At 44.5% G+C, this 115343-nt stretch carries 73 protein-coding genes and 1 tRNA gene (2 of these 74 cut by a window edge); 40 read left to right on the forward strand and 34 right to left on the reverse strand.

Annotated features, from left to right (window positions below; all coding sequences use genetic code 11):
* The 5 genes in view from HRU80_04950 to HRU80_04970 are tightly spaced (at most 18 nt apart) and all read left to right on the forward strand, a layout consistent with a single transcriptional unit that may run on beyond the window.
* On the forward strand, window positions 1-225 hold the end of the coding sequence (locus HRU80_04950) for a DNA primase (protein QOJ28257.1). It extends 1659 nt beyond the left edge of the window; 225 of the gene's 1884 nt are visible here — the last part of the coding sequence; its start codon lies beyond the left edge, outside the window; its stop codon occupies window positions 223-225.
* 18 nt (window positions 226-243) lie between these two features.
* Entirely contained in the window at window positions 244-3618 is a 3375-nt protein-coding gene (locus tag HRU80_04955; protein ID QOJ28258.1) for an SNF2 helicase associated domain-containing protein, read from the forward strand.
* A gap of 6 nt (window positions 3619-3624) precedes the next feature.
* A complete protein-coding gene (locus HRU80_04960; protein ID QOJ28259.1) occupies window positions 3625-3858 on the forward strand; it encodes a 4Fe-4S binding protein in 234 nt (77 codons plus the stop codon).
* Window positions 3859-3862: 4 nt separating this feature from the next.
* A complete protein-coding gene (locus HRU80_04965; protein ID QOJ28260.1) occupies window positions 3863-5032 on the forward strand; it encodes an NAD(P)/FAD-dependent oxidoreductase in 1170 nt (389 codons plus the stop codon).
* Complete coding sequence (locus HRU80_04970; protein ID QOJ28261.1) at window positions 5029-6966, forward strand: tetratricopeptide repeat protein; 1938 nt, start codon at window positions 5029-5031, stop codon at window positions 6964-6966. The genes HRU80_04965 and HRU80_04970 overlap by 4 nt, the downstream gene beginning before the upstream one ends.
* 249 nt (window positions 6967-7215) lie before the next feature.
* Here the strand turns inward: HRU80_04970 and HRU80_04975 are convergent, their stop codons facing one another.
* Genes HRU80_04975 through HRU80_04985 form a run of 3 tightly spaced genes read right to left on the reverse strand, consistent with a single transcriptional unit; the run spans window position 7216 to window position 10672 of the window.
* Complete coding sequence (locus tag HRU80_04975) at window positions 7216-9003, reverse strand: iron hydrogenase small subunit (GenBank protein ID QOJ28262.1); 1788 nt, start codon at window positions 9001-9003, stop codon at window positions 7216-7218.
* 10 nt (window positions 9004-9013) lie between these two features.
* On the reverse strand, window positions 9014-10195 hold the full coding sequence (locus HRU80_04980) for an NADH-quinone oxidoreductase subunit E (GenBank protein QOJ28263.1): 1182 nt from the start codon (window positions 10193-10195) through the stop codon (window positions 9014-9016).
* Window positions 10196-10207: 12 nt separating this feature from the next.
* Window positions 10208-10672, reverse strand: a complete 465-nt coding sequence (locus HRU80_04985) for an NAD(P)H-dependent oxidoreductase subunit E (GenBank protein QOJ28264.1) — start codon at window positions 10670-10672, stop codon at window positions 10208-10210.
* A gap of 301 nt (window positions 10673-10973) precedes the next feature.
* Here HRU80_04985 and HRU80_04990 point away from each other — a divergent pair, with 301 nt between their 5' ends.
* Complete coding sequence (locus HRU80_04990; protein ID QOJ30458.1) at window positions 10974-11357, forward strand: DoxX family protein; 384 nt, start codon at window positions 10974-10976, stop codon at window positions 11355-11357.
* A gap of 150 nt (window positions 11358-11507) precedes the next feature.
* Window positions 11508-13949, forward strand: coding sequence for a tetratricopeptide repeat-containing sensor histidine kinase (locus HRU80_04995; protein QOJ28265.1), 2442 nt, complete (start codon window positions 11508-11510; stop codon window positions 13947-13949).
* Between the two features lie 39 nt (window positions 13950-13988).
* Here the strand turns inward: HRU80_04995 and HRU80_05000 are convergent, their stop codons facing one another.
* From HRU80_05000 to HRU80_05010, 3 genes are read right to left on the reverse strand one after another with little or no spacing between them, the layout of a single operon-like run.
* Window positions 13989-14747 carry an energy transducer TonB gene (locus tag HRU80_05000; GenBank protein ID QOJ28266.1) on the reverse strand — a complete coding sequence of 253 codons (759 nt, stop codon included), beginning with the start codon at window positions 14745-14747 and terminating at the stop codon, window positions 13989-13991.
* 11 nt (window positions 14748-14758) lie between these two features.
* On the reverse strand, window positions 14759-15205 hold the full coding sequence (locus tag HRU80_05005; protein ID QOJ28267.1) for a hypothetical protein: 447 nt from the start codon (window positions 15203-15205) through the stop codon (window positions 14759-14761).
* A 1-nt stretch (window position 15206) separates the two neighbouring features.
* Entirely contained in the window at window positions 15207-15725 is a 519-nt protein-coding gene (locus HRU80_05010) for an RNA polymerase sigma factor (protein QOJ28268.1), read from the reverse strand.
* A 213-nt stretch (window positions 15726-15938) separates the two neighbouring features.
* On the opposite strand from HRU80_05010, the gene HRU80_05015 reads away from it, so the two are divergent.
* The 8 genes from HRU80_05015 (at window position 15939) to tnpA (ending at window position 24335) form a co-directional block, all read left to right on the forward strand.
* Window positions 15939-16388 (forward strand): MerR family transcriptional regulator, encoded by a 450-nt coding sequence (locus HRU80_05015; GenBank protein QOJ28269.1) that lies wholly within the window; start codon window positions 15939-15941, stop codon window positions 16386-16388.
* 32 nt (window positions 16389-16420) lie between these two features.
* The gene (locus HRU80_05020) at window positions 16421-18034 is read left to right on the forward strand and encodes a tetrathionate reductase family octaheme c-type cytochrome (GenBank protein QOJ28270.1); all 1614 of its coding nucleotides are present in this window, start codon (window positions 16421-16423) and stop codon (window positions 18032-18034) included.
* Window positions 18021-18719: a cytochrome b/b6 domain-containing protein gene (locus HRU80_05025; protein QOJ28271.1), complete on the forward strand. Its 699-nt coding sequence runs from the start codon at window positions 18021-18023 to the stop codon at window positions 18717-18719. The genes HRU80_05020 and HRU80_05025 overlap by 14 nt, the downstream gene beginning before the upstream one ends.
* Window positions 18716-19228 (forward strand): YeeE/YedE family protein, encoded by a 513-nt coding sequence (locus HRU80_05030; protein ID QOJ28272.1) that lies wholly within the window; start codon window positions 18716-18718, stop codon window positions 19226-19228. Before HRU80_05025 ends, HRU80_05030 begins: the two co-directional genes overlap by 4 nt.
* A gap of 9 nt (window positions 19229-19237) precedes the next feature.
* Complete coding sequence (locus HRU80_05035; GenBank protein QOJ28273.1) at window positions 19238-20425, forward strand: YeeE/YedE family protein; 1188 nt, start codon at window positions 19238-19240, stop codon at window positions 20423-20425.
* A 197-nt stretch (window positions 20426-20622) separates the two neighbouring features.
* The gene (locus HRU80_05040; protein QOJ28274.1) at window positions 20623-21051 is read left to right on the forward strand and encodes a nuclear transport factor 2 family protein; all 429 of its coding nucleotides are present in this window, start codon (window positions 20623-20625) and stop codon (window positions 21049-21051) included.
* A gap of 39 nt (window positions 21052-21090) precedes the next feature.
* Window positions 21091-23139 carry a T9SS type A sorting domain-containing protein gene (locus tag HRU80_05045; protein QOJ28275.1) on the forward strand — a complete coding sequence of 683 codons (2049 nt, stop codon included), beginning with the start codon at window positions 21091-21093 and terminating at the stop codon, window positions 23137-23139.
* Between the two features lie 734 nt (window positions 23140-23873).
* Window positions 23874-24335, forward strand: a complete 462-nt coding sequence (gene tnpA, locus HRU80_05050) for an IS200/IS605 family transposase (protein QOJ28276.1) — start codon at window positions 23874-23876, stop codon at window positions 24333-24335.
* Between the two features lie 540 nt (window positions 24336-24875).
* Here tnpA and HRU80_05055 read toward each other — a convergent pair.
* On the reverse strand, window positions 24876-26441 hold the full coding sequence (locus HRU80_05055) for a DEAD/DEAH box helicase (protein ID QOJ28277.1): 1566 nt from the start codon (window positions 26439-26441) through the stop codon (window positions 24876-24878).
* A gap of 279 nt (window positions 26442-26720) precedes the next feature.
* Here HRU80_05055 and HRU80_05060 point away from each other — a divergent pair, with 279 nt between their 5' ends.
* On the forward strand, window positions 26721-27515 hold the full coding sequence (locus HRU80_05060; protein QOJ28278.1) for a creatininase family protein: 795 nt from the start codon (window positions 26721-26723) through the stop codon (window positions 27513-27515).
* Window positions 27512-28789 (forward strand): hypothetical protein, encoded by a 1278-nt coding sequence (locus HRU80_05065; protein ID QOJ28279.1) that lies wholly within the window; start codon window positions 27512-27514, stop codon window positions 28787-28789. Before HRU80_05060 ends, HRU80_05065 begins: the two co-directional genes overlap by 4 nt.
* Window positions 28790-28795: 6 nt before the next feature.
* Here the strand turns inward: HRU80_05065 and HRU80_05070 are convergent, their stop codons facing one another.
* The 10 genes from HRU80_05070 to HRU80_05115 all read right to left on the reverse strand — a co-directional run bounded on the left by HRU80_05070 (window position 28796) and on the right by HRU80_05115 (window position 39937).
* Window positions 28796-30769, reverse strand: a complete 1974-nt coding sequence (locus tag HRU80_05070) for a HAMP domain-containing histidine kinase (GenBank protein ID QOJ28280.1) — start codon at window positions 30767-30769, stop codon at window positions 28796-28798.
* 346 nt (window positions 30770-31115) lie between these two features.
* Window positions 31116-31994, reverse strand: a complete 879-nt coding sequence (locus HRU80_05075) for a pirin family protein (protein QOJ28281.1) — start codon at window positions 31992-31994, stop codon at window positions 31116-31118.
* A gap of 166 nt (window positions 31995-32160) precedes the next feature.
* Entirely contained in the window at window positions 32161-32703 is a 543-nt protein-coding gene (locus HRU80_05080; protein QOJ28282.1) for a GNAT family N-acetyltransferase, read from the reverse strand.
* A 209-nt stretch (window positions 32704-32912) separates the two neighbouring features.
* Entirely contained in the window at window positions 32913-33467 is a 555-nt protein-coding gene (locus tag HRU80_05085) for a dihydrofolate reductase family protein (GenBank protein ID QOJ28283.1), read from the reverse strand.
* A gap of 99 nt (window positions 33468-33566) precedes the next feature.
* Window positions 33567-34778 (reverse strand): intradiol ring-cleavage dioxygenase, encoded by a 1212-nt coding sequence (locus HRU80_05090; GenBank protein ID QOJ28284.1) that lies wholly within the window; start codon window positions 34776-34778, stop codon window positions 33567-33569.
* A gap of 221 nt (window positions 34779-34999) precedes the next feature.
* Entirely contained in the window at window positions 35000-36355 is a 1356-nt protein-coding gene (locus HRU80_05095) for a serine hydrolase (GenBank protein QOJ28285.1), read from the reverse strand.
* A 688-nt stretch (window positions 36356-37043) separates the two neighbouring features.
* Window positions 37044-37952, reverse strand: a complete 909-nt coding sequence (locus HRU80_05100) for a DNA adenine methylase (GenBank protein QOJ28286.1) — start codon at window positions 37950-37952, stop codon at window positions 37044-37046.
* 1 nt (window position 37953) lies between these two features.
* Window positions 37954-38841 (reverse strand): hypothetical protein, encoded by an 888-nt coding sequence (locus HRU80_05105; protein QOJ28287.1) that lies wholly within the window; start codon window positions 38839-38841, stop codon window positions 37954-37956.
* A 504-nt stretch (window positions 38842-39345) separates the two neighbouring features.
* Window positions 39346-39603: a GIY-YIG nuclease family protein gene (locus tag HRU80_05110; protein ID QOJ30459.1), complete on the reverse strand. Its 258-nt coding sequence runs from the start codon at window positions 39601-39603 to the stop codon at window positions 39346-39348.
* 259 nt (window positions 39604-39862) lie between these two features.
* Window positions 39863-39937 (reverse strand) — tRNA-Asn (locus tag HRU80_05115).
* Window positions 39938-40173: 236 nt separating this feature from the next.
* Here HRU80_05115 and HRU80_05120 point away from each other — a divergent pair.
* From HRU80_05120 to HRU80_05140, 5 genes are all read left to right on the forward strand, one after another.
* Window positions 40174-40785 carry a hypothetical protein gene (locus HRU80_05120; GenBank protein QOJ28288.1) on the forward strand — a complete coding sequence of 204 codons (612 nt, stop codon included), beginning with the start codon at window positions 40174-40176 and terminating at the stop codon, window positions 40783-40785.
* Window positions 40782-41084 carry a transcriptional regulator gene (locus HRU80_05125; protein ID QOJ28289.1) on the forward strand — a complete coding sequence of 101 codons (303 nt, stop codon included), beginning with the start codon at window positions 40782-40784 and terminating at the stop codon, window positions 41082-41084. The genes HRU80_05120 and HRU80_05125 overlap by 4 nt, the downstream gene beginning before the upstream one ends.
* 92 nt (window positions 41085-41176) lie before the next feature.
* A complete protein-coding gene (locus HRU80_05130; protein QOJ28290.1) occupies window positions 41177-41743 on the forward strand; it encodes a hypothetical protein in 567 nt (188 codons plus the stop codon).
* Between the two features lie 135 nt (window positions 41744-41878).
* Window positions 41879-43240: a cell envelope integrity protein CreD gene (gene creD / locus HRU80_05135; GenBank protein QOJ28291.1), complete on the forward strand. Its 1362-nt coding sequence runs from the start codon at window positions 41879-41881 to the stop codon at window positions 43238-43240.
* 282 nt (window positions 43241-43522) lie between these two features.
* Entirely contained in the window at window positions 43523-44584 is a 1062-nt protein-coding gene (locus tag HRU80_05140) for an NAD(P)-dependent alcohol dehydrogenase (protein QOJ28292.1), read from the forward strand.
* Between the two features lie 121 nt (window positions 44585-44705).
* Here HRU80_05140 and HRU80_05145 read toward each other — a convergent pair whose 3' ends face one another.
* Window positions 44706-48833 carry a response regulator gene (locus tag HRU80_05145; protein ID QOJ28293.1) on the reverse strand — a complete coding sequence of 1376 codons (4128 nt, stop codon included), beginning with the start codon at window positions 48831-48833 and terminating at the stop codon, window positions 44706-44708.
* 525 nt (window positions 48834-49358) lie between these two features.
* Here HRU80_05145 and HRU80_05150 point away from each other — a divergent pair.
* Together HRU80_05150 and HRU80_05155 are read left to right on the forward strand one after the other, a co-directional pair.
* Window positions 49359-52514, forward strand: coding sequence for a PAS domain S-box protein (locus tag HRU80_05150; GenBank protein ID QOJ28294.1), 3156 nt, complete (start codon window positions 49359-49361; stop codon window positions 52512-52514).
* Window positions 52515-52790: 276 nt separating this feature from the next.
* Window positions 52791-53036, forward strand: a complete 246-nt coding sequence (locus tag HRU80_05155; GenBank protein QOJ28295.1) for a TIGR03643 family protein — start codon at window positions 52791-52793, stop codon at window positions 53034-53036.
* A 52-nt stretch (window positions 53037-53088) separates the two neighbouring features.
* Here the strand turns inward: HRU80_05155 and HRU80_05160 are convergent, their stop codons facing one another.
* Window positions 53089-53820, reverse strand: coding sequence for a class I SAM-dependent methyltransferase (locus tag HRU80_05160; protein ID QOJ28296.1), 732 nt, complete (start codon window positions 53818-53820; stop codon window positions 53089-53091).
* Between the two features lie 306 nt (window positions 53821-54126).
* On the opposite strand from HRU80_05160, the gene HRU80_05165 reads away from it, so the two are divergent.
* The 3 genes from HRU80_05165 (at window position 54127) to HRU80_05175 (ending at window position 61011) form a co-directional block, all read left to right on the forward strand.
* Window positions 54127-56964: a PAS domain S-box protein gene (locus HRU80_05165; protein QOJ28297.1), complete on the forward strand. Its 2838-nt coding sequence runs from the start codon at window positions 54127-54129 to the stop codon at window positions 56962-56964.
* A gap of 124 nt (window positions 56965-57088) precedes the next feature.
* Window positions 57089-59446, forward strand: coding sequence for a PD40 domain-containing protein (locus tag HRU80_05170; GenBank protein QOJ28298.1), 2358 nt, complete (start codon window positions 57089-57091; stop codon window positions 59444-59446).
* Window positions 59446-61011 (forward strand): HAMP domain-containing histidine kinase, encoded by a 1566-nt coding sequence (locus HRU80_05175; protein ID QOJ28299.1) that lies wholly within the window; start codon window positions 59446-59448, stop codon window positions 61009-61011. The genes HRU80_05170 and HRU80_05175 overlap by 1 nt, the downstream gene beginning before the upstream one ends.
* Before the next feature lie 406 nt (window positions 61012-61417).
* Here the strand turns inward: HRU80_05175 and HRU80_05180 are convergent, their stop codons facing one another.
* From HRU80_05180 to fabF, 6 genes are all read right to left on the reverse strand, one after another.
* On the reverse strand, window positions 61418-62983 hold the full coding sequence (locus HRU80_05180) for a T9SS type A sorting domain-containing protein (GenBank protein ID QOJ28300.1): 1566 nt from the start codon (window positions 62981-62983) through the stop codon (window positions 61418-61420).
* Window positions 62984-63147: 164 nt separating this feature from the next.
* The gene (locus HRU80_05185) at window positions 63148-64971 is read right to left on the reverse strand and encodes a PQQ-binding-like beta-propeller repeat protein (GenBank protein QOJ28301.1); all 1824 of its coding nucleotides are present in this window, start codon (window positions 64969-64971) and stop codon (window positions 63148-63150) included.
* A gap of 247 nt (window positions 64972-65218) precedes the next feature.
* On the reverse strand, window positions 65219-67243 hold the full coding sequence (locus HRU80_05190; GenBank protein ID QOJ28302.1) for a S9 family peptidase: 2025 nt from the start codon (window positions 67241-67243) through the stop codon (window positions 65219-65221).
* A 555-nt stretch (window positions 67244-67798) separates the two neighbouring features.
* Window positions 67799-74281, reverse strand: coding sequence for a T9SS type A sorting domain-containing protein (locus HRU80_05195; protein ID QOJ28303.1), 6483 nt, complete (start codon window positions 74279-74281; stop codon window positions 67799-67801).
* 527 nt (window positions 74282-74808) lie between these two features.
* Window positions 74809-76212 carry a T9SS type A sorting domain-containing protein gene (locus HRU80_05200; GenBank protein ID QOJ28304.1) on the reverse strand — a complete coding sequence of 468 codons (1404 nt, stop codon included), beginning with the start codon at window positions 76210-76212 and terminating at the stop codon, window positions 74809-74811.
* Between the two features lie 276 nt (window positions 76213-76488).
* Window positions 76489-77742: a beta-ketoacyl-ACP synthase II gene (fabF, locus tag HRU80_05205; GenBank protein QOJ28305.1), complete on the reverse strand. Its 1254-nt coding sequence runs from the start codon at window positions 77740-77742 to the stop codon at window positions 76489-76491.
* An 884-nt stretch (window positions 77743-78626) separates the two neighbouring features.
* Between fabF and HRU80_05210 the strand changes: the two genes are divergently transcribed.
* Genes HRU80_05210 through HRU80_05220 form a run of 3 tightly spaced genes read left to right on the forward strand, consistent with a single transcriptional unit; the run spans window position 78627 to window position 80717 of the window.
* Window positions 78627-79157, forward strand: coding sequence for a hypothetical protein (locus HRU80_05210; GenBank protein ID QOJ28306.1), 531 nt, complete (start codon window positions 78627-78629; stop codon window positions 79155-79157).
* A gap of 6 nt (window positions 79158-79163) precedes the next feature.
* Entirely contained in the window at window positions 79164-79943 is a 780-nt protein-coding gene (locus HRU80_05215) for an SDR family NAD(P)-dependent oxidoreductase (GenBank protein QOJ28307.1), read from the forward strand.
* Window positions 79944-79961: 18 nt separating this feature from the next.
* Entirely contained in the window at window positions 79962-80717 is a 756-nt protein-coding gene (locus HRU80_05220; GenBank protein ID QOJ28308.1) for a hypothetical protein, read from the forward strand.
* 262 nt (window positions 80718-80979) lie between these two features.
* Here HRU80_05220 and HRU80_05225 read toward each other — a convergent pair whose 3' ends face one another.
* The 6 genes from HRU80_05225 to HRU80_05250 all read right to left on the reverse strand — a co-directional run bounded on the left by HRU80_05225 (window position 80980) and on the right by HRU80_05250 (window position 88862).
* A complete protein-coding gene (locus tag HRU80_05225) occupies window positions 80980-82239 on the reverse strand; it encodes a T9SS type A sorting domain-containing protein (protein ID QOJ28309.1) in 1260 nt (419 codons plus the stop codon).
* 81 nt (window positions 82240-82320) lie between these two features.
* Window positions 82321-82959 (reverse strand): response regulator transcription factor, encoded by a 639-nt coding sequence (locus HRU80_05230; GenBank protein QOJ28310.1) that lies wholly within the window; start codon window positions 82957-82959, stop codon window positions 82321-82323.
* Window positions 82960-83006: 47 nt separating this feature from the next.
* Entirely contained in the window at window positions 83007-86207 is a 3201-nt protein-coding gene (locus tag HRU80_05235; protein ID QOJ28311.1) for an ATP-binding protein, read from the reverse strand.
* Between the two features lie 19 nt (window positions 86208-86226).
* The gene (locus HRU80_05240; GenBank protein ID QOJ28312.1) at window positions 86227-86703 is read right to left on the reverse strand and encodes a GNAT family N-acetyltransferase; all 477 of its coding nucleotides are present in this window, start codon (window positions 86701-86703) and stop codon (window positions 86227-86229) included.
* Between the two features lie 11 nt (window positions 86704-86714).
* Window positions 86715-87509 (reverse strand): MOSC N-terminal beta barrel domain-containing protein, encoded by a 795-nt coding sequence (locus tag HRU80_05245; protein QOJ28313.1) that lies wholly within the window; start codon window positions 87507-87509, stop codon window positions 86715-86717.
* Between the two features lie 6 nt (window positions 87510-87515).
* The gene (locus HRU80_05250; GenBank protein QOJ28314.1) at window positions 87516-88862 is read right to left on the reverse strand and encodes a phosphomannomutase; all 1347 of its coding nucleotides are present in this window, start codon (window positions 88860-88862) and stop codon (window positions 87516-87518) included.
* A gap of 762 nt (window positions 88863-89624) precedes the next feature.
* Between HRU80_05250 and HRU80_05255 the strand changes: the two genes are divergently transcribed.
* The 8 genes from HRU80_05255 (at window position 89625) to HRU80_05290 (ending at window position 99103) form a co-directional block, all read left to right on the forward strand.
* A complete protein-coding gene (locus HRU80_05255; protein ID QOJ28315.1) occupies window positions 89625-91253 on the forward strand; it encodes a dynamin family protein in 1629 nt (542 codons plus the stop codon).
* Window positions 91254-91259: 6 nt separating this feature from the next.
* Window positions 91260-92825: a dynamin family protein gene (locus tag HRU80_05260; GenBank protein ID QOJ28316.1), complete on the forward strand. Its 1566-nt coding sequence runs from the start codon at window positions 91260-91262 to the stop codon at window positions 92823-92825.
* Between the two features lie 3 nt (window positions 92826-92828).
* On the forward strand, window positions 92829-94016 hold the full coding sequence (locus HRU80_05265) for a TerB family tellurite resistance protein (GenBank protein ID QOJ28317.1): 1188 nt from the start codon (window positions 92829-92831) through the stop codon (window positions 94014-94016).
* 13 nt (window positions 94017-94029) lie between these two features.
* Entirely contained in the window at window positions 94030-94362 is a 333-nt protein-coding gene (locus HRU80_05270) for a hypothetical protein (protein QOJ28318.1), read from the forward strand.
* Window positions 94352-95929: a hypothetical protein gene (locus tag HRU80_05275; protein ID QOJ28319.1), complete on the forward strand. Its 1578-nt coding sequence runs from the start codon at window positions 94352-94354 to the stop codon at window positions 95927-95929. Before HRU80_05270 ends, HRU80_05275 begins: the two co-directional genes overlap by 11 nt.
* Window positions 95930-95944: 15 nt before the next feature.
* Window positions 95945-98074 (forward strand): dynamin family protein, encoded by a 2130-nt coding sequence (locus HRU80_05280; GenBank protein ID QOJ28320.1) that lies wholly within the window; start codon window positions 95945-95947, stop codon window positions 98072-98074.
* A gap of 118 nt (window positions 98075-98192) precedes the next feature.
* Window positions 98193-98474: a hypothetical protein gene (locus HRU80_05285; GenBank protein ID QOJ28321.1), complete on the forward strand. Its 282-nt coding sequence runs from the start codon at window positions 98193-98195 to the stop codon at window positions 98472-98474.
* A gap of 47 nt (window positions 98475-98521) precedes the next feature.
* A complete protein-coding gene (locus HRU80_05290; protein QOJ28322.1) occupies window positions 98522-99103 on the forward strand; it encodes a four helix bundle protein in 582 nt (193 codons plus the stop codon).
* A gap of 111 nt (window positions 99104-99214) precedes the next feature.
* Here HRU80_05290 and HRU80_05295 read toward each other — a convergent pair whose 3' ends face one another.
* Together HRU80_05295 and HRU80_05300 are read right to left on the reverse strand one after the other, a co-directional pair.
* On the reverse strand, window positions 99215-101440 hold the full coding sequence (locus HRU80_05295; protein QOJ28323.1) for a S46 family peptidase: 2226 nt from the start codon (window positions 101438-101440) through the stop codon (window positions 99215-99217).
* A gap of 316 nt (window positions 101441-101756) precedes the next feature.
* On the reverse strand, window positions 101757-102062 hold the full coding sequence (locus HRU80_05300) for a hypothetical protein (GenBank protein ID QOJ28324.1): 306 nt from the start codon (window positions 102060-102062) through the stop codon (window positions 101757-101759).
* 423 nt (window positions 102063-102485) lie between these two features.
* Here HRU80_05300 and HRU80_05305 point away from each other — a divergent pair, with 423 nt between their 5' ends.
* The gene (locus HRU80_05305) at window positions 102486-104945 is read left to right on the forward strand and encodes a TonB-dependent receptor (GenBank protein QOJ28325.1); all 2460 of its coding nucleotides are present in this window, start codon (window positions 102486-102488) and stop codon (window positions 104943-104945) included.
* A gap of 592 nt (window positions 104946-105537) precedes the next feature.
* Here the strand turns inward: HRU80_05305 and HRU80_05310 are convergent.
* The gene (locus tag HRU80_05310) at window positions 105538-107217 is read right to left on the reverse strand and encodes a glutamine--tRNA ligase/YqeY domain fusion protein (protein QOJ28326.1); all 1680 of its coding nucleotides are present in this window, start codon (window positions 107215-107217) and stop codon (window positions 105538-105540) included.
* Window positions 107218-107638: 421 nt separating this feature from the next.
* Between HRU80_05310 and HRU80_05315 the strand changes: the two genes are divergently transcribed.
* A protein-coding gene (locus HRU80_05315; protein ID QOJ28327.1) for a hypothetical protein crosses the window boundary here: on the forward strand, window positions 107639-115343 show its 5' portion. It continues 4433 nt past the right edge of the window; the window shows 7705 of its 12138 coding nt (coding positions 1-7705); the start codon lies at window positions 107639-107641; the stop codon falls past the right edge of the window.

The following is a 115343-nucleotide window of genomic DNA, read 5'->3' on the forward strand; positions in this document are numbered from 1 at the left end:
CAGGAAGAAGACAGAATGATGCGCGCTGAGATACTTCTGAGGCGCGCGTTTGATACCATACGGAGATTTAAGATTCTGCAGTTAGATGAAAAAATTGCGGAATTGCAGGCAAAGATATCTTCCGCTCCCGGAAAAACGGATGAGGAAGTGCTTTTTAAGGAAATCTGGGAACTCACGCAGGAAAAACTGCGGATTGATAAAGAGTTTACTTTTAACGCAAGATAACACTCTTCGCGTCAGAGTATGATATACCCTTCACATTTCAAGGATTACTTTACTTCCAAAACCCGCTATCAGGCAATGCTCTTCCTTGTCGGGGGAAAAATCGCCGTGCAGAAGATTGAAAAGGAAGCATTGTATTATACAGTATGGGATGAACTTACTGAAGAAGCGGTACTCCGCATTGATAAACCCGGTTCTTTTATTCAGGATCATTGTACCTGCGGCAGGAGTGCTCCCGGCAGTTTTTGCAAACATATAGCAGCGGGGATACTGCTCTTAAATCAGTTTCATTATTTTGATAATTCAGTTTCAACCATGGCTGAGGTGCTTAAGGATTATCCCCGTCTGTTTCAGCCGAAGCCCCGTGAGTTAAAACTTGTTACTCCGTTTGATCAGGAAAAGAAAAAGCCTGCGGTAAGAGAATACGAACCGCCGCCTAAACCTCCTGTACCTAAGAAGAGCCGCGAGGAACTGCAGGCCGCAAAAAAAGCGAGAGAGGAAGCAAAGGAGCGGGAAGAAAAAATAAAAGCGGAGGCGGAAAACCGTATTAAAGAAAAGCTGATGAGCATTTTACCTCCGGGATATGACATCAGGGAAAAAAAGCATGAGCCCAGACAAGACCTGGTTTTCGTACTGAATCCAAAACTCAGCGGAGTCTCCATTACTCTTGAAAAAGCAGTTTTTGAGGATGGTCTGGGCCCCGTCTTTAAGGGAAAAGTTACGGCAAAAGATATTTCAGCCCGCAGTCCGCTCAGTTTTGAAGATGAGATGCTGTATAACTTTTTTCTGATGAGAGGCAGCAGTTTTGATCTCGGGCAGAAGTTTTTTGAATATGACAACACATCTGCCCCTTCTGAAGGACAGGAACATCTGATGCTCTTTCCTGAAATGATGAGGAGGATTCTGGGAGAAAGCCGCCTTTACTGGAGAAAGGATGCACAGTCCTCTCCGGAACCGGTTCAGCGGCCGGGAATCACTCTTCAGGCAGTCATAAAAACAGAACAGAAGAAGGATGAATATATATTACGTCTGGCATTTTCGGGCGACGGTGAAATTGACTCACTGGAAAACGTTCACCGTCTGATGCTTAACCCGATGGTGGTTTTGTATAAAGGAACCATGATAACCATCCCTAATCTTACCAATCAGCAGTTTAGATATTTCAGAGGGCAGGGAAGCAAAGTGGCCATTCCGGATTCACTCCGCCTGTTCGCTGAAGACACACTGATACCCGGACTGATTCAGTATATAGATGTTGAGGGGGTGAATCTAAGGCGGATAAAGGAGCCGGAAGTTCTTAAAAAGGGTGTGCTTCTTGGCGAAAATGATATGTCTCTGACATTGAAGCTGGTTTTCTCCTATGATGATACACTTGTGCAGCATGATCCGGCCAGGATTCGTGAAGTGGTAAGGAATCATGAAGGATATACCGTAATAAACCGGAATAAGCAGTTCGAAAGAGATGCGTATGAGCTTCTCTCGGAATATCCTGTGAAAGAAACCCAGCCGGGGGTTTTTCTCCCCAGGCAGGATCCTGTTCTTTTTCTCCACAGAAAGCTTGACGAACTAAAGAGGGATGGGTTTGAGATATACGGGGAGAAGGAACTGAAGAACCTTATCGTGAAGGAGCAGAGCCCCCGGCTGGTCCTTACAATCCGTTCCGGTACCGACTGGTTTGACCTGCGGGGCGATGTGAAGTTCGGGGAACATACTCTGAGACTGAAAGATCTTGCTGATTCGGTAAAAGAGGGGAAGCAGTATATACGTCTGGATGATGGTTCGCTTGGCGTGCTGCCGGAAAGCTGGGTGCGTAAGTTTATGCGCGTGCTGCCCATGAGCAGCCAGTCAGATGAGGGGCTGCTCTATTCACACGCGCAGGCGCTTCTGGTGAGCGAAATTGCTGAAGAAGCTGAATCCGTCGAAGAAGATGAGATATATACATCACGTCTTGAACGGCTGAAGGATTTCAGAGGAATTCAGATAAAGGAAATTCCGGATGATATTAATGCCACAGTGCGGGAATATCAGAAGGCAGGATACTCCTGGCTGCATTTTCTGAAGGAATTTTCATTCGGGGGCATCCTTGCCGATGATATGGGGCTTGGCAAAACTCTGCAGGTGCTGATGATGCTCCTGCATGAAAAAAGAAACAGACCGGGTGTTCCTTCTCTGATTGTTGCTCCCACTTCTCTTCTCTTTAACTGGATTAATGAATCGGAGAAATTCACACCGGAGCTCCGCTTCTTCCGCTATCATGGCGGGGAACGAAAGGAAACGGACCGTCTCGGTAAAATGGATTACGATATCCTGATTACTACCTATGGCATCATGCTGAATGACGCGGAGATGCTCAGGGAAATCAGATTTAATTTTATCATCCTTGATGAATCGCAGAAAATAAAAAATCCACTTTCCAAAACAGCCAGAGTGGCATACAGGCTGCGGGGAGAAAGCAGAATCTGCGTGACGGGTACTCCGGTGGAAAATAACCTTGCAGAACTCTGGTCACAGTTTCATTTTACCAACCCGGGGCTGCTTTCCAGTCTGAACACATTTAAACAGTTATATATAACCCCGATTCAGAAGCATGAAGATAAAGATACGCTTGCGGCACTGAGGAAGATAACCTTCCCGTTTATACTCCGCAGAACCAAAGAACTGGTGGCTCCGGAACTGCCTGAAAAGACCGAAATCATCCATTACTGCGAAATGGAAGAAGAACAAAGGAAATTTTATGAGTACTGGCGGGATACAATAAAACTGGATATCCTGAGCGAGATTCAGGAGAAAGGGCTGAATAAATCCAGGATAAAGATACTGGAGGGGCTTCTCCGGCTGAGGCAGATAGCCAATCATCCGCGGCTGCTGAAGCAGAAAGAGGTGAATAAATCAGGAAAATTTGATGAGTTCCGTCTTTTGGCAGATTCAGTGACCAAAGAGAATCATAAAATATTGGTATTTTCGCAGTTTACAAAAATGCTTGAAATACTGAGGCATTCTGCTGAAAAGATGGGTATTCAGTATGCATTCCTGACCGGACAGACCATGAACCGGGAGGAGGAAGTAGAAAAGTTTCAGACCAATCCGGAGGTAAAATTGTTTTTTATCAGTCTTAAAGCCGGAGGTTTTGGATTGAATCTTACCGCTGCTGATTATGTTATTCATTATGACCCCTGGTGGAATCCGGCTGCGGAGTCGCAGGCAACTGACCGCGCACACCGGATAGGGCAGAATAAAAAGGTTTTTGTGTACCGGCTGATAACGCGTAATACGGTTGAGGAAAAAATCATAAAACTGCAGGAAGATAAACGCCGCCTTGCTGAAAGCGTCCTTTCTCTGGAAGGAAGCGGCTTTAAGAATCTTACCGCGGACGATATTAAGGAATTATTTTCATAGAGAACGATGAGTGAAGTGCAATACAGGCAGGCTAAAACCGGCAAACTGCTTATTGAAATACTGCCGGACAAATGTGACTTTTGCGGATGCTGTGTGGGTGTCTGTCCTGAAGACGCCATAGAACTGAAAGAAGCCGAGATATATATAATTGACCCCCGCTGCACCAACTGCGCCAAATGTATCTGGAGCTGTCCGATAGAAGTGATACAACTGAACAAAAACGGAGTGCCGGTAAAATAATCGAATGAAACAGGAATATGATATTATAGTAGTAGGTGCCGGTCCGGCTGGTTCAATGGCAGCCCGTTACGCTGCTGATCAGGGAGTGAGCGTGCTGGTGCTTGAAAAAGACCGTGATGTGGGCTACCCGGTCCGCTGCGGAGAAGCGGTAAGCAAAGAAGGGGTCGAAGAGTTTATTCCATCAGACGAAAAATGGATTACAGCTCATATCACCAAATTTGCCATGATTGCCCCGGATGGTACCGAGGCAGTCATTGAACTCCCCGGTGAAGGGTATATACTTGAGCGGAGAATCTTTGATTATGAGCTGGCGAAATCGGCAGCTGCCTCGGGAGCCGAATATATAACCCGTGCCTATGTAAACGGACTGATCATTGAAGATGATACCGTAAAAGGGGTGAAGTATCAGTTCAGAGGAGAGGATAAGGAAGTCCGCGCTAAAATTGTGATTGCAGCAGACGGGGTTGAAAGCAGAGTGGGAAGATGGGCCGGACTGAAAACCCACATAGACTTCAGGGATATGGAGTGCTGCTCACAGGCAACAGTGAGCGGGCTTCAGGTGAATACGGATACCTGTTACTTTTATTTTGGCGAGAATGTAGCCCCAAGCGGATACTTCTGGGTATTTCCCAAAGGAGAGGGTATCGCAAATGTGGGGCTGGGAGTGAGCGGAGCGGTAGGCAAAAAACGCTCGGCGCTATCTTTCCTGAATAATTTTATGGAACAGCACTATCCGAATGCATCTATACTGACCTGCATAGCAGGCGGTGTACCCTGCTCGCCAACACTTGATAAAATAACCGGCAAAGGAATAATGCTTGTCGGGGATGCAGCACGTCAGGTGAACCCTTTAAGCGGCGGCGGAATAGCAAGCGGAATGATAGGAGGAAAACTGGCCGGCATTACCGCGGGAGAAGCGATACTAACCGGAAACCTGAATCATATACACGAATATGAAAAGCGCTGGCATGACCGGCTTGGCAGAAGGCATGAGACCTTTAACCGGATAAAAGAAGGTATATATAACTTTAAGGATGAAAAGTTTAATGCCATTGCGCATTCTTTTAATAAGGTACCCTATGAGAAGCGGTCACTGGGGAACTTATTCACCACCGCGCTTTTTAATCAGCCTTCTCTGCTGATAGATGTGGCAAAAGTATTTCTGATAAAATGAAAAAGAAAAAACAGAAGAAAGAAGAAAAGCAGAATCAACCGGATCTGCAGCAGCCGCAAGAGAAGAAAAAATATCCCTGGTGGTTTTACGCAGTCGGGTTTTCGCTTCCGGTTATATTTTTATTGCTCCTCGAGGCCGGTCTCAGATTATTCAATTACGGAAGAGAATATGAGGTGTTTTCGGAACTCTCTGAAGTATATCCCGGTATGCTCTTTCTTAATCCGGATATAACGCATAAGTACTTCGTAAACCTGGAATCACCCCCGGGTACTATCCCTGATGGATTTTACCGTGAAAAGAAACCGAATACCTTCCGCGTTTTTGTCCTCGGAGAAAGCAGCACAGCGGGCTGGCCGTATGTTCCCAACGCAAGTTTCCCCCGCTATATCCGCAGAAAGCTGCAAAAGCTGTATATCAATCATCATGTAGAAGTTATTAATCTTGGGGTTTCGGCAATATCAAGCTATACGATTCTTGATTTTGCAAAAGCCGCCGCTGAACATGATCCTGATCTGGTACTGGTTTACACCGGACACAATGAGTATTATGGTGCTCTTGGCGCCGGTTCAACACAGAGTCTGGGAGCAAGCCGATGGTTTATTAATACGATGCTTTCACTGCAGGAGTATAAAACAGTTCAGCTGCTTCAAAACTCTATTAAGGGAATCTGGTCTGCCGCTGCCTCGTTTGGCGATGACGCAAAGGGAACCACAAATGAGACCCTAATGGCCAGGATGATCGGTGAAAGTCTTATTCCTTACGGTTCTCCGGTATATGAAAACGGTAAAGAACAGTTCAGAGGGAATCTCGAAGATATACTGGAGGTATTCAGGGAGAAACAGATTCCGGTTATCCTCAGTTCGGTTGCATCCAACCTGAAAGATCTGCCCCCGTTTATCCCGGGTGATACTTCAGATGAAAACAGTGCCGGCCGTATATATGCCTCTGCCGGAGAAAAACTTTCTGCCGGCGATACTGCCGCTGCTTTGAAGCTTTACAGCCGCGCGCGCGATCTTGATCCGCTCCGCTTCCGTGCTTCTTCCGACATGAATCAGATTATCCGCGATATATCAAAGAAATCCAATACGCCATTTGTGGATGCTGAATCTGAGCTTAACAGGATAGCTGAAGCCGGCATCACGGGAGCTGATCTGATGACGGATCATCTTCATCCTAACATCAGAGGATACAGTTATATCGGAGAGCTTTTCTTCGAAAAGATGAAAGAGCTGAGCTATTTGCCTGGAAAAGAAATCCCCCCTGCTGATATCGAAAAAGCAATTGACAGCATACTGGCTGATGATTTTCCTTTTACACCGCTTGACTCGGTCATAGCCGATTTGCGTCTGCGGATTCTGCTCGGCGGATATCCGTTTGTTCCGCGGGGAGAACCGAACCTTCTGGTGAAAAACTTTGTCAGAAAGAACCGGATTGATTCCCTGGCCGCGGAAGTGGTTGACCGTATAATCCTGTGGGAGGACGCTCATTACCGGATGGCGGAATATTATCTGCAGAGGGGGGATATATATTCCGCGGAGAAAGAAATCAGAGCGCTGGTGCAGGACCGTCCCCAGAATAAATCAAATTACGAGCAGGCCGCCCGGATGTTTATTGAAGCCGGGATGTATGATGATGCGATGAGATATCTGGTACCTATTCATAAGCTTGGACCTACAGAGTACTCCTATAAATGGATGGGGGCAATTTATCTGCAGCAGGGGGTATATAAGCGGGCTGTTGATTATCTGAGCGGCGCGCTTAAGTTTAATCAGCAGGATCCCCAGGTGTGGTATAATCTTGCGGGTGCGTATTACTATAACGGCAGAAATCAGGAAGCAATTGATGCAGTAAAGCGGTGCATTCAGATTGATCCGCAGAATACAGCCGCGAAGAGCTTTTATATACAGCTTAGTCAGATTACGGGACTCAAATAATCACAAATTATTATGGACAATAGAACTTTGGCTGTAATATATTCTGATAACCAGACTCCTTTATCTCCCGCAGATTACGCAGATTAACGCAGATGACTGCAGCGAAATCTGCGGAAATCATTGAGTATTTCTCGAAACTTTTTACTAACCGCATTTACTCTGCAAATAGATAATTTAAAATAAAAATCCTCCGCAGGTGGAGGCGGAGGATTTGCATTGATGAAGGAACTTTATCAGGATGCTTCCAGCTCAGTAACGGTTTCTCTTCGTATAGTGAGTGTGAAGCAGTTTGTGTGACTTCTTCCCAAGCGGACCCTCGGGGAGGAAGTCTTTGTATATCTGAACTATTTCAGGGTTCTCATGTGATTTCCTGACCTCCTTGCCTTCATCTTCAGCATAAATTGCGGCAATTCTTTTCTTTCTTATTGCGTCATTTGTTGGTATCGGCTGACCGCCTCCGCCGATGCATCCGCCGGGGCATGCCATAATTTCAATGAAGTGATATGGAGATTCATTCTTCTTTATCTGCTCCATGATGGTTCTGGCATTTTTAAGACCGTGAGCTATAGCGACACGCAGTTCAACACCCTCAAGGAAATCCCATTCAGGTTTGCAACCCTTAAGCAGGATTGATGCCTCCTTTATTTTTTCAAGTCCGCGTGCGGCTGTAATATTCAGGTTCTTGAACGGTACCGGCTTTCCGGTAACGATTTCATAGACGGTTCTGAGAGCAGCTTCCATAACACCGCCGGTTGCTCCGAAGAGCACAGCAGCGCCGGAGGAGTCACCCATCATGCTGTCAAATTTTTCATCATCCAGTTTGCCGAAATCAATACCTGCCTGCCGGATCATTCTGCCAAGCTCCCTGGTGGTAAGACCGGCATCAATATCCTGGAATCCGCTGGATTTCATTTCAGGACGGTTGGCCTCAAACTTCTTTGCTGCACAGGGCATAACCGAAACTGATACAATATCTTCCGGTTTGATACCTTTCTTGTGGGCGTAATAAGTTTTTGCCAGAGCTCCGAACATCTGCTGGGGAGATTTGCAGGTGGACAAATGATCCAAATGTTCGGGATACATATGTTCTATATATTTTACCCATCCCGGGGAGCAGGATGTGATCATCGGAAGTGCTACGTTTTCCTTATCCTGAAATGCTTTTTTAAGGCGCATTAGCAGTTCCGATCCTTCTTCCATGATGGTCAGATCTGCTGTGAAATCTGTATCCAGGACTGAATCGAAACCAAGTTTTTTCATCGCCGCGACCATTTTGCCGGTAACTCTCTGACCCGGCGGATAGTCAAGCGTTTCTCCAAGTGCCACACGGACACTTGGCGCGGAATTAATGATCACATGCTTGCCCGGATCTCCTATTGCTTCCCATATATCATCATAATATCTTCTTTCGGTGAGCGCGCCGGTTGGGCAATGTATAACGCACTGGCCGCAGTTAACACAAACCACTTCGTTAAGAGGAAGATCCATGAAGGTTGAAATCTTCATATCCTTTCCTTTGTGCGCAACGGTTATTGCGTTCACATGCTGCAATTCGGAACAGGTACGCACGCATCGCTGGCAGCGTACGCATTTACTGTCATCTTTTTCAATTGACCATGATGACTGGTCAACTTCGAGATTCGCTTTTAGTACACTCAGGTAGCGTGTGTTGTCAACATTATATTCAGCTGCAAGACTCTGCAGTTCGCAGTTAAGACTCCTGAAGCATGTAGTACACTGAGTATTATGTTCTGATACTAAAAGTGCAATCACATCTTTGCGGGCATTTCTTACAACGGGGGAACTTGTGTGAACAATCATGCCGTTTGAAGCAGGAGTGGCACAGGAGGCAACAAGAGTGCGTGAGCCTTCAACCTCAACAACGCAAATACGGCAATTGCCCGCTACACATAAATCTTCATGATAACAGAGCGTTGGGATATTAACTTTTGCTTTATGAGCGGCCTGAAGTATTGAGGTTCCTTCCGGAACAGTTACTTCACGGTTATCAATAGTAAGTGTGATATAGTTTTCCATAATTCAGCTCCTAATAAATCATTTCTTCAGCAAAGTTTGTAACAATAGAAGAGAAGGAATTCGCGACAGACTGTCCGAGTCCGCACTTGGAAGTAATCTTCATTGTTTCGCTGAGTTTAAGTAGCTGATTAAGGTAATCCGGACTTTTCACACCCTTCTTAACAGCCTCGATGCCGTTTTTGAGCTGCTGGCATCCGATGCGGCATGGGGTGCACTGTCCGCAGGATTCCTCTGCAAAGAAGTCAAGATAGTTCCTGAGGATATTATACATGGAGCGCGAGCTGTTAAAAAGCATCATAGAGCCGCCGGTAGGGAGTGAGTCACCGGTGAGGCCACCGCGGTAGCCGATAGTGGTCTCATTGAACTTCTTACGGGGAACGCAGAAACCCGATGCACCTCCCACCTGTACAGCTTTAGTGTCTCCGTCACCAAACTCGTCAACAAACTCGGCAAGGGAAAGGCCGAACTCCAGGTCATATATACCCGGCTTCGGAGTATCACCTGATACGGAGAAAAGTTTAGAACCGCGGGAATCCTGAATGCCGAGCTTCTTGAATTCATCCGGTCCAATACGGCAAACCATAAATGCTGAAACAAGAGTTTCAACATTATTTACCACTGTGGGTTTTCCGAGATATCCGTTGGTTGTGGGGAAAGGAGGTTTGTTTCTCGGTTCGCCACGTTTCCCCTCCATGCTTTGCAGCAGGGCGGTTTCTTCACCGCATATATAAGCGCCGCATCCCATGAAGATTTCAACTTTAAACTTAATATTGTTGCTCTTCATGATTTTGTGGAACTCTTCCAGTTCTTTATACAGTTTGTTAACCAGAAATGCATATTCGGCGCGAAGATAAATATATCCTTTAGCTGCTCCGGTTACTCTTGAGGCTATTGCCATGCCGGCAAGAACCCGTTTTGGCACCCTGTCAAGTATTTCTCTGTCCTTAAAAGTGCCGGGTTCTCCTTCATCCGCGTTGCAGACAATATACTTATCATCAGCAACAGCTTCAGCACAAAGTTTCCATTTAAGTCCGGTAGGGAAACCGGCACCGCCTCTTCCTTTCAGGCCGGATTCAATTAAGTCTTTAAGGATGTCCTCATTTTTTCTCTCAAGCAGTTCGAAGAGGATTTTATATTCTTCATGGGAGTAGTTTCCGAGGATCAGGTCAACTTTTCGTAATGATAATTTCATGATGTTTTCTCCCTATCTGTTCTTGTAACTGGTGATGATCTGGCGGACTTTTTCGGGTGTAAGGTCAGTGTATGCTTCATTATTGATAAGCATTGCCGGTGCCTTATGGCAGAGTCCGAGGCAGTTTGTGTAGCAGAGGGAAAATTTTCTGTTGTGAGTTGTCTGCCCCATTTTTATTTTAAGAAGATTCTCAAGCGTGTCAACAATGAGTTTTTTATTTTTCATATCACAGACAATGGTTTTGCAGATACGAATAACAAATTCCCCCTGCGGCGAGCCGCTCAGAAAGGAGTAAAAGGTTGCCTTACCAAAGACCTCAGCCGAAGAAATATCGAGCTGCCTGGCAATCTCAACCATGGATTCATCGGAAATGTAATGGAATTTTTCATAAACTCCGCGCAGGATGGGGAGCAACTGACGCCGTTCTTTACCGTATTTAAGCGTCAGTTCCGTTACGGTGGATTCTACTAATGTCATATTTTAACTCTCCGGGTTCACATTCAGTTAGCTAACTGTCCTCTTTGCACTCGGAAAGACTTCTTCAGCAGAAAAATATCTGCATTTCAAAATTAGGCAGAATAAAAATCACTTCAAACGGAAACTAATAATTATTTTTACTGTTATATATATCATTTGACGGGCCTGACAGCATGTAAAATAATTCATCAGACACAGCCTTAAAGATGTTATTTTTGTAAACACTTTTTTCAAGCAATGTTCACTTATTCAACACCCAGGAGGATCGTTTATGAGGAAAATTTTATCACCGGAGCCGCTGATGCAGGATTTTGGTTTGCTGATCGCCAGAGTCTGGCTTGGCATTACCTTTATCATATTTCACGGATATAAGAAAATTATCAACCCTGGCGGATGGGAGAAACTGGGTTCAAATATGGCTCATCTGGGGCTGGATTTTGCCCCGACATTCTGGGGTTTTATGGCGGCTTTTACAGAATCCTTCGGGGCTCTCTTTCTGATGCTGGGGTTATTTACCAGACCGGTCTCCGGACTGCTTGCCTTTACCATGCTGGTTGCCACCCTGAAGCATGTTATGGCTGAGGAAAAGTATTCCTATCCTTTGGAAATGATGGCGGTTTTTCTTCTGATTGCATTTCTTGGGGCGGGACGCTACAGTCTGGATCAACTACTCTTCCGGAAATGATTTAGCGTTCACCTTGTTTTCTTTTAGTCTGCCGGAGAAATATGTGCTTCTCCGGCAGCTTTGTATATATACCAGGTTAAAGACCATAATTAATCCTGCCGGGTTGCTTATTTTGCCAGTTATCTTTTAAAAATAAGTAACGTTTGACAAATGATTTTTCATAACAGGCTTCTGCCCCTTCTTCTTTTACCGGCTTTGCTTTTTGGGGGAACTGCCGACTCTCTGAAAAAATTACTCCCATCAGCAAGGGGAGAAGAACGTGTTGACCTACTCATTTCTCTGAGCAGGCACTATACTGACAGGGAACCGGATTCCTCACTTGTATTTGCAAAAATGGCGAAAGACTATCATGTGAAACAGGATAATCCGGAAAAAGATTACAGAGTATTCTTCACTCTTGCGCTTGCTTATGACTATCTTTCCAAACTTGACAGCGCTCTTTTGTGGTATGAAAAAGCACATGCAGCCGCGGCAAGGGAAGGCAATAGCAAAGATCAGGCCGGTGTTCTGAGCAATATCGGTATTGTGTATAAGAACCGCTCGCAGATGGAGCTGGCAATCAGAAATCAGATGAAAGCCAGGAATATATATGAAGAACTTCAGGATACGGTTGGCGTTATAAGAACCACCGTTAATATTGCAACGGTATATAGTAATCTCTGGGACATGGCTAATGCAGTTGTTTATTATACCCAGGCTTTGGAATTGTCAAAAAAGATTAATCTTGAAATAGGTGTACTGATTGCATCTTCGGGGCTCGGGGTTGTGGAACTGCGGAGAAAAAATACTGAAGCGGCATACGAATATTTATCCGCTTTTTACAAAAAGGCAAAGGAGATGAAAAGCAATACATTCATTTTAAATGCCGCGCTTAATCTCGGGGATTGTCATATTCTTATGAATGAACCGGAGACTGCTCTGATATATCTGAATGAAGCCGGACGCATTGCCCAAAAAATGGAGGACTGGGAGTCTCTGATTAATATAGATGCCGGAAAGGCGCTTTGTTACGCAAAACTTGGCGATTTTACGAAAGGGGAAGGATTGATGATGAGGGCGCTGGAGCAATCAAAAAATTCAAAAGACAGAATGCTCAAAAAAACAGTTCTTGAACATATTGTTAATTTTTATCTTATGAAAAATGACGCTAAAGCTGCTATGCGTTATTTTGACCGCTTCACCATGATTTCTGACAGTCTTAGCATCATAGCCGGATCTGAGGCAGTTAAACTTTTGCTGAGTAATTACGAACTGGAAAAAAAAGAGCGGGAAATTGCTGATCTGAAAAACAAGGAGCAGAAACTTGAAATTCAGAGACAGCAGCTCATTATTTTACTGGTTTCCATTTTGCTTGCAACCGGTATCGGTATCATTATCTACCTGTTTAATCAGAATAAACGAAAACTCCGTTATGCTAAAGAACTTGAAACGGAGATTGAACTTCGGAAGCAGGCTGAAATGCAGACTCTTATTGATACCAATAATAAATTGCAGCTTATCATGAAGTTTGCAAAACTTGGCTACTGTGAAGTGGAGGAACGCGAGCGTGTGGTTACCTCAGCTGATTTGCTTTTCACCAACATATTTGGCGTGCATCCGCTTCCTCAGAAAAGGTTGACGTTTAATGAAATAGCGCTGTATTTCAGCAAAGAATCACGTTATGTTTTCAGGGACTACGTTGAAAAGTATTTTGCTGATCCTCAGAGGATGCAGGGAAAGCAATATGACATCCCATTTACTTCTTCCGGAGGAAGAGATTTTTTTGCAAGCTTTCTTGTACTCCCTGACTCCGAGAGCACTCCGGGTAATCTTCATATGCGGGTACTGATACAGGATATTACCGAAAGAAAAACTAATGAGGAGTATATTGCCTCTGCCAATAAACGGCTCACTGAACTGAATGCAGTAAAAGACCGCTTTTTCTCGATTATTGCACATGATCTGAAGAGTCCGTTCCATGGGCTTATTGGTATAACACAGCTCATAAGCACAGAACTCAGCCCGAAGCTGACTCAGGAGGAAGCTGAACTTGTTAATTATCTTCACTCCATCTCCAAAAACACGTTTGAATTGCTGGAAAACCTGCTTGAATGGTCCAGAACGCAGACCGGCGGCATTACATATACACCTGAAACCATTATGCTTGATGAGCTTGTGAAGAAGGTGATATCAGTTCAATCAGGGCAGGCAAAAAGCAAAGGTGTCCGTCTGACAGCTGATTATGAATCTGGAATTTTTGTTTATGCAGACCGGTATATGCTTACGGCTGTACTGAGAAATCTGCTGTCAAACGCGATTAAATTCTCTTACCCGGAAACGGAGGTTTCCATCAGCTATTCAAAAGAAGGAACAAATGCCATTGTGTGCGTTGCGGATCAGGGGGTAGGAATTCCGGATGAAATAAGCACCAAGCTGTTCCGAATAGAGGAAAAAATAAGCACACCGGGAACCAATGACGAACCGGGAACGGGACTGGGACTTGCGCTTGCACATGAGTTTATTGTAAAGAACGGCGGAGATATCCGGGTTGAAAGCAAGCTTAATGAAGGAAGCCGGTTTTATTTCTCACTGCCCCTTTCAAAAGGGCAGTGAGTCTAATATAGATTGGTCAGATCTGCCTGCGTATATATACTACTGCAGGCGGAACTGAACCGGAATAACGATTTTTACTTTAACTTTCTTCCCATTATGCTCTCCCGGAGTAAAGCTGGTTTTGTTTATTGCCGCGAGTGCGGCAGCGTCAAGTTCAGGATGAGCACCTTTTATCACCTCTGAGGAGAGAATTTTACCGTTTTCTCCGATAACAACCGAAACAAAAACTTTTCCCTGAATGCCGGCATTTTTAGCGGAAACCGGATATACAACTGCTTTAAGAAGCGCTTCCATTCCGCCAATGATTTCAGGCATCTTATCAGCTTCGGTCAGGATATCGTTTTTGCTCTCCTTGTCGGTATCGTCCTTTTGCGTTTTTTTATCCTTGCTCAGTTTGAATGAAACTGGTATGGTAATTTTTACGCGGACATTTTTGCCGTTCTTCTGCCCCGGAGTAAATTTTGTTTTCCGGATAGCGCTGACCGCAGCTTCATCGAGAAGTTTATCCGCGCTTTTCTCAACGGAAATTGAACCGGGTTCTCCTTTTTCATTGATAATCGTACTGACAAAAACAATGCCCTCTTTGCCTGCCTTTGCCGCTTCTTTTGGATAGATAACATTTTTCATAATGGCTTCAATGCCGCCTTCAGGCATTGGCATTACATCCGCTTCGGTATATACTGTGGTATCGGATGACTCAGCCAGCAGCGCCAGTTCCGGTTCAGGAAGGATGGTTTTTATGGCATCCTGTGCGAGCAGGCCTCCTCCGAGCAATATAAAAATGATTAGATATTTCATGACTTCTCCTTTTAGTTGTTAATTACCGGTTTAACCGTAACCACCGGAAAACTGTTATACAGCATTTCAATGGTCTGATTTTGTGTTTTAATTTTTTCGTCAAGCTGTGCAAGTGACATTCTGTAAGACTGCAGTTCAGACATCAGGAAAAACGCAATGAGTGCAAAAACCACCGCGAAAGCACCGGCGGCAGGAAGCATCCACTGCTGAAATCTGCCCGCACGGAACTGCTGTACCGGCTTAGAAGCGACTGACATCAGAATTTTGTTATCCAGTGCATCCGGAAAATCTTCTTCAGAAAGCTCAACCCCGCTTCTCAGAAGATGCAGGTTTCTGAAATAGTCCCGCGCCTCTTCATCGGCAGACATCATTGAAAAAAGTGCCGGTTCATCCTTCTTTGAAAGTTCACCGTCAAAGTATGCGTTGATAAGTTCCGTAAGATTACTATTCTTTTCCATGTTACACCTTGTTGTAATACCCTGAGAATTTCTTAATAAGTTTTTGCCGTGTTTTAAATAGCCGGCTTTTTACCAGATTCTGATCAATATCCAGCAGAGCAGCAATTTCCTCATAATGAAGCCCGCCATACTCCCTGAGGACGAATACCTCCCGCTGTTCGGGAGGGAGCTTTTCAAGTTCCTTGTTCACCAGAGTACCGAGTTCCTGAATTGAGTATTCAGATTCAGGGTCATTTCCGCCGCTCATCTGAAGGTCATCCGTATCATACGGGGTATCCAGGTCCGTTTTTATTTTTTTCTGGCGGAACCAGTTAAACACCTCATTCCGGGCGGTGCGGAAGAGCCAGAATTCAACTGAGGCCTGATTTCTGATGGTATCAAAGTTTTCGTAAAATTTAAGGTACACGCTCTGCACCAGGTCCTCAGTGAGCATTCTGTTGCCGGTCATTTTGAGGACGTAATTAAAAATCCGCTTCTTAGTCCTGTTATAATGAACGGTAAAGGGTATTATCTCATTCATATGCTGCTGTGCTTTCTCATACTTAAAAGATGACCAGGAGGAGGAAAAGTTGCCACTAATGAAAAATTTTTTCTGAATAATGATAAAAATAGGCAGATAAGAGAAAAAACAGAGAGATAAACGCTGAAAATGAATAAAAAACGGGGCATCCGGCATAGTTATGGATGGCACAAATGTTGATAGCCATAAATATAGGTTTGAAGGAAACAATCAATGCACACTGAAAACGATTCGATTTATTCAATAGGTACAGCAGCCAGACTAACCGGAATAAGCGTCCACACACTCAGACTATATGAGCGGGAGGGGCTTGTAAGGCCGGTAAAATCCTCAGGCAATCAGCGGCTATACTCGGACAGTGATATTGAACGCATCCGGTGCATCCGGGACGCGATTAATTCCGAAAAAATAAGCATTGCCGGAATCCGCCATATTCATGGAATGATACCCTGCTGGAAGATTAAGAACTGCCCTGATGAGCAGAGAATCGTTTGTAAGGCATTTACCGGAAACGGCAACGGCGGCTGCTGGACATATGAGCATGAGGGAAACGTCTGCAGCACCAGTGAGTGCCGCGAGTGCCCCGTCTATCAGTTCTCAAGCAACTGCAAATCAGTAAAGCTGCTTGTTACCGGAAACTATTCTGAATTACAAAACATCTGATATATAAAAAGCAGACAACGGACTAAACCACCATGAAAAAGATACTGCTTTCAGTTCTCGTGCTTGCACTGGGAACGTTTCTGATACTCAATCTCCTGATCGGAAAGAATGAGTTTCAGAATAACCTCCCCGAACTGAAAGAAAAATTCGCGAAAAAAGAAAAAACCTCAGCCGATCACACCAAATTCACTCAGCTTCAGAAAGATTTTACGCGCCCGCAGGAAGTTACCGCGGCATGCATCTCCTGCCACAATGAACGGCATACAGAAGTGATGCAGACCTCCCACTGGAACTGGGAACGGACAGAATATATACCAGGAAAAGGAATTAAGCGCGTCGGAAAGAAAAATATCCTCAATAATTTCTGTATCGGTATAGCAGGCAACGAACAGAGCTGCAACAAATGCCACATCGGTTACGGCTGGAATGAACCGGATTTCGATTTTAAGGATCCTACCAATGTTGACTGCCTTGCCTGTCATGATAACAGCAATGAATATATGAAGCAAAACAGCGGAGCGGGCATGCCTGATCCTTCTGTTAACCTTGCTTTTGTGGCGCAGCGCGTGGGGAAACCTCAGCGTGAAAACTGCGGTACCTGCCACTTCCTTGGCGGCGGCGGTAACAACGTTAAACACGGTGATCTTGAAACCGAGTTGTTCGCCACTACCAGGGATATTGACGTGCACATGGGTATTGATGCCAGCAATCTGAGCTGTGTTGACTGCCATACCGCGGAAAACCATCAGATGAAAGGAAAGGTTTTTTCACTTTCATCAATGAATAAAGACAGGTCAGAGTGCGAAACGTGTCATTCCAATCTGCCGCATGAAAACCCGGTTCTGAATGAACATACGCAGAAAGTTGCCTGCCAGACCTGCCATATACCCCTCTATGCAAAGGCTAATCCTACCAAGATGACCTGGGACTGGTCAACCGCCGGAAAACTTAAGGATGGCAAGCCCTATGTTGAGCTTGATGAATTCGGCAAAGAGGCATATACCAGTCTGAAGGGAAATTTTACCTGGGCGAAGAATGTTGAACCGGAGTATATATGGTTCAACGGAACCGCTTCACACTATCTGCTGGGTGATACTCTTGATCCCGGTCAGACACTGCAGCTTAACCGGCTCTACGGAAGTTATAATGACCCGATGGCTAAAATTATTCCGGTTAAGATACACCGTGCCAAGCAGATTTATGATGCGGAACATAAATATCTCATTCAGCCAAAGACAGTTTCAAACTTTGAAGGAGACGGCGGTTTCTGGAGAGAATTTGACTGGAACAGAGCTTCTGAAGAAGGCATGAAACGGCTAAACCTGCCGTATAGCGGCAGCTACGACTTTGTAAAAACAGAAATGACCTGGCCTCTGAACCACATGGTTGCGCCTAAAGAGCAGTCACTTGCATGTGCTGACTGCCACACCCGTGAAAACAGCAGACTTGCATCACTGACTGACTTCTATCTGCCGGGAAGAGATTACTCCCCCGCGGTTGATACTCTGGGAGCAGGTGTTATTTTCTTTACGGCTCTTGGCATTATTACTCACGCTGTCGCCCGCATTATGAAGTGGAGAAAGAAGAAGGAAGGGAACAAAGTGGCAGCAGAAAAAAATGAGGAGCAGGAAAATGAAAAGTCATAAGAAAAAAGAAAAGGTTTATGTATATCGTTCATATGAACGGTTCTGGCACTGGACCCAGGCGCTGCTGATGATTATTCTGATGGTTACCGGGTTTGAAATCCACGGCAATATATCATTCTTCGGATTTGAATATGCGGTCTCCATACACAGCACTTCGGCAATAATACTGGTGGTGCTTACGGTATTCACTATCTTCTGGCATCTGAGCACCGGTGAGTGGAGGCAGTATATACCCACGCGGCAGAATATTAAAGCACAGCTTCATTATTACGTATTCGGTATCTTTGAAGATGCCCCGCATCCGTTCCGCAAGACCAAACTGAGCAAGCTGAATCCTTTGCAGAAGCTGGTTTATGCAGGTCTGAAGGTGTTTATCATTCCCCTGATGATACTTACGGGACTTGCGTATATGTATTACCGCTACCCTCATTATAACAAAATCGCTCAGCTTAATATAGCCGGCCTGAAAGTAATTGCACTTCTGCATACGTTCGGTGCCTTTCTTTTGGTTGCGTTTTTCCTGGCTCATTTATATCTGATGACAACAGGCGAAACGGTTACCTCCAATCTGAAGGCGATGGTTACCGGTTATGAAGAGCTTGAAACGGACGAGAGCAAAGAAGACAAACATGTGATTATTTCTGAAAAGCAGGAGACGCTTTCAGAGAAAGAAGCAGTATCATGAAAACAAAATACATGAATCCTTATCTGGCAGGATTTCTTCTCGGACTCCTGCTCATCGGAACATTTTATATATCAGGCCGCGGACTTGGCGCAAGCGGGGCAATCAAGGCAGTAACCGTTCATACGGTAAATGTGGTTGCGCCTGAACACTCACAGGGAAACGGATTTTACGCGGCATTCAACTCATCCCGTGCCGGCAACCCGCTGCGAGACTGGCTGGTTCTGGAAGTATTCGGCGTTATTATCGGTGCATTCATTTCGGGACTGATCTCTGACCGGCTGAAATTTACTACCGAGGGAGGACCGCGGGTAAAGAACGGCATGAGGCTGATATTTGCTTTTGCCGGAGGTCTTCTTTTCTCATTCGGCGCGCAGTTTGCAAGAGGATGCACCAGCGGCGCTGCTCTGACCGGTATGGCAATTCTTTCAACTGCCGGATTTGTTACCATGATGGCGATATTCGGCACCGGTTATGCTATCGCTTATTTCTTCAGAAAATTGTGGATATAGGAGGAAAATATGGGACCATTAGTACCTGATTTTATCGGTGAAGAGTTCAATCTGATTGCGGCGCTTATTATCGGCATTGCATTCGGATATATACTTGAGCAGGCGGGCTTTTCATCTTCAAAGCGGCTTGCCGGAGTTTTCTACGGATATGATTTTACCGTGCTCCGGGTGTTCTTTACCGCCGGAGTTACCGCTGTAGTCGGAATCATTCTGCTTGAGCAGTTCAGTCTTATTGATGCGGATTTTATTTTCATTAATCCAACCTGGTTATATCCTGCAATCGCGGGAGGAGTGGTTATGGGATTCGGATTTATCCTTGGGGGTTACTGTCCCGGGACTAGTATTTGTGCGGCAGCCATAGGCAAAAAGGATGCTATGATATTTGTTCTTGGTGCCCTTGCCGGTGTATTTCTGTTCGCTGAACTCTTTCCTTATCTCGCGGAGTTTTATGATTCAAGTTACCTTGGAGCAGTTAAGGTATATGAATCGCTGAGTATCTCACGCGGACTATTTATCATAATTCTTATACCGGTTGCGGTTGCAGCTTTCTATTTTACAACGAAGATTGAGAAGAAAGTCAGCAGGGATGCTGACGGGCACTCATTCAAGAGCGGACGGCACTTTGGTTTTGCTGCTGTGCTGATAGCCATAACACTGGTTCTTGCACTGCTTCCTGAAAAACGGGAACAGCTGATGGAGGAAGCAAAAACACTGGCAGCCGACCCGGCATCTGCTTATCCGGTTATGGATAGTGATGAACTTGCATTCCGCATTCTGGAGGAGGATCATACCATGCATGTATTTCATATTACGACGGAAGACTCCAAAGACACCATGATGCTCCCCGGCTCAGAACAGATCGGGCTGAACATGATTGCGGCAAAAGAGGGAAGTGTTCTTCTGGGAAGCACATTTGCCAAAAAGATTCTGGTGGCAGAGGATGAAAATACAGAAAAAGTTGCATATCAGCTTGCCTCACTTATGGGGTTTAATAATTTGTATATACTAAAGGGGGGGATGGCTGAATTCCGCAACTCCATCTTTGCCAGGGAGAACATTGAACTGGTTCGCCAGAGTGATGTTGTGCTGGCGGATTTCCGGGCTGATGCCTGCACACGAATAGAAAAGATGATTCTTGCGGCTCAGTCAGGACCAGTAAAAACTGCTTCGGTTAAAAAAGTAAAAGGCGGCTGTTAAAACTCGTTGGATTTGTAACAAGAACCCCTGCTTTGTCCGGCGGATGTGAACCCGATACACCCGCCGGACAGCTTATTCACTTCTTTTTATCACCCTCGTCCTCCATCAGCCGATAAGCAGAGCGCTGAGTAATGGCTCTTTTCCCTTACCGGTTTTACCCCTATTTTATCATGATTGTTTAATAAAATTATGGCAATATGAAACTTTTATTAATTGTACTCGGCTTTTTTATAATGCCAGCAGAAGGAGTATTTGCCCAAATGACTGATGCAGACCTCATAGCACAAGCTCTTCACAAGAGCGCTGACGACTGGAACAGGGGAGATATTGAGGCATATATGAATGCTTATCATAAATCCGATTCTCTCCTCTTTGTAGGATCAAAAGGGCTGACTTTTGGCTGGCATCAAACATTAGCGAACTATAAGAAAAGTTATCCGGATGCTGAAACTATGGGGCAGCTTGCATTCACCATTCATAAACTTGAAGTGCTTGATGCCTCGTCAGCGTTTTTGCTGGGGGGATGGAAGCTCACAAGAAAGAAAGGTGATGTGAGCGGTTACTTTACACTCCTCTGGAAAAAGATTGACGGGGAGTGGGTGATAGTTATAGACCACTCTTCATAACTGAGATTAATAATTCTTTCTGGTTTTACCGTGTTGCTTATGAAACTGTATACAACGTTATTGATTCTGGTAATTTTATCATCTTCCTCCCGTGCAGAAAATCCCGTCCTCTTCAGGGGGAGCGGGCTTGCCTACGCAGACAAAATGCTGGTGATGACCCTTGCCGGAATTGTGAACCGCGACGCTGCCCGGTTATATCTCTGGAATGTGTATGAAACCTGGTCATTCAAAAACACGGATGAAACCTGGGGTGATATATACCGCCAGAGGGGAGGAGTGGTTTTCGATACAATCAGCACGGTCAGCCAGCTGGTGAACAGATTCCGCGCCAGGATTAACGGAGGTGTGGTGTATGACTTTAACAGGTTTTACGGGAACTTCAGCGGACAGAGTTTTAACTGGCAGGCAGAATATGCATCTTTGATAGGCGGATTAACCAACAGACTTCCTGTCACCACAACTCTGGCTGCTGCATATAATTTACAGATAAGTGACTCTGTTCTGGCGCATGATTCATTTGACGGCGACAGTTCACGTTATCTGCCGGGGCGTCTTGAACAGCCGCAGCATCCCTGGAACAATACTTCGCTGACCGAAGAGCAGCGATACCTGGCACTAATTGACTGGGGAATAAGGAATATCCTGCCGCTATGCAATCCCGCTAAATTCTATATACGCGAACTAACGGATTTTACGGTGAAGGAGAGAATGTTTCAGGTAAATCTTGCCGGAACGGAGGATCTGAACTTTAACTCACTGCCGGCAGCAAAAGCTGAACTGATTGAGCGGCTGCTGGTTTTTATGCAGGGAAAAAATCCCAATGATATTTTTCATATATACGGCTGGATGAGGCCTGAACCGCTTACGCAGTGGTTTGCGACGTATAATGCATCATTTCATGAAACGCTGCTGGGTAATCTTTCCTGGCATACCTCTTTCCGGGTTCCTGATGAGACGCTGGTGCTGAGAGCTAAAGTTAATGGAGATACGGTTGAAGTGAGGAATAAATTTTATCTCCTGCTGATAAGCAGTGAAGGAGATGCATCGAACTGGGTGGTGGGGCTGCAGTCAGGCGCATGGGTTTCATCTGACCGTGGTTCGGTTCCGTTTGGATGGGGCATTAATCTGCATCTGCTTTCCATGATGCCTTTTATAGCAAAGTATTATTACGATACTGCCACAGAGAAAGATGGTTTTATCAGTGTAACCTCTCCGCTGGGCTATGCATATCCTGATCTCTGGACTGCTGCAGCGCTGCCTTCGGCTCACGCTGCTTCAATTGAACTGATGAATCATTTCAGCCTGAAAGAAATCTACGGCTATAAGCATTATGCATCATCCGGTTCGGTGATTTACCGTGGAAGAACAATTAATAACAGTTTTAACTTTCAGAAGTATGGTCAGTTTCAAAAGAATATCGGGGCTGAGATAACATTCCTTTTTGATCCGATGCTGGCAACACAGACGCCAAACCAATCATACGGATCGCTGCTGTTTAACCATGTGAATGACGGTACCTTTTACGGCAGCGCAACAGATATACCGGCAATGGCGGCAAGGATTAAAACAGCGGTGCAGAATAAAACAAAGCCGTACTTTTATCTGGCAGGTTACCAGCGTATGCGCCATAACAGTGCGTCTCTGATAAACTCCCCCGGGTCGTCTGATATCACACCGCAGAAACTGAAGCAGTTGCATGATATATTAAAATCAGATCCGGATATTGGTGCCGATATTGAATTTGTAACACCGCAGTATTTTTCTGCTTTGCTCAGAAAAAAGCTTGGGCTTACCGGAGCGGAGGATGAAAATATTATGACGATATCTGATTACGGCCTCCGGAATTATCCGAATCCGTTTAACAGCAGTACCCGGATACAGATTGAGATGCCTGAAAGCGGTTATGCAGAACTTGTGATATATAATATGGCCGGTGAGTTACAAGAGGTTCTTCACCGGGGCGGGCTTGAAAAGGGAAAACACTATATGAATCTGGATGCTGCCGGTTATCCATCAGGAATATATTTTGCGATGCTGAAGAGTGGTACGGGAATTAAGAAAACAGCAAAGCTTCTGCTGATGAAATAATCAGCTCGGGCTTTGCAACTGAACCCGCATGGCGGGTGACCGGTTAATAGGAAAGTCATCAAACGACAAACCCTGAACCCGCATCGCGGGTGTCCGGTTAATAGGAAGGCAAGGAAAACGCGTCCCTGAACCCGCATCGCGGGCGACCGGTTAATAGGAAAGCAATCAAGTGACAATCCCTGAACCCGCATCGCGGGCGACCTGTTAATAGGAAAGCAATCTAACGACAAAGCCCTGAACCTGCATCGCGGGTGACCTGTTAATAGGAAAGCAATCAAACGACAAACCCTGAACCCGCATCGCGGGTGACCTGTTAATAGGAAAGTCATCAAACGACAAACCCTGAACCCGCATCGCGGGCGACCCGTTAATAGGAAAGCAATCAAACGACAAACCCTGAACCCGCATCGCGGGCGACCCGTTAATAGGAAGGCAAGGAAAACGCGTCCCTGAACCCGCATCGCGGGTGTCCGGTTAATAGGAAAGTAATCAAACGACAAAACCCTGAACCCGCATGGTGGGTGACCTGTTAATAGAAAATCAATCAAACGACAAAACCCTGAACCCGCATCGCGGGTATCCGGTTAATAGGAAAGCAATCAAACGACAAAACCCTGAACCCGCATTGCGGGTGACCCGTTCTGACCTGAATAAAATTCCAGATTTGAATTCAATCAAAATTCATATTTTTGAGCAACGCTATAGCTTTTTCTGCAAAATGAATTGAGAAAATCATGGCAAACACATATACGCAACTCTACATTCATATTATCTTTGCAACAAAAACACGCATGGGTGTAATTTCGCCGCAATGGCAAGAAGATTTATACAAATACATTTCTGGTATTATTAAGAACCGGAAGCAAAAGTTATACATTATTAACGGAATGACGGATCATATCCATATACTGGTCAGTATGTCTCCAGACCTTTCGGTTTCGGATTTGGTCAGAGATGTTAAAGCAGTCTCGTCTAAATATATTAATGAAAATAAGCTTGTTGCAGGCCGTTTTGAATGGCAGCGGGGATTTGGGGCGTTTTCGGTGAGTCCATCCAAGCTGGAGTCGGTAATTGATTATATAAAGGATCAGGAAGAGCATCATCGGATAAAGTCATTCAGAGAGGAATATGAATGGCTGTTGAAAGCGCATGCAGTTGATTATGATCCGCGGTATATAATTGATTCTGAGGAATAGGCGAAATTTGTGATGGGTCACCCGCTCCGCGGGTTTAGGGAGTGGTGCAATAGGTTTGATTTTATTAACGGGTCACCCGCTCCGCGGGTTTAGGGAGTTGTGCAATAGGTTTGGTTTTATTGACGGGTCACCCGCTCCGCAGGTTCAGGGAGTTGTGCGATAGGTTTGATTTTATTAACGGGTCACCCGCTCCGCGGGTTTAGGGAGTGATGCAATAGGTTTGGTTTTATTAACGGGTCACCCGCTCCGCGGGTTTAGGGAGTGGTGCAATAGGTTTGGTTTTATTAACGGGTTACCCGCTCCGCGGGTTCAAGGAGTGGTGCAATAGCTTTAACTTTATTAACGGGTTACCCGCTCCGCGGGTTTAGGGGAAATGTGTTTATGAAAAATTGCTGATGGTGTATATCATTGCGTTGCCCCTCAATTAATTACTCAGGTAAAGCTCTGTAGAAACACGCCGCGGCGTGTCTCTACGAAGTTTAAGTGTTTGGAGAAATCAGGCTAGGGATTTGAGTAAAGCGTAAATGATGAGTAATTCATCTAAACCGTCTTTACGTCCAGCTTCTTTCCTTTGAGTTTTTTGCCTCTTACTGAACGGACTACTTTTTCAGCTAAAGAAGCAGGTACTTCAAGATAACTGATTCTGTCCTGAATGGTGATATCCCCGATAAGTTTTCCGGAAATATTTGCTTCTCCGGCAAAAGTACCGAGCAGGTCTCCCGGTTTTATTCTGTCCTTGCGGCCGATATTAACCGATATGGTTACGTTACCATCACCTGAACTGATTTCTTCCGGTGCAGAAGAAGCAGCCTTCTTAGCCAGGCCGAATTTTTCCTTCATCAGGTAAGCTGCCACATCAAGTGATGTAATCTCATCATCAAGCAGGTTCTCGACCATTTTAATATATTTTGGTGCATCTTTGGCTTTAGAAGCTTCGCGGACGCTTTTTGCCAGCGACTGTATCTTCATATCCTCAATATCACCGAAACTGGGAATTTTGCCCAGCTTCATTTTGTGATTGATATATCTCTGCAGGTTTTTCATTTTCTGGAAATCACCTCCGGAGACAAAAGTAAACGCCTTGCCTTCTTTGCCGGCACGGCCGGTTCTGCCGATACGGTGTACGTATGCTTCTTCATCCTGCGGCATATCGTAATTAAATACCGCTTCCACATCATCAATATCAAGACCGCGCGCGGCAACATCCGTGGCAACAAGAATTTCCAGCGTTCCTTTTCTGAATCTGCCGAGTACTTTTTCGCGCATACCCTGACTCATATCGCCGTGCAGACCGTCAACGGAATATCCGCGTGCACGGAGCTGCTCAACCAGTTCATCAACATAACGCTTCGTATTGCAGAACACCATTGAAAGTTTCAGGTTATGGAAATCAATCAGGCGGGTGAGTGATTCAATCTTATCTTTTCCGCGAACTTCAAAATACACCTGCTCAGTTTTTGGAACCGTCAGTACCTCATGTGCGATTCTGATATGCTCCGGATCTTTCTGATACTTTCTGGTCAGGTCAAGGATTGGTTTTGGCATGGTTGCGGAAAACATAACAGTCTGCCGTTCCTGAGGCGCCGAGCGGAGGATTTTTTCGATATCATCTCTGAAGCCCATGTTGAGCATCTCATCGGCTTCATCAAGCACTACCATGCTCACTTTGCTGATATCCAGGGTTCCGCGGTCAAGGTGATCCATAATACGGCCAGGGGTGCCGATGATGATGCGGACTCCCTTTTTCAGGGCGGTTATCTGCCGTTCAATAGGCTGTCCGCCATAAACCGGGAGAATGGTTGCAAATTTTTTGTATTTGGCAAGCTTTGCCATTTCTTCAGCTACCTGGAGAGCAAGCTCCCTGGTCGGGCACATGATAAGGGTGTGAACATGTTTCCCCTCATGAGGCATCAGCTCAAGGGAGGGAATTCCGAAGGCGGCGGTTTTTCCAGTGCCGGTCTGGGCCTGGCCGATGATGTCTTTACCAGCGAGAACACGGGGGATAGATTCGGTCTGTATTGGGGTTGCCTCTTCGTAGCCAAGATCTTCAATGGCTTTCTGCATATCTTTAGAGAGGCCGAATTCTGTGAACCGGATTTTATTCATAAACGTTGTAGTAATAGTCTTTCTTCTGCCCGAGCGGGCAAATAGTTGTTAAAAAAGCTGCAGGAAGAACATCCGCAATGAAAAACATCATCTTTGTGAGAATCGTCTGACTGGGGTGAAAACCGAAGTATCAAGCTGGAATCTGCCGGCAAGCTGACGCACAGAAAGCGTCAGAATCAGTTGCCAAAGATAAGGAAAAAGAATATCTTTACCGAATGATTTTCATGGGGGTAGAACCCCGGGAATCCTGACCGGAGTAAAACAAGAGCAGATCCGAAAATGAAGACTACAGCAAACCCTGCCGGTTCAACCGCACTGGCCGATGGCACTTATAAAGAACTCAGGGAGCAGACCTTTACCACGGTTATCCTCCCCTGGGGGGCAACCGAACCCCATAACTACCACCTCCCCTACGGCACCGATATTTTTGAAAGTGAATATATATCACGCCATGCGGCCGATTACGCTTCCTCCCTCGGGGCCAGGATTGCAGTGCTGCCGGTCATTCCGTTTGGTGTGAACACCGGGCAGCTTGATCTGCCGTACACCATTAATATAAATCCCTCAACGCAGATGATGATTCTGAAAGATATACTCAGTTCTCTTCAGCCGCACGGCGTTAAGAAGTTTTTTATCCTTAACAGCCACGGCGGCAACGATTTTAAGCAGATACTCAGAGAACTGCAGCCGCAGTTTCCGGGTATACTGCTGGGATATATCAACTGGTTCCGTATGAAAGGGCAGGATGAATTCTTTGAAGAAAAAGACGATCACGCCGGAGAGATGGAAACAAGCATTATGATGTATATACGCCCGGAGCTGGTTCTGCCGCTTAGTGAGGCAGGGGAAGGAAAAGCCCGCCCCTTTGCTCTGAAGCAGCTTCATGAAGGATGGGCATGGACGCAGCGTGAGTGGACAAAAGCAACTACAGATACCGGAGCCGGGAATCCGAAAAAAGCTTCCGCGGAAAAAGGCAAACGCTTTCTGGAGTATCTGATTAAGCAGACGGGAGACTTCCTGTATCAGCTTGATGCCACTCCTCATGAAAAGATCTACGCAAAGGAGGCTGAGTGATGCGCATTCTCCTGGTTTTACTGATAACCGCGGCGTCATTCGGTCAGGAAATTGTTTATAATGAGTTTATTGCTCTTGATTATTACCGCGTTAAAATAAAGATCCGGATTTCCGGTGCTGATACATCCCTCTATATACCCACAGAAGAAACGCGGTCAAAAAAGATCAGCGAAACCAATGCTGCATGTTATATCCGCTCGCGATGGGTTTCTTCGTCGGGATTTGAATTCCATTTTCCCGTATCGGTCAGAATATCAGAGCAGATCGAAAGCCGTACTGCGCCTCCCCTTTATACGGTAAGGAAAAGTGAAATTCCCGCTGAAGCGGATCTCCTTTTCCGTCTACCGGCAGTCAGTCATGAAAAGAAAATCTTTATCCTCGGGGAGTGGCATAATATACCGGTTCATCCGAAACTGACATCCGAACAGAAGAATACTGAACTGCTTCTTGCTGCAGGAGACCGTGATTTTGCAGAAGGGAATTACCGGCAAGCACTCATGCATTATCTGCAGATCATCCAGCTGGACAAAGGCCGATATGACGAGATAGCCCTTAAAGCGGCTTATGCACAAACGGAACTGGGGAGTGAATATCTTGCGGAGGGTAAAACTGATGATGCATATATTATGCTCAGCAGTGCTCATGAAGCGATGCAAAAAGTGAGCAAAGAGCGAATCAGCAGGACAGACAGCCTGCTTGGGCTCTGCCTTAAGGCAATGGGGGAAAAGAGTTTTGCCCGGAATCTGCCCGGCGAATCACTCTATTATCTGCAGGAAAGCATGAAATATAATCCGGGGCAGGAACTGCAGGAACGTATATCATATATACAGAGCACCAAACGCTCCCGGTGGGTGCTGGGCCTTACTGGTGTTCTGCCGGGGGTAGGACAGTTTTATAAAGGGGAGTACGCAAAAGGCACCATCATGGCAGGACTTTTTACCGCAGGTATAGCCATTATGAGCATCAATTTTGCTGAAGCGGATAAAAATGAGAGAGAGGCAGATGAATATGCGGCGCTGCTTCCCGATGCCATAGGGAACGACCGTATTGCATTTCGCAGGCTTGAATTCGCCAAAAGGGATGAGGCGAGGAGGAAAAACCAGATAGCTTATACGGCTCTTGCGGTTAGCTGTGTAACGCTTTTCTGGAGCATTTATGACGGTATATATACCGAGGATGAGCTCTACCGGGTGAAGAAACCGGAACGGGGATTTGATCTTACCGCGGGTTTTCTGAATGATAATCCCGCTCTGCAGATGGTCTTCCGGTTTTAGAGGCGATTATTTTTCGCGAGGCTTTTTAACCGGCAGGGTAAAACAAAATGTGGCGCTGCTGCCGGGTTCGTTTTCAGCCCATAACTTTCCCTCATTCAGTTCGATCATGTCACGGCAGAAAATAAGGCCGAGGCCTGTGCCGGTTTCTCCTTTTGTACCAGGTGTTGAAGGAAGGCTGTTTTCAATGTAGGTCACACCTTCCGGAAGGTTTTTTATTCCATCACCTGTGTTCTTTACGCTGACCTTAAGAAAATCACCAACTTCTTCCGCGCTCAGGAGGATTGCTCCCTGAGGAGGGGTGAATTTGACTGCGTTTGAAACCAGATTGTGCATCACGCTTGAAAGCGCGGAGCGGTCAGCATAGACCGTGAAATCACTGCTGATATTGTTATAAACACTGATCTGTTTAGCGCGTATATTATCCTCTGAAACCTTTATTGCGCCAAGCGCGGTTTCAAGGAATATATACTCTTCCGGGTTGGGTTTTATCTTGCCAAGCTGAAGGGAAGCCCACTCAAGCAGATCCTTAAGCATCTTGTTAATCTTATTCATGGAAGCATGAATACGGCTGAGCGCTTCCTGTTTCTCTGCTTCTTCCATGTGCTGATGTTCCTTCATCAGAATTTCGGTATATGCAGTGACACCCCAGATGGGACTTTTAAGGTCATGCGCAACGATGGAGAAGAGCTTATCCTTTGCCTTATTGGCGGCTTCTGCTTCCTGGTGCTGTTTTTTGGTTAGCAGGTTCTGCTCCTGCAGATCCTGGTTAAGCCGTTTTAGCTGATTTCTTTGTCTGATACTCAGCCAGAGTACCAGCAGGGCGGTAAACAGAATTCCGGCAAAGGTGATGATAACAAACAGCGTTTTATTCTTTTCATACAGGATGCGCTCCCGGTTCCGTTCGATTTCCATTTCAATGCGGGAGTTCATGATATCCGTTGCTACGGGATTTTTACTGGTTTCCCGGAACTGACTATAAGCTATTTTAAGATATTCGAGGGCTTTTTCCTTATCACCGGCCATCTCATAATAATCAGCCAGGCGGAAAGCGGTTTCATGTGTATATACACCACCGGAATCAGGGTTAACCAGTGCATCCGATTCAATTATCATATTTATCGCGAGCGCATACCTGCCGCTCTTTGCGTAATTACCGGAAGCATTGCGGAGAAATTCAACCAATGAGGAGACTGAGTTAACTGACCGCGCAAGGCGGATGCCGTCTTCAAAGAGCCGTGAGGCTTCTTCATACTCAGTAAGAAAGGATTTCCATGAAGCAATGATATTAAGACTGGAGAGCATTAAAGGAGTATTCTGCAGCAGTGCCGCTCCCTCCATTGATCGCCGGGCATTTGCCATCAGCGAATCCGCATCATTCCGGTATATCCGGACGTTTGCTTTCTTGTTAAAATAGATATCGGCGGAAGAATCAGGTGTTCCTCTGCCATAGAGACTGAAATGGATGGTTTTTTCAAAATAGACCGCGGCAAGACGGTTTTCGCTTCGTATATATCCCTCAGTATCTCCCGCAGCAGCTGAGACGGCACGGGCATTATGCAAAACAGTAATGGCTTCGGAGAATTTACCCTGCACGCGTTTAACTTCCCCTATATGCCGCAGTACTTTTGATTCTCTGACAGGGTCTTTAAACCGGCGCGCAACAGCAAGCGCATAACCCTCATACTTCTCGGTATTGGGATGATTGTTAATAGCTTTCCACAAGTTTGCCAGGCGGAACGAAAGGAAAAATATGCTGGTGTCGGCCGGGTTTTCTTCTGCTATTGAAAGGCCAAGTTCGGCAATCAATACCTGATTAACCACATCTTCGCCGGAAGTTTTTTGTTTAAGCTCCTGAAGAATAAATTCCAGTTTATCTTTGTCGGCAGAATGTTCTTCTATCCGGATAAAGAGGGAGTCAAACGAGGCAAATACCTGGGGTGTAAGAATCAGGAAAATCAGCAGGCGGATTATGAATACCATGCACCCCTCAGGATAATTCTGGAAAAACAAAGCTGCCAAATCTCTGCAGCATGAAAAGGTGTAATCCGGGCAGTATTCATTTCAATTTTATGTAAAACCAACCGAAATATAACCAGTAATGGTGAAGAAGGAAACCCGTTCAGCATTTATTAGGAATTTACCTTATATGCCGGTCACTTGCCGGAAGAGGGATAACAAAACTCAGGTAAACGCGCTTAATGTACCGCGATTTACCCAGGAGACCCTTCCGGCACAGAAATGTATTGCATAACGATGGCAGATAAATTTTTGTCTTACTGATCTGGCCGGAAAGAGAGGATAATCTTAAACGGCAGAGGTAAAACTATTATTCATCAAGTCTGCCAAATTTACCGTTCTGGAAATCCTGAAATGCCTCAAACACTTCCCGGCGTGTATTCATCACGAACGGTCCGTGGGCAGCAATGGGTTCGTTAATCGGCTCACCGCTCAGGATAAGGACAACAGAGTTCTCTGATGCTTCAATGGTAAATTGCTCCCCCTTGTTTTCAAACAGCACGAAATGATCAGCCGGTGCCTGCTCCTGGCCATTAACGGTGATGCTGCCTTCAATAACCAAAAGCGCAGTATTATACTGAGCAGGGAATGAAAAATCAGCTTTTGCACCTGAGTGCAGTTTTGCATTCATCAGGTGAACCGGCGTAAAGGTTGAAGCAGCACCCTTTACTGCTTTATATTCTCCCACAATCACTTCAATCTCTCCGTCATTGTTTTCAAGTATATACCGTCCGAACTGACTGTTTGCCAGCGCCTGATATTTTGGCGGAGACATTTTATCCTTTGCAGGCAGGTTTACCCACAACTGAACCATCTGAAACTCACCGCCGGTTTTGCTCCACTCTTCTTCATGGTACTCTTTGTGCAGAACTCCCGATGCAGCCGTCATCCATTGCACGTCACCTTCTCCGATTACACCGCCTCCCCCGCTGCTATCATGATGGGCAACACGGCCTTTGTAAGCGATGGTAACCGTTTCAAATCCGCGGTGAGGATGCACACTCACACCCCGGGGTTTGTCTGACGGAGGAAAATGATGCTTTGAGTTATAGTCCAGCATGATAAAAGGATTCATGCGCTCCATCTCAAGATGGAATCCGCCCGGGATAAAATTATGCACCCGGAATCCGTCCCCCACCCAGTGAAACTGCGGCGGGGCAGCAATCAATTCGACTTTTTTGGTATTCATAACTTATTTCCTTCTTTTTTATGAGGTAAATTAGGCAAAGGATGGAGCGGAAAAGTTAATGTAGGTTAAGAAATTGAGGGGGCAGTTTACACATACTTGATACCCGCTGCACTTAACACAGGAAAAAGGTAAACACGCCCTGACATTCTCTACGGTTACAAGGATTTTATCGGGACATAATCTTTACCATGACCACAGCATCATGGTAATCCGGGGTAAAATCTTCCGGGAGCCAATCGGTTTCAACAAATCCTGCTTTTTTGTATGCTTTGATTGCGTTACTATTTCGTTTTGATGGGGCTATGATTATTGTTTTACATTTCAGCTCTTTATGAAGGTAATCACACAACAGAATAATTGCTTCTGTGCCAAGACCCTTTCCGGTAAACTTCCTGTCAGAGAGCCAGATATCAATTTCAGTTGAATTTGATTGTGTATCAATTTCATTATAATTAATCTGCCCGATTTCCTCCTGGTTATGTAAAATTATAAAACAGCGTCCGCTTAGCGGCTGCGAACCGTCAAAATAGTAATCTAAATAATCCTGATCAAACTCCTCCCACGTTGGCGCGGGTGCGTCAGGAAAGTGGGGCGGTCCAAGCATTTCAGCCGTCAGGTTTGAGTGAGCCAGCCAGTTGTATAAATTTCTTTTATCCTGTATGGAAGCAGGTCTGAGAGTTACTCTCTCTGATGATAATTTGTTTTGCATAAAAAAATAATTAATTAATAATGTATTAATAAATCCTGATGTAAGGTAAACTGTTCAATTTACCTGAGAAGTAACGACTTATAAAAAACACTCCGGAAAACCATGCTTGCCTGTGTCATCGAACGATATTTTATACACATTTAAGCAGTATATCTGTGTTTTGGTAAGTTCATTTTCAGAAAAGAACATTCGTATTCTGTCTGCGGACACTACACCGGCTTCAGCGGCTGATAGCATAGCAACACAGCCCCGCCTGAAAATGTTTTTAAATTGACAAGAGCAAACTTTGAACGGATATTTAAATCTTCAAACAGCATTTGACCCGTTCCGGCAGCGACAGGATGTATGCAGAGCTGAAGTTCATCAATCAGATTAAGATTCAACAAACCGACGATGATGCTTCTGCTGCTTACCAGAATATCTCTGCCTGGCATCTGTCTGAGCGCCAGAACTTCATCCCTGAGCCCCTGTTTGGCAATGGAAGCTGAATGCCATCCGGTATGGGTCAGTGTTTTTGAAAATACAATTTTCTGAATTCCATCAATAGCGAGGGCAAAATCATCCATCGCTTTATTGCCGGAAGGGTTCTGAAGTAATGTCTGCCAGTAGGTCATGAGCTGGTAGGTAATTCTGCCGAAAAGCGCGGTGTCTGCATTTTTCAACTGTTCAGAGTAATGGTTATGAATTTCTTCATCAGGATCAACCGCAGTGTGGTCGAATCTGCCATCCAGCGTCATGTTTATTCCCGCGATTAATTTTCTCATGTGTGTATACTCTTCAATTTATTCGTCATATAAAACCAGAGGATTCCTTTCTCAGCAAAAGTGGATGACTAAAGAATATTTTGTAAAGAAATAGTACAATTAATTTTGCTTGGGTTTTTCAGCGTCAAAATACTCATTTTTTGATGCGTCAAGCTGTGCCGTGATGCGTTCGAAGTTCTGATCGCCTGGTTTCAGGTTTACAAATTTTTCTATCAGCCGGCTGCGTTTGAAGAGGAAGAAAGTGTTTTCCGCCTGAGGATTGATTTTATTCAGATCAACTTCAGATTCACTGTCTGTAAAAGAGGGAACATACGTTAATGCGACATGTTTAATTTTCAGCTCTCTGCCAATTTCTGACAATTCCTCTTCTCTCCGGCTTTTACTGTAATCTTTTTCATTGCCGTAAATAAAATATACTTTAAGATACTTCCCCCGTTTGCTGCTTTCATTTTCCAGGAAGATAAGCCATTGTCTGATTTCGTTCCAGTCAGGATTATCACCAACAAAATAAAGGATTCCATGATACCATCCATATTTACAGACCGGGCAGGTGCGGGTTCCTTTGTCGGGACCCCATGCGTGATACGGGATGAACGAAAAGATATCCTCTCCGACCTGTATCCCGGACTGATACCCTGTTTCATGTTTAACTGGATAGTCGGGGATGTTTAATCCAAGAATGATATTCCTTTCACCAACCTGCAGTTCTCCCTGTTGAACAAAGCGCAGCACACCACTGCCGCAGCGGTTTTCCAGACGCTTTCTTCTTGCAGTGGTCAGAAGCGGGTCATCATCAAATACATAATCATCAATGTAGTATTCGTTTATATCGTTGGGTTCTTTTACGGTCAGATGTATATGAGCAGGTTCATCTGCCGCGGGGTAGGCGCCCGGGCGTGTTGTATATATAGAGTATTTCCCATCAGCATCTGTTTTTACCCATCCGCGGATATAGCCGTGAGTCTGCCCAAGATTATTCGGAGTCATGCTTCTGCTCTCCTCCGGTTTATGAAGATACCTGCCTTCAGTGTTGGTCTGATAGTAATAGAGGAGGACATCCGGCGCCGGAGTTTTTCCGTCACGCTGATATACAACTCCGGTCAGCAGAATTTTTTGACCGCCATGGTTCCACGCAGGACTGGTATCAACCGCACTGATGCTTTTTGGGATGCCATAATACGTGAATTCACTATTTTCGAATGCTCCTCCGACCGTCTTGCCGGAATGAGAGTTCTGATTTGTCTGCCCATTGCAACTGACTACAAAACTGCAGAGGAAAAGGAGAAATCCGATCTGGTACGAGTGCTTCATAAATCCTTGGTGATAATTTGAACAACTGGCTGTCTGCCCCCCGGGGAAACGAAAGAATTGTTAGGGTGAAGATTCGAAAATATGAGGAAAATCGGGAAAAAACAATATATCAGAAGGTGAGAAAAAAGGGGAGGTTATAAGCGCCTTAAACAAAGATGCAGCAAGGGAAGGAACGGAGGGTCTTTCTTTCGCCATACCGACACTTCAGAAACCTGCATCCCTTAGCGAAGCAGCAACAATCTTATAGTCGAAGAAAAACCATCGGCCGTCATTTTGCAGAAGTATACTCCGCTCATCTCTGCTGATGCATTCCATCGTGCGGTGTAGCTGCCAGCGGCTCTTTCTTCATTCACCAGAACTGCCACCTCACGCCCGAGAACATCGTAAACAGCAAGTTTAACTCTGCTCTGTTCCGCAATCTGAAAATCAAACTGCGTTTCGGGATTAAACGGATTCGGGAAATTTTGAGAGAGGGCAAATTTATCAGGGAAATCGGCCTTTTCTGTGTATATAACATTTGTTGAAGGAGCAATTACCTGATTCAGGCGTTCCCAAATCTGGTTGTTTAATGTTGTCGGTACAAGAGAGTTGTCAGGTGAATCACCCATGCGGATGGTTACAATCCCGAGACTTGGTACGATATTCAATATTTGACCATTTTTGCCCAATGCAGAGAACATATCCTTTGGGGCTTGAGGAGACAAGTATCCGGGGAATACCAGTTGAGAAGTTGGGAGCATATGTGATGATTTTCCGTTGAGCCACCAGAGATAACCGTATGACAGGTTAATGTTTTGAGATGTGTTTGTCATGGCAGAAAAATATCCGGTATCGCTCAATACAGCCGTATTCTCCCACCGCCCCCGGTTTAGCATGAGCAATCCAAACCGTGCCATACTTCTGGGGGTTGTATATAACACATTATTGTAGCTGCCCGAGCGAATGAATAAACCATTCATGCCAATCTTAGTGCGTACGCGGGAGAAATAGAATTGATTCAGTGTCTCGCCGGTTGATTTATATATAACAGAATCAAGCAGGGTGTATGGTGCATTATGGTAAGCCCATCTGGTTCCTGCGTCTGCCTTGTAGATCAGGCAGGATGGAAGAGTGCAGTCATCGTCAGCAACGCCGTCATCCAGTCCGGTTGTCATGGTCAGCTGATTCCATACGGTGATTCTTTTTTCCTTCTCCGGAGGCAGGCTGGTCCATCCGCTGCCAAGCCATTTTGATGAGGTATCGGAAAGAGAGAGGAAACCCTCCTTCTGTGCGATTCCCACAAGTACCGCTGTCATCGTTTTTCCGGCAGAAGCCCAGTACCAGAGACTATCCTTTGTGAAGGTCCCGAAATATTTTTCAAGCGCTATTTTCCCATCTTTCAAAACAATAAATGCCCGCGTATTATTGTTTTCCAGAAATGAGTAAAGCGGAGGTAACTGTTCAATGTTCCACCCCAGACCCGAAAGCGACACGGTATCCCATTGACTGCCGCTCAGCGGAGGGAAGTAATAATTTTGAGCGTTAAGCGGTAAGCAATAAAAGATGGTAGAAAAGATTAAAACTCGTAACAATTTCAAAATGGTAATCTCAATTAGTTTTTATCATAGACCAAATATGTACTGTAAAAGTTTAACCGGAACTTTGATCTGTCAGCCGGGGATAGAATTCCGGAGAATGAAATCAGATAGTGATCTCTCAGCTTACTGCCTTTTCACTCATAACTTTGGATTTTCATGATTTGAGTTTCAGTTCGCCCTTATGAACTTAAGTTCTGTCAGGGAATTCTTTTGTGAAAACAATCCTCCAGGAGCGGTAACGGGAGGTGAAGTCCTTCCCAATGTTATTATGGAATTCTAACCTCCTGTCGGGGTTTTCTGACATGCTGGTATAATAGCACTAAAGTAGTCAGAAATGCATCAACAAGTAAATTCGTCATTATTGAAAGAATCAACAAAGCCCTTGATTTTGTGAGCGTTCTTTCTGATATAGAATTTGCATCTCTGCAAAGTCAAGGAAAAACGGACTATATATATTCTATTCGTATAGATTGGATATTAGCTTAGGATGGCTGATTACCTCATTGGAGAGAATTAAATATTTGTTGGGTTGTCTTTTGTAAAATAACAGTTAAATGTAGAAATGCAAAACATGTTAATTTTAACAACAAAGGATTTTAGCTAAAGATATCAAAACATTTTGCCAGAAAACACTATATATCAATACATCTTATTCTACTAATTGTAAAAGGGATTTAAATTTTCTCTTCTAGGTAATATTAAGATATTCATCTGTGGAATTTGTCCACCATTCAAAATTGTCAGAGATAATAATCTCATTTTTCTTTAAGTGGTGTGTTGTTTTCATTGCAATTGTTCGGAAGTTTAAACAGTATTTATTTGCTAATAATCTTATCTCTTCTGTATCATCATAAGTCAACATAAATTTACCTTTTATTTTTGATATCGAATAAAACAGTTTTTCGTGGTCGATATCAAAATATGTATAAAGGCGCTTGCCGGCCTTTGTATAAGGAGGGTCTATAAAAAAGTAAGCTTCCTCAACGTTGCACTTCTCTTCAATTACCTTAAATGCATCGGTCTGCAAAAAACTGATTTTGTTTTTTACGAAATTTATTGCTCTAATTCGCTCGGCAAGAGTTTTGGGATACCATCTCGAAGCTATGCCCTTTCCATTCTCACCGTGCTTTAACATTCCTGAGCCTTTAGCGATAATGCCACCGTGAAATACTCTGTTTTTGAGAATAGTACAAAAAGCCAAATCATTAGTTCCCTTATGAGGGTTGCTTAGCTCTTCATTTACATTTTTGTGTGATAGCTCAAACATTAAAATTTTGTTGGCAAGCCATTCGTTGTTTCCATTGATTATTACTTCCCAAACAGCAGCAATTTCTTCATCTAATTCAACCATTGTAATGTGTTCAGCAAGATTCTCAAATGCCGCAGTTAAACTAACTATACCGCCACCAGCAAATGGTTCAATAAGCTCTTTGATTTTTTTTTCTTGGCGCAACCATTCTCTGACCGTCGGTATTAACCAGGTTTTTCCGCCGGGATAACGAAACGGGCTTCTTTGTGGCACTGAAGCAACATTGACTACTTTTGCATGTTTGCTATGAACTATATTTTTTCCAAATATTGCTAGCTGTTCAGCCATTTTAACTGCTAATTATATCTGTTAAGCTTGGGGTATCAGGAGAGTTACCTTCTAATCTTTCGTCCAGTCGATCCTGAAGCAGATTAACAAAATCTTCAATATTACCGGGTTCAGGAGTAGTTACCTTAAATAAGGCAGCTTCAAATTCAGTATAAACAATTTCAACTAATGTTAAATTGTATTGGCTGGTGGTTTTATCTAGAACCAAGTCATATAAAAACCATGCTATCTCTGCTTTCTCTCGACTAACAGTTGGAAGTTTTGGTAAGGTGTCAAAAAATGATTTCTGAAGTGCAACGGTCTGTTTCTTTTTCCAGGTTTGAAAAATCCCACCTTTGTATAGCATCTGAGGAATTAGCCGCTTTCTTGAAGAAGACAAGTAGTCGGGCTTTGGTGAATTATAGCCAGTTCCCCAATTGAAGCTACTTGTCGGCTTATTGATGTAGGCGTCAAAGGGATTACGTAGATTACCGGAGATGTAAACACCTTGAACTTCAAGCGATGCAAAGTCTGAAAGATGTCCCTTATCGTTGTATGAAACTAAAACGAAGTCAATATTGCCGGCAGATTGTCCGTTTTTGTCTAGTAGTCTAATTTCTGAAAGTGAAGTCCATTTAGTTTTCTCGTCAAAAGCAAATTTAGCAGCATTTTCAATTATCAGCCATTCCTCTCTGAATCTTGTTGGGCAAGTAATCACCGGGGTATCGTTGTAAAAAACACTACAAACACCTAAAGGGTCATTTGCTTTATCTTTGGTGCAATTAGGAACCTTGTTGTTAAATGGGCACAACTTTTGGCTGCGGTAACGTTTTGCTTTTGCCGATTGATTAATGATTGGGAAACCAAAAACCTCTGCTAAAGGATTGTTATTCTTTTTGTTTGTCACCATATCACAAATTTACAAAATCTTTCTTTGGACTGAAAGGTTTTTGTCCATCTTTTTATACTTGTAGATAGCTTTTTCAGTTTGCGTTCACATAATTTGGCTTACTGTAAGGGGGAGGGTATCGCACAACCAAAAATGCGCTGAAAAAAATAAGAAAAATAAACGGCTTTCCCCACTTTAATACATCTAAGACAAAATCAGAGTTTCAAAGCTATAAATATTCGCAATTTTAAAGATTTAGGAGTTCTTTAAACACCTAAGTGATTTATCGTGGATTATCAAAATACATCCCTTTTTAAAATATGCAACAAAAAACCTCCTAATAGGTCGGGATTTCGTTGTCTCCGTCCCGACAAGTTGGGAAACTTGTATCCCGACGAGTCGGGATCACAGCCGAATGCTTTAAAAACAAAAAATCCCGAACTAGTCGGGGTTACATTTGCTCCGTCCCGACAAGTCGGGAAACTTGCATCCCGACAAGTCGGGATAACAGCCGAACGCTGATTTTCACAGGATAATTTCTCCTGAAATAACCCTTTCCATTATAATTTTAGATTTCCAAGATTTGAGCTTCAATTCGACCTTATGAGCTGAAGTTCTATCCGAGAATTCTTTGGTGTAAACAATCTTCCAGGGACGGTATCTTGAAGTAAAGCCCTTCTCAAGGGTGTTATGAAATTCCAGCCTCCTGTCGGGGTTTTCAGAAATCCCGATGTAATACTTGCCAGAGGATTCGGATTGAAGAATGTAAACGAAACATTTCATGAGTGCAATTAAAATAAAAAAGCCCCGGTTTACACTGAGGCTTTGATTGCTCCGTCCCGACAAGTCGGGCAACTTGCACTCCGTCCCGAATGCTTTCGGGATCGGAGTAACAGCCGAATGCCTAAAAACAAAAAAAGCCCCAGTAATACTGTGGCTCTGATTGCTCCGTCCCGACAAGTCGGGAAACTTGCATCCCGACAAGTCGGGATAACAGCCGAATTCATTAAAACAAAAAACCCCGAACAAGTCGGGGTTTTTTTGGCTCCGCGAGCAAGACTCGAACTTGCAACCCTTCGGTTAACAGCCGAATGCTCCACCATTGAGCTATCGCGGAATTTCAAACTTTTTTCCTGCATCTCTTCGGTTAACATCCCGACGAGTCGGGATCCACCATTGAACTATCGCGGAATTTAAATTCCTGATCGGAATTTGTCGAATTAGAACAACAATATTACTGATTTTTTGGCTGTCAGTCAAGATTGCGGAGGAGAAAATTTTCAGGATAAGTTTTTTCTTGCGGGATCCGGATAAAAATATTAACTTTGAAATAAAAAGTACTTTGTTTTTGAAATGAAAGAAACCCAAGATTACCTCCGCGATTTAGCTGAAATCCGTTCTATGATGGAGCGGTCTTCAAAGTTTTTATCACTTTCGGGCTGGGCGGGCATTATGGCCGGTCTTTATGCTCTGGCCGGGGCGCATATTGCCTTCTGGTACCTGAATTTCAAACCGGCTGAGGTTTTTTACACTACTGATCCGGCTGCTCTCAGGAATGTCATTATTCTTGGAATCGCCGTTCTTGTGCTGGCAATAACCAATGCGGTTTTTGTTTCAAAGCAGAAAGCCAGGAAGAAGGGAGAGAGCGCCTGGAACCCGGTTTCCCGGAAAATGCTGGCTGATATGGCAGTGCCTTTGGTCACGGGAGGTTTGCTCCTTCTGATATTCATCAGTCAGGGAATGCTCGGGCTGCTTATTCCTGTAACGCTTATTTTTTACGGTCTCGCATTGCACAGCGGAGGAAGATATACCTTTACCGAGATAGGATATATGGGGCTGGTGCAGATTCTGCTTGGAGTGTTAAGCATTCTTTTTATTGAGTACAGTATTTTTATCTGGGCAGCGGGTTTTGGAGGGGTGCACATTCTGTATGGCGTATATATGTTTACCAGGTACGGAAAATGAAAGCAGTGATTGATGGGCTGCATAAGGCATTTGAAAGCCGCGTGCGGCTGGGTATTATGTCGGCGCTTTCGGTAAACGATTCGCTCGATTTTAACGCGCTGAAAGAGTATCTTGATGTTACAGACGGCAATCTGGCAAGTCATATCAAAGCGCTTGAGAAGGAAAAGTTTATTGGCGTAAGAAAATCATTTATTGATAAACGCCCTAACACACAGTATCATATAACAGATGAAGGACGGGTTGCATTTTCCCTGCATCTTGCCGCACTCGAAAAACTGATTCTTTCACAAAAGAACTGATATTTTTTTACCCTTTCACTTTGAATTTCAAAGTGAAAAAACTATAAAAGATGTAATTAACAAACAGTATACATTAAAGAGGATATACTAACATGAACGGCCGGAAAACCGTGTATTTATACTATACAGCAATTGCCACTCCGCTTCTCCTGTGGATGATACTTAATCCGCCGGCTGAAGCACTCTCTAACGGTGATATAGTGGGATGGATGACCATATGGATGGCAGGGAGCATTATTGCTGCTGCTGTATTCACGTTTCTCACCAACAGAGGAAAACCAAATGAATATCTGCTGGCTGCAGGTATTGCCCTCACCGGCTCCTTATTTATAACCGTTTCGAATGGAGCAGTGGGAATTATGGGCTCGGAAGACAATCCGGAGAACCTTATATATTCCGCGATGCTCATTGGTGCGCTCGTCACCTTAGGGATCTGCCGTTTTGAAGCAAAGAAACTTTCAAGAGCGATGTATCTGCTTGCCGCGGGATTTGCATTTCTTGCCATAATTGCACTGGCGGGAATGTTAGTGGACGAAAGTCAGGCAGAATTCAGCCGGCTTGCTGTATATATGGCCATTCACACAGTGTTTGTGTTTACTTTTGCTCTGCCCGGATATTTATTCAATCTGTCAGAAAAGAAAATCCTGACTAATCCTTAACACTATTCTTTTGAGATCATGAATATGAATCTTCAGCGTATGGTAAAACAGCTATCCGCTTTAATTAAGACAAAAGACCGGTAAAAAAGGACTACGGTCAGTATCAGCTTTATAAAAAAGAAGGAAATTACTCCTATGGAAAAAGAAGAAAAATCAGTTGTAGAAACAATAACAAATTTTATAAGAGGGTCGGTTTCACTCAAACTGATCTCGGTATTTATTCTCATGCTTATGCTCATGATTCCCATGCAGTTCGTCCACTCACTCATTTCTGAACGGCAGGGGCTGCGGCAGTCAGCAGTAAAAGAAGTGAGCGACAAATGGTCGGGAAGTCAGGATATATATGGTCCGATCCTCACACTCCCGTACAACAGGAGTTATACTGAAGATGGCAAGGTAAAAGTCCTCAGGGAAGAGATGCACATCCTGCCTTCCATGCTGCGGGTAAAGGGAAACATCACACCTGAAACACTCCGCCGTGGTATTTATGAAGTAGTAGTGTACAATTCAACGATTGCAGTTTCCGGCAGTTTTGAAGGAGCAGGGCGATATGCAGAAGAACAGGGCGGTGACAAAATCCTTTGGAACGAAGCATTTATAACAGTGCATATATCAGACCTGCGCGGAATTAAAGAGCGGGTTACAATGATGCTGAATGATAATAAATTTCAGGCAGACCCCGGGACTCAGATACCCGGACTGGTTGCCTCTGGTATTACTGTTAAAAATATTTTTACGGGTGTGCAGAACCTGAATGAACTTTCCTTTTCATTCGACCTTGTGCTGCAGGGGAGCAGTCATCTTGGCTTCGCGCCTCTTGGTAAAGAGACTCATGTTGAGCTCAGTTCCTCCTGGGGTGATCCAAGTTTCTCTGGTGCATTCCTGCCGGATGACAGAGAAATTCGCGATAACGGATTCACCGCCTCGTATAAGATACTTGAACTTAACAGAAACTATCCGCAGTACTGGATAGGTGAGGCCAACAGCCCCGGTGTGCAGAAAAGTATATTCGGTGTTGAATTGCTTCTGCCGGTTGATGATTATCTTATGACCACACGCTCAGCTAAATATGCATTGCTGGCCATTGTGCTTACGTTTCTGACATTCTTCCTGACAGAAATTTTCAGCAGCAAAAGAGTGCATCCGTTTCAGTATCTAATCATAGGCCTTGCCTTGGTGCTTTACTATACCCTGCTGATTTCGATTTCAGAGCATACGAACTTTACCACAGCATATAGTATAGCGAGTATTGCGATAATCGGGATGATTGGTCTGTATGCCAAGGCAATATTAAAGAATCCCAAACAGACGGGAATACTTGTTCTGGTGCTGGCGCTTACATACACCTTCGTATATATTACTTTGCAGCTTCAGGACTATGCTTTGCTCATCGGAAGCATCGGTCTGACTGCCATACTCGGGTTTACGATGTACATCACCAGGAATGTGAATTGGTATAATCTGGGAGCGGGAAAAAATACTGTATCTGAAAAATAACTGCTGACAGCTAAGCAGTAATTCAAATCCGCCATAACCCGGTGAGTATGTTTTCTAAAGAACAGCTTGCCGGGTTTTTTTATTCAGCCAAAGGAAGAGTTTCCCGCAGATTACGCAGAATTTAGCAGATAAAGAAAATAGGGGCAAATAACAAAGTTTCCCGCAGATCAAACAGATTTTCGCAGAATACTTCGATAGTGCTTATTTTGAGGAATGAATTTGTTCTTTGTTTTGTTTTCAGATGTATAAGTAAGAAAATCTTGTATTAAAGGAATTAGTATCATGAAAAAAGTTTATGGATATGCAGCCCCTTCTCCAACAGAGGATCTTGGTCCTTATCATTTTGAACGGAGAGATCCGCGCCCTGATGATGTGGTGATTGAGATACTCTACTGCGGAGTGTGTCATTCAGATCTGCACACTGCCAGGAATGACTGGGGCGGGACACGCTATCCCGTTGTTCCCGGGCATGAAATCGTGGGAAAAGTAACGGAGACCGGAAGCGCGGTAACCCGATTCAAAACTGGTGACTTCGTGGGTGTCGGCTGTATGGTGGACTCCTGCGGAAAATGTTCTTCCTGTTCTCACGGGGAGGAGCAGTACTGCGAAAAAGGGGCAACCTATACCTATAACAGTATTGACCCAAAAGATATGCTGAAAACCTTTGGCGGCTATTCCGATATGATAACCGTTACTGAAAAATTCGTTCTCAAGATGCCGGAAGGGCTTGATCTTAAGGGTGCTGCTCCGCTTCTTTGCGCGGGCATTACCACCTGGTCACCGCTGAAGCACTGGAAGATAGGGAAGGGGAGTAAAGTTGCTGTGGCAGGGCTTGGCGGACTTGGACACATGGCTCTTAAATTAGCAAAAGCACTTGGAGCAGAAGTTACCCTTTTTACAAGAAGTAAAGGGAAGGAAGAAGATGCATTCCGGCTGGGAGCGGATAAAGTTATATACTCCACGGATGAGAAACAAATGACATCAGTAAAACTCGCTTATGATCTTATCATAGATACCATTCCAAATCATCATGATCTGAACCCATATATACCAACACTGAATGTTAATGGCAGCCTGGTGCTTGTCGGCTTTCTCGGCAAACTGGAAATGCTTAACACCGGACCGTTAGTTTCCCGCCGCAGGGCAGTTGTTGGTTCCCTCATCGGGGGAATACCTGAAACACAGGAGATGCTTGATTTCTGCGGAAAGCACGGTATTACATCCGACATTGAAGTAATCAGGATGCAGGATATTAATCAGGCATACGAGCGGATGATTAAGAGCGATGTTAAATACCGCTTTGTGATTGATATGGCTTCAGTTAAGGAAGAAAGTAAGGCTTAGGAATCTGATAAGTTATGGAGACGGATTGGCATCTGTCTCCATGCTGAATACTTGCTGGCTGATTTTTTTTCTCAGGGAATCAATACTCTTTTACCCAAACAGGGCAGAAGGATTTTTCATGTTACTGATTATTTATGATTCCTTCTTTGACCGGCTGAAGCGCCGCTATCGCAGATTCGAAATCATAATTGCCGAGATGGCTTTTTACTTCAGAGAAGGCACCGGAATATATATGAGCGCCGGGGAGTGACTCAAGTTCAGTGAATCTTTTGGCGGCACTGATATCGGCATACTGAAGCAGGCTCATAACTTCATCAAGCTTTTCCCGGAACTGCTCTTTATCAAGCTGCCCATCGCCCGGTTTATGGTGATCTTTCTTTGAAGAAAACCAGTTTTCCAGTTCATTGATGATGGGTGCTAAAGTTTGCTCAAGATCATGCAGAGCAGCAGAAAATTCTTCATTGTTAGTTTCTTTCAGAACCATTTCAAGAGAAGCGGCTTTTTCACGAAGTGTTTCCATACCAAGATTTGCCGCTACTCCTTTCAGCGTATGGGCAAGCCGGACAGCAAGTTCAGTTTCTCCGCTTTGATACGCCAGTTCAATTCTTCCGCAGAGATCTTTATTACCCTCATGGAATTTTTCAAGAAGTGTTATCAGTAATGCATGATTGCCTCTCAGTCTCCGGAGCGAGTCATGCATATCAATAAATGAAAAAGCGGGAATTGCATCTGTGTTAATTTCAGGAGCTGCTTTTGGAATTTCAGGGATATAGCTTTCCCTAGTAATGCTTTCGGGGGAAATCCACTTGCGGAGCGTTTTAAAGACCTCATCAGGATTAACCGGTTTTGTAATAAAGCCGTTCATTCCAATAGCAAGACAGCGCTCCCGGACACCCTGCATTACATCAGCAGTCATGGCAATGATGGGGATTTTCCCAAGACCGATGAGTTTGCGTATTTCCTCAGCCGATGTATATCCATCCATTACCGGCATCTGCAGATCCATAAAAATAAGATGATACTTAGATGGGAAGCCTGAATCCCTGACCATATCAAGAGCTATTTTACCGTTCCCGGCAACGTCGACTTTTATTCCCTGCTGAGTGAGCATTTCAACTATGATGTGCTGGTTTATTTCATTATCCTCGGTAAGCAGAATATGCGCACCGCGGATGGATGAAAGATCCTCGCTGAGCGGGTTAGATTTAGAATCAGCCTTTTTCCGTTTTACTTTTTTATGTAAAACGTCCAGAATTGAGTTAAATAAAAGTGATTGGCTTACCGGCTTTGCGAGGTAGGCATGTATACCGGATTCTCCGGCTGCTGCAATAATTTCCTCATTAGCAAAAGCAGAAAGCATGATAACCGGGGGAAGCGCTGTACCGAACGTATCCTTCATAACAGACATTGTTTCTATGCCGTCAAGCCCGGGCATGCGCCAGTCAAGGAGGATAAGTTTAAATTGCTCCGGAAATTCTTTCAGCAGATTGATTGCCTCAACTCCTGAATTTACGGTGGTTACCCTAAATGAAAAGGATTCGAGAATCTCTGTCAGAATCATTCTGCTTGTGTCATTATCATCAACAACCAGGACGGGAAGATTTTGTAAATCAGGAATTTCCGGAAGTTCTTTTGACTTTTGAGAAATTTGTTTCCCGAAGACACCGGAGAAATAAAATGTGCTTCCTTTTCCCTCTGTACTTTCAGCCCATGTTTTGCCATTCATCATATCAGCTATTCTGCGGCAGATGGCAAGTCCGAGACCGGTACCGCCATACTTTCTGGTTGTGGAAGCATCAGCCTGTTCAAATGCGTGAAAAAGACTTTCCATCTGTGTTTCATTCATACCGATTCCGGTATCCTTAACAGAGAAGAGCAATTCAGCCTCTGTATCATTTTGTCTGATAACACTTACCGTCATCAGGATTTCTCCTTCAGAAGTAAATTTTAATGCGTTGCTGCAGTAATTCGTAAGAACCTGAGCCAAACGTAGCGGGTCGCCGATCAGATTAAAGGGAACATCCTGCTCAAGCCGGATGGCATACTCCAGCCCCTTTTCATGTGCTTTTGATGAAATGAAATTCGTAACTGTATCAAGAACATGTTCGATGTCGAAATCAATATATTCAATGTTTAGTTTACCGGCTTCAATTTTTGAAAAGTCAAGGATATCATTAATAATTCCGAGCAGAGCATGCGCGGAGCGGTCAATTTTTTTAAGATAACCCGACTGCTTCTCATTCAATCCGGTTTTTGAAAGGAGATTAGTGAGGCCTATTATGCCGTTCATTGGTGTTCTTATTTCATGAGACATGGTTGCCATGAACTGGCTTTTAACGGCGGCAGCCTTTTCAGCTGCCTCTTTAGCGGCCGCAAGTTCCTGCTGTTTGAGCCGTTCGGATATATCTCGCAGTGAAAGCACAGCGGTAACGGTTTTATTGATACGGAAATACGCGGCAGAAATTTCCACCGGGAAACGGGTGCCATCCTTTTTAATGGCATATACAATTGTCGCGGGGAGATCTTCAAACTGCTTTTCTTCAAATTTCTTTTTATGACCGGAAAGAAATTCATGAATGTCATCAGAAAAAACCCTGGACAGGTTTCGGTTCTGCAGTTCACTTTCATAATAGCCGAAGAGCCGGGCTGCCTTTGTGTTGAGTGCGCTGATATCCCCTTTTAAATTAACGGCAAGCAGAGGATCGGGAGAAGACTCCCAGAAACTTCTGATGTTATCGCTTGCGTCAACAATCTCAGAGATATCAGTGATCGTTCCGATTATACGGAGCGGTTTCTTATTATTATCAAATTCGGCTGCAATGGCATGAATTTCAGTCCAGAGCAGAGAACCGTCTTTTTTGCGAAGTTCTATACGGTTGCTGAAGCGGGAGGAGATGAGCAGTCCGGCATATATATCCATGATGCTGAACCCGGTGGCGGAAGAAGGGAAGAGACGTTCAAGAGAGTGAACATCAGGCTGAAACTCTCCCTGCTTATAGCCGGAAATTTCAAACATCCTCTCACTGAAGTAAAGGGAACCTGTCCGGATGTTCCAGTCAAAAATTCCGTCATTGGAGGCATGAATGGCATGATCAAACCGCAGATTCAGTTCTTTAAGTTTCTCCGTTTTGCGGATAAGCCTTTCTGACATCTGATTGAATGCTGCAGCAAGTGTTCCGGTCTCATCTTTTGATGTGACGCTTACAAGTCCCGGAGTGCCGGATGAAATAATGTTATTTATATCGCCGGTAAGTCTTTTGATCGGGCGTGTGATAACCGCGGCAGCCAAAGAGCCGAGCAGAATAGCTCCAAGCAGAAGAATTACTCCGCTCTGAAAATTTGAGGCAAGCTCTGCATTAGCCTTTCTCAGAGCATCTCTATCTTCTACCGAGACACAAATGCTCCACATGTCTGAGTTCAGCGGTTTATAAAAAACCCAGAGTTCCCCTTCACCGTCCCGTTTAGCCAGGGAGGCATTTCCGGTGATTCCGGAAGTCATTGCAGAGCTGAGCAGTATCCGGTCAGCATGTGAAAGGTGAACAGTCGAGTCTTCAGCAAAATTCAGAAAGGGATTCAGTGTGCCGGACTTATATATATATTTCCCCTCACCGCTCAGGATAAACCAGGAGAACGAACTGAAATCCTGATTGTTGGTTTCAAAAGAAATTTTGCTTAAATCGAGTAAAACGGAAACCACACCGTAAAACGTTCCGTTTTTAATAATGGGAGCGGAATACCTTACAGTAAAAAGGCCGGTTTCGCGGTCAAAAAAGGGATCTTCCCAATGCGGAATCAGATCTTCTTTTGCCTTGTTATACCATGACTCCTCCGGTCTGGTATGGTCAATTAAACCGGAAATATTTCCGGCGAGTATGATGGTATCTTTTCTTGCGGCGGAAACCAGGAATTTTTTACCTCCGGCGGCGGCAGGCTCCAAAGCAATACGGCAGCTGGCCAGATAGGGCTGATTGCGAAAAAATGAACGGAGAAACAGGCCCGCTTCATCTTCTGATATATAATCTGAGGCATTTACAAACTCTGCACCGGTTGAAGCAAGCAGTTCGGCTGAATGAATCTGAAGTTCAACATATCCTGTAAGTTTATCAGATTCATAGGCAATAAAACTCTGCAGTGTATTCTTCAGCTCATCCCGGTGTCCGAGATAGTGAATGAACATAGTGGTGAAAAACACCAGATTAAGAGGAATAAGTGCAAAAAAGATTATTTTATTTCTGACACTGCTTTTCATCGTGAGTATAGAAGTCTATTTCATTGGTTTACTGAAAGACCGCTGCGTTAAAGTACGGGGATTACAAGTGCAGGGATGCAGACGGCATTGTCTTTGAACAGTATTTTAAGTTGAACGGTGAAATTTAGGGTAACAAAGTACCTGACAGAATAGATTTTCGGCCAGTCTGAAAATTATTATGGCAGGCGATAAATAAATACGGTAAAAAATGATTATGCTCGTTTAGCTGATTCTCCTTGATGATTTTAATCCGCCTGAGCTTACCGCCCTGATTATTTGTTTACCGCAGAGATTGGTTTTACGCAAAAAAATATTTATAAATAACAGTATATTCAGTATTGTTTGAATTTGGCGATGTAGTATATTTCATAAAGATGTTGAAAATTGATATGCAGTTCTTTCATTTGTTGTTTGTTACTAGTCTGTTCATAAATCTGACTGCATAGAGAAAAAGTGCTTCATAGAGAGCTACGATTCTTTCACTAAAAACGCTTTGTGTTCATGCGGTTGACTGAAAACCAGTTTGTGTCCCTGTTCGATTCCCTTCCTACCGGGGTGATATATTGCTCCGCAGTGGGTGAAGTTGTATATCTTAACCGTTCTGCGGCTGCCTGGCTTGGGATAAGTAAGGAGTCAGCAATGGATAAAACCCTTGCGGAACTTGGTTTGCAGCCCGCTGCCGGGCCGGGTTCAGAGTTTCCTTTTCAATCTGTTCTTTCCGGGCGCAAACCGGTCACATCCTGCGGAATTGAATCGGTAATCAGCGGCCAAAGCGCTCAGGCAGATTTTTACCCTCAGTTTGATTCATCCGGACGTATCGTAACAGGAGTAACGGTCTGCCTTGCTGAAGGAAAGGATGTACCAGATAATGGGAGTAAACTCCCGGCAAAAGTACTGCGGAAGAATGAAAGCAAATGTGGTACCAAGGAAGATTTTGTAAACCGTGTAAATAAAATAATAGCTGAATGTTCATCAATAGATCAGCTGCGGTCAGGGCTGATCTCAGAAATCGCCCGTTTCTTCAACTGGGATTATGGAACATTCTGGTGCATGAGTGATAATGGGAATGCACTGACCAATTCCGAGAATTATTTTAATCCTGCGGTTGTTTCTAATCTGTTTCAGAGTAATTTTCAAAAAAGACCACTCTTCCCCGGAGAAGGTCTGGCGGGTAAAGCATGGCAGCAAGGCCGGCCATTTAAGATGGCCCCTGTTGATATCATGCAGTTCCACTGGTGTGAGTATCTTAAGAAGCCGGATTTAGTTTCAGCGTACGCTTTTCCGGTATATACTGAAATGGGACTTGCCGGTGTGATGGAGTTTCTTTCACGTTTCAGCATGCCCGATGCCGAGGAACTTTCTGAGTTTTTCGAGAAAATCAGCGGTCCGTTGGGATTATTTATAGGAAGGGTTTACGCTGAGGACAAACTCAGAGTAAGTGAAGCAAGAAAATCGGGAATTCTTGATTCAGCACTTGACTGCATTATCACTATTGACAAAGACAGCAGAGTAATTGACTTTAATACGGCTGCCGAGCGGACGTTTGGCTATACGGCAGAGGATGTGATTGGACAGAGTCTTTCAGATCTCATTGTACCGGAAGCGTATCGTGAAGCACATAAAAAGGGTATGGACCGTTTTCTCAGAACGGGTCAGGGTTCAGTGCTGAATAAGCGAATAGAGATGCCGGCAATGCGGGCGGATGGTACTGAAATTCAGGTTGAGCTGGCAATATCAGTGGTTACTGCCGGGGACGGGCCTCTATTTACCGCCTATCTGCGTGATATTTCAGACAGGAAAGAGACAGAAAAAAGAATTAAGCGGCTTTCTTCATTTCCGGAGCTGAGTCCTAACCCGGTTATGGAAATTGACAGTCTCGGGACCGTGCTGTATGCCAATGATGCCGCATATATGGCTCTGGTTAAAACCGGATCGAAACATCTGAGCGTGTTTTTTCCCGATAACTGGAAAACCCTCTTCGATTCACCAGAAAAGGAAGCAAATTACCGGCAGAGTCAGGTAAAAAAAATCGGGGAGTGGTATTTTACCGTTTCCTGCAATTATATCCCTGAATTCGGAACGGTTCGTATATATACGTCAGATGTCACTGAGGAAATTCTGGTAAAACAGGAACTCCTAAGAGAAAGGGCATTTGCAGACCGGCTGATTGAAAGCGCACCGGAGGCAATGGTTATTACCGACCCGGACGAATCCATCATCAAGATTAACCGCCAGTTTACGTATCTGTTCGGATATACCGAGGAAGAGTGCCGCGGAAGAAAAATTAATAATCTGGTAGTGCCTGCCTCGAAAACACCGGAAGGGCAGAGCATTACACAGAAATCAGATTCATCAAAGGTCGTATCGGTTGAAACGATCCGCAAAAGAAAAGACGGAACGCTAATAGACGTAATTGTCTCAGTTGCTCCTGTTATTGTTGACGGGAAACAAACGGGAAAAGTGGGTTTGTACCGGGATATAACCGACCGCAAAAAACTGATTACGGATCTGATTGCGTCAAAGCAAAAAGCAGAAGAAATGAACAGGGTGAAATCATATTTCTTCAATAATATGAACCATGAGCTCAGAACTCCGTTTGTAGGAATCCTCGGATTCGCGGAGCTGCTTGAACAGATGGTTGCATCTCCAAAAGAACTTGAACTTATCCGGGGCATTATTACCTCCTCAACAAGAATGATTGAGACTCTTAACAGTCTCCTCGCACTTACAAAAATGGAAATTGAACCTCTTATCAGGAAAGATGGAAAAATGAACGTTCAACAGGCAATTAATGAAACCTGCCAGCTTTTTACTCCGGCCATACTCAGAAAAAATCTTGCATTTAATGTAAAACTGCCAGAAGGAACCCTCTTTATTCAGACAGATGAGCCCCTGTTCAGGGAGGTAATTTCAAGCCTCCTGAGCAATGCTGTCAAGTATACAGATACCGGAAAAATTGAGGTGAGCTGTTTTACAGATAATACGGTATATCCGGAAGTGCTTAGAGTGAGAATCTGTGATACCGGAATCGGAATACCCGCAGAGAAGAATAAACTGATTTTTGAGGAATTCCGCCAGGCCAGTGAGGGGCGGAGCAGGAATTTTGAGGGAATGGGGCTTGGCCTGACTCTTGCCAATAAATATATTGAACTTCTCGGAGGTGAGATTCAGCTTGAACATAATCCCAACGGAGGATCCATCTTCACGGTATCACTCCCGCTTTTTAAGGTGCAGAGTGATGAAGACCGGGCTGCTGCTGAAAAAGCAAAGAGAATGCAGACAGGAGCAGAAACTTCTTCAGACATGAAGAGACTGCTTCTTGTTGAAGATGATGAATTCTCCCAGAAAGTGATTTCGCTGATTCTGGAATCTGTATATACAATTGATATTGCCGCTGATGCCGATGCCGCGCTTGAAATGGTAAAAAGCCATGTGTATGACGGCCTGCTGCTTGATATCAATCTACGGCACGGTATTGATGGCGTTGATCTTATGGAGCTTCTTCGCAAGAGACCTGAGTATAAGGAAACGCCTATTATTGCTATTACTGCATTCGCTGCTGATCATGACAGGGATGAATTTTTGTCAAGAGGATTCAGTTACTATATGTCAAAGCCGTTCACCCGTGCCGAACTGATGCATCTGATTGAAACAGCAATACCTCCGAAAAAGGGGAAGTAGTCTTTTCCCTTGTGATATCGGGCCTGCAGCCGTGTGGTAATCCGATGCTTAGGATTCATGCGGCTGCCGCGGAAGAAATTGTGAGTGATCATTATGATTTGTACTCGTAATTCTTATTCAACTGTGGAGGGTAAGAGTTGCGTATCTGTGAAGGGAGTTTTTCTGTTGAACTGGATAGAGAGACAGAGGATATCAGTCATAATTTAAGCGCACGCGTCAGTTATACTTTTAAAATATATTGCGGAACTCATCTCCTTTCAGCTGTGTTTTCCGGATATGAATATGTTATCACAGAAAGATATTAACCGCATTATAGAAATGGCCTGGGAGGACCGCACTCCGTTTGAGGCGATTGAACATCAGTTTGGTTTAAAAGAAAATGATGTCCGCAGGATAATGCGAACTGAAATGAAAAGATCAAGTTTCATGATGTGGCGGAAGAGGGTCAGCGGCAGGAAGACCAAACATCTTGAACTTCGTCCCAAATCGGTTAACCGGTTTAAAAGCAGTAATCAGAAATAAATTCTGACTGTTAACCGGGTCTCAGGAACCGCCTTCTTTTAACCATCTCCCGCTATGGCTTTCCCTTATAACATACCCCTATCATATCCTGGGTCCAGATGGATATTCCCCCTCCGCTTTCGATAGTTTTCAGGAGGTTGAGGAATACTTTTAAGAGACGCCATGCAGCAAGTCTTAATCTTCCCTTTATATCTTTAGGCACCGGACCGGTTTCAAAGACCTCAATCCCGGTGAATCCAGCCGAACCAAATAACTGAACAATTGAATTTGGATTAAAAATGGTCAAATGTGTCAGATCGCCATGGATGATCCGGTTGGGAAACAGCCCCTGTGCATTTGGAGTGTGTAAGAGCAGCATTCCCCCCGGGGCAAGCGCGTTATAAATATCCCTGCTCAGTATAATGAGTTCATCTTTTGAGAAATGCTCAATGAAATCAAAAGCGAGGATAATGTCATAATCATTGCTGCAGGATTTAAGAAACTGCAGAGCATCCCCCGCGATGGCTTTTACCCCTCTTTTGTCAGCAAATGCAATCTGCTCTTCTGAAAAGTCAATCCCCAGGGCATTATCGTATCCCCTGTTTTTCAGGTATTCCAGGAAAAAACCGGGGCCGCAGCCGATTTCAAGAATTTTAGCGTCTTTCGGATATTTCTGAAGCAATTGCAGATATTTATAATCGGCCCATTCCCACTGTTTTTTAACATCCTCATCGCTGTAAGAAGCGATTTTCGATTTAAAGACGCTTACATAGGTTTTATAGAGTTCAGCACGGAAATCATTCATGCAATAGTCAGTACAATAAATTTATGATTTAAACCATCAAGATCAGTAAAAGTAGTGATAAGCGCAACTGATCGGTGAAATTACAAATTCTTCATTTTACAGGCGAAAAGGCTCGGTGAACGATAAATAATCAGGGCGGCGGTCTTGATTTTTATTGTTAAAGTAAACTCAGAGGCATATTTTTAGTTTAGAATTTCATTGTGACAATCGAATTTTCCACATACCGGGAGGATTCGTCAGTCTACCGGTCAGATCAGCTAATTCACTTAAAATAAATCAGTAATAAAAACATAACCAGGCGGTTTCATGGGTAAAAGGCAGTCTGAAAAAAAGTCTGCGGCAGGGCAAAACCATATATATGCAGAAACAGCGGCAAGTGATAGTTCTCCTGCGGGTGAAGTATATTTTTCCGCTATTTCTGAGTTGACTCCTGATCTGATATTCTCATTCAACAGTCAGGGGGAGCTGCTCTTCTCCAATCCCGCGGGGAATCAGGTTCTTGCAGAGGAGCAAAGCCAGTTTTCTAATCCTGCATTTGGGAAAAAAATCTTTACCGCAGTAATGGAAAACCGGGACTATGAGCAGATTATTGAGGCGGGCAAATCAGCGTACAGAATCAGCGGGGTGATTACTGACTCTGAAAAAGCGGTTTTAGTTTATGGAAGAGAAGTTCCGCGTGATGTATCCCTAAAAGCTGAACTAAACCGGTCGAATCAGCTGCTGGAACTTCTTACCAATGCCCAGAAAGAGTTTGTGATTAAAGACAGGGGAAAAGCAGGATTTGATCTGCTGCTGAACGGCTTGCTGAAGGTCACGGAAAGTGAATATGGCTTTATCGGCGAGGTTTTTTATAAAGCAGACGGCAGCCCCTATCTGAAATCTCATTCGATAACTAATATTGCCTGGAATCAGGAAACGCGTGATTTTTATGATCAGCATGCGGCTCAGGGGATGGAATTCCACAATCTGAATACGCTGTTTGGGTCGGTTATGGTGACCGGGGATATTGTTATTGCAAATAACCCTTACCAAGATCCGAGGAGGGGCGGTCTTCCGCATGGTCATCCTGCGCTTAATGCTTTTCTCGGAGTGCCGATGTTCCGCGATGATTTGATGATCGGAATGTATGGAATCGCCAACAGGCCAGGGGGATATAACAATGAGATTATCGAATTTCTTAAACCATTTACTGCCACCTGTTCTCAGCTTATACTTGCATATCAGGCAATTCAGCAGAAGAAAAAGGCGGAAGATGAGCTGAGAGAAAGCGAAGTAAAATACCGCAATATTGTAGAAACCGCGCAGGAGGGTATCTGCACAATTAATCCCGAAGGCATACTATCATATGTAAATGAACGGCTTGCCGTCATGCTTGGATATACCGTTGCTGAAATGACTGGTGCTCCTCTCAGTCAGTTCCTTGATAATGAAATAAAGAGTGAGGCGGAAAAGTATTTTCCGGTTAAAAATAATACTCTGTCTGAAAAAATAGAAATAAAACTTCTCCGCAAGGATGGAAGCAATATTTATGTATCCGTATCAGCGGGGCAGATTCACAATGAAAAGGGGAAGGTAATCTCTGTTCTGGGTATGATAAGTGACATCACGGAGAAGAAAATCTCTGAAGAAGCACTCAGAAAAGAACGGGCCTTTCTTGATCAGATAATTGAACGGTCGCCCGAGCCGACAGCTATTCTTGACTACGATGATAAAATTCTGCGGGTAAATGAAAGATTCCGTGAGTTCTTCGGATATACCTCTGAAGAAATTGAAGGAAGGCAGATAAACTCCGTAATAGTTCCTGCTCATTTGCGGGATCAGGCGGAAGAATATACCATGCAGGCAACAAGCGGAAACTCCATTAATGCTGATACAATCAGGATGAAAAAAGACGGCAGTCTTATTGATGTTGAACTCTCGGCGGCGCCGGTGGTGCTTGAGGGCAGGCAGGTTGGCATTATTGCGATATATAAGAATATTACTGAACGCAAGAGGATTGTTACCGAACTTATTGAGTCCAAAGAAAAAGTGGAACAGGAGCTGCTGCTCAGCCAGGCACGCAGGGAGGGGATGTTTCAGATGGCGCTCGATGCAATTATAACGGTTGATAAAAAGGGGGACATCGTGGACTTCAATCCGGCCGCTGAACGGATATTCGGCTATACACAGCAGGAGGTGACCGGCAGGGAACTTTCGCAGTTTATCGTGCCGGCTGAGTATCGTGAAGCACACCAGAAGGGAATGGAACGATATATGAGCACCGGAGAAGCACACGTCCTTAATAAACGAATAGAGATGACCGCAATGCGTTCTGACGGCTCAGAATTCCCTGCCGAACTTGCGATAACTGCTATCGGAACCAGGGAAGATCCTCTCTTTACCGCATATATACGGGATATTACCGAGTCAAAAAGAATCCGCCAGGCCATGCAGGAAAATCTCGAAAAGGAAAAAGCCCTCAGCCAGCTTAAATCACGGTTTATCGCAACCACGTCGCATGAATTCCGTACGCCGCTGACATCAATATATTCCTCCTCAGAACTGCTTGAACATTATGGTGAAAACTGGCCGGCTGAAAAGAAGAAGTATCACCTGAAAAAAATGCAGCGTCTGGTGACGCATCTGAAAGGTATGCTGAATGATGTGCTTCTGATAGAAAGAGTGGAGAGCGGTAATGTTCATTTTGATCCGTTCCCGCTGAATATAGCGGAATACTGCAATGATCTGATTGAAGAGTTTGAGCATAATAAACTGGAGACCATTTCGCTTCAGCAGGAGATATCCTGTCTCAGGCAGGAATATCTGGTTGATGAAAAACTTTTCGGGCAGATTATCCGCAATCTTCTCAGCAACGCGTTTAAATATTCCCCGGACGGAGGAACGGTAAAGTTCTCACTTAAGGCGGATGACCGTTCCATTGAGATCTCAGTTGCTGACCAGGGAATCGGTATATCTGAGCAGGATATTCCTCACCTCTTTGAACGGTTTTTCAGAGGGGAGAATACCGCAGGCATTGAAGGCACCGGACTGGGACTCCCCATTGTGAAGAATGCCGTGGATATGCACGGAGGTACCATACACGTTGCCAGTACCGTGGGGCATGGATCGGTTTTTACTGTTACTTTGCCTGCACGGAATAAATGACGGGTCAGATGCTCTCAGAAAGGTGCATAAAGCGGCTGACCCCATTGTGACTGGCGCTTATTGGCTGTAAATGAATTAATTGGTAATTTTCAGGATTACAGTTCAGTAGTTATCCGGTTTATCAATGATTCTTCCGTTAGTACTTCTTTTCCTTTTTCTAACCACGCTTCATCCCCAGGGGCTTAGCGAAAATAGCGGCTATTTCCTCCGGCCGGTTAAAACACCTTCAGGTATAGTCTTTACCGATAATTTTGGATCGGGTGTTTATACTATACGGAATGGTTCAGTGCACAAGCTGCTGAGTGCTCCCGGGTCCGGAAATTATTTTACCATAAGTCCGGGGGGAGAAAGTATCATCGCAAAGATTACTGAACCAAGAGGTCAGAAACTCATCTCAGTTTCGCTTCTGACCGGTCTTAAGAGGGAGATTACGGAATTCTCTGAAACAATCGGACAGGGCTCCTTTGCAAATCAGGGGGCATTCGCCAATACAGAGGGAAATTACTTTATTCTGCGGGAGAATGATACTGACCGCCGATTCCGGCTTCCTGCTTATGCCAACCTTGCTCCGATTTCTCCTGACGGGAGTTTTGCAGTTTACAATGACCAGAATGACCAGTTATATCTGTTGGAACTCAAAAGCGGCTCTTCCGAAATGATAACTTCAGGCGAAAAAGGATACTTTTATCCGCAGTGGTCTCCTGACGGCAGATATATTCTCTTCAGTTCTCTGGATGCCGGACTTTATATCTATTCTCCTTCAGAGAAGAAAGAAATATTTATTGCCAGAGGTTTTAATCCGTCCTGGAGCAGCAACGGCACGGAAATTCTATTTGAGACCAGAGAAGAAATCAACGGAGTTTTCGGAAATTCTGACGTAAGCATCTATACCATAGCATCGGCTCAGCAGCTTCGTCTGACGGCAACTCCGGAGGTTTCTGAAATGACACCGTCCCTTTCATCAGATGGCACATTGCTCTATGCTGTCCGTGAAGAAAAAGCGGTATATCAGGCACGATATATACCATCGGCCGGTGTGACCTCAGCGGTCAGGCTGATTTCAGCGGAGATAGATTATATTGAACGCAGCAGAGAGGAATTATCTTTTGCCCCTCCTACAGAAAGCATGAATATCCCGTATGTGCATCAGGTGTGGGACAGCCCTGACTGGTTTAACGGTCACTCTGCCTGCGGTGCGGGAACGGCAATTATGCTCATCGCCTACTGGAATCTGCTCCCCCCTTATGAAGGATGGTGTTCATGGCCAGCACCCGGCCACTATAACTACTATGGAAGATATATTGCCGACAGATACAGATTCCGTCAGGTGGATTATCAGTTCACCGCAAATGATCCTAACGGCAAGCCGTCTTTCGGAGGTTACGGATATATGTGGAACGGCAGTTACAGCCCTTACTCCCGCATGGTTTCCTACTATAGTAATCATGGTATCAGTGCAGTACGGGAAGAAGCACCCACATTCGCGAAAGCTGAAGCACAGATTAGCGCAGGTAATCCGTATACTATCTGCAATGGTCTTACCACTGCAGGGCATATTGTTCTGGCACACGGAGTGAATGCAGTTAACAGAACTGTTACCGTGAACGACCCTTACGGCAATAAGAATACGCCGGGATATCCGAGTTATGATGGCAAGAATGCAGTATATGACTGGCCCGGTTATAATAACGGATTTCAGAATTTGAATACCGTTTACTGGTGCGTGAATACTTCTTATACGGTACCTGCGCACGGAGATACGATAATTGATGATCTTGATTTTAACCGCGGCTTTTATCTGCATAACCGCCACGGTGCAAATATGCTCCACTACCGTGATATGACTCAGGGATATAAAGGGCATTTCTGGTATACTACCACCAGGAACGGCATGAATGATACCTGCTACGCAACCTGGAAGCCCAATCTGGCTTCAGACGGGATGTATGAAGTGAAAGTATATATTCCTTTTTCAAACGCGACTGACGCTGTCTACCGCGTGGTGCGAAACGGGGGTATTACTGATGTGCCGCTCAATCAGAAACTTTATTCAAATCAGTGGGTAAGTCTTGGAGTGCATCCGTTTAAGGCAGGATCTTCTGGATATCTCCGCCTTGGGGATAAATCCTCAGTGACAGGGCAGGAACTTGTGTTTGATGCTGCTCAATGGAACCTTATTGATCCTGTTCTCAGTGCTGGGGATGAGCAGGGCAGTCCATCCCTGTTTGGTATCACGGCAAATTATCCTAATCCGTTTAATCCTTCAACGCAAATTTCGTTTACTCTTAGCGAAAGCGGTTTTAGCCGTCTGGCCATATATAACATTCTCGGGGGTTTGGAAACGGTTCTGGTGAACGGGCAGCTTGAGTCAGGCAGGCATACGGTAGAGTTTTCCGCGGGAAATATGCCTTCGGGAGCCTACTTCGCCGTCTTGCAGTCAGGCGGCAGAGTCTCTGTGCATAAACTGACCCTGATTAGATAATGCTGAGAAGACTTCCGGTATCACTTTTAAGATCAGGCATGGGGGGAGTTCTTCTGGTATTTTTACTGGTTATCCTGCTTCCCCTCTCGGTATATACAGTATTCCAGGCCGTATCTTCAGCGTCAGCGGAAGAAGAAGCAGATGAGCTTTACCGTCAGCAGCTTGAGACGGTGCTTTTTTCGGTAAATCAGAATTCTGAGGATGTAACGGCAAACCTGACATCAAGAATTAACGGTGCGTATCTTCGATTCTCTTCTGTAAATGAACTTGCCGGGCGGCTTCAGCAGATTGTGAACGAAACGGGATTTATCTACTCAATTTCAATCATTGATTCACTTGGGAGAGAAACTGTAACCGTACCAAGCGGTTTGATGCCAGCTGCTTCAGTGGAAACATACACCCTGATTACCGGTTCAGCTGCGGTTAAAAGACTATTTGAATATATACAGTCAGGATACCGTAAGGTTGAAACGTTCAGCGGAAAAGGGGATGAAATGAACTTCGTCTTCGTGGCGGACAGTCATGACGGTACTCATGCGCTGTGTATTATATCTTTTTCATTACAAAAGTATATCAGTTCGGTACTTGGCCCAAAGATCAGGACTGTGGCCGGAAGCCGCTACTCAATGCTCATCCGGCATGCACCTTCCGGCGTCAGGGTTTTTAACCATGGTGATGGGAATTTTACTCCGGATGCAGTAAAACCGCTCTGGCTTCTGAGTGATTATGAGATCGGGATAAAAGCGAGCGGTGTAACTCTTACAGATGCTGTAAAAGAACGTACTGCCATGAATCTGCGGCTTTTAATCCTGCTGAATCTGTCATTGATGATAGGCGCTTTCCTGATCGGCTATATTATCAGGCGGGAAATGAAGCTCACAAAGCTGAAGTCCGATTTTGTGGCAAATGTCTCGCATGAACTCCGGACTCCTCTCTCACTTATCTCAATGTTTTCCGAATCACTCATGCTCGGAAGGGTAAAGAGTGATGAGAAACGAAATGAATACTATCGTATCATTCATGGTGAAACTGACCGCCTGAGCGGAATGGTAAATAAAATCCTCAGCTTTTCGAAAATGGAGGCCGGTAAAAAAACGTACACCTTTGCTGAACTGAGTCTCACGCATCATCTCAGCCGCATATATAACAGTTATGAATATCATCTGGAGCAGAAAGGATTTACCTCAGAACTGATACTTCCTGAAGACGAAGTGATTGTGAGCGGTGATGAACATGCTTTAGAAGAAGTGATAATCAATCTGCTTGACAATGCCATTAAATACAGTACTGATAAAAAATTTGTGTCGGTCGTGCTTAAAACGGAAGAGAGTAAAGCGCTGCTCTCCGTAACAGACAGGGGAATTGGTATTTCAAAAGAGGATCAAAAGCGTGTATTTGAGAAATTCTTCAGAGCCGGCAGTTCGGAAGTGCATACAACAAAAGGAACGGGACTCGGACTTTCGATCGTCCGGCAGATAGTGGAATCACACAAAGGAGAGATCACGGTTCTGAGTGAGCAGGGTAAAGGAAGCACATTTACAGTAATTTTGCCCTTAATTCAATAAAGGGAAATAGTAATTTCTTCGGCTTCGTAAAGACACGCCGCGGCGTGTCTCTACAAATTTAATATCCTCTAAAACTCAGTTGCTTCGCATTGATTAAAAGATTTGTACGGGTGTTCTCTGAACATGTGAGATGGTTATGTTCGACAGATTGTCATCTGTCGGTACGAAGACTTATTGCTCAAGTATTTCCCTTGGCTTCGTACAGACACGCCGCGGCGTGTCTGTATAAACTTTCGATTTTCTAAAATTCAGTTGCTTTACAGTGATTAAAACGATCCGTGCTGGAGTGCTTTACACATTTGATATCGTTGTATGCGACAGATTATTATCTGTCGGTACGTTCCTCAGTCGTTTATAAAAAAAGGCCTCCTTTTCAGGAGGCCTTTTATTTTCAGGGAAACAGAAATTATTTAATAAGGGTCAGTTTCTTTGTGCTGTTAAATCCTGGTGCTGAAAGGGTATAGAAATATACGCCTGAGCTGAGACCTGAAGCATCAAACTGAACGGTATATGAACCTGCCTGCTGAACGCCGTTTACCAGTTCTGCAACCTGATTACCGGTGAAGTCATAGACTCTGAGGGTAACATTTCCGTCAAACTTAATTGCATAAGAAATGGTGGTTGAAGGGTTGAACGGATTCGGATAGTTCTGGCTGAGTTCAAACTTTTCAGGAGTGGTTACATTCACTTCTATTTCATCGGAATAAGCATAACGTCCGTCATAATCAACCTGCTTAATTCTGTAGTTATAGAGACCTGCAGTTACATCCAGATCGCTGAAAGAATAGTTTCTTGCTTCAAGGGTTGTTCCGGCGCCTTCAACAAACGCGAGGGTTATATATTCACCGTCAGCAGCTTTTCTTTCAACTTCAAAACCGCGGTTATTCTTTTCAGTAGCGGTTGTCCAGTTGATGGTTACTTTATTCATGGTAACATTAGCTGAAAGAGCCGTGAATTCAACCGGAAGAGCCGGGCCATTCCACTTGCGGATTTCACCGCCGTTGCCTGCTGCCCAGGGGATACCGTTAAAAGCACCAACGGTATATAATACTGTAGTGTTGATTCCTTCAATCGGAGTCCAGGTTACTCCGCCGTCATAGGTAATCCAGGAAGCACCTGCGCTGCCGACTGCAACATAACGGTTTGTTCCTCTGAGGTTGACCACTGCACGGAAACCGGCACCGGTAACTGAAGATGTTGTCCAGGTAGCGCCGCCGTCAGTTGTTCTTGCGGTTGTACCGTTAAGGGCAACCAATACACCTCTCTGCTCATTTTCAAATGCAATGTAGGAAGAACCGGAGGTTCCATTAACGGACGGAACATCAGTTCTTGTCCAGTTAAGACCTTTGTTGGTTGATTTATAAACTGCAAAAGGTGTGCCTGCAACGCCTGAATAACCCGTGAACCAAACGGTATTACCTACAACTTCGATTGAAGTGGCTGTGCCATATTCGCCATTTGCGCTGTCTGCACCGGGGAAGTTAGCTCTGGGAACACGTGTCCAGGTGGTACCGCCGTTTGAGGTTGTAAGAATTTCCCAGTTGGTTGATGGATAAGGATCCGGATCGCCGTAATAAACGCCGTCATTGGCATTAAAGAACCGGACAGCATCACCAAAGCTGTTAGGATTATTATACTGGGAGACCCAGGTGGCGCCGCCATCCGTGGTTTTCCAGATGGACACATTAATCGAGCCGCCTTCAGTGCCGGTTACCCACGCTGTTGTGGCATCAAATGCCTCAACGGTATAGTTAACGGCGGTTGCAGAAGTGACTGTTATGGTCCAGGTTAATCCTCCGTCAGTTGACTTATACACTTTGCCGGCATTTCCGCAACCCCATATCAGCGATGCGCTTACTGGTTTAATATAGCGGAGACGGTCAGTTGAGCCGCTTGGAACAAGCACCCACTGGGCAAATGAAGATACACTTAGGAGGACAAAAACGAAGAGGGAAAGGGAACGAAGACGCATATTATGCTCCTTGTAAAGTTGAAGTTTTTGTTTAAGAGAGTGCTGAAACTTAGGGGATTTTTTTGGTACTGTCAACAACTATTTTCGACTGACCAGAGGTAATTTAAAACAAAAAACCCGCGGTTTTCCGCGGGTTTAAGGGTTTCTAACCTGTTAACGCCCGATTATCTGAGACTGAAAACCAGTATTTTACCGTCAATGTTTGACGCGGCAAACACGCCCGGACTAATCTGCTGAACCGTATGCGCGCGCGCAGTACCTGCATACAGCACCGGTAGGGTTTCTTTTTTCAGATGATCTGCCATATATATCACTCCGTGTTTTCCGGTAAAAAGCACTTTTCCGTCATACTCCATCAGTTCGACGGGCATAGTGTCAAGTCCGGACTTCATATCAGACTCCATAATCATTTTCCCCGTCGCTGCATCTGCCATAAAAAACTTGTTATGAGTTGCCTTAATAAACACTCTTTTCCCGTCCTGAGAGATGCCGATGGATTCCCATGCGTCAAAACTTTTATTCCGCCAGATGGTTTTGCCGAGCATCAGATCGATTGCAGAGACATGTTTGTCCGGAACTGATATATATACCGCGTTTCCGTCAGTAACCGGAACAGCGGCAGCAGGGGAGTAGTAAAAATTCTGATTCTCCGTCCAGCGCCAGTTCAACGTGCCTGTAGCAGCATCAACGCAATAGAGGTAATTATCCCATGCACCGTACAGGATGCGGTCTTTCACAAAAAGCGGACGCGTTTCGATCATTGCTTTGGCTGAGGTGTTTTCCCAGATCAGATTCAGAAAGAAGAGATCATAGTTATAGAGAGTGCCGTCTGATGTTCCGAAAACCACTCCCAGAGTTTTCTCTCCCTGATATACAGAATTAATGATGGTAAACTGCGATGTGATTTTCTTCTCAAGCCCTATGCTCTGAATAAGCGCCCCGGTGGTTGCATTATAGGTAAGCAGTTCTCCTTCAGCCGTGCCCACCGCAAGGATATTGGAGGCTGCTGCGGGTCTTGAGACAATTGTCCCGAAAGCAGTATTTGTCCAGAGCAGTCTGCCGTTTGCGTCAAAGCAGCGAATGGTGCCGTCATAAAACGCAGCATAGATTTTCTTATCGTATATAAGAAGCGGAGCCGAAAGGGTTGAATGAAATTCTTTGCTCCAGAGAAGATTAGCGTTATATGCAATCGTCTGAAGTGAATCTACAGAGGCAAGCGGCGCGGAGGTGCGTTTATCAATCATCCCCCATCTTTTAAGTGTTGTATCACCATTTGCTTCATAGAGGACGATGGAATCAGCATAGCTGTCTGCAATGGTATATCCCCAGACGGTTTTTCCTTTAAGGGTGGACCTTCCCATTGCGCCCGGTATGCCATGAATGGTTTTCAGCCGGTTGTTATGACCGTGGCCCCAGAAAAACGCTTTTATATTTCCTTTTCTCAGGATGTTTGCGGCCTTAAACCAGTTATGAACATCTCCATCCAAAGGATGATGTGAATAAAAGTAGAGTTCAAAACCTTTGGATTCTTTGTTTACTATTGAATCAAGCCATACAAGATCTTCAGCGGTAAAATGACCCCCGCCTCCCCGCCAATAAACACCGCTGTTGATTCCGATGTGCGCGGTTCTTCCCTTCCGGAAATAAAACTTATCATCTTTCCAGAGCTGCTTAAAGATGGTGTTGCCGCTTTCACTCCATTTGGTATCGTGATTGCCGGGGATAATATAATAAGGTACTTTAAGCTGGTCAAGTATCTCTTTTGCTTTGGTGAGTTCGGCATCTCTTCCTTTTTCGGCAATATCGCCGGTTGCCACAACAAAAGAAATGGTGGATCGTTTATTAATATCCTGCACACAGCTTAGTAAATCTTCCTCTGCCCCGGGGGCGCCGATGTGGATATCGGTCAGCCAGGCGAAGGAATAGTCCTGTGCGTTAAGTGAGAATGAAAGAAGAAAAACGAGAGTTATTAAACGCTTGGTAAACATAGTCCGGGAAATTTGTTTTTGTACAGGTGCAAAAATACGGAAAAAGGGGGGAAGAACCGGAGCGTATAAATAAAGAAGGCTTCGCCGCTAATTCTTCGGTTTCCCGGCTATTGGAAGAAGAACGCGGCTGAAGCCAGCAAAAGAGAGGGTGCTCTTATGCTGGATTATACGGACAGGGGATTTATCCGGATTTAAACAAAACACGCGGATTCAGAAAAAATCCGCGTGCTTTGAGGGAAAAAATTATTTATTCGTAAGAAGAGAAATCAATAATCATCGGGGGCATTTTATCTTTCGGATTATTGCCGGTCAGATAATACTTAAACCAGTCCATGGTACGCACCAGATAGTCAAGGCGGGAGGTATTCTTCCGGTTGCCGTGCCCTTCGCCCGGGTACATTACAAAGCGGACGGGTGCCTTGCTGTGGAGTTTAAGCGTGCGGTAGAGTTCCATGCTCTGCCCCATCGGCACTCGTGGATCATCCTTGCCGTGAAGGATAAGAGTAGGGGTTTTGCTCTGCTGTGAGTAGGAGACAGGGCTTCTTTCCATATATAACGCAAAGTTCTCGTAAGGCCAGATGCCCCAGTGAACCAGATAATCTTCATAAGCGATATCGGTTGTGTGGGCTTTTGAAATCTGGTTTGAAACACCTACAAACGCAACTGAAGCGGCAAAGTGCTCGGTCTGTTTGGTTGCGCCCCAGGCAGCGAAGTAACCGCCGTAGGAGCCGCCGCCGATGCCGACTCTGCTCCGGTCAACCCATCCTTTTTTAACAAGGTAGTCAATACCGTCAAGCACATCTTCAAACTCAGGACCAACCAGATCCATCCGGTCAGCTTTCGCGAAAGCGATGCCGCGGCCGGCACTGGCGCGGTAGTTAGGAATGAAAACAAAGAATCCTTCGGAGGCAGCGAACTGTCCCCAGGTGCCATAATTGGTTACCCATCCGTTCGGAACTGAAGACTCAGGTCCGCCGTGGATTGAGCAGATAAGGGGATACTTTGTGCCTTCCTTAAAATCGAGCGGATATATAAGCACACCATCTATGCGGAGGCCGTCACGCGCGCTGTAGGAAATTTTCTCCTGCTTTGCCAGTTTTATATCACCGAGCCAGCGGTTCAGCCAGCTGATCTTGGTGAGCTTCTTTTCTTTCAGATCAAACTCAAACACATCTGCGGGATGCTCCCATGTTGAACCGGCGAATGCTGCTTTGCCTGCCGCAACAGAGAAATCATTAAAAGCAGCAGCACCTCCTTTAAGGAGCAGTTCAGATTTGTCTGAACCCATCTTAACGGAGCGGAGTGTTATATCCACGCTCTCATCTGAATTATAAAGAACAGTCTGATTGTCCATCCACGCAACGGACTTAACGGAGCCCTCAAAGGTGAGTGTGTAGTTTTTCAGATCTTTCAGGTTTTTCTGCTCGTTAACATCAGCGATAAAGAGTGAGCCGGAAACCGGGTCGTATATATCAGAGCCGGCAACAATTGCCAGATGTTTCCCGTCGGGGCTGTAGCTGATTTTAGTGATTTTGCCAAGGTTATCAACAATCTTTCTTGTTTCGCCAGTTGCAAGGTCAACGATATATATCCGTTTGAACATATAGGAGTCATCAACCAGATTTTTTTCTGCGATGGTTGCTGCTGCAAATTTGCCGTCCGGGCTTACTTCAAAATCAAACACGGAAACACCTTTGGTGACCTGCTTAATTTCTTTTGTGGCGAGGTTCATGGTGTAAAGGGCCAGATCAGGATAGGTCTCCTCAAAAAATTCTGCGTCAAAACCCTTGGATTTCAGCCCTTTCAGTTCAGGGAAGCGGTCCAGCTCTGCAACATATACCAGATGTTTTCCGTCCGGTGTGAACTGATACTGCTGGAATGAACCTTCAAACTCGGTCACAAGCTGCGGCTCTCCTCCATCCGGGGATATTTTATAGATCTGCGGGCGGGGGTTTTTGTCTAATTTAGCGCGGAAGGTAATAGCCGAACCATCAGGCAGCCAGACAGGGGAGCCGATTGATACTTTACCCTGCTGAAGGGGTTTGGAGCGTTTGGCTTCCAGACTGTACACAAAAAGTTCGCGGTAGTCTCCGCCTGCTCCGTCTTTCAGGGGGCGGGGGACGTTTACCGTATAAGCAATAAATTTTCCGTCCGGTGAAAGCACCGCGTCAACGGCGGTCTGAATCCGGAACATATCCTTCGGGGTCAGACCTGTCTGCTGAGCCGGCAGCATCTGAACCAGGAAGATCAGGAGCAGAGAAATCTGCATCATTTGTTTTCTCATGAAGAGTACCCTTTCATTTAATTTAACTTTGCAAAAATAGGGCAACAAGTATGAAGTATGAATTATGAAGTATGAATTATGAATTTGGGGGGAGATTTTTGACCCAAACATAGGCCGCGGATTTTAAACGGATGCAAGCAGCACGGATGATCACGGATCGGAAAAAATTTCCCGCAGATTCCGCAGATTAACGCAGATGATCTTCTTTGCACCTTGGCGTCTTTGCGCGAACTTGTGCTGAAGCACCGCGGATCGAAATCAATTTAGAATGAGCAATGTACAATTCGAAAACTCTGAACCTTTTATTTTCTATCTGGCTAACCCAATATCCCCAGAGTCACCATTGTCCCCAAAACCAACAAAAAAATCAAATTATTACCTGCGAATTGACGCAGATAAAATCCTTTGCACGAACTTTTGACTTACCTTAAATAAAAAAGCCCCGGCGGATGCCGGGGCTTTTAATCAGAATGTAAGAACTACAAATCAGATCAGGTTTATGAAGTTATCAGCAAACCTGAGTTCATAATTCATACCTCATAATTATTTAAGCATGACCATCTTCTTTGTCTCTACAAAGTTCTTTCCGCTGCCCATTTCGACTGCGGTCATTCTGTAGAAGTAGATGCCCGATGCAAGACCGTAGCTTCCGGCTGACAGATCGAATGCATAGTATCCGGCTGTGAGTTCAGCGTTAACCAGGGATGCTACTCTCTGACCTGTTACATCAAAGAGTTCCAGAGTAACGCGTGCATCAGCAGGAACCTGATACTGAATCTTTGTCGTCGGGTTGAACGGGTTCGGATAGTTCTGGCTCAGACCAAAGGTCATCGGCAGTCCGACTTCAACTTCAACAACACTGCTATACTGGAAAGTACCATCAAGATCAATCTGTTTCAGACGATACTGATACTTCGCGGTATTCAGGTTTCTGTCAACGAAAGTATAGGTCTGCTCATCTGTGGTTGTACCGGCAGCGCGGACTGAACCAACTGCTGACCAGTTAGCTGAACCAAGCACGGTTCTTTCAACCAGGAATGAAGCACTGTTTGTTTCGGTTGCGGTTGTCCAGGTGAGAACTACATCGCGGTCCTGTGATTTTGCTGTGAATGCAGTGAATTCAACAGGAATGTTGCGGGTGGTTCTGTAGGAACCGATACCGTTATTGGTAGCCATAACAAAGATGGTGCTGCTTCCGTCTGCATTACGTTTTACAGCAACATCGCCTGTACCGTTACCATTAGAATTTGCACCCAGCGAAGGACTTACGCCATAGGTAAGTGCCAGAGTCGGGTCGCCGTTCGGAACTTCAACAACGCGTACGTTATTATTGCCAGCGCCGAATTGGAATGTTGCAAAGAACTCAGAGCCATTCTGTGTGCCGACAAACTTAATTGCATTGCTTCCGGTTGCAACAATTGTTCCCGGAACGATACCAATCAATGTGCCGTTAGCAGAATATTTTCTTGCGCTCTGTCCGCCCGCATTCCAGTAGAAGCTTCCGTTATAAAGCGGTCCGACTGCTGCTGAATTGATTCCGGTTGAGATTGCATCACTTAAGGTGATAACAGTCGGAACCTGATTGAATGAATCTAATCCTGCAATCTTTGTCCACTTATATACTTTTGGCTGTCCTGTGGTTGCACTTGCAGCCCAGACAGCGGTAGCGTTTGAAGCTGAGTCAAACTCAACTGAGAATTTGTCGCCGAGGCGTACAGCATCACCAATATAGCTGATAGCAACTTCAGGAGCGGCACCGGTATTCTTCCATCTGTAAACCTTGAATGCAGAAGCAGAAGCATCTGTTACAAGATTTGCAGCGAAGATATGACCAAGGTAGTCAACTTCAGCATCGTTAACGGTAAAAGTACCGCCTGAGATGCCATTGATATCAAGGTCACCGATATCCGCACCGGTTGAGTCGTCAAGCACTTTCATATAGGTGCCTGCGTTTCTTGAAGGAACGATTACTCTTCCTGCAAGGGTATTATTCGGAAGCATTACTCTGCCCCATGCGAAACCGCGCTCGGTGCTGCCAGTCGGGCTGAACCAGCCGGGGAGAGTTGTGTTTGCTGCTGAACGCTCCCAGTTGATAACCAGTGGCGGCTGAACGGTAAGGGTACCGGATACATTGGTTGTTCCGTTCCACTGACCGCCTCCGTTGGTGCTGTAACCGCCGTAGTAGTATGCACCGCCGTAGAGCTGGTATCTGTAAGCATAATAATAAGTACCAGGAGCAAGATTCATTCCGATACTTGCCATATACTCATCATTGTTTCCTGCGTCAACGTTATAGGTTGCAGGAACCCAGTTTGTCCATCCGCTCGGATCATCGTTGGTTGTGTTGTAGCCAACCCATGCGCTGATGCCAGGTGCCTGACCAGGAGGTGTGGTTACACCGTCAACCCAGATCTGGCCGTAAACGGTATTTGAACCGCCTACATTAATGGTAGCAGCCGGCGGCCACTGGAGGTTTGCCCAGCCGATAGTCACGCCAACCGGGAACTCATAAGCGCCCATGGAAGGTGTTGCAGTTCTGGTATCACCGTCAAAGTCGGTGGTGATGCCCGGAATGGTCTGACCTGCGAAATAAACACCTGATCCTGCCAGTGGACGGAGGTTTAAGGTGTCTGTGTAGTTCGGATTAACTGCCTTTGAGTTAGCATCTTTACCTGTAGCTGCCTGCCATGCTGCTAAGTCTGCATAAGCCGTGCCGCCGAGGTAGTTAAATGCTGAATCTTCACCCACAGACCAGTAGTCGTTCGAGTTAATGTCAGCGAAGGTTGTGTTGGCACCGACACTATAGAAAGCATAGGTCTTACCAAGCGTGCCGACAAAGGTCTGAGAGTTTCTCAGTACGTTATTGCGGATATCAAGATTGGTCACTGAAACACCATTAACCAGGATAGCGGCAGAACCAGCCGCAGAAGCACCTGCGTAATTGATTGCACCGTACATATTGATGGAGTTAAAGTAAATCTGATAACCTGCACCCTGGCTCATGAAAATACCAACCGGGTTGAATCCAACACCTGCATCACCGTCACCAAGAATGTCGGTAATTACGTTGTTGTATATTTTCAGATTTGAGCTGGTGATTGCAGTGGTACCTGCAAGACGAATACCGTATGCACCATAAGCTGCAGTACCAATGCCGGTGTGTTTTACATTTTTGATGTAGTTGTTGTAAACACTGCCGTCCATAAGACTATCACCGGTTGCTGTAACACCAAGTACAATACCTGCTGTACTGCTGGTAGCTGCTCTTCTGAGACCTGAAATATAGTTATCCTTTATTTCAAAGTTTCTTGTTGAGAGCGCTGCAATACCGATATTCTGTATCATATCAAGAGTATCAGCTGCACCGATGAAATTGTTTTTAACAACAGATCCGTTTGACCAGCCCTGAAGCTGAATGCCGAGGGTTGTTCTGCGGATGTCGTTGTTTTCGATAACGCCGTTAAGCGCTGCATTAAATACGATACCGTATCCTGCAGTCGGGTTGAGAGCAAAACCGGTAACATTCTTGATGGTACCGTAAGCTGCCTGGAAGAATGCAACGCCTGCTGAAGCGCCTGCGTTTGTGTTTTCAATGATCATGTTTCTTGTAGTGCCGCCAACGGTGTTAGAACCGTCAATGGTTACATAATCATTAACAACGACAAATGCCGGGCTGGTTGAGTTAGCGGTGATTCTGGTGTTTACGCCGCTTGCTGGCTTAAAGGTAACGGTTCTGTTTGCATTGGTAACAGAATCATATCCGATAAGAATCTGCAGGGTAGCGGTTGTATATAGAGTATCAGCAAGCAGGAAGGTAACATGGCCTGAAACTCCGCGAAGGTTAAGGTCGGTTACTGCTGCTGCTAATGACGGATATACTGATTCAATATTTGCCTCAAGAAGACCCTGAGCTTTTGCGTTTTCAACAACAGTCTGATTCAGTGATCTGCTTCCGCGGTACGGAGCATTTCCTTCATACAGAACTTCATACTGCTGAACATGGGTCTCGTCAAGAACCTGTTCAATCGGGTTGCCGTCTTTGTCTGTAAGATCCGCTTCAAGCTGTGCAAAAGGAGCAGGACCGGCAACGATGCGTTCAAAGGTGCGTGATTCGATATTCTTGCCCAGGAGGCGGTTGAATACCGGAGCACTGATGGTATATACACCATTGAGGGGAGCACCGTTGATCAGGTAGGAACGTGGTGCTGCAGGTGGTGTGGTTCCCGGAGGAGTAGCACCGCTTCCGCCTGCAGGATTGGTGCCAGCGATTCCGTTTGCATCCTGTGCTGCTACATAATAGAAAATGGTATCACCTGGAGCCACTGAACCGCCCGGAAGGAAGTCAGGGCGGATGGTGAAGGTGAATTCATCTCCGTTCACGCCTGAAGCTGTTGTAGATATGTAGGTGTCGTTGACTGATTTTTTGAAATACAATCTGGGAATACCTTGTAAACCGGTTCCAAGACCGCTCGGATCAGTAATCGTAGCGGTTAACGTACGGTTGCTGGTGAAATGGGTATTGGACAGATTTGTATAGCTAATAAGTGGCGGATTGTTGTCAATCGCGATACCAGCGAATTCATATGCACCGATATCAGGGAAGTCTGCATTTCTTGCAGTTCCTGCATAGTCGGTGGTGATGCCTGCAACAGGCTGTCCGCCGCTTTCAGCCTGGGTGCCGACTGTGGTCTGCATGTTCAGGTTGTAAGGGCTGACTGCGCTGACAAACGGAGGCATTTCGGTAACGGAGAGAACTTCTCTCGGTCCGCCGGTTGCAACTGCAGTTTTGTAGGCCTCAATGGTCTGATATCCGGTTGCGCCATCCCATGCAATAAGTGCGTTGGCAGCCGGAGTGCCGCCATAGTACAGATTGTTGTTGGAAGCAGCTGATAAACGGAGGAGGTTTGCGTTTGAAGTGGCATAAAGAGCCGCAGCCCGCAGGGTGCTTGCCATATTGTTAATAACAATATTGTTCTTCAGTTCAAGCACTGATGTTCCGTAGTTGCCCCAGTATATACCAGATGACTGGTTGGTGGCAGCAGTCGGAGGAACAGCATTGTCAAGAAGAACGGTATTGTAGCTCATATATGTGTTAAGCGTTCCGCCGGGGGAGTTCTGAATATCATATGCTCTGATACCGGGTGTTCCGGTTGATCTCGGAGCACGGATGTCATACACCAGGTTGTTATATATATAAGCATTTGTGGTAGCTCCGGTTCCGGCGCCTGCATTGATTGCTATACCGCGGGCAAGAGAAGTTGTGCTGCCGTTGGTATAAAGGTCGCTTACGGATACATTGCTGATGGTATAGGAGGAGTTGGCTCCGATACGCAGAAGTTCCATACCAACAACACCCGCAGAGGTTGCCTGTGTCTGCTGGAGTTCAAGATTCCAGATATTAACATCTCTGATAACGAGATTGCCGCTGTTAAAGTCGGTAGAGCTGTTTGCAGGGTTATATCTGAAACCGCTCAGGACGTTTGTTGTCCAGCCGGTGCTGGTTACAATCAGGTCGTGTATATCAGTTTTTTCAACCAGAAAATCAAACTGGCAGTATGCTTCAACTGCGCGTACATCTGATCCGCCTGCAGTAATATTGACGTTCTTGAAAGCATTTCTTCCGGTAACTGCGGTCACTTTATTACCGCGGTCAGGGTTAAGACCTGAAAAACCGTAGGTGAAGAATGCTGCACGCCAGAAATCTTCAATGGTGATATCCTGGAAGGTATTATAGCTGTTTGCTGCAGAGGTATCAGTAATACTTGTACCGGTGGTACCCATTCTGATACCGATTGATCCGGCGCCGCCGGTTGCTAATGCACCAAACGCATTCATATCAATGGAGACATTTTTAACAACGTTAAAACGCGCGCCCCAGGTGGTTATGCCTGCGGTTGTGTTTACAATTGCGTTGCCAAGGAAGATACCCATTTCATACTTATGGATAGCAGTTGCCATTGTTGCGTCTGCAATCAGTTTGAGACCGTCAATGGTGACATACTGCGAACCATCAAGACGGATGATTGCATCACCAAGAGTTGATGACGGAGCAGTAGTGGATGCGCTTCCGTATTTCGGCTGGAGGATAACCTCGCCGCTTTCCGGCTTAATCATGATTGGGTTGCCTGATGACTGCCCGTTAATATATAACAGGTGGAACACATCATCGTAAGTGCCCGGACGGATATTCAAGGTGATATCACCATTAATTCCGTTCAGGTTCAGAGCCATAGCTGCTTCACTGAGTGTTGCAAAACTTGGAGTGGCTCCGCCCACAGTGTACGTTCCTGCCATTGGAACCGGGGTATGAGGAGTAAAGGTAAAGGTCTGGCCATTATCAGGAGCCAGAGAAACACCGGTAAACTCAGAACCCATTGTCTGATGGGTAGCTCTGCTTCCGGCATCACCGGTCAGGTTGATTGACAAATGATGGCCTGTTGCCTGGTTTGCAGTTGTTACAGGCAGTGTTCCGTTGAGACCGATGGAGGCTGAAAAGGTAGAAAGAACAGTACCGAAAGCACCGTACTTAAATACAATGTTTCCATTCTCATGCAGTTCTGCAGAGAAAACGGCATTTGGCACTGCTGAAGAGAAGCTCCATTTCATCGCTTTCCACTCAACTTTGAAAACGCGGTTTGGTGCACTGCCTTCAAGAGAGTAAACGATGTTGTTGAGGGAGTCCGCAACCGCCAGGTCGTCCCAGAGAGGAGCAATTATCTGCCTCAGTGTGCCGCGTAAAGCGTTTGCGCTGGTAGTAGCTGTTCTGTCGGTACCAAGGCGGATAAAACCGTCTGTGGAAACCTGAAGAGAGTCAAATGTTACGCCGTCATAGGTGAAGGGAAACCCAATGGCTGTGGCGGTCGTAATATTTCCGTCCAGACTGGTACCTGTCCAGGTGAATGCCTGTCCTGAGGCAATCGGGGTATAGGTACCGGAGCCGGGGGTCATCTTATATTTTAACTGGGGAAAGAGTGTACCCGTCAAAATAAAAGACAACATGAAAAGAATCTGTAGTGATTTTTTCATATTTGTTCTTCCGATGTTTGTGAATGAATACGTGAAGTAAAAAAAGTTATAACACATTACTTTTTTGTCACGAAAAGCTAATGTTTTTACTTCATCCGGGCAACAAAAATCGGTGTGATTTGAGGCAATTTAATAGAATTTTTTGCCGGACGGCAAGCGCTCAAAAGTACTGATTTTATTGACTTTGGAGCCGGTCGGGGGGGCATCGGAAATGGTTATAAAACGGATATTTCGGTACTTGAACAATCGCAAAAACCGCCGGGGTGCAATTTACCGTTTACAATGTACAAAGGGCAAAGTACAACAAATATATTATGTTATGCAATTCTTTGCGGGGATGAATGCGCCGGCTGGTTGTACTGAGTTATATAAAGAGAATAACCTAAAACAATTCTTACTTCATAATTCATACTTCATAATTCATACTTCATAATTCATACTTCCCCCGGTTTTATTGTCTGAAAGTGAGTATATAAAAAAAGCCGCCCTTACAGAGCGGCTTTTGAGTAATATATATCCGTCTGAAATTACTTCATCAGAATCATTTTGCGGGTCAGTTTGCCTGACGGAGTGGTGATGCTGTAGAAGTAAATGCCGCTGGTCATGCCTGCTGCGTTAAAAACGTGGCTGTGCTTTCCGGAGGATTTTGTCCCTTCAAAAAGTACTGCAACTTCCTGCCCGATAGCGTTTGCAACCGCAACACGTACTTTTGTTTCCTTCGGCAGTGAATAGCTGATGATGGTTGACGGGTTGAACGGATTAGGATAGTTCTGGTCAAGCGCAAAGGCGCGGACAGAGGTAATCTCTTCCTTAACATCAACAGTCGGTTCTTCATACTTAAAACGGAAGACTTTTCCTGAACCGCCGTCAGCAACATATGCGGTAAGAGCATCAGGTGAAAGAGCTACATCTGACGGGCCGGTCATTGGGGCGCCTTCCGCATTCGGGTTGTTCGGATCGTTCTGAGAAGGAAGCTCATACATATTCTGGGCAAAGTTGATCAGAACTGTGTAACCTTTTACCCATCTTTTGCTGGTATCGGTTCCTGCTACCCAGAGGATACCGTTTTTATCAACGGTAATGCCGTAAGGAATAGCACGGTCGAATGTTAATTCACCTGCTGCGTCAGATACTCTTGTACCGGTATAACTCGAAGGGTTAAGCTGGTCGCCGCCGGTCCAGACAGCAATACCGCCTGTCACCTGTGTGCTGGAAACAGAATTTCTTGAGGTATAGAAAGGAGTTTCAGGCAGGTTATAATTTGCGCCCGGAACGGTTGCCACATCGCGGATAACATCAACGCCGCCAGTGTGAGGTCCGCCCGGTTCCATCGGAGCGGTCGTTGCCATTGGTACCCATGATCCTCTTGCGGGAGTGCTAACGCCGTAACTGAAATTATAAAAACGGAATGACGTTCCAAAAGGAATACCGGTCATAAGGATGGTATCCTTTGTTGCGGCAAGTCCGTTGATATAAGTTCCGTATCCCGCACCGGTAAGACCGAATCCGAATTTCTCAACGAGAAGTGTATCACCGTTAGGATAACGGTACTGTGCAGCTACTGTATTCGGAGCAGTTCTTGGATAGGGGATATTTGAATTAATGTAAACATCGGTGCCGATTGTGGTGATACCTCTGATAGCGCCAACGTTCCCCTGCAGGGTGTCTGAGTCACCGTTAAGGTCAAAGTTAATGAGCATTTTAAATACGGTATCGCCTGAATCAGCATACAGAATAGCATTATAAGCTCTGCTGTTGGTAACTTTTGATGAAGCCAGATAAAGCCGTCCGTTAACATCGGTGGTAACCATAAAGGGTTCAATCAGTGAGTCAGCTACAGGGTAAGCAATTTCCCCTTTGTATTTCCATTCTGCCTGGCCATAGATCATTCCGGTCAGGAGCATAACCATAAAAAGTACAGTTCTTTTCATTATTTCCTCAGGATGTGGTAGTGTTTGATTTTTTTAAAATCTGAATTTCTAATTTAATACAATAATGCGAATTAATCAGACTGGAAAGAGTGCTCCGGAAAGCGGTTTTAAGGGGAGACACAAATCAGCCGTTCATCCTCACGATGACGGGATTTCATCAGCAGAGGAATGTTTTACTAATTAACAGTACGGTAACTGAACTAAATAGGGTTGCGGACTGGTGTATATATATACGCGGATGCCCGGAAATCCGGACATCCGCCTTATGCGGGAAAATTATGCCTGATATTTTGAGAAAATGACGGTAGTATTATGACCGCCGAAACCAAAGGCGTTGCTCAGCGCGTAATTTACAGTCTTTTTCTGCGGTTTGTTGAACGTATAGTTCAGATCGCATTCAGGATCAGGGTGCTCAAAGTTAATGGTCGGGGGAACGGTATCATTCACCACCGCGAGTATGGAGGCGATTGCTTCCACTGCACCTGCAGCACCAAGCAGATGGCCGGTCATGCTCTTGGTTGATGATACATTCATCTTGTATGCCTGTTCGCCAAAGACTGCCTTGATAGCTTTGGTCTCAGCGATATCACCGAGTCCGGTTGAAGTACCGTGCATATTGATATAATCAATATCCGATGTCTTCAGATTCGCATCCTTAAGAGCACGGGTCATGGCAAGTTTTGCGCCCACGCCGTCGGGATCAGGAGCGGTAATATGATAAGCATCGGCTGAAAGTCCGACACCTACGAGTTCAGCATAAATCCGTGCACCCCGCTTCTTTGCATGCTCAAGTTCTTCAAGGAAAAGTGCTCCGCCTCCTTCACCCATAACGAAGCCATCACGGGTTGAGTCAAACGGACGGCTTGCTGTTTTCGGAGAATCATTCCGGGTGGAGAGCGCGCGGGCTGAGTTAAAACCTCCCATACCGATCTCGCAGATACTTGCTTCGCTTCCGCCGGTGAGCACGGCATTTACCATACCGTTTTTGATAAGAAGATATGAGTCAATAATGCAGTTGTTCGCGGTCGCGCATGCTGAAACGATACAATGGTTCGGCCCCTTAAAGCCGTACTGTATGGAAATTTGTCCGCCTGCGATATCAGGAATAAGCATGGGGATAAAGAAAGGGGAGATTCTGTTGGGTCCCTGAGTGTGATTTATAACCGCCTGCTGGCTGAAAGTCTGAATACCTCCGATGCCGCTTCCCATGATCACACCAATGCCTTCTTTTTCTTCGCTGCTCAATTTGGCTGGATCAATACCGGCATCATCAAGAACGAGTTTTGCTGCTGCCATGGCGTACTGAGCGAAAGGATCCATTCTTCTTGCGGCCTTTTTATCCATATAATTGCCTGAATCATAGCCCTTAAGCTCGCAGGCAAATTTTGTTTCAACTTTGGAAGTATCAAACTGTTTAATGTAATCACTGCCGCTTACACCGTTCATCATGGCCTCCCAGAACGACTCAACGGTCAGTCCAATGGGGGTGAGGGCGCTCATGCCGGTAACAACAACTCGTTTATTGGTCATACAAATCCTTTCGGCTAATATCCTGAATAGTATCTCATTCGCGTCAAAAATGAATCTTCCGTGGTAAAATTTGTTTTCTAGAGCAGGTAATCCCTGTAAAACAGGCTGAAATCAGCGTTTTTTACCCAAAATAGGAAGATTCTGTTATATAATATGCTAAACGGGGGGTAAACTTACAAAACCGCTTATCATCAGGGAAAGGGGCTTGGTGGAGTTATTCCCATTTTGGGATATATGCTGGTTTTGGTCTCCTCGGCTCCGCTCGGAGACCAGCTCGGAGACCAGAGGGTGGCTTCCGAGCGATCCTCGACTTCGCTCGGATACCGGAGGGTGGTCCCCGAGCGGAGTCGAGGGTGAACCCGCAACCGAATCGAGGACGGTCCCCGAACGGAGTCAAGGGTGAACCCGCAACCGAATCGAGGACGGTCCCCGGGCGGAGTCGAGGGCGGTCCCCAGGCGGAGTCGAGGGCGGTCCCCGAGCGGAGTCGAGGGCGGTCCCCGAGCGGAGTCGAGGGGAAATTGTGTTAATCATGTTTTCTACCAATTTGCAATTCCTCCGGAATTGAATCCGGAGGATTCACAAGCTGGTAGAAAGGAAGAATCATTGTGAAGACGTACCCGAATCCGGAGGATTCGCAGGTTATGGGGTGGTTAATGAGGATTTAGCAGGAAATATGCGGCTGCTTTGCATTTGGGGGGAATGTTTTCGTTTATTGTTCTCTACCAATTTTCGACTCCTCCGGAGTCGAGGGCGGTCCCCGAGCGGAGTCGAGGGCGGTCCCCGAGCGGAGTCGAGGGCGGTCCCCGAGCGGAGTCGAGGGCGGTCCCCGAGCGGAGTCGAGGGGGGATTTTTGTATTTTTAACTTTCATTTTTATAATTATTTGTGACTAAAGAAAACAAAGAAAAACTCATCATAGCGGCACTCAGCATCCTTTTTACGGCTGCGGTTATTATCTGGTTTTATGATCTGGTGCGATACGCAATAGCAGGGTGGCTCTACAGCGAACCTGAGGGAGCATTGCAATTCAGCGGTATATTTCTTGAAAAGATGGATCTGAAAAAACTTTCATCCGGTTCAGCCCTCTTTGTTCTTCTGCTGCCTTATCTGACTGTCATTATCACATCAGAACTTTCAGTTTGGCTTCTCCGCCTCAGGAAATCATTCCGCACGGGGGCGGCAGTTATCATTTTTAATTTACTGAATCTGCTCTTCCTTTTTGTGAGTATGTTTTATCTGATGGGTACCGTTGCACTTGATATATCAGGCAATGAACTTTGGACTGCATTCTTTAAGTCCCAGGGACTGAAGCCGCAGGAGCAGTATCTTTACATCTTTCTGGGAACTGCCCTCACATTTTTTTACAGCACGTTTGCTACTACAAGAATTAAACATTTATTAACCGAGTTATTTTAAGGAATCATGAACCGACTTCAGAATAAAACCGTTCTTATTACCGGCGCTACATCGGGCATCGGACGCTCTTGCGCACGCTATTTTGCTTCAGAGGGAGCCAGTCTTATTTTATTCGCACGCAGGAAAAATCTGCTTGAGGAAGTGAAAGATGAACTGAAGAAACTGACCGCCGGCAATATATATACCGCAGCCTGTGATATCACCGTTTATGAAAACGTTAAACAGGCAGTGGCGGCAATTCCTGAGGAACTGAAGAAGATTGATATCCTGGTTAACAACGCCGGACTTGCAAAGGGGCTCGAACCGCTCGCTGACGGACTCCCCGAAAACTGGGATATTACCCTTGATACCAACGTTAAAGGGCTGCTTTACGTCACTAAAGAAGTGGTGAAGGGAATGATTGAACGCAACGCGGGGCATGTCATCAATCTTGGTTCAACAGCCGGACATGATGTATATCCCAACGGGAGCGTTTACTGCGCCAGCAAGTATGCCGTGAAAGCAATAACCCAGACCCTGCGCATTGAACTGGTGGCAACTGATATACGGGTAACCACCATTGACCCCGGACTGGTTGAAACCAATTTTTCCAATGTCCGGTTTAACGGTGATACCGAAAGGGCAAAGAATGTGTATAAGGGAATAACACCCCTTACACCGGATGATGTGGCTGATGCAGTGCTTTATGCAGCGACCAGACCGCCTCATGTAAGCATTAATGAGATGATCCTGACACCGACAAATCAGGCCAACAGCAACTTTGTCCATAAGGTCAAAGCTGATTAATTATTGAAATAAGGTTCCATGAAAAAAATACTAATCCTCTGGTTCGGGGCGTTTATTGTAACATTTCTTGCCGGATATCTTAACAGCGTTACCGGTTCAGATTTCCCCTTCTCCGGCACGATCGGCAGCGGGAAGAAAAAAGTAACCTATTACTTTGAAACCGTGTATAACGGTAAACAGCCGATGGAAATAATGATGCGGACTGATATCCCTGATCTTGAGGGGTATATTATAAACCGTACCGATGGCGCGGCTGACACTATTCCAATGGTATATGCTGATAACCGGCTGACTGCGCAGTTTGACTCAGTGGCGCCAGGAACACTCCTGATCTATGACGTATATATCAATTATGAAGGCAAGTGGATTCAGGTTCCTGAGGAGATGACCGTTACCACAGAGATACTGGGTTTTCTGCCGAAGACAATCCGCATTCTGGTGTTTATCTGCCTCTTTGGAGGAGTTCTGCTGGCTGTGAGGAGCGGTATAGATTATTTTACTGAAAGGAGCAACCACCGGAAGAACGGATTTTTTGCCCTGATAGCGTTCAGCTGTTACTCGCTTATTGTAATGCCGGTAAAACTGAGTTATGAACTCGGACTGGTGAATTCCATGCAGAAGGTCTCGCCGGAGATCATATATACTCTGAAAGATATGTCATTCTTTCTGGTGTGGACCGCGGTAATGATTACAGCGTTTAATGTGAAAAACTCAAAACTGGTTGTGGCAATAGGTGCGGGGGTTATTGTGATAATGACGGTTTTTCTGGGGTAAGAAGAGTTCGCGCAAAGACGCTAAGGCGCAAAGAGAATAAATACACAGCATTGCAGATACACGCCGCGGCGTGTATGTACGGGGTGGAATAGGGAATTTTTTAACGCAAAGTTAAACAAAGTTTACGCCAGGATCCGCAGAGTTCTCTGATCCGTTTTAGATCAGCGCTGCGAAGCATCCGTTTAAGATCAGCGTACCATCAGCCCGGCATGAGAAATTACCGGACAGGTATAAAGTATATACCCATCCGGTATTCACTATATTATTTGAGGAGAGTAAACTTCCTGGTTTCGGTGAAGCTGCCCGCGGTTAAACGGTAGAAGTATACACCGCTTTTGAGCTGATCTTTAGCAGCATCAAAATAAACGGAATGTGACCCTGATTCTTTCAGCTCATTGCTGATAATTTCAGATACTTTGTTCCCCAATATATCATACACGCTTAGTGTAACCTCAGAGGCAGCCGGCAGACTGAAACGGATTGTGGTTCCGGGATTAAATGGATTCGGATAGTTCTGTTCAAGCGTGAAGTTATCCGGATAGCTATTTTCATCTTTTGCGGATGTTGCTCCCCCGAACTGACCCTTCATCACAACACCGCTTTCACCAACGGCCCATGCCCATCCGTCTTTGATGGTAAGAGCATAAAATTCACCCCCCATGAATCCGGCGGGGAGTGTTTCGTTTGTCCAGGTCGTGCCGCCATCAGTTGTTCTCTTGATGCCGGGTACTGATGCCAGAACAAATGACCAGCCAACCGCAAGCCCGTTATTTTCATCAACAAAATGGATATCATTGATATCATAGAAATTCTGAATCTGCCCCCGGTATGTCCAGGTAAGACCACCATCGGTTGATCTGCTTGCAGACCGTTCGGTTCCCCCTTGGGTGAGAACGAAACCAACAGTATTGTTCACAAAATGGATATCATCAAAATTTGTTGAAATCTGAACCTGCTCCCAGGTGGTGCCGCCATTGGTGGTTTTTGCATATTTGGAACCTGCTGCCAGCCATCCGTTATTTGCATCTGTAAAGAAAACGGTTCTTATTTCGTTGGTAAAAGTAAAAGTGAAAGTTTGCTTCACCCAGTTTGTACCGCCGTTGGTGGTTCTCAGCAGGGTTCCTTCCCATCCTGCTGCCCAGCCGTTGTTTTCATCAGTGAAGAAGACGCTGGTAAGACCATTCTGAACGAGTGAGTTTTGTGTGATCCAGGTAGCGCCGCCATCGGTGCTGTGAACGATTCTTCCAAAATCACCGACCATCCAGAGTTTCTGATCGGAAATTGCAAATATGGAATTGTATTCTCCCCCATGCGGAGCGGGGATATCCGTCCAGGTGGTGCCGCCATCCGTGGTTTTAATAAGCTTGCCGCCGGTGATCCAGCCGAGGTTTGCATCGCGGAAAAAGACTGCCTTGTATCCGGTATTGCTGGTGTGGGGTGTGGTTATCTGCTGCCACTGGCTATATACGCTCCCGCACAGGATAAAAAGAAATAAAGAAACTAAGAAAGAGTATTTGAACATACCTGCTCCTGTAAATAATAAGTGATATTTCAGGAAGCGAATTTGCGCTATGAAGGGGGGAGACTCAATAACTCAATTGAGTCATTTTACCAGATTTTCTTTTATGGCTTTTGAAACCGCCTGAACCCTTGAAGTTACCTGCAGTTTCTGATAGATATTTTTAAGATGATTGCGCACGGTTTCATAGCTGATAAACAACTGTTCAGCAATCGCGCGGGAATCGGTTCCGTTAACCAGCAGGGTAAGAATTTCCTTTTCGCGGGGGGTAAGCTGATAATCGGTTTTAACTGAAGTCTGATTCTTAAAATGGCTGATGACTTTCATTGCAACATAGGGAGACATTGGGGCGCCTCCATCAAGCACATCCCGGATTGCGTCTAATATCCTGGTCGGAGGAGTTTTTTTTAACAGATACCCATGTGCACCGGCAAGAATGGCATTAAAGATATTTTCATCATCATCAAAGACGGTCATCATGATGATTTTAACATCCGGATAGCGATCCTTAAAATTTGGTACTGCCTCGATGCCTGACTGCCCCGGCAGATGTATATCCAGCAGAAGAACATCGCTCTGAATTTCTGCTGAGAGCGCATCCTCAACGGAGCCGTAAACCGCCGCGCACTGATAACCGGCGGAACTGCTGATAAAGCTGCACAGCCCTTCGCGGAAGTCAACATGATCCTCAATGATGGTGATGCTTATCTCTTTGTTTTCCATAATCAAATTTTCAGATAATCAGACCTAAACTCAATCCCTCATTTGAGTTATTTTGTTTCCGAAGCAAAAGGGGCTGAAAGCATGACACTGGTTCCGCCGGAAGGCTCAGAAACAAATTGAGCACTGCCGTTAATCTCGCTCATTCTTTTCTTTATATTCTGCAATCCGTTCCCGCCAAGTGAGGCATTGTTTCCGCTGCCAGAAAAACCTTTGCCGTCATCTTGAATAGTAAGGGAGATGGCCTCTGAGGAGATTTTAGCAGTAAGCGTGATTCTGGTGCAGGAGGAATGCCGCACCGCGTTAGAAACAGCTTCTTTGGCTGCAAGATATATATTGCGCCGTATTTCTTCACTGACTGAACCGCTCCCGCTGCCGGAAGAAATAAACTCAGTCCTGATACCGGCTGAACTGCACATCTCATGGGCAATCAGTCTGATACGCAAAAGAAGATTATCAACCGAATCATAATTCGGAGAAACAGACCAGACGATATCACTCATGGACTGCTCTGCCTTGTTCAGAATGGAAGTTGATTTCTCCAGAAACTGCAGAGCAGCATCTTTATTCTCCGGAAGTATCTGTTTTGCTGACTGGAGATAGAGCCCTGCGCTGCTTACGGTTGAGGCAAGATCATCATGCAGATCGCGTGCTATGCGGTCGCGGGTTTTATTTCTTTCTTCAAGGATCAGTTTTTCCTTTTCAAGTCCGGCGATGCGTTCCTTATATTTTTTCCGTATATAATAGCGGGCGGAAAGAATAATGGCCGAAGCAACCAGCAGGGTGATGACTGCGTAAAACCACCCGGTGCGCCAGAAAGGGGGGACTATCACAATCCGGGCAAGTTCCTGTTCTTCGCTCCAGAGGCCGTCTTCATTGGCTGCCTTTGCGGCAAATATATACTCTCCGGGCTCAACGGAGGAAAAGTCAATATTCCGCCGCGTGCCGGTATATATCCACTCATCATGCAGCCCTTTCAGCCGGTACGCATACTGATTTGAACCGGGGTGGTCATAGAGCAGGGCAGCCAGTTCAAAAGAAAAGAAGTTTTGATTATATTTCAGGCGGATCTCAGGTGCACCCAGCATGTCGGGGCGTGACTTATTAAAGAGGAGGAAATCGGTAATGGCAATACGGGGAAGATGCGGATTCCCTTTGATTTCCTCAGGCCGGAAAGATATGATGCCCCTCATGCCACCGAAGAATAACCTGCCGTCGGGTGATTTGTAATAAGAATTCTGATTAAACTCTGTGATATCCGGAAGGTCATTCCTGCCAAAGACTGAAATGGTATAATCACTGCCGTTTATTCTGCTGAGTCCTGCGTTGGTTGAGACCCACAGATCACCACTGTTATCTTCAAGAATGCCATAAACGGTATTATTGCTGAGACCTTCTTTCGTCGTAAATCGCCTGAAACTCTTCTCATCAGCAGAAAGAAGATTAAGCCCGCCTCCCATGGTTGCAGCCCATAGCCGTCCTTTGCGGTCCCGGTGAATTGCCATAACCTTGTTCCAGGAGAGTGAGGTTGGGTTATCTGCCTGAGCGGAAAATCTTTTGTAAGACATATCCCTGAGTGAAATCTTCAGCAGTCCTTCGCCGTTGGTACCTGCCCACAGCGTATCACCTTCGGCAAGGAGCGAAAGTATGTATGATTTCGACTCAGAAACAATACCGCTTTTGAACGTATGTACTAAAAAGGAACCGTCTTTCGGGGAGAATTCGAAAAGTCCGCCTGCGCTTCCTGCCCAAAAACGGCCATCCTCCGAAGCGGTAACTGCATATATACGATTCTTATAAGAGAAGGGTTCGCCCCCGGATGAAAAAATATATTCTTTGAATCTTCCTGTCCGGGTATCATACCGGTTCAGCCCGCGGCGTGTTCCTACCCAGATGCCTCCATCAGGAGCTTTGTAAATACAGAAGGCAGCATGACCTGCATAACCGGAGTTTTGCGGTGTAAACTGGTACGATGTTTCATTAGCTGGATTATACATATATAGTCCGTTTGTGGTTCCCGTGAGCATCCTGCCGTCTTCAAGCGAAAGCATGCTTATGGGATATGAATCACCGAAGAGATCACGGTAGTTTTTAGCGGCCGGAAGGAATGAAAATGTTTTCCTGACAGGGTTTACCTTATACAGGCCTGATATCGTACCGATCCAAAGTACATCTGAATCATCAGTGAACACTGCATAGACGGGTTCACTTACTTTACCAGACGGTGAAGCATATGAAAAATTTTTGAATGAAACTTTCCCGGTTAAGGATCTGAAATTCTCACAAATAAAAAGACCCTCAGAAGTTCCTGCCCACAGATTCCCATTTTTATCCTCATGCAGGGTGTTAAGGATGGCGGAAGTCCCTTTCGCAGTAGTAAATACAGCAAGCGTTCGAATGGTGCGGTTCCGGTAGTCATACTCTTTCAGTTCCCCCTTCTGTGTTGTAAGAAAAATTCTTTTATCCGATGTTACAAAGAGAGAATAGTAATCAAACCCTGTGGTAATTACATATTTTTCAAGAAGTGTATCTATTATATATATTTTATTCCTGTCTGCCATGACCAGCGACGGTCTTACGGAGGCCTCAGGGAAATCAACCTTCTTCGCGGCATAAGAGGTGATTTGTAAAGTGACAGGGTCAATTCTTCTTATAGTATCATTCAGCCCGGTCCATAAATAACCGGATGTATCCTGTTTCGGTGTATGAATTGCAGCGGAGAGAAGAGGTGAACCGTCGGGATATTTCAGAAGCCGGAATCTTCTTGTCCTTTTGTCATATACATTAATACGGCCGTCAGGGAAAAGCACCCAGATGCGGTCATCCTGGTCAGTACCCAGAGAAAGGATATTGCTGTTGGCAATCGAACTGCTGTCGGTAAAATCATGGTGAAACGTGAGGAAATTATATCCGTCAAAGCGGTTGAGACCGTCCCAGGTGCCTGCCCAGAGGAAACCCTGCTTATCCTGAACAATTGAGCGGACATTAAGCTGCGAAAGTCCTTCAGCGGCTCCGTAATGAGTATAACGTGATTGCGGGAAGGAATCTGCTGCTGCAGCGAAGAGTAGTATATAAAGTAAGGTTGCGGTATATGGCAGGCTTTTATTTAGACGCAAAGTCACGCAGAGGAATTTTTTGAATAATGCACCCGTATCAAATCTGAAGATACACTCCGCGGCGTGGATGTACGGGAACAAAATTGCAAGCACCCTGGCAAGATATTGACCGCCGGAAGTTTTACGCGAAGTCACGCAGAGTTTTCCGGTGATGTTACTGATTTAGCAGAGTGTCAAACTTGTCTTCAGTCAGGCGGAAAACAGTCCAGCCATCCATGGGTACCGCACCAAGTGATTTATAAAAATCAATTGCGGGCGTATTCCAGTTCAGCACTGACCACTCAACCCGGCCGCAGTTTCGCTCTTTTGCTTTCTTTACAATCTCAAGCAGAAGTTTTTTACCAATACCTTTTCCGCGAAGATGGGGCTTTACAAAAAGATCTTCAAGATAGATCCCCTGCCTGCCGATAAAGGTGGAAAAGTTATGGAAGTAAATTGCATACCCTGCCGGCTCATTATCCTCGTATGCGAGCAATACTTCAATGGTGGACTTTTCTCTGAATAGAGTCTCTCTGAGCGTATGCTCATCAGCAATCACTTCGTGAGAAAGTTTTTCATATTCAGCGATCAGTTTAATGAAATCGAGAATGAGTGGTATATCAGTTTCTTCGGCTTTCCGTATAACGAGCATGATGATTCCTTCTAATATAATGCAGTGGCAGGGAGACTTACTTCATCTCCGGTCATGATATGTTTTCCGGTTTCAGAAGAGGGGATAAGAGTATTTACCGTAAAGCGGTAATAGTGGTCAAAATGCCGCTCCGGCGCCCACTCTGGCAGAGAGGCTTTTCGTTTTTCAGCAAAGGATTTCTGGAAGAGGGGATATATATCACCCGTTTCGGGATGGCGGGTTGGCACTGCACAGCGGGCGCATGGATTGATGCCATGTATGGCAACATCACCAATACGAAATTCTCTGTCTGATTCAAGTTCCGGAAGCAGCCGGTCTTCCCAGAAAGGTTCCGCTCCTTCAAGAATGATATTGGGCCGGAAACGCCTTGTCATCTCATCCGCTGATATATCCGGAAACCAGCGGCAGACTTCCTGAATGCTTTCCCGCAATGCAACGGTCGGACCTGAGGCATCGGTGTCATCGGGAAATCCGGCATCTTCATTTCTGAGAAACGTTACGTTCTTCTGAAAATATCCGGAAAGGAATTCCTGTATAAGATGAGTGTTCTCCGTTAACTGAAATGTTTCCTGCTGAATATCTCTGCAGGAAAAAGTGATGCTCATCTTTTCAGGTGAAAACGAGGAGCGGAGGAGGTATATACGGTCATTTTTCTTTCCGTTTATATACTTCCCCTGCTCATCTTTCATGGCGAACATCCGGTCATATTTGAGTGAGCCGCCGGGGGTTATCTCTGCGGAGTCAAGCCGGTGAGGGTCAAGCCCTTTGACCGGATAGACGAATATATCTCTGACACGGATGCTCAAAGCTGCTTACTTCCTGATAATCGCGAGCAGTTCTTCGGTTTTCTGCTTCATCAGGGCTTCGTCACCGCGGCTTTCAACATTGAGCCGGAGTATCGGTTCGGTATTGCTCATGCGGAGGTTAAAGCGCCAGTCGGGGAAGTCCACGCTTACGCCGTCGGTATAATCATTGACGCCGCCGGTATATATTGAAGTGATTTCCTTAATCTTGCCTGCCGGGTCTCCGATCACAGAGTTGATTTCACCTGAACACGGGTAGTTTTTAATCATTTCACCAACAAGTTCGCCAAGGCCTTTTTTCTCTTCTGACATTAACTGCATTACCAGAAGGAAGGGGATAACACCGCTGTCTGAGTAAGCGTTATCGCGGAAGTAGTGGTGCGCTGACATTTCACCGCCGTAGATAGCGTTTACTTCTCGCATCTTTTCCTTAATGAACGCGTGTCCGCTCTTTGACTGCACGGTTTCGCCTTTGGCGGCTTTAACCACTTCAACGGTGTTCCAGGTGAGGCGCGGGTCGTGGATAATTTTTTCACCTGGATTGGTTTTCAGAATTGATTTCGCGAGCAAACCTACTATATAATAGCCTTCAATAAAATTGCCCTGCTCATCAAAGAAGAAACAGCGGTCATAGTCACCGTCCCATGCCACACCGAGATCTGCCTTGTGTTCTTTAATTGCGTTGATGGTAGGTATGCGGTTTTCTTCATACATCGGATTGGGAACACCGTTCGGGAAACTGGAATCAGGATTATTAAACAGCTTGATCATCTTTACCGGAAGCACGCTTTCAAGGCGGTCAAGGATCGGACCCACGCATCCGTTGCCTGCATTCACCACTACTTTAAGGGGGGTAACTTTTTTCACATCATAGAAGCGGTTCAGGTTGCTCAGGAAGTCATCGGTGATATCCTTTTGTATATATCCCCCTTTTTTGGCAGCCGGGGCGGGAAGGTTCCCTGTTACGATCATCTTTTCCATTTCGCTCAGCCCTGAGTCATAACTGACCGGAACGGAATTCTTTTTTACGAACTTCATGCCGTTATACTCAGGCGGGTTGTGGCTCGCGGTAATCATGATGCCGCCATCCAGGCCAAGGTGGCTGGTGCCGAAGTAAATCATCTCTGTGCCGCAGAGTCCTATATCGGTAACATCGGCACCGCTTGCGCGAAGGCCTTCAGAGAGTGCTTCGGATATCGCTTCGGAGGAAGAGCGCACATCATGCCCGATAACCACCGAGCGCGCGCCGGTCAGCTGCACAAATGCCTGGCCGATCTTGTAAGCCAGCTCAGGATTCAGTTCACCGGGCACCTTGCCGCGGATATCATAAGCCTTAAAACAGGGAATTTTTTCCATTTTTGATAAATCTTTCGGATAAAAAAGTGAGAAAATAGTGCTTCAAAATAGGGAGATGGGGGGAATTAGGGAAACAAAGATGCAGAATTGAAATTTTAGTAAAATTAAAAAATTTTGAGGAAGAAAGAGGAAAATTTACCAGAAAGGACAACAAGGACAGGGAGGACAACAAGGACTGGAAAGGACAACAAGGACTGGAAGGACTGAAAGGACAACAAGGCACTGATGATTAAAAACCCGGAGCTATTTTATTTGATGTGTTAACAGTCAGTTACCGAGGAATTCTCGGTTACCAAATTGAAGTATGTATCAGAGAGTTTTCAGGGAATGAAAGTCACTAATTTTAAGAAAAATGCTTGCCATTTTACGTGAATCTCTTATTTTGTCAGGAAAGGATTTGATATCTTTTTTGGACGAAGTTTTTAACAAAGGAAAATTTTAATAGCTGGGCTGAAAACCAGAGGAGTAACCACATGATTTTTACAGAATGGGTATTACTTACCCAAATCAAACCTCCCAATGCATTTCATATGGTTTTGTAAAACATGAAACCATTGGGAAAGGGCGGAATCCCCAAAAACCTCAAATATTTCATTTTTTCTCTTCCGAATTCAGTTTCGATAAATAACTCGCAAATTGAGAATCCGGTTCAAAAAATCCTCTCATCTGACCAATCTAATAAATTTTCTCCAGACAAATGCTGCCCGGGTGGCAATTCTCTAATTCTTAATCAAATGTAACAACAATTAAAAAGGCACGGCTATGAGTATCGAGAATAAAAAAGCAAACTTTAAGAGTAAATCTGAAAAATTAAAAAGTTACTACGAAAAATATTCTCTGGGGTTAAATGATATTCAACAACTGATTGCCGGAATAAGTGATTTCTCAGTTGTAACGCCGGTAATCGGAGGGTTTTCATCAGGGAAAAGTTCGCTGATAAATGCTGTTCTTAGTTTAAACCTGATGCCGGTTGAAATAACTCCTGAAACCGCTATCCCTACTGAGATAAGGTACTCACCAAACGAGCAGTGCCAACGGTTAACTGAAGGCAAATGGTTAGCTGCGCAAGTCAAAGAAATCAGAGAAAATAAATTTCTTTACTCTGATACAAAGCTTGTTAAAGCATTTCTGAATGTGCCGTTTTTGAAGGAGATACCTTCGGTAACTCTGGTTGATATGCCCGGACTTGATTCCGGTATTGAGGCACATAACAGAGCGATTGATGATTATCTGCTGAATAGTCTGGCGTATATAATAACAGTTGATTCTGAACAGGGGCTGACCGAAAGTGTTATTCTTTTCCTGAAAGAGTTGAAGCTGCTGAGTGTGCCAATCCTGGTTGTACTGACAAAAACAGACAAGCGTTCGAAGTCTGATGTTGATGCGATGTTTGAGGATGTTAAGAATAAGATGGAGCAATACACCGGTGTTGGTAAATTTCAAATAACAACGGCTTCAGCAAGGAAGCAGGATGTTGAGCAGGTCAGAAAATTCTTAACTGAAATTCAGAATCAGGCGGATTCAATTTTCGAGAATGCAGTATCGCAGAAGCTTAATTCAGCAATTAGTGTCATTGAAAAATATCTTACTACCAGAGTCAATAAAGACGATTTTACGATTGAAGAAATTGCTGAAAAAGAAAAACTTCTTAAAAAGCAAATTGAAGAGCTGGAGATAAAGATAGACAAGGAGAAAGAAACACTCAGTTCCGATATTGAAAAATGTATCACGCTTGCAGAGGGGAAAATTAAAATGCGGCTTGAGGGGTCAACCGCCTCAATAGTTTCTGATTTATTGGCTAACCGTGACCCCAAAACGCAGATTAATTCGCTTGTGCGCGTTTCAATCCTGGAAAGCATTCAGACAGAAATTACCCCAAGAATTCAGCGCTTTTTTAACACGGTATCTGATTTGTCGGGTATTGAGTTAGAAATTAATTCTCATCTGGATTCTGACCCGATAAAAGGAAAAGTTAATGATCTGATGAAAGACTCAATAAAAAAGGTCACCCCGCTTATCCTGGCAGGTATAGGGTTTGCATTTGCAGGACCAATCGGGGCACTTGTCGCGGGTGTATTGTCGGTAATAACGGACATTTTCTTTGAAAAGAAAAAGCAGGATGATGCAAGAAGAACTGCTGAGGAAAAAGTAAGAAATGAAATAGTGCCGCAAGTATCCTCACAGGCAATAGCATCGTTCAGAACATCCATTGCGGCGCATCTTTCGGAAATTGTGGATAAACTCCACGAGTCAATAACTAAGGACAAAGAAATGAAAGAAAAGGCATTGGATGATTTAAGAGCGCAAAAAAATAAAGCAATTGAAGAGCAGAATTCAGTGCTTGCTGAGCTGCAGGAAGACTTAAGCCAGATTCAGGAACTAAAAAATTAGTGCAATATGGATTCTATTAATTATACAACCGCTTTTAACTTAGTCAGTAAAATTGTTCAGAACGGCGAGGGGGAAAGCTTTTTGCAGGATATTGCCGGTCTGAATAAGATTATTAATACCGACCTTCCGGAGGCAATGAAGGACTACGCCCCCTCAAATTTTGCAGAAATTTACTCGGATTTCAAATATACTTTTGAAAAATTTACGGACTTTATTCTTTTTGACAAACTTATTGGCAAAAACACTGTTACTCTTGGGGGTGGTTTCAGCACAGGAAAGTCCAGTTTTATAAATGCACTTCTTAAAAACCGGATGTTACCTTCAGAGATAGATCCTTCAACATCAGTGCCGACGTATGTGATTCATGGGGCAAAGGAGAGTGCGATAGGAATAAACGTTTTTAATAAAAAGGTAGATCTGGCAATTGAAGAGTTGAAAATCATTTCACATGGCTTTACTTCAGAATACAATGTGAAGTTCGGGCATTTACTGGAGACCATATTTGTTGAAACTCCGGAGCAGCCATTTAAGTCAATTTCATTTCTTGATACGCCCGGCTACTCTAAACCTGAGTCAGAAAATTACTCAAAGAAAACCGATGAAAATATTGCCAGAACACAGCTTAATTCAGCCAATTTTATTTTATGGTTCGTAAGTGCGGAAGAAGGTACAATCACCGATGAGGATATTAAATTCCTGCAATCCTTGAACAGCGGTATTCCTTTTGCGGTTATTGTAAATAAATCTGACAAAAGAGCAGAGTCAGATGTTTCTGACATTGTCGGGCTGGTAAAACAAAATCTTACTAATAGGGGAATATTTCCTCTTGATGTGATACCGTTTTCCTGCAGATACCCTGAGAAGTTTGGGAAGGAACAGATTCAGAAACTTCTTGCAAACTGGAATAAACAGGAATACGCCTCAACCTTTGCCAGGGATTTTAAGATTTTATTTGTAGAATGTATCGAATATTTCGAGGAACAAATAAGGAATGAATCCAGGCGACTTAACTGGATTAATACGGGAATGACGTTCTCTGATATTCCAGAGGTGAATGAAGCATTTACAAATCTAAGCAATGAGATAAAAATTTTCTTGAAAAACTACAGGGATAAAGAAAAAAATCTAAAAGAAATTAAAGATCTCTTTTTTAAGGAAATCAAATCGGTTGCCGATAAATATGGTATTGAGATGCCTGAACCATCAGAACTGGATTTACTTTCCTTCAAATCCCTTGATATCTTCAATTTAGTGCGAAAGAATAAAGACAAGAGAGGAATAAAAACCGGAGATTATTTCCATATCCTGCAGAACCAATTGACAGAATTACAAAAAAACGAAGAAATTTTAGTGTGGGGTCAAAAGTATTCAAAGATAATTGAAGATACAATCACTGAACAACTGGTGATAGAAGACGGTGCTTTGAATATGCATGTATCTTCTTCGGGAAGTATAAGGAGCAATCTTGGAGGTAATTTTCTGCCAGTAGAAGAAAATAACAAATTATTCACACAAACAATCAGGAAAAATTTAAGAAATACGATTAATCGTCAAAATCAAAAGGAGTATTAAGAAATGGCTGAATCTCGAATAAAAATTGATAATATTGATAAGGCAAGAGCATATTTCAAAGAAAAGAAAAATGAAGTCTATAAACTTACCAGGCATCCGTTAACAAAAGAGAGCGAATATCTTAAGGAATTATATGTGGCATTGTTATGCAGTGTTGCTGCATACGATGGTAAGTTGGCAGAGGGTGAAACCAATTATATTAAAAGAGTGATGTTAGGAATGGAGCTCAACTCTGAATTTGCAAAAGTTGTTAAAATGGGACTTGAAATAGATCAGAAAATGATTGATGAATTTATAAAGGCCTTCAGCGGTAACGACTATAGCCATTGCTTTTTAGCTGATTCATTAGTAGTGGCGGCAAGTGATGGCGTGCTGCATGATAAGGAAATTGAACTTGTAGCCGAAATATCGGAGCTGTTGCTGATTGTTAAAGAAGATGTTGATAAAATCTCAAAGCTCATTTCGGTAGTTTTCTTAAGAAAAATTGAGCTGATAAACAAATTCCTCGAATCAAATAAATTCGATTTGAATTTTGATTACCTGATTAAGAGTTTTGTGCCAAACTTCGTAAATCCGGAAACTTTTGAAACAATCACTGGAGATGTACTATATGAAAATGATAAAATATTCTTAAAGAAACACATTAGATTCGACAATGCAAAAATTTCCATTAAGGATAATGTTGCATTAAAATTTGAAGGACTTGAAACAGTAGAATTTATAAATTGTGAGATCGAAGGAGGCGAAAATAACCCAATTTTTGTTACTAATACTGGTAATGTTAAAATTCAGCAGTCAAAATTCTCTAATTTTAGCACAAAAGTGATGATTTTTGATACCATAACTTCTTTAATCGTTAAAGATTCGCATTTTGAAAATTGCGGTTATAAATTTTATAGTAGTTGGAAAAATATTCATAAGTCTGGAGGAATTTTTTTATTAACAAATACCACTTTCACAATGGAGAATTGTGTGTTTCATGAATGTTACATAAGGAACCATGAAAGCGATGATGAGCAATATACTCCAAGTGGCTTTGTTGCTTGTATTGTAAGATCTTCTGGAACAGTTCGGGGTAATCTGTATAAAGATTGTTATGCAAAATCAAATAACTACAGCAGGAATGGTTCGGCCTTGTTTTTTAATAACGATGGAAGTAAAATTTATGAATCTACAAATATGTTTCAATAAAAGGAGAAGAGTTATGAAATGGATAGTCCGAGGCACGATTAAAAAAGTAAATATTGTTTGCTGTGCAAATAGTTCGGTTGTTAAGTTTGAAATGAACTACAAAGATATTTACTTGAATGAAAATATTCTGGCTGTAAATAAGGATATTTCAGAAAATGATAATGCAAAGTTAATAGCGAAAGGAGAATACCTATTCGAAGCAACGGTAGATGCGGGATTTGTGCTCTCTGTTTTTGAGAATCGTATGATAGTGTCATTAATTTTTGAAACAGATAATATTAAAGATATCTTTAAGGAGGGCACAGCCATTCGGATTGATTCAATTGAGTTAGATCTTGAAAAATAAGTCACTCATATTTATTGGAGCTGGCGCAACAGCTCAAATAATGGGTGCAACAGAAGAGCTAAATCGAATTATTTATTCGCTTTTCAGCAGTAAGACAGAAGATTTTTACGAGAATTCTTTTGAAGATGATCATAACAAGGGATTCAATACTTTATTAAAATTGTTGGATCCTGCTAAAATGGATTCCGAGATTGAGCGGAAAGCATCTGAATATGCTAGTATCTACGATTTAAATCCTGAAGAGCTTAAGTTTAGCCTGCGTGGTTTATCTTCTATCTATGACTATGAATGTCTGTCTCATTTAGTAAGTATAACTGCCAATCAAACAGAAAAGAAGGTTGATTTAATGCTGCTCTACTCAACCATTGATCTCTTAATTAAAGATCAGGGAGGCCTACAAGCAGAAGCAAAATTCTTTGATTTGACCAGAATTAGGAAAGCGCGCAGTTTACTGAATGTAGTAATTCATACAATTTTGATGTGCCAGACAGCTAATGCCATAAAATCTCCGCAAAAAACTATACCGTACCTAAGTTTTGTTAATGAGTTGGTTGAATACACAAGATTAGAAAGTATTGAATTAGGAAAAAAGCACTCTGGTGATTTTACTGATCCTGATTTTGTAAATTTTGGATATTCTGTTGTTTCATTCAATTGGGAACCTTTAATATTGGGAATGATATTTAAGGCGCATAAAGACTTTAATCATAGTGGAATGACGCCTTATCTTGGGAATAATTGTTTGCGGCTCCGTTTGTTTAATGATTTTGGTCTGACAATAGGAAGTTTGAGAAAAGATAATAAAAACGATGTGGGGAAAGTCTGGTATCAGGGACATGAATCAATCGCTATCCGTGTTAATGATTCAGAATATCCCTCAAGATTAATGAGGGTCGGCAAATTTCTTTTTCCCCATGGCAGTCTTGCTTTTCGAATGTGCCCGGTTTGCCGAAAGACAAATTTTGTGGTTAGGGGGATCGACAATTTGCTGAATTACTTCGGACCTGGCATTCTCCCTGAATTCAACGATTTTTATTCTCAGGGACTGCTTACAGAAGCTGAATCCAAATCTTTTAAGAGGGGGCATTTTGACGCCCTTGAGTGCTATTGCTGCAAAAATATTATGAGAATGGTAGATACTCCGCTAATAATGCAAACTGCCTTCAAAGATAAATATCCGCCAATTCTTGAAGAATCGCTCTATGAATTAACTGTGCAGCTTATAAAAGCCAATCATTTACTTTTTATTGGATACAAATGTTCAGAAGATGATGTGGTTTATCGTTCAAAAATTCTGGCTGCAATTGCAAATTCAAAAGATAAAAAAGTAAGTGTGGTTTTATTTGATAGGGCTCTACAAGACCAGAACTGGTTTGAACGTGAAGAGTTAAAGCAAAAGTTAGAATCCCCTCTAGTAAATTCAGAAACAAAGAAGTTGATTCAAAATTTCCTCGATCTATTTCAATCTGAGGATATTAAAATTAGAATATCGTTCAAGGGTTTTCCGCAAGTAGTTACGGAAGGAAGCTCCCCTCAAAGAGGGCTAAAGCAATTATTAGAATACTAAGGAGAAATTACAAAAATGTTTACCAAAACTCAGGCAATTGAAAAGGTATTTGATGAATATGCATCAAAGATTGATAAGATAATAAATTCGCTTAAGAAGCATGAAGATTCTTCACAGTCGTTTGTTAAAATTAAGGATCATTTTGCAAATAAGACAAATGATTTTTACCGTGAGGACAGGAAACTTCGTATTGCCGTTATAGGGCAGGTAAAGGCAGGTAAATCAACATTCCTGAACACCATGCTTTTTGACGGACAGGATGTATTGCCAAGGGCTGCTACACCGAAAACCGCGAATCTTACGGTTATTAAATACGGAGATACCAACTTTCTGGAAATTGATTTTTATTCCAAAAGTGAATGGGATGAATTAGTTAAACTCGCCAGTTCTGCCGCAGAGATTGAAACTGATGAAATAAAGGTTGCAAAAGAAATTGTAGGGATGGTACAGAAACAAGGCATCAGTGTTGAGGAATATCTTGGCAAAAATGACTACAGGATTGAGTTTTCGACTTATGATGAACTACTTGGAAGATTAAACGATTTTGCCGGCGCAGACGGCAAGATAACGCCTCTGGTAAAATCGCTCCAGATGACCATTAATAATGAGAAGATTAAGAATATTGAAATAGTGGATACTCCAGGAATGAATGATCCGATAGTTTCCCGCACTGATAAAACAAGGCAGTTTATCGAATACTGTGATGTGGTTTTCTTTCTGAGCAGATGCCCAAAATTTTTAGATAAAACCGATATGGAGCTTTTAACCAGACAACTGCCTCAAAAAGGGGTCAGTAAAATGTATCTGATTGGCAGTCAGTATGATTCGTCAATAAATGATTCTATTTGGGAAAAAGGCAGTTATCAAAAAGCAGATGCGGATAACAAAAAGCGGCTTATGGAAAGGGCAAATTCCGAATTCGAAAAGTTAATTGAAAAAATGAAGGAGAGAAATGTTAAAGATTCAATTCTTGAGGTGATCGCTAATTGCAAAAAACCGATACTGATTTCCTCAATGGCTCATAACATGGCTAAAAAGGAGAGGGCATATTATAATGAGGAGGAGATGGTTGTGTTCGCAGGCATTTCAGAATATGAAAAAAAATTAAACAAAGAAATGCTGCATACACTGGGTAATTTCAAGACTGTGAACAGTGTTTTTTCAGAAATTGTCGAAAATAAGGACAAGACGTTAGAAGCAAAAGCCGTGCATTTTATCCCCACTTCAGTAGCAGAAGTTAACGGTGAATTGGATGCATTAAAATCTAAGGTTGAAAAGCGAATAACAATTCTTTCCGCTAATGATATCGCCAGATTAAAAGAGAGTAAAAAACACACGCTCTCACTCAAGCATAAAATTCAGGCCGATATAGAGAATATATTTGGCGGAGTCGCGTTAAATTTAGAGAAATTGAAAACCGAGCTTTTTAGTGACATTCGCAAGACCATGAGAACTTATTCCAGAATTACAGAAAGAACAGGCACCGAAGAAAGGACAGGATATAATGAGGTATCCGCTTCCTCGTTCTGGAGACCTTGGACTTGGGGGACCACTAAAATGGTGGCATATAAATATACCGCTACCTATACCTATCTGGATGTAAGTGATGCGATTGAGAACATCAGGAATTATGCGAATGACACAAGTACAAGTATTGAGGAGAAATTAAATGAATCGCTTAATTTAAGTAAAACTAAAAGAGAATTGCTCACTGTGGTTGTCCAAAATTTTGATACAACCGATGATGATTTTGACCCTGCTTATTTCCGTCTGCTGGTTGAAAAGACTCTGAATTCGGTCGAGATACCAGTGATAAAAATTGATATTAAGAATGAAATCAAGAATTTAACATCTTCGTTTAGCGGAGAAATACGTGATGGCTCAGAAAAAAGTTCTCTTCAGTTAGCTATGAATGATGCTTTGCACAGTATTTTTGAGTTTATTGAGGGGAACCTGGTTAAGGAGTTCGTTAAAATTAAAAGCAGCATACAAAATTTGAAAGATTCTCTGGCTGATCAGTTGCTGAAGGATATTACGGATGAATTGGATAACATTGAACAGTTGTTCAAGAATCGTGAAAAAGAGCTAAAGAATAATGAAGAATTGCTGAAAGTGATTGCTGATTGTAAAAAGCTGGTTGCTTGAGAGAATTGGTTTTAAGGACAAGAAGGACTAAAAAGACAAGAGGGACAGGAAGGACAACAAGGACAACAAGGACTGGAAGGACAACAAGGACAACAAGGACGAGAAGGACAGTAAGGATATGAAGGACGGAAAGGACAAGAAGGACAGGAAGGAAAGCAAGGACTGGAATGACAGCAAGGACTGGAAGGACAGCAAGGACAGAAAGGACAACAAGGACTGGAAGGACAACAAGGACAGAAAGGACAACAAGGACTGGAAGGATAACAAGGACTGGAAGGACAACGAGGATGAGAAGGACAGCGAGGATGAGAAGGACAGCAAGGACTGGAAGGACAACAAGGACAAGAAGGAGAACAAGGACAAGAACTGGAAGAACCGGAAAGAAAGCAATTACAGGTAAAAAACACGATTCTCAAAAAAGGTGAAAACTAGAAGGAATGAATTTTAATGGAAGACAACAATAAAAACCCGAAGGGTTTTATTCCTAAACATGGCGGGTACCGGAAACTGAAAAGCTATCAGAAAGCCGAGATTATTTATGACGGGACAATTTATTTTACCAAACGGTTCTTTAAAAGCTATGACCGCACAGTAGATCAAATGGTGCAGGCAGCCAGAAGCGGTAAACAGAATATTGCGGAAGCTAGCATAGCCTCTGCTACTTCCAAAGAAACTGAGATTAAGCTTACCAATGTTGCAAGAGCTTCTTTAGAAGAACTGAGAATTGATTATGAAGATTTTATAAGAAAAAATAATTATCAGATTTGGGATATAGACCACGAACTGGTTGCCCGCCTCAGAGAATTAAACAGAATTCCCGATGCTGCTTATGAGACTTTCCGTAAGGCAATTGAAAATGAAAATCCTGAAATTTGTGCCAATACTATGATTGGTTTGATAAGAGTGGCAAGCTTCCTCCTGAATAATCAAATTAAATCTTTAGAGGAATCTTTCATTAAAGAAGGCGGTCTTCGTGAAAGAATGACCAAGGTCAGAATAGATCACCGAAACAACAACCAGGGAAATTAGCGACGCAGTCGTTATTGTCCTTGCTGTCCTTATTGTCCTTTGAAGGCGTATATACAAAAAAACCCGGCCATTGCTGACCGGGTTTTTTGTTTTTAACAGGGGTGTTAATTCTTACTGAGCCTGTTTGTCGGTTTTGGTTTTGTCTGCCGGATTCATTTTTCCGTTCTTCAGTTCGTTTGCAAGGCGTGTGGCTTTGTAAACATCTGCTACGGATTCATATATACCGGAGGAGTGTACCGCAACGGTTCTGTTTGCTGTTTCATCAAAGATGAACTGTCCCGGCAGGCTTTCGATGTTGCCGTCGAATGCAATACCTACTACTTCACCTTTTGAGTTAATCATAGCTGAACCGGAGTTGCCGCCGATGATGTCGTTTGTTGCTACAAAGTTCATCGGGGTCTCAAGATCAAGCTCTGCGGGAGGATTTACCCACTTCTCAGGAAGATTCCACGGGAATTTGCCTTCATGTGAATAGTAACGGTCGTAGAGTCCGAAGAAGGTGGTGAACACCGGAGCAGTGGTTCCGTTATAGTTATATTTTTTCAGCACGCCGTCTGAGATTCTGAGTGAGAATGTTGCATCAGGCGGAATGGAGGTGCCGTACACTTCAAAGAGCGCGCGGCCAAGCTGCTGATTGTAATCAGATTCTTTTAAGTTGAGCGCGCGTGATCTCTGCATGAATGCAGTTCCCTGGTCGAATGTCGCAAGCACATACTGAATGAACGGGTCATTGCTGGAGAGTATTTCTTCAGGGCTCTTGTTTGCAAGTTCAAGCACACCTTCTTTGGTGGTGACTTTTGCATTTGCGAGTGCATAGTCTGCTGCTGCTTTACCGGTTTTGCCGCCGCTGAGTTTTGTAACGAGCGGATCATTATTGCCGAGCACCATCTGGAAGACGCGGATATTCTGCTGAAGCTGTTTGTCGCTGAGCGGCTTATCAAACTTTTCAGGCCAGAGGTTATCTTTATACTTCTGAAGCATATCCCCCTTGAACATCGGCTGACGTTCATCTTCCGGCTTCTTCATTTCTTTTGCGAGGTCAATCAGCGCTTTTGCAAAGAAGAAATATTTTGAAGTGAAGTTCGGGTTCAGATTATAAGCGAATGATTTTTTCGCGAACGTTCTCAGTTCTTCACGAACTGCTTTGATGGAATCCCAGAGACCATAGTAGGAAGAAAGCGCGGGCTTCTTCATTACTTCGTTTTTGAAATTCTTTTCAAAGTCATATTTTTTCTGCATCAGGTAGGGATCTCTCAGTCCGCCGAGGATTCCGTTGAATGCTTTCTGTGAGTTCATAATGCCGAAATACTGATCGGAAAGTTCAAGCTCTCTCTCTGGATATTCAGCAATCATTTCGCCGTATACAGCAGCAAGCGAGCCAAGCACTTCAAGCTGCAGCGGATAAGCTATATCACGGAAGTACTCAAGCTGAGCAACGGTTTTCAGACGGTTGGTGGTGCCAGGGTTCCCGACAACAAAAATCGGTTCGCCCCATTTCGGGCCGTCGGTGCTCCACTTGTAAAAGTGGGTTGACTTAATCGGTTCGCCTTTATCATCATACGCACGGAAAAAGGTATAGTCAAGATTATAACGGGGGTAGGTGAAGTTATCCGGATCGCCGCCGAAGAAGCCCATCTGTTCTTCAGGTGCAAAAACCAGGCGGATATCGGTATATCTCTTAAACCCGTAGAGGGAATATTTGCCGCCGTTAAATAGAGTGATGGTCTGATATTTCAGGCCGGTTTCTTTAGCGTATTTTTCTTCAAGTTCCTTGCTCTTTGCTTTTTTCAGGTCATCTTTTTCTTTCTGAGTGGTGCCTGCATCAATAGCTGCCTGCATTTCAGAGGTGATGTCCTTAATTTCAACGAGCTGATCAACATAAAGGCCTTCAATTTTTCTTTCATCAGCAAGCGTTGGAGCCCAGAATCCGTTGCCGTGAAGATCTTCACCATCCCGGGTAGCCGAAGTAATGCTCTGGCGCGCGCAGTGGTGATTGGTCATAATCAGACCGTCTTCCGAGACGAAAGAAGCTGAGCAGTAGTTGGCAAAGCGGAGGGCTGCCATTCTGACATTGTCCAGCCACTCGTCGGTTGCGTGAAAATCATATTCAGCTTTCAGGTGATCTTTCGGAGGGAAGTCGAAAGTCCACATTCTTCCGGTATCAAACTTGCCTGCCTTAACAGTATCAAGCTTTACCCAGGTTGGTGCGGTGTTATTGGACTCCTGTTTGGTATCCGGAGCATAGGTTTGTGTGTGGTGAGACGGCGAGCATCCGATGATTCCGGCCAGAAGCAGCAGGGTCATCAGTTTCATGCCGTTAGCCAGGGCTTTAGACATAGAGCGTATCCTCTTATATGTTATGGTTTTATAAAGAAATAAACATTAAAATTACGAAAATAATGCTTCAGGGGGGAGGTAAAATGATGAATGGTTAATTATGAAGTATGAATTATGAAGTAAGAATTGTGAATTGTGAATTGTGAATTGTGAAGAACGGCTTTATCAACAATCTCCGGAGATTTGTATTAACCAGGTAATTTATCAAGCTGGTTTTTAGAGGTGAGTTTAGGGTAGCGGGTTCCGTCCGGATCAGGCCGGGGTCTCTAAGTGGTTGAAAACAGGGGAGTTGCACAGATGCAGCTCCCCTGTACTGTTAAATGTATGAGTCTGGGAAATAGAGGGGTTCTATATTCCACTCATCCTCTACGGTGCCGCCGCAGTGGGAGCATTTGTCAACGTTGAAGGTAACTTTTTCCTCAGCGTCGGAAGCACGGACCATATTAACCACCGTGCCGCATGACGAACACTGTACCACATGGTGTGAGAGGGTTTTTTTGTTGCATCTTGGACAGATGTGCCCCAGTTCCCCGGGGTCTTCGGCCGGATCAACCAGAAATGTTGAACGGCAGCGGGCATTATTGCAAATTGCAAAATGCTTTCCTTGGTCTGTAACAGTCATTCGATAAAATGTCTCCGGACTTTCTGAGTGTTAAAGTACTAATCTGCTGTGAAAATCATCCCAAAGCAGAAGAGTTTCCCTGTCAAAATACAGGAAATTAACCTTTTGCCAAAACAAATTTTCAAAAACAGATATACTAAATAACCCGCTTTCCGGAGTAAAACGATTCAAAAAAAATCCCCTTTTGAGGTAAAATTCAGCACACCAACGGAAGAACGGGTCATTTTATGAACACTCAAAGGGATGCGGCTGACCTCCTGGCGTGCTTTCTTCATCCCGGCTAATATCCGCTCATCATTCTTTGCCGGAAAAAGAAACGGAAATAAGGATTTTTGTGTTCTTAAAGTTAAACCCTTCGGTGGGGAAATACATCTAACACCGTACACATTTTAATCAACAATAAATTATTCTCAGAAGATACAGATGACCAGACATATTGCAGCCCTGATGCTGATAAGTTTTTCGCTCTTTGCACAGGCCCCCAACTTTCAGAACTTTGAAGGGAAAATTACCGGCAAGGTGATTGACTCCCTGGATAAATCGCCGCTCGAATACGTTAACCTGGTTCTCACGAATCAGAAGGATGGTTCAATAGCCGCCGGAACCATTACCAGTCCCAAAGGCACATTTACCCTTGATAAACTGACTCCTGGAAAGTTTGATCTTTCTGTTTCTTTTATCGGATATCAGACCCGTGTATTCAAGGATCTGTTAATCACCCCGAAGAATCCTTCAATTGATTTTGGCACTTTGCTGCTTGTGCCAAGTTCGGTAAATCTTGATGAAGTGGTGGTTAACGCTGAAAAAGAACTGATTACCAATCATCTTGATAAAAAAGTAATTACGGTTGATAAAGACCTCACCTCGGCAGGGGGTACGGCAACTGATGTTCTGCAGAATGTTCCCTCTATTCAGGTGGATGCTGACGGCACAGTTTCTTATCGGGGCAACACAAATCTTACGATACTCATTGACGGGCGCCCCGCGGGAATGAGCGGCCTGAGCGCATCGGATATACTGGCACAGATTCCTGCAAGCAACATCGAGGCCATTGAACTGGTGACTAATCCGAGTGCAAAGTATGATCCTGAAGGCACAGCCGGCATTATCAATATAAAACTGAAGAAAAAAGGAAACAACGGCTTTAACGGTGTTGCCTCCGTTAACGCGGGAACCGGAGATAAATATAACTCATCGATCAATTTTAATCTGAAGCAGGGGGAGTTTAATTTCTTTGGCAATTATGACAACAGATTTAATTACATGAATTTTTCATCGGAAACCTTCCGAGAAAATTATCTGAGCGGAGGAACAACATTCCTTGATCAGTATACAGCCGGAACCAACCGTTTCCAGAATCATACGGCGGGTTTTGGCGCTGATTATTATTTCAGCGAACGGGCTACTCTTACTCTTGCATATCAGTTCCGCTGGTTCTCTCCCGCGTTCCGCAACACGCTTGAGAATGAAAATTTTAATGCTGCCAATACCCTCATGCGCTCATATATCCGCAAGACTACGGCAGACCGTGAGATGGAGTCAAACAACTTCACCATGACCTACAAGCGTACTTTCGAAAAGAAAGACCGCGAACTGCTTACTGACGTAATGTACAATTCATTCTCCATGGACCGGGATGAGGAGATATATACACAGGATACGGATGTAATGACCGGCACGGGCCTTGATCCCTTTATGACCAATGGTATATCAATAAACAGCAATAAACAGTGGGTTATTCAGACCAATTATATTGAGCCGTTTTCGGATAAAACAAAACTAGAAGCTGGTTTTAAGAGCCAGATAAAGAATCTTTCAACGAAGAATGATTCATATAATCTTCTCGGCGGAAGCTGGGTTGAAGATGCAACGCAGAAAAATTATTTTGATTACGACGAGCAGATTCATGCTGTTTACGCTACGCTGACCAGTGAAATCGGGAAGTTTAAATATCTGCTGGGTCTCCGCGGGGAGCAGCTTATTGCCGAGGGAAATGTTACCTCACAGAATCAGAAATTTGAAAGTGATTATTTTCAGGTATATCCTTCAGCACATGTCGGATATAACCTTGCGCAGGGGAATGACCTGCTCCTTAGTTACAGTAAGCGCGTTGACCGCCCGAATAACCGTCAGTTAAATCCCTTCCGCGATGTGGCTGATTCAACGTTTATTGTTGCCGGTAATCCGAACCTGAAAGCGCAGTATACCGATGCGCTTGAGTTTGAATATCAGGGTACGTTCGGATTCACCTCGCTGACAGCAAGTTTGTTTTATAAGCAGACGGGTGATATTATCTCCATGGTCAGCTCCATGCAGCCGGACGGCGCGCTGTATTCAACGTTTGAAAATATTGCTGATGGTAAAAACATCGGTACGGAACTGGTTCTTATACAGCCGCTTGCAAAGTGGCTCCGGTTAAGCGCAACCTATTCTTATTATCAGGCAAGCGTAAAGGGAGGCACTGCGGCTAATCCGATTGATAATAAAGGCAACAGCTGGACAACAAGAGTTAACGCAAACTTTGTTATATCTCCTGATTTCACCCTTCAGCTGGTGGGAATGTATAATTCACCATCAATTTCGATGCAGATGGGTTTTGGCGGCGGAGGAAGTACCGTGATGGCGCAGGGTAAGGTGAAGGAAATGTATGGTATTGATCTTGCCGGAAAGAAAGACTTTTTTGAAGGAAAGCTCTCTCTTACCGCGCGTGTGAGTGATATATTCAATACCAGGAAGTTTGCATCAGAGGGAACCGGTGCGGGATTTTATCTGAATACTACCAGGAAGTTTGATTCACGGGTTGTATATCTTGGCCTGAGCTACCGCCTTGATACCAAATACCGCGAAAGAAGAATTAAAACGACCGGCGAAGACGAAATGTAATTGAATTATGAATTATGAAGTATGAATTATGAATTGGAGAGCGGTTTAACCCCAGTGAGAGAAAGGCGCGGTATTTAACGCGCCTTCTCTTTTTAATGGCACACTGATCGTAAACAGATGCTATAGCAGCTCGGATATTTGCGGATCGAAAGTTGCTTCGGAAAGTTTCCCGCAGATTTCGCAGATAAACGCAGAGTATAGTCTTCTAAATGGGGTGCGGATTAAACAGATGCTAAAGCAGCGCTGATATATGCGGATCGGAGGCGCTCAGGAAAGTTTTCCCGCAGATTTCGCATATGAACGCGGAATTCTTTGTGCCTTAGGATCTTTGCGCGAGCCGTAAACAAAGGAAGACAATTTTTCCGCTGATCAGGTTCTTCCAAATAGCCCGCGGATTATACGGATGCTAAAGCAGCACGGATATATGCGGATCGGAGGCACTCAGGAAAGTTTTCCCGCAGATTTCGCAAATAAACGCAGAGTATAGTCTTCTAAATGGGGTGCGGATTAAACGGATGCTAGAGCAACACGGATATATGCGGATCGGATAAGAAGAATTCTGCATTCTTCATTATCCACTATCCATTATCAATTATTTCATCTTTGCCCAGGTATCTTTAAGAGTGACCGTCCTGTTGAAGACTAATTTTTCTGCTGTTGTGTATTTCGTGTCAACGCAAAAGTAGCCGTTCCGCTCGAACTGAAATGTTGCTCCCGGTTTGGCGTCTTTCACAAATGGCTCAGCCACTGAGCTGCCAAGAATTTCCAGCGAGTTTGGGTTTATATATTCCTTGTAATCTTTTTCTTTTTCGCTGCCCGGATCTTCCGTGGTGAAGAGACGGTCGTAGAGACGCACTTCAACCGGGACTGCATGTTTTGCTGATACCCAGTGAATAGTTCCTTTTACTTTTTTCTGTGAAGTACCGGTGCCGCTGCGGGTCTCGGGGTCGTAGGTGCAGCGGAGTTCAATGATTTCACCTGCTTCATTTTTTACGACTTCTTCACATTTGATGATATATGCATAGCGCAGACGCACTTCCATACCTGGCGCGAGACGGTGATATTTTGGGACGGGCACTTCCATAAAATCACCCTGTTCTATATATAACTCCCTGGTAAAAGGAATCATACGTGTGCCCATGGCGGAATCTTCGGGATTATTAATGCCTTCAAGTTCTTCGGTCAGGTCTTCGGGATAATTGGTCAGAACAACCTTAAGTGGTTTGAGCACTCCCATAACCCGCTGAGCTTTTTTGTTCAGGTCTTCACGGATTGCATATTCAAGCAGTGCAATATCAGTAAGGGCATCACGCCGGGCAACCCCGATAATATCCGCAAAGTTGCGGAGTGATTCTGGTGTATATCCTCTTCTTCTCATGCCGCTGATGGTTGGCATGCGCGGGTCATCCCATCCGTCCACATAATTATTTTTTACCAGTTCAAGCAGTTTCCGTTTGCTCATTACGGTATAGCTGAGGTTCAGCCGGGCGAACTCAATTTGCTGCGGATGATAAACACCAAGCTCATCAAGAAACCAGTCATAAAGCGGCCGGTGGTTTTCAAACTCAAGTGTGCAGATGGAGTGGGTGATGCCTTCCAGGGAGTCCTCAATGCCATGAGCCCAGTCGTAGGTCGGATATATACACCATTTGTTCCCCTGGCGGTGATGTTCCGCGTGAACGATCCTGTACATTATCGGGTCGCGCAGGTTTATGTTTGGTGATGCCATATCAATTTTTGCACGGAGTGTTTTGGCGCCGTTTGGGAATTCACCATTTCGCATTCTTGCGAAAAGGTCAAGGTTTTCTTCAACGCTTCTGTTCCGGTAAGGGCTGTCGGTACCGGGCTGAGTGAGTGTGCCTCTGGTGGCGCGGATTTCATCTCCGTTTAGTTCGCACACATACGCTTTTCCCTTTTTAATCAGGTCAACCGCATATTCGTACATCTGCTCAAAATAGTCGGATGCATAAAAGAGGCGGTCTTCAAAATTGCCCCCAAGCCAGCGCACATCCTCAACAATGGAGTCAACATACTCCTGCTCCTCTTTTTCCGGGTTGGTATCATCAAACCGCAGATTGAACTTCCCCTTATAATCCTCTGCCAGCCCGAAGTTCAGGCAGATAGACTTTGCATGACCGATATGAAGGTAGCCATTTGGCTCGGGCGGAAAGCGGGTATGAACCCTTCCGTTCCATTTATTGGTTTTCAGATCTTCGTCAATGATTTCTCTGATGAAGTTCGATTTTTTCTGCGGTTCAGAAGCTAAGCTCATGATATTATAGTATAGTAAAATTCATAAAAACTGGGATTTGGTTCCGGCCCATACCATGGGGAAATCGAAGGGACTCCCGCCATCAGAACTATGCCGTTAAAAACAGACTTCAAAATTACGCCAATGGCCTTATGAAAAAAAGCTGTTTTTCAGTGGCGGAGGTATTTGTTCCTGCTCACATTTTGGGGCCGGAAAGGCATTTTTGATGATAAAATGAACAAAAAGCGTTAAAAGAATTTGCTTTTACAGGAATTATTTATACTTTGCCCCCTAGTCTCCCCAAAATTCCTGCTCTAAGACGGCTCCAGGGATTTTTAACCCGGAGTCCCCTCTGAGATTCGATTTCGTGGTCGAATTTGTGTGTGTAAATCAAATTTTTCGAGTAAAATATAATTCTTCGTACAGAATTACAGGAAAGTACATGAAGAAACTAATTCTTTTGTGTTTGTTTATCGCTTTGTCCTCATCCATGACCGGACAGAGTTCACAGTGGTCGGCAGTTCTGAGCATCGAGCCATATCCCACATCATTCCTCACAGTCTGGCAGTCAAATCCAGGCACATCCGGCTTTACTGCTGTTTATACCGGTACAACCGCTGTTGACTACCGGCTTCAGGTGACGCTCAAAAATGACCGAAACAAGGAACTGATCCGGGGAAGGAGTCCGCTTGAAAGTTTTACAAGCGGCCCCGACACCAGATTCTATCAGAGCAGTGACCTGCTTACCTGGAGCGATATCACCTATGATAATACCACATTTCAGCAAATAATAAGAACAAACCGCTTTCCTGAGGGGGATTATACCCTCAATGTCAAAATCTTTGCTTCCAACGGCTCAACACTGCTGGCTGAGGCTACGGGGAATTTTACTATCATTTATCCTGACTCACCGGTACTCTTTGGTCCTCAGAATCAGAGTACTGTTGATTTTTCTGCTCCTCTATTCACCTGGGCTCAGGTAAATCTCCCGGTAACAATTACCGCAACGTATGATCTGCGGATCGTTGAACGGCTCAGCGGTCAGTCTCCCACTCAGGCACTCAGGGTTAACCCGGCTCATCACTCAGAGGATGTTTCTGTAACAGGCAGTTATTATGTCTATCCTGCCGATGCGCTTCCTTTTGTAAACGGAAAGGAATATGTCTGGAGAATCCGTGTGCTGGACGAAAATGGAGATCCGCTTACTTCAAATGACGGCAACAGTGAGTTCTGGACGTTCACCTTTTTCAGTCCGAATACTCCCGGTTCTACACTGCCTTTCAACTCAGTTGAAATTGAGAGAAACGTTGCCTGGTTCAGTGATTTTTCTCAGACGCAGATTACTGCTGATGAACAGAATTATATAGTTAACGGAGCAACCACTCTTAACATACGGCTGTCGGACGGAGTTACCCGCGAATTTCCCGCAATGGCAGTGAATCTTGCTTTCAGAAAAGACAGATACAGCCCCTTTATCTTCAGTTCAGGAAGCATTTCAGCGGATATACCCGAAGGCACACTTCCGGCTGAGTTAATAACTACCCACTTTAAGCCGCAGGGAATTGAATATAACACCGATGATAAACTCTTCCTGAAAGGGCAGGCACAGATACCAGGGGGAAGGTCTCCTATTCTTATCCCCGGCATCGTACGTATTAAACCGGGGGGAATTCTTGATGCAACAATCAGGCACCGCAGCGGCGGAAGCGGGGGCTCAGGCGGCGGCGGTTCTTCCGGATATATACAGTCACCTGATAACGGTCCCGGTGATGCTTTTGCGAGCATCGGCGGATTTGTTGGCATAGGCAGTAATCCCGTTACATCAGCCTCTCCTGTTCTGAATAACGGTAAGGACTTATTCGCGGGAGCTTTCTTAAAGAACAGGCTTGAAGGGGAGCCGATATATACTTTTGGCAACTCTGCAGTACGAATTAATATTACTGAATATGAACTTATTTATCCGGAGGCAGTTGCCAAATTCGCCGGTGAAGTAATCATCTTTAATAACCAGCTGGCAGCCAAAATAAGTAATATCCGCTTTAATGCTGCCGGAGAACTGACCGGAACCATCGATACAACCAATCCGCTCAATATGAATTTTATTTCCTCTGAAGCGGGTAAATATCAGCTGAGTATTCAGGGTGTAAGCGGAACCTTTAGTTACGAACCTGTTTCTCAGGTATCCTCAATTGATTTAACCCTCAAGAATGCCAAATTTGTTACGAATGTTGCTAATATATTCAGTCAGACCTTCACCGGTTCTGCAGCCGTAACAGCCAATCTGGTTCACTCTTCCACTTCTCCGGATCAAAACGGATTTCAGATTTCAAGTCTGGGCTCTTTCACCACCGAAGTCACAACTCTTACAAATCATGCTGTGGCATTCGGGCCGTCGTATCATTTAGGCATTAACAGTCTTACTCTGGATTCTCTTACCTATTCAGGCGGTAATTTTGACTTTAAGATGACCATGTCTCTGATACCGAAGCTGCCGGGGCTTCAGCTGAGCGCCGCCGCTATTGACGGCATCACATATACAAAACGCGGTATTGCCCTGCCGGGTATATATTCCAGAGCCCTTGGATCAGATGTTACCGGAGGAAACAACCGGAATATAGACGGATACAGTGTAACCTTTTCGAAAATTTCAGCGAGTGAGGTTTTATATAACGGAGGAACCACTAATCCCGGACTGACGGTTGAGGCGGGGATACGATTCCTTAATTTCCCTACAGGATCAAGCGAAGACCTTTTCACGCTTGATATACCGGCTAATGCAGAATTTTCCCGTACCGGTTTTTCCATTACAATACCCGCAAGAAACTTCACCAGTTCATTCATTGCCATTCCCGGCGGGCTGAGTTTTAATCTTGCCAGCATGCAGGGTACCATTGGCGGTACTCTGAGCAATGGAGTATATACATATACTTCAAATATAACAGCCAAAGGGAAGCTTTCTCTTCCTTCCGGAGTATTTGGTGCATCAGCGGAAGAAGAACTTGATCTTAGCGCTGCAAATTTCCGTCTGAACGGCAGAGGAATAGTTACAGGCTCTGCTTCAAATATCAGCAAGCAGAACGCACCGAAGGTTGGCTTATTCACCATTACCTCAGCAAATAATTTTGAAATCTTTTTCGATGCTGTAAACGATACCCAAAAGGTAACCATGGGGCGCAGCGGCAGGATGAATCTTGAACCGCTGACAGGGACCAGTACCGATGCAAGTGTTGATTTCAGATTTGACCTGATAGCCAACGAGTTTCAGTCACTGAGCGGAACGGTTTCAGGAACACTGAATATCAATCTACCCGCCAGCGGCTCCGGTTTTACGCTTAAAGCAACCGGTGTGAGAGTTGATAAAAACGGAATCTCAGTAACCGGCAGGCAGAACGTGCAGTTCGGATCTGAGACTGATCTGAGTGCAACTGCCTCACAGGTATTGTTTTCATTTACTGATGCTGCTCTTGCTTCAGGCAAAATTGTCATTGATAAAGGATTTGCCATCCGCGCTGATCTGAGAGGAGGCGATAATAGTCCGGTATTTACATTCGGGAACAAGAACTCCGCTGCTCCCGGATATGACGGAGTTAACATAAATACTCCGGATAATACCGAATATACATCCTCGGGAATCAATATACCTTCAGGCAACGACAGTATATTTGTAAGCATTGACGGAATAATATATAAAGGAACTGTTGTCTATAATCAGTTTGTGGGAAGTTTCTCCCCCTTAAAGGCAAAGTCAGGTAATGCTGAACTGCTGATACGCGGTATACAGTTCGGGACTATTACCAGCAGCGGACTGACCATAGACCGGAGTGCACTGCCGGTACTTCCTGAAAAGATCGCACTGCTGAACAACAGTATCGCGGAAATCAAGATTAAAGATGGCAGCAGCTATCTGGTCGACTATACGCATGAATCCGGCGGTATCAGAATTAAAACCAAGCCAAATACTCCGCTGAATGTTAACTTCAATGTAATGAAGTTCAATAACGATAATGTTGCTCCTGCAGTACCGGTAACGCTTGACCTGCTGCTTGACAAAAACAACTATGATATCATTGACGGAACCATCAGCGCGGATATACCGGGTAATCAGCTCGTTGCGTTTATGCTTTCGCGTAAGGAGATTCCTGCTTCGCTGAGGAATTTCAGATACGCAAAGAATGCTTCAGGACTTTATGAGCTGACGTTCGGCTCTGTCATACGGCTGTTTAATCAGGAGGTTAATGCCGGAACTAACCTTGTTAATCTGCAGGTTGACGGCTCTGGTTTACTGACCGGAGATGTAAGTCTGACCAGCACACGGAGAGCATCGTTCGGACATGACAGCAATAACGGAGCCCGTCTTGCTCTTAATATGGATACTGTGAGCGGTTCTTTCCAGACACAGCTCCTTAATTTTGCTACGCCTGATTATGAGTTTACTATTAAAGGCGGTCTGAAGTTTCTTCTGCGGCCAACTCCTTCTTTTCTCTACAAGGGAATAAATGCACGGTTTGTCGTAACCCACGGCAACATTCAGATTAACGATGTTACCACTGATGATTTTGGTTCAGACAAGCTGGATCTCGGCAGATTAAAAATACTCTTCTCTGCAATGAGAGTTCCTTCGCTGAATTACGTCAATAATAAATGGATTTTTGCAATTGAACTTGACGGAAGTTACCACTTTGATATATCGGGGTCCGAACTCAAAGTACCCTCCGTCAAGAAAATGACGTATAAGAGCAGCGGATTCACTCTGCCTGAAGTTCAGATTAATAATCTTGAAGAAAGCCCATCACCATTGAGCGTGAGCGGTTATTCTGTTCAGGTAAGAAACTTCAGATCAGGCTCGCTTGCAATTCAATCTTTTGCTCCGGCCCTGGTAAACTCTCAGCTGCCGAACGCAAACATGAAGTTTGATCTTACCATTTCATCATCACAATTCCCTGAATCATGGCCTGCGGATTTGCGCGGCATGAAATTCTATATGCAGAATGCTTCGCTTAATACGCAGGGTCTGCTTACCGGAAAATCGGATGCGCAGAAATTCCTGAATCCAAAAACGCTTACATTTGCTGCCAACCGCACCGGACTTCAGCTGGACAGTGTTTTTGCCCAGTTTGGTGCAACTTCAGCAGGTGCGCAGACTTTAGCAGCCGGTATCAATGGCGGGCTGATTGTGCCAAAGGAACTGAGAGGAGTAAACGCAGATGCAGTTGTACCTCTTGCAAATTCTCTCAATCTTGCGGCAAACGGTGACATTACCGGGGTCGTATTTGCCAAAGGTGTCGGCGCGCTTCAGAGCTTCCTGAGAATGGGAAGAATCGCAATTGATGTGGCACCGCTGCAACTGAGAATGAATTTTAATGTGACCTCTGATACTGCCTCGGTGTTAATGTGGAACTTTAACCGTGCCGGGTCAAAAATCTATTTGTGGGCGAAGAACGGACTCAGCTATTGGATTAACCGCACCGGCAACTTCTGGGTTTTCAATCTTGGAACAGAAAAGTTTGAGCAGGGGACTAATGTTTTATTTGGTAATGTTAATTTCTTCCTCCCCGTAGGCAAGGAATCGCTTACCCTCTTTTCACCCGGCGGCAATTCTGTACTTACCCATGAAGGTATAGAGGTAAAAAATGCCTCCCTTACGCTTGATGGTCGAAATGCACCGCTTACAGGTACACTTCGCGTTAGTGATAAAGATTTTTCCATTCTTGGAGGAAGTCTGACCCACAAAGGTGCACTCGCTGCAGAGGTGGCGGCAGGCGCAGGATGGACTTACTGGAAACTTCGTGATACTAATTACACTCTGACCTGGCATTCCTCTGCATTACTAAGAGTAAAGAGTTTTACTCTTTCTGCTGATGGCGTCCAGCTGCGGGATTCAATCTCAGCGGATCTCCGTTCCAATAATCAGACGTATAAATATCTTTCACTTTCAGTTAAAAATAATCCCGTCATTTCATTGCCGGCGTTATCACTTACCGAGCCGCAGCTATTCGATATATACAAAGGCACAACGCGTACTGCGTATATTGACCACAATGGTATAAACATAGTTGCTCTGCCTATCCCCCGGGTTCCTGAACGGCTTGTGCTTGGAAATGAGGCGAATGCCTATATCGTACTTAAAAACGGTACAAACGAACTGGTTAATTCCCAGGAAGTTTCAAACGGAGTGAGATATACTAATAAACCGGGGCAGACACTGCGTCTGGTGGTCCCTGGACTGAAATACGGCCAGACCACAGATCCGGAGTTTACCCTTACTTCTCTTGATGTAACAGTAAATAAATCGAGTTTTGCATTTGTTTCCGGAACGGTATCAGTTCAGGCGGCTGCTGGTCAGGTGCTGCTTGATCTTTCAGGAAGAGGCATACCATTCCAGGTAACAGGAATTAAATATACTTCAGGCCAGCTCGGATATACACTTACCGCTGACGGTAAAACAAAGCTTCCTGATGTGCTCAGTGCTATTAATGGTGATCTGACCAATATTCCGTTTAATGAGGGCAAGCTTTCAGGATTTGTGAGCAACGGTGCGGTTACTGAGGGTTATTCTCCTTCGGCTGGTTATAAGAAGTCTGCACTGATCGGAACAACATCAGTATTCAAACTGCAGGGTGTTGAATACACGTTCGGTGATCAGCCCTCTTACCGTGTGAGCGGTGCTATTATGAGCAAGCTCTTTAAGCATAATACCAGTGATACTTCAGGTATTCATTTTGTTGCTTCATATACTAACAACAATTTTGCATTTACACTTTCACCCGGGAATATAGACGGCCTGAATATGAACCGCCTGAAGATGGTTCCGCAGGCTGTGGGTGCAAGTCCTGCAATGGCAATTACTTTCACGCAGGCAGATTTCAGTCTGGTGATGAATGGTGTTATAAAAGCTTCTCAGATTTCAGCAAACTTCGAATCAACCATTCGCGGTTTGACTATCACGAAAAACAATGTAACCGCACAGAACTCAAATGACCAGCAGGAGTTTGAGATGTTCGGTCAAACCTTCCGTGTTCAGCAGTCGGGAACCGTTCCCGCGATCTCCTTCAGTTATCTGCAGGATATATTCGCAATGAATATGAACGGTACGATGAAATTTGCCGGACAGAATGCAGCATTCAGAGGCCTTCAGGTAAACAGCAGCGGAACACTTGCTTTTGCAGCAGGAGCAGGCAACGGATTTACGGTTACGCAGGCAGCCCGCCTTACTTTGCTGAATGACCGCCTCTGGGTTAATGGTCTTTCTCTGGTTACCGCGAATAATGCAACATCTTTACAGGTAACCGGAACCTATAAACTCCCCGCACCTGCAACTCAGACGGAGCAGGCATATACCTATTCTATACCTTCGAACCAGAGAAGTCAGGATGCATTTAATGCGGTTCTCCTGAATCAGGGGCCGGGGCTTGCCGGTACTGATCCGACCAGAACAGATTTCTGGGCAGGTAAGTACGATGTGTATTATGTGGGGCTTAATCTTGATTTGGAGGAACCGGCTAATTCAGAATTGCAGATGGTCTCCATCTTCTATGTTGACGGAGAACAAACGCAGAAAAATATTCAGTTCGGAAGTGTTTCAGGAGGCACGGTTGAACCGGGTCTTGCAATCGCGTTTAATAATTCGCATACATGGATTGATGAACTTTCCGTTTCACAGGCGTGTGACTTCAAATATAGAAATCTCAGATTTGATTTAGATGAGCAGGATATCGGTTTTGACACAACCACAAACGGCGGGTTCATGCTTACCATTGAGGGCTCTGCCACACTAGGTATAACCGGTTTCTCAGGCACGCTTAATTTTGACGGGCTGGAAGTTCTGTCCACCAACGTGGTCCGAAATCTTGGCAGTTCAATTACCGGCGGTTCAATTGAGGGAGGCGAAACGTTTTCTGCATCAATTACCAATGTCGGATTCAGTGCTGACCCGACCACAATATATATCCCGGATCCGAATGGCAGGAAAGAAACAACCGGGCCAAACGCAGGTGCAGTTATCACCATAGCGCAGCCGGTCAATTTCTTCCTCAGATTCGGCGGAAGCATGCGCCTTGGCGGTATGGGTGAAGGCTCACTTGACTCGCTTCTTATATATACGACCAGACTTCCGAGCGGAGCGACCGGCGGATCAAGCTTTGTTATTA

The sequence above is a fragment of the Ignavibacteriales bacterium genome (genome assembly GCA_015709675.1).
Lineage (GTDB): Bacteria > Bacteroidota > Ignavibacteria > Ignavibacteriales > Ignavibacteriaceae > H2-BAC3.

What these genes read in the sequence shown, in the direction of transcription:
- HRU80_04955 (QOJ28258.1), top strand. Translation starts at nt 244, where the DNA reads ATGATATACCCTTCACATTTCAAGGATTACTTTACTTCCAAAACCCGC.
- HRU80_04960 (QOJ28259.1), top strand. Translation starts at nt 3,625, where the DNA reads ATGAGTGAAGTGCAATACAGGCAGGCTAAAACCGGCAAACTGCTTATT.
- HRU80_04965 (QOJ28260.1), top strand. Translation starts at nt 3,863, where the DNA reads ATGAAACAGGAATATGATATTATAGTAGTAGGTGCCGGTCCGGCTGGT.
- HRU80_04970 (QOJ28261.1), top strand. Translation starts at nt 5,029, where the DNA reads ATGAAAAAGAAAAAACAGAAGAAAGAAGAAAAGCAGAATCAACCGGAT.
- HRU80_04975 (QOJ28262.1), bottom strand. Translation starts at nt 9,003, where the DNA reads ATGGAAAACTATATCACACTTACTATTGATAACCGTGAAGTAACTGTT.
- HRU80_04980 (QOJ28263.1), bottom strand. Translation starts at nt 10,195, where the DNA reads ATGAAATTATCATTACGAAAAGTTGACCTGATCCTCGGAAACTACTCC.
- HRU80_04985 (QOJ28264.1), bottom strand. Translation starts at nt 10,672, where the DNA reads ATGACATTAGTAGAATCCACCGTAACGGAACTGACGCTTAAATACGGT.
- HRU80_04990 (QOJ30458.1), top strand. Translation starts at nt 10,974, where the DNA reads ATGCAGGATTTTGGTTTGCTGATCGCCAGAGTCTGGCTTGGCATTACC.
- HRU80_04995 (QOJ28265.1), top strand. Translation starts at nt 11,508, where the DNA reads ATGATTTTTCATAACAGGCTTCTGCCCCTTCTTCTTTTACCGGCTTTG.
- HRU80_05000 (QOJ28266.1), bottom strand. Translation starts at nt 14,747, where the DNA reads ATGAAATATCTAATCATTTTTATATTGCTCGGAGGAGGCCTGCTCGCA.
- HRU80_05005 (QOJ28267.1), bottom strand. Translation starts at nt 15,205, where the DNA reads ATGGAAAAGAATAGTAATCTTACGGAACTTATCAACGCATACTTTGAC.
- HRU80_05010 (QOJ28268.1), bottom strand. Translation starts at nt 15,725, where the DNA reads ATGAATGAGATAATACCCTTTACCGTTCATTATAACAGGACTAAGAAG.
- HRU80_05015 (QOJ28269.1), top strand. Translation starts at nt 15,939, where the DNA reads ATGCACACTGAAAACGATTCGATTTATTCAATAGGTACAGCAGCCAGA.
- HRU80_05020 (QOJ28270.1), top strand. Translation starts at nt 16,421, where the DNA reads ATGAAAAAGATACTGCTTTCAGTTCTCGTGCTTGCACTGGGAACGTTT.
- HRU80_05025 (QOJ28271.1), top strand. Translation starts at nt 18,021, where the DNA reads ATGAAAAGTCATAAGAAAAAAGAAAAGGTTTATGTATATCGTTCATAT.
- HRU80_05030 (QOJ28272.1), top strand. Translation starts at nt 18,716, where the DNA reads ATGAAAACAAAATACATGAATCCTTATCTGGCAGGATTTCTTCTCGGA.
- HRU80_05035 (QOJ28273.1), top strand. Translation starts at nt 19,238, where the DNA reads ATGGGACCATTAGTACCTGATTTTATCGGTGAAGAGTTCAATCTGATT.
- HRU80_05040 (QOJ28274.1), top strand. Translation starts at nt 20,623, where the DNA reads ATGAAACTTTTATTAATTGTACTCGGCTTTTTTATAATGCCAGCAGAA.
- HRU80_05045 (QOJ28275.1), top strand. Translation starts at nt 21,091, where the DNA reads ATGAAACTGTATACAACGTTATTGATTCTGGTAATTTTATCATCTTCC.
- tnpA (QOJ28276.1), top strand. Translation starts at nt 23,874, where the DNA reads ATGGCAAACACATATACGCAACTCTACATTCATATTATCTTTGCAACA.
- HRU80_05055 (QOJ28277.1), bottom strand. Translation starts at nt 26,441, where the DNA reads ATGAATAAAATCCGGTTCACAGAATTCGGCCTCTCTAAAGATATGCAG.
- HRU80_05060 (QOJ28278.1), top strand. Translation starts at nt 26,721, where the DNA reads ATGAAGACTACAGCAAACCCTGCCGGTTCAACCGCACTGGCCGATGGC.
- HRU80_05070 (QOJ28280.1), bottom strand. Translation starts at nt 30,769, where the DNA reads ATGGTATTCATAATCCGCCTGCTGATTTTCCTGATTCTTACACCCCAG.
- HRU80_05075 (QOJ28281.1), bottom strand. Translation starts at nt 31,994, where the DNA reads ATGAATACCAAAAAAGTCGAATTGATTGCTGCCCCGCCGCAGTTTCAC.
- HRU80_05080 (QOJ28282.1), bottom strand. Translation starts at nt 32,703, where the DNA reads ATGCAAAACAAATTATCATCAGAGAGAGTAACTCTCAGACCTGCTTCC.
- HRU80_05085 (QOJ28283.1), bottom strand. Translation starts at nt 33,467, where the DNA reads ATGAGAAAATTAATCGCGGGAATAAACATGACGCTGGATGGCAGATTC.
- HRU80_05090 (QOJ28284.1), bottom strand. Translation starts at nt 34,778, where the DNA reads ATGAAGCACTCGTACCAGATCGGATTTCTCCTTTTCCTCTGCAGTTTT.
- HRU80_05100 (QOJ28286.1), bottom strand. Translation starts at nt 37,952, where the DNA reads ATGGCTGAACAGCTAGCAATATTTGGAAAAAATATAGTTCATAGCAAA.
- HRU80_05105 (QOJ28287.1), bottom strand. Translation starts at nt 38,841, where the DNA reads ATGGTGACAAACAAAAAGAATAACAATCCTTTAGCAGAGGTTTTTGGT.
- HRU80_05110 (QOJ30459.1), bottom strand. Translation starts at nt 39,603, where the DNA reads ATGAAATGTTTCGTTTACATTCTTCAATCCGAATCCTCTGGCAAGTAT.
- HRU80_05120 (QOJ28288.1), top strand. Translation starts at nt 40,174, where the DNA reads ATGAAAGAAACCCAAGATTACCTCCGCGATTTAGCTGAAATCCGTTCT.
- HRU80_05125 (QOJ28289.1), top strand. Translation starts at nt 40,782, where the DNA reads ATGAAAGCAGTGATTGATGGGCTGCATAAGGCATTTGAAAGCCGCGTG.
- HRU80_05130 (QOJ28290.1), top strand. Translation starts at nt 41,177, where the DNA reads ATGAACGGCCGGAAAACCGTGTATTTATACTATACAGCAATTGCCACT.
- creD (QOJ28291.1), top strand. Translation starts at nt 41,879, where the DNA reads ATGGAAAAAGAAGAAAAATCAGTTGTAGAAACAATAACAAATTTTATA.
- HRU80_05140 (QOJ28292.1), top strand. Translation starts at nt 43,523, where the DNA reads ATGAAAAAAGTTTATGGATATGCAGCCCCTTCTCCAACAGAGGATCTT.
- HRU80_05145 (QOJ28293.1), bottom strand. Translation starts at nt 48,833, where the DNA reads ATGAAAAGCAGTGTCAGAAATAAAATAATCTTTTTTGCACTTATTCCT.
- HRU80_05155 (QOJ28295.1), top strand. Translation starts at nt 52,791, where the DNA reads ATGAATATGTTATCACAGAAAGATATTAACCGCATTATAGAAATGGCC.
- HRU80_05160 (QOJ28296.1), bottom strand. Translation starts at nt 53,820, where the DNA reads ATGAATGATTTCCGTGCTGAACTCTATAAAACCTATGTAAGCGTCTTT.
- HRU80_05165 (QOJ28297.1), top strand. Translation starts at nt 54,127, where the DNA reads ATGGGTAAAAGGCAGTCTGAAAAAAAGTCTGCGGCAGGGCAAAACCAT.
- HRU80_05170 (QOJ28298.1), top strand. Translation starts at nt 57,089, where the DNA reads ATGATTCTTCCGTTAGTACTTCTTTTCCTTTTTCTAACCACGCTTCAT.
- HRU80_05175 (QOJ28299.1), top strand. Translation starts at nt 59,446, where the DNA reads ATGCTGAGAAGACTTCCGGTATCACTTTTAAGATCAGGCATGGGGGGA.
- HRU80_05180 (QOJ28300.1), bottom strand. Translation starts at nt 62,983, where the DNA reads ATGCGTCTTCGTTCCCTTTCCCTCTTCGTTTTTGTCCTCCTAAGTGTA.
- HRU80_05185 (QOJ28301.1), bottom strand. Translation starts at nt 64,971, where the DNA reads ATGTTTACCAAGCGTTTAATAACTCTCGTTTTTCTTCTTTCATTCTCA.
- HRU80_05190 (QOJ28302.1), bottom strand. Translation starts at nt 67,243, where the DNA reads ATGATGCAGATTTCTCTGCTCCTGATCTTCCTGGTTCAGATGCTGCCG.
- HRU80_05195 (QOJ28303.1), bottom strand. Translation starts at nt 74,281, where the DNA reads ATGAAAAAATCACTACAGATTCTTTTCATGTTGTCTTTTATTTTGACG.
- HRU80_05200 (QOJ28304.1), bottom strand. Translation starts at nt 76,212, where the DNA reads ATGAAAAGAACTGTACTTTTTATGGTTATGCTCCTGACCGGAATGATC.
- fabF (QOJ28305.1), bottom strand. Translation starts at nt 77,742, where the DNA reads ATGACCAATAAACGAGTTGTTGTTACCGGCATGAGCGCCCTCACCCCC.
- HRU80_05215 (QOJ28307.1), top strand. Translation starts at nt 79,164, where the DNA reads ATGAACCGACTTCAGAATAAAACCGTTCTTATTACCGGCGCTACATCG.
- HRU80_05220 (QOJ28308.1), top strand. Translation starts at nt 79,962, where the DNA reads ATGAAAAAAATACTAATCCTCTGGTTCGGGGCGTTTATTGTAACATTT.
- HRU80_05225 (QOJ28309.1), bottom strand. Translation starts at nt 82,239, where the DNA reads ATGTTCAAATACTCTTTCTTAGTTTCTTTATTTCTTTTTATCCTGTGC.
- HRU80_05230 (QOJ28310.1), bottom strand. Translation starts at nt 82,959, where the DNA reads ATGGAAAACAAAGAGATAAGCATCACCATCATTGAGGATCATGTTGAC.
- HRU80_05240 (QOJ28312.1), bottom strand. Translation starts at nt 86,703, where the DNA reads ATGCTCGTTATACGGAAAGCCGAAGAAACTGATATACCACTCATTCTC.
- HRU80_05250 (QOJ28314.1), bottom strand. Translation starts at nt 88,862, where the DNA reads ATGGAAAAAATTCCCTGTTTTAAGGCTTATGATATCCGCGGCAAGGTG.
- HRU80_05255 (QOJ28315.1), top strand. Translation starts at nt 89,625, where the DNA reads ATGAGTATCGAGAATAAAAAAGCAAACTTTAAGAGTAAATCTGAAAAA.
- HRU80_05260 (QOJ28316.1), top strand. Translation starts at nt 91,260, where the DNA reads ATGGATTCTATTAATTATACAACCGCTTTTAACTTAGTCAGTAAAATT.
- HRU80_05265 (QOJ28317.1), top strand. Translation starts at nt 92,829, where the DNA reads ATGGCTGAATCTCGAATAAAAATTGATAATATTGATAAGGCAAGAGCA.
- HRU80_05270 (QOJ28318.1), top strand. Translation starts at nt 94,030, where the DNA reads ATGAAATGGATAGTCCGAGGCACGATTAAAAAAGTAAATATTGTTTGC.
- HRU80_05280 (QOJ28320.1), top strand. Translation starts at nt 95,945, where the DNA reads ATGTTTACCAAAACTCAGGCAATTGAAAAGGTATTTGATGAATATGCA.
- HRU80_05285 (QOJ28321.1), top strand. Translation starts at nt 98,193, where the DNA reads ATGAAGGACGGAAAGGACAAGAAGGACAGGAAGGAAAGCAAGGACTGG.
- HRU80_05290 (QOJ28322.1), top strand. Translation starts at nt 98,522, where the DNA reads ATGGAAGACAACAATAAAAACCCGAAGGGTTTTATTCCTAAACATGGC.
- HRU80_05295 (QOJ28323.1), bottom strand. Translation starts at nt 101,440, where the DNA reads ATGTCTAAAGCCCTGGCTAACGGCATGAAACTGATGACCCTGCTGCTT.
- HRU80_05300 (QOJ28324.1), bottom strand. Translation starts at nt 102,062, where the DNA reads ATGACTGTTACAGACCAAGGAAAGCATTTTGCAATTTGCAATAATGCC.
- HRU80_05305 (QOJ28325.1), top strand. Translation starts at nt 102,486, where the DNA reads ATGACCAGACATATTGCAGCCCTGATGCTGATAAGTTTTTCGCTCTTT.
- HRU80_05310 (QOJ28326.1), bottom strand. Translation starts at nt 107,217, where the DNA reads ATGAGCTTAGCTTCTGAACCGCAGAAAAAATCGAACTTCATCAGAGAA.